Annotated in this window: 105 protein-coding genes, 1 tRNA gene and 1 pseudogene (1 of these 107 only partly in view); 38 read left to right on the forward strand and 69 right to left on the reverse strand. The window is 70.2% G+C overall.

Annotated elements, in window-relative coordinates:
• Window positions 1-228: 228 nt before the first annotated feature.
• The 3 genes from WCD84_RS00005 to rocF all read right to left on the reverse strand — a co-directional run bounded on the left by WCD84_RS00005 (window position 229) and on the right by rocF (window position 1,784).
• Window positions 229-429: a CsbD family protein gene (locus WCD84_RS00005; RefSeq protein WP_343254896.1), complete on the reverse strand. Its 201-nt coding sequence runs from the start codon at window positions 427-429 to the stop codon at window positions 229-231.
• 139 nt (window positions 430-568) lie between these two features.
• Complete coding sequence (locus WCD84_RS00010) at window positions 569-724, reverse strand: entericidin A/B family lipoprotein (protein ID WP_343254897.1); 156 nt, start codon at window positions 722-724, stop codon at window positions 569-571.
• 136 nt (window positions 725-860) lie between these two features.
• Complete coding sequence (rocF, locus tag WCD84_RS00015; RefSeq protein ID WP_343254898.1) at window positions 861-1,784, reverse strand: arginase; 924 nt, start codon at window positions 1,782-1,784, stop codon at window positions 861-863.
• 141 nt (window positions 1,785-1,925) lie between these two features.
• Here rocF and WCD84_RS00020 point away from each other — a divergent pair, with 141 nt between their 5' ends.
• A complete protein-coding gene (locus tag WCD84_RS00020) occupies window positions 1,926-2,468 on the forward strand; it encodes a hypothetical protein (RefSeq protein WP_343254899.1) in 543 nt (180 codons plus the stop codon).
• Window positions 2,469-2,511: 43 nt separating this feature from the next.
• Here WCD84_RS00020 and WCD84_RS00025 read toward each other — a convergent pair.
• From WCD84_RS00025 to WCD84_RS00040, 4 genes are all read right to left on the reverse strand, one after another.
• Window positions 2,512-2,587, reverse strand: a tRNA-Thr gene (locus tag WCD84_RS00025).
• A 28-nt stretch (window positions 2,588-2,615) separates the two neighbouring features.
• A complete protein-coding gene (locus WCD84_RS00030; RefSeq protein WP_343279998.1) occupies window positions 2,616-3,449 on the reverse strand; it encodes an SPOR domain-containing protein in 834 nt (277 codons plus the stop codon).
• 9 nt (window positions 3,450-3,458) lie between these two features.
• Window positions 3,459-4,196, reverse strand: coding sequence for a type III pantothenate kinase (locus WCD84_RS00035; RefSeq protein ID WP_343279999.1), 738 nt, complete (start codon window positions 4,194-4,196; stop codon window positions 3,459-3,461).
• Window positions 4,193-5,233, reverse strand: a complete 1,041-nt coding sequence (locus WCD84_RS00040; protein ID WP_343254902.1) for a biotin--[acetyl-CoA-carboxylase] ligase — start codon at window positions 5,231-5,233, stop codon at window positions 4,193-4,195. The genes WCD84_RS00035 and WCD84_RS00040 overlap by 4 nt, the downstream gene beginning before the upstream one ends.
• Window positions 5,234-5,343: 110 nt before the next feature.
• Here WCD84_RS00040 and WCD84_RS14330 point away from each other — a divergent pair, with 110 nt between their 5' ends.
• Window positions 5,344-5,604, forward strand: a complete 261-nt coding sequence (locus WCD84_RS14330) for a hypothetical protein (protein WP_449280031.1) — start codon at window positions 5,344-5,346, stop codon at window positions 5,602-5,604.
• A gap of 7 nt (window positions 5,605-5,611) precedes the next feature.
• Window positions 5,612-6,361, forward strand: a complete 750-nt coding sequence (locus WCD84_RS00045) for a M90 family metallopeptidase (RefSeq protein WP_449280032.1) — start codon at window positions 5,612-5,614, stop codon at window positions 6,359-6,361.
• A gap of 3 nt (window positions 6,362-6,364) precedes the next feature.
• Here the strand turns inward: WCD84_RS00045 and WCD84_RS00050 are convergent, their stop codons facing one another.
• The 5 genes from WCD84_RS00050 to dusA form a co-directional block, all read right to left on the reverse strand.
• Complete coding sequence (locus WCD84_RS00050) at window positions 6,365-7,759, reverse strand: ATP-binding protein (RefSeq protein WP_343254903.1); 1,395 nt, start codon at window positions 7,757-7,759, stop codon at window positions 6,365-6,367.
• Window positions 7,760-7,831: 72 nt separating this feature from the next.
• Window positions 7,832-8,518 carry a response regulator transcription factor gene (locus WCD84_RS00055; RefSeq protein ID WP_343254904.1) on the reverse strand — a complete coding sequence of 229 codons (687 nt, stop codon included), beginning with the start codon at window positions 8,516-8,518 and terminating at the stop codon, window positions 7,832-7,834.
• A gap of 67 nt (window positions 8,519-8,585) precedes the next feature.
• Window positions 8,586-8,951: a hypothetical protein gene (locus tag WCD84_RS00060; protein WP_343254905.1), complete on the reverse strand. Its 366-nt coding sequence runs from the start codon at window positions 8,949-8,951 to the stop codon at window positions 8,586-8,588.
• Between the two features lie 162 nt (window positions 8,952-9,113).
• Window positions 9,114-10,025 (reverse strand): arginine deiminase-related protein, encoded by a 912-nt coding sequence (locus WCD84_RS00065; RefSeq protein WP_343280000.1) that lies wholly within the window; start codon window positions 10,023-10,025, stop codon window positions 9,114-9,116.
• A 42-nt stretch (window positions 10,026-10,067) separates the two neighbouring features.
• Window positions 10,068-11,111, reverse strand: coding sequence for a tRNA dihydrouridine(20/20a) synthase DusA (gene dusA / locus WCD84_RS00070; protein WP_343280001.1), 1,044 nt, complete (start codon window positions 11,109-11,111; stop codon window positions 10,068-10,070).
• Window positions 11,112-11,535: 424 nt separating this feature from the next.
• Between dusA and WCD84_RS00075 the strand changes: the two genes are divergently transcribed.
• Complete coding sequence (locus WCD84_RS00075) at window positions 11,536-11,829, forward strand: helix-turn-helix domain-containing protein (protein WP_298579651.1); 294 nt, start codon at window positions 11,536-11,538, stop codon at window positions 11,827-11,829.
• Between the two features lie 32 nt (window positions 11,830-11,861).
• Window positions 11,862-12,431, forward strand: a complete 570-nt coding sequence (locus WCD84_RS00080) for a hypothetical protein (RefSeq protein ID WP_194036917.1) — start codon at window positions 11,862-11,864, stop codon at window positions 12,429-12,431.
• A 116-nt stretch (window positions 12,432-12,547) separates the two neighbouring features.
• Here WCD84_RS00080 and WCD84_RS00085 read toward each other — a convergent pair whose 3' ends face one another.
• Window positions 12,548-13,798 carry a hypothetical protein gene (locus WCD84_RS00085; RefSeq protein WP_343254908.1) on the reverse strand — a complete coding sequence of 417 codons (1,251 nt, stop codon included), beginning with the start codon at window positions 13,796-13,798 and terminating at the stop codon, window positions 12,548-12,550.
• A gap of 206 nt (window positions 13,799-14,004) precedes the next feature.
• Window positions 14,005-14,217 (reverse strand): hypothetical protein, encoded by a 213-nt coding sequence (locus tag WCD84_RS00090; RefSeq protein ID WP_343254909.1) that lies wholly within the window; start codon window positions 14,215-14,217, stop codon window positions 14,005-14,007.
• Between the two features lie 341 nt (window positions 14,218-14,558).
• Between WCD84_RS00090 and WCD84_RS00095 the strand changes: the two genes are divergently transcribed.
• Genes WCD84_RS00095 through WCD84_RS00105 form a run of 3 tightly spaced genes read left to right on the forward strand, consistent with a single transcriptional unit; the run spans window position 14,559 to window position 17,834 of the window.
• Window positions 14,559-15,419, forward strand: a complete 861-nt coding sequence (locus WCD84_RS00095; RefSeq protein ID WP_343280002.1) for a phosphate/phosphite/phosphonate ABC transporter substrate-binding protein — start codon at window positions 14,559-14,561, stop codon at window positions 15,417-15,419.
• Window positions 15,420-15,431: 12 nt separating this feature from the next.
• Entirely contained in the window at window positions 15,432-16,547 is a 1,116-nt protein-coding gene (locus WCD84_RS00100) for an acyl-CoA dehydrogenase family protein (RefSeq protein WP_343280003.1), read from the forward strand.
• A gap of 24 nt (window positions 16,548-16,571) precedes the next feature.
• Entirely contained in the window at window positions 16,572-17,834 is a 1,263-nt protein-coding gene (locus WCD84_RS00105) for a ferritin-like domain-containing protein (RefSeq protein WP_343280004.1), read from the forward strand.
• Between the two features lie 18 nt (window positions 17,835-17,852).
• Here WCD84_RS00105 and WCD84_RS00110 read toward each other — a convergent pair whose 3' ends face one another.
• From WCD84_RS00110 to WCD84_RS00125, 4 genes are all read right to left on the reverse strand, one after another.
• On the reverse strand, window positions 17,853-18,416 hold the full coding sequence (locus WCD84_RS00110) for a hypothetical protein (protein WP_343280005.1): 564 nt from the start codon (window positions 18,414-18,416) through the stop codon (window positions 17,853-17,855).
• A 14-nt stretch (window positions 18,417-18,430) separates the two neighbouring features.
• Window positions 18,431-18,865: a copper resistance protein NlpE N-terminal domain-containing protein gene (locus WCD84_RS00115; RefSeq protein WP_343280006.1), complete on the reverse strand. Its 435-nt coding sequence runs from the start codon at window positions 18,863-18,865 to the stop codon at window positions 18,431-18,433.
• Window positions 18,866-18,921: 56 nt separating this feature from the next.
• Window positions 18,922-19,635: an HAD family hydrolase gene (locus tag WCD84_RS00120; protein WP_343280007.1), complete on the reverse strand. Its 714-nt coding sequence runs from the start codon at window positions 19,633-19,635 to the stop codon at window positions 18,922-18,924.
• 96 nt (window positions 19,636-19,731) lie between these two features.
• Window positions 19,732-20,121 carry an EF-hand domain-containing protein gene (locus WCD84_RS00125; RefSeq protein WP_343280008.1) on the reverse strand — a complete coding sequence of 130 codons (390 nt, stop codon included), beginning with the start codon at window positions 20,119-20,121 and terminating at the stop codon, window positions 19,732-19,734.
• Between the two features lie 236 nt (window positions 20,122-20,357).
• On the opposite strand from WCD84_RS00125, the gene WCD84_RS00130 reads away from it, so the two are divergent.
• Window positions 20,358-21,536, forward strand: a complete 1,179-nt coding sequence (locus WCD84_RS00130) for a PQQ-dependent sugar dehydrogenase (protein ID WP_343280009.1) — start codon at window positions 20,358-20,360, stop codon at window positions 21,534-21,536.
• Here the strand turns inward: WCD84_RS00130 and WCD84_RS00135 are convergent, their stop codons facing one another.
• On the reverse strand, window positions 21,537-21,914 hold the full coding sequence (locus WCD84_RS00135; RefSeq protein ID WP_343280010.1) for a hypothetical protein: 378 nt from the start codon (window positions 21,912-21,914) through the stop codon (window positions 21,537-21,539).
• Between the two features lie 124 nt (window positions 21,915-22,038).
• Here WCD84_RS00135 and WCD84_RS00140 point away from each other — a divergent pair, with 124 nt between their 5' ends.
• Complete coding sequence (locus tag WCD84_RS00140; protein ID WP_343280011.1) at window positions 22,039-22,317, forward strand: hypothetical protein; 279 nt, start codon at window positions 22,039-22,041, stop codon at window positions 22,315-22,317.
• A gap of 55 nt (window positions 22,318-22,372) precedes the next feature.
• Here the strand turns inward: WCD84_RS00140 and WCD84_RS00145 are convergent, their stop codons facing one another.
• Together WCD84_RS00145 and WCD84_RS00150 are read right to left on the reverse strand one after the other, a co-directional pair.
• The gene (locus tag WCD84_RS00145) at window positions 22,373-22,840 is read right to left on the reverse strand and encodes a YbjN domain-containing protein (RefSeq protein ID WP_343280012.1); all 468 of its coding nucleotides are present in this window, start codon (window positions 22,838-22,840) and stop codon (window positions 22,373-22,375) included.
• Window positions 22,841-22,869: 29 nt separating this feature from the next.
• Complete coding sequence (locus WCD84_RS00150; protein WP_343280013.1) at window positions 22,870-23,757, reverse strand: EcsC family protein; 888 nt, start codon at window positions 23,755-23,757, stop codon at window positions 22,870-22,872.
• Between the two features lie 156 nt (window positions 23,758-23,913).
• Between WCD84_RS00150 and WCD84_RS00155 the strand changes: the two genes are divergently transcribed.
• Window positions 23,914-25,878, forward strand: a complete 1,965-nt coding sequence (locus tag WCD84_RS00155) for a pyridoxal phosphate-dependent decarboxylase family protein (RefSeq protein WP_343280014.1) — start codon at window positions 23,914-23,916, stop codon at window positions 25,876-25,878.
• A gap of 42 nt (window positions 25,879-25,920) precedes the next feature.
• Here the strand turns inward: WCD84_RS00155 and WCD84_RS00160 are convergent, their stop codons facing one another.
• The 4 genes from WCD84_RS00160 to WCD84_RS00175 all read right to left on the reverse strand — a co-directional run bounded on the left by WCD84_RS00160 (window position 25,921) and on the right by WCD84_RS00175 (window position 30,041).
• Window positions 25,921-26,370 (reverse strand): hypothetical protein, encoded by a 450-nt coding sequence (locus WCD84_RS00160; protein WP_343255156.1) that lies wholly within the window; start codon window positions 26,368-26,370, stop codon window positions 25,921-25,923.
• A 16-nt stretch (window positions 26,371-26,386) separates the two neighbouring features.
• Entirely contained in the window at window positions 26,387-27,199 is an 813-nt protein-coding gene (locus tag WCD84_RS00165) for a TSCPD domain-containing protein (protein WP_343255155.1), read from the reverse strand.
• Window positions 27,200-27,262: 63 nt separating this feature from the next.
• Window positions 27,263-27,799 (reverse strand): hypothetical protein, encoded by a 537-nt coding sequence (locus tag WCD84_RS00170; RefSeq protein ID WP_343280015.1) that lies wholly within the window; start codon window positions 27,797-27,799, stop codon window positions 27,263-27,265.
• An 82-nt stretch (window positions 27,800-27,881) separates the two neighbouring features.
• Window positions 27,882-30,041 carry an adenosylcobalamin-dependent ribonucleoside-diphosphate reductase gene (locus WCD84_RS00175; RefSeq protein WP_343255153.1) on the reverse strand — a complete coding sequence of 720 codons (2,160 nt, stop codon included), beginning with the start codon at window positions 30,039-30,041 and terminating at the stop codon, window positions 27,882-27,884.
• Between the two features lie 452 nt (window positions 30,042-30,493).
• Between WCD84_RS00175 and WCD84_RS00180 the strand changes: the two genes are divergently transcribed.
• The 7 genes from WCD84_RS00180 to WCD84_RS00210 are packed head-to-tail and all read left to right on the forward strand — an operon-like array spanning window position 30,494 to window position 36,746.
• Complete coding sequence (locus WCD84_RS00180) at window positions 30,494-31,948, forward strand: trypsin-like peptidase domain-containing protein (protein ID WP_343255152.1); 1,455 nt, start codon at window positions 30,494-30,496, stop codon at window positions 31,946-31,948.
• A gap of 35 nt (window positions 31,949-31,983) precedes the next feature.
• Window positions 31,984-32,346, forward strand: coding sequence for a hypothetical protein (locus tag WCD84_RS00185; RefSeq protein ID WP_343255151.1), 363 nt, complete (start codon window positions 31,984-31,986; stop codon window positions 32,344-32,346).
• A gap of 2 nt (window positions 32,347-32,348) precedes the next feature.
• Complete coding sequence (locus WCD84_RS00190) at window positions 32,349-32,921, forward strand: phage holin family protein (protein ID WP_343255150.1); 573 nt, start codon at window positions 32,349-32,351, stop codon at window positions 32,919-32,921.
• A gap of 10 nt (window positions 32,922-32,931) precedes the next feature.
• The gene (locus tag WCD84_RS00195) at window positions 32,932-33,444 is read left to right on the forward strand and encodes a protein sip-5 (protein ID WP_343255149.1); all 513 of its coding nucleotides are present in this window, start codon (window positions 32,932-32,934) and stop codon (window positions 33,442-33,444) included.
• 11 nt (window positions 33,445-33,455) lie between these two features.
• Window positions 33,456-34,607 carry an AI-2E family transporter gene (locus tag WCD84_RS00200; RefSeq protein WP_343280016.1) on the forward strand — a complete coding sequence of 384 codons (1,152 nt, stop codon included), beginning with the start codon at window positions 33,456-33,458 and terminating at the stop codon, window positions 34,605-34,607.
• A gap of 19 nt (window positions 34,608-34,626) precedes the next feature.
• The gene (locus WCD84_RS00205; protein ID WP_343255147.1) at window positions 34,627-35,373 is read left to right on the forward strand and encodes an HAD family hydrolase; all 747 of its coding nucleotides are present in this window, start codon (window positions 34,627-34,629) and stop codon (window positions 35,371-35,373) included.
• Window positions 35,370-36,746 (forward strand): leucyl aminopeptidase family protein, encoded by a 1,377-nt coding sequence (locus WCD84_RS00210; RefSeq protein ID WP_343280018.1) that lies wholly within the window; start codon window positions 35,370-35,372, stop codon window positions 36,744-36,746. Before WCD84_RS00205 ends, WCD84_RS00210 begins: the two co-directional genes overlap by 4 nt.
• Window positions 36,747-36,799: 53 nt before the next feature.
• Here the strand turns inward: WCD84_RS00210 and WCD84_RS00215 are convergent, their stop codons facing one another.
• Genes WCD84_RS00215 through WCD84_RS00235 form a run of 5 tightly spaced genes read right to left on the reverse strand, consistent with a single transcriptional unit; the run spans window position 36,800 to window position 42,253 of the window.
• The gene (locus tag WCD84_RS00215) at window positions 36,800-37,402 is read right to left on the reverse strand and encodes a response regulator transcription factor (protein WP_343280019.1); all 603 of its coding nucleotides are present in this window, start codon (window positions 37,400-37,402) and stop codon (window positions 36,800-36,802) included.
• Window positions 37,399-38,625: a sensor histidine kinase gene (locus WCD84_RS00220; protein WP_343280020.1), complete on the reverse strand. Its 1,227-nt coding sequence runs from the start codon at window positions 38,623-38,625 to the stop codon at window positions 37,399-37,401. Before WCD84_RS00220 ends, WCD84_RS00215 begins: the two co-directional genes overlap by 4 nt.
• A gap of 33 nt (window positions 38,626-38,658) precedes the next feature.
• Complete coding sequence (locus WCD84_RS00225; protein ID WP_343280021.1) at window positions 38,659-40,536, reverse strand: CIA30 family protein; 1,878 nt, start codon at window positions 40,534-40,536, stop codon at window positions 38,659-38,661.
• A gap of 29 nt (window positions 40,537-40,565) precedes the next feature.
• Window positions 40,566-41,339 (reverse strand): ABC transporter permease, encoded by a 774-nt coding sequence (locus WCD84_RS00230; RefSeq protein ID WP_343280022.1) that lies wholly within the window; start codon window positions 41,337-41,339, stop codon window positions 40,566-40,568.
• Window positions 41,339-42,253, reverse strand: a complete 915-nt coding sequence (locus WCD84_RS00235; protein ID WP_343280023.1) for an ABC transporter ATP-binding protein — start codon at window positions 42,251-42,253, stop codon at window positions 41,339-41,341. The genes WCD84_RS00230 and WCD84_RS00235 overlap by 1 nt, the downstream gene beginning before the upstream one ends.
• 277 nt (window positions 42,254-42,530) lie before the next feature.
• Between WCD84_RS00235 and WCD84_RS00240 the strand changes: the two genes are divergently transcribed.
• From WCD84_RS00240 to WCD84_RS00275, 8 genes are all read left to right on the forward strand, one after another.
• The gene (locus tag WCD84_RS00240; protein WP_343255140.1) at window positions 42,531-42,674 is read left to right on the forward strand and encodes a hypothetical protein; all 144 of its coding nucleotides are present in this window, start codon (window positions 42,531-42,533) and stop codon (window positions 42,672-42,674) included.
• 64 nt (window positions 42,675-42,738) lie between these two features.
• Window positions 42,739-43,368, forward strand: coding sequence for a hypothetical protein (locus WCD84_RS00245; protein WP_343280024.1), 630 nt, complete (start codon window positions 42,739-42,741; stop codon window positions 43,366-43,368).
• Window positions 43,368-44,528 (forward strand): ABC transporter permease, encoded by a 1,161-nt coding sequence (locus WCD84_RS00250; RefSeq protein WP_343255138.1) that lies wholly within the window; start codon window positions 43,368-43,370, stop codon window positions 44,526-44,528. Before WCD84_RS00245 ends, WCD84_RS00250 begins: the two co-directional genes overlap by 1 nt.
• A 10-nt stretch (window positions 44,529-44,538) precedes the next feature.
• Window positions 44,539-45,720: an ABC transporter permease gene (locus tag WCD84_RS00255; RefSeq protein ID WP_343255137.1), complete on the forward strand. Its 1,182-nt coding sequence runs from the start codon at window positions 44,539-44,541 to the stop codon at window positions 45,718-45,720.
• A gap of 138 nt (window positions 45,721-45,858) precedes the next feature.
• Window positions 45,859-47,100, forward strand: a complete 1,242-nt coding sequence (locus WCD84_RS00260) for an efflux RND transporter periplasmic adaptor subunit (protein WP_343255136.1) — start codon at window positions 45,859-45,861, stop codon at window positions 47,098-47,100.
• A gap of 216 nt (window positions 47,101-47,316) precedes the next feature.
• Window positions 47,317-48,009 (forward strand): ABC transporter ATP-binding protein, encoded by a 693-nt coding sequence (locus WCD84_RS00265; protein WP_343255135.1) that lies wholly within the window; start codon window positions 47,317-47,319, stop codon window positions 48,007-48,009.
• A gap of 28 nt (window positions 48,010-48,037) precedes the next feature.
• Window positions 48,038-49,204 carry an ABC transporter permease gene (locus WCD84_RS00270; protein ID WP_343255134.1) on the forward strand — a complete coding sequence of 389 codons (1,167 nt, stop codon included), beginning with the start codon at window positions 48,038-48,040 and terminating at the stop codon, window positions 49,202-49,204.
• Window positions 49,205-49,213: 9 nt separating this feature from the next.
• On the forward strand, window positions 49,214-50,539 hold the full coding sequence (locus tag WCD84_RS00275; RefSeq protein WP_343280025.1) for an ABC transporter permease: 1,326 nt from the start codon (window positions 49,214-49,216) through the stop codon (window positions 50,537-50,539).
• A gap of 20 nt (window positions 50,540-50,559) precedes the next feature.
• Here the strand turns inward: WCD84_RS00275 and rarD are convergent, their stop codons facing one another.
• The 6 genes and pseudogenes from rarD to WCD84_RS00305 form a co-directional block, all read right to left on the reverse strand.
• Window positions 50,560-51,441 carry an EamA family transporter RarD gene (gene rarD / locus WCD84_RS00280; RefSeq protein ID WP_343280143.1) on the reverse strand — a complete coding sequence of 294 codons (882 nt, stop codon included), beginning with the start codon at window positions 51,439-51,441 and terminating at the stop codon, window positions 50,560-50,562.
• Between the two features lie 173 nt (window positions 51,442-51,614).
• A pseudogene (gene yedA, locus WCD84_RS00285) lies at window positions 51,615-52,517 on the reverse strand (drug/metabolite exporter YedA); the annotation flags it as partial.
• A 378-nt stretch (window positions 52,518-52,895) separates the two neighbouring features.
• Window positions 52,896-55,082, reverse strand: a complete 2,187-nt coding sequence (locus WCD84_RS00290) for a carboxy terminal-processing peptidase (RefSeq protein ID WP_343280026.1) — start codon at window positions 55,080-55,082, stop codon at window positions 52,896-52,898.
• A 176-nt stretch (window positions 55,083-55,258) separates the two neighbouring features.
• Window positions 55,259-56,269 carry a lipoyl synthase gene (gene lipA / locus WCD84_RS00295; RefSeq protein ID WP_343255131.1) on the reverse strand — a complete coding sequence of 337 codons (1,011 nt, stop codon included), beginning with the start codon at window positions 56,267-56,269 and terminating at the stop codon, window positions 55,259-55,261.
• Between the two features lie 85 nt (window positions 56,270-56,354).
• Window positions 56,355-57,044, reverse strand: a complete 690-nt coding sequence (lipB, locus tag WCD84_RS00300; protein ID WP_343255130.1) for a lipoyl(octanoyl) transferase LipB — start codon at window positions 57,042-57,044, stop codon at window positions 56,355-56,357.
• Window positions 57,032-57,310, reverse strand: a complete 279-nt coding sequence (locus WCD84_RS00305) for a DUF493 family protein (protein WP_343255129.1) — start codon at window positions 57,308-57,310, stop codon at window positions 57,032-57,034. Before WCD84_RS00305 ends, lipB begins: the two co-directional genes overlap by 13 nt.
• Window positions 57,311-57,453: 143 nt before the next feature.
• Here WCD84_RS00305 and WCD84_RS00310 point away from each other — a divergent pair, with 143 nt between their 5' ends.
• On the forward strand, window positions 57,454-58,374 hold the full coding sequence (locus WCD84_RS00310; RefSeq protein ID WP_343255128.1) for a CsgG/HfaB family protein: 921 nt from the start codon (window positions 57,454-57,456) through the stop codon (window positions 58,372-58,374).
• Window positions 58,375-58,377: 3 nt separating this feature from the next.
• Here WCD84_RS00310 and WCD84_RS00315 read toward each other — a convergent pair whose 3' ends face one another.
• From WCD84_RS00315 to WCD84_RS00350, 8 genes are all read right to left on the reverse strand, one after another.
• Window positions 58,378-59,613, reverse strand: coding sequence for a D-alanyl-D-alanine carboxypeptidase family protein (locus WCD84_RS00315; RefSeq protein ID WP_343280027.1), 1,236 nt, complete (start codon window positions 59,611-59,613; stop codon window positions 58,378-58,380).
• A 109-nt stretch (window positions 59,614-59,722) separates the two neighbouring features.
• Window positions 59,723-61,147 (reverse strand): septal ring lytic transglycosylase RlpA family protein, encoded by a 1,425-nt coding sequence (locus WCD84_RS00320; protein ID WP_343280028.1) that lies wholly within the window; start codon window positions 61,145-61,147, stop codon window positions 59,723-59,725.
• Window positions 61,144-62,277: a lytic murein transglycosylase B gene (mltB, locus tag WCD84_RS00325; protein ID WP_343280029.1), complete on the reverse strand. Its 1,134-nt coding sequence runs from the start codon at window positions 62,275-62,277 to the stop codon at window positions 61,144-61,146. The genes WCD84_RS00320 and mltB overlap by 4 nt, the downstream gene beginning before the upstream one ends.
• Before the next feature lie 73 nt (window positions 62,278-62,350).
• Window positions 62,351-63,463: a rod shape-determining protein RodA gene (gene rodA, locus WCD84_RS00330; protein WP_343278922.1), complete on the reverse strand. Its 1,113-nt coding sequence runs from the start codon at window positions 63,461-63,463 to the stop codon at window positions 62,351-62,353.
• Window positions 63,460-65,472, reverse strand: coding sequence for a penicillin-binding protein 2 (gene mrdA / locus WCD84_RS00335; RefSeq protein WP_343255123.1), 2,013 nt, complete (start codon window positions 65,470-65,472; stop codon window positions 63,460-63,462). The genes rodA and mrdA overlap by 4 nt, the downstream gene beginning before the upstream one ends.
• On the reverse strand, window positions 65,472-65,957 hold the full coding sequence (gene mreD / locus WCD84_RS00340) for a rod shape-determining protein MreD (RefSeq protein WP_343255122.1): 486 nt from the start codon (window positions 65,955-65,957) through the stop codon (window positions 65,472-65,474). The genes mrdA and mreD overlap by 1 nt, the downstream gene beginning before the upstream one ends.
• Window positions 65,954-66,943, reverse strand: a complete 990-nt coding sequence (gene mreC / locus WCD84_RS00345) for a rod shape-determining protein MreC (protein ID WP_343255121.1) — start codon at window positions 66,941-66,943, stop codon at window positions 65,954-65,956. Before mreC ends, mreD begins: the two co-directional genes overlap by 4 nt.
• 23 nt (window positions 66,944-66,966) lie before the next feature.
• Complete coding sequence (locus WCD84_RS00350; RefSeq protein WP_343255120.1) at window positions 66,967-68,010, reverse strand: rod shape-determining protein; 1,044 nt, start codon at window positions 68,008-68,010, stop codon at window positions 66,967-66,969.
• 274 nt (window positions 68,011-68,284) lie between these two features.
• Between WCD84_RS00350 and WCD84_RS00355 the strand changes: the two genes are divergently transcribed.
• Window positions 68,285-69,217: a carbohydrate kinase family protein gene (locus tag WCD84_RS00355; RefSeq protein WP_343255119.1), complete on the forward strand. Its 933-nt coding sequence runs from the start codon at window positions 68,285-68,287 to the stop codon at window positions 69,215-69,217.
• Entirely contained in the window at window positions 69,214-70,581 is a 1,368-nt protein-coding gene (locus WCD84_RS00360) for a hypothetical protein (protein ID WP_343280030.1), read from the forward strand. The genes WCD84_RS00355 and WCD84_RS00360 overlap by 4 nt, the downstream gene beginning before the upstream one ends.
• Before the next feature lie 24 nt (window positions 70,582-70,605).
• On the opposite strand, the gene WCD84_RS00365 is transcribed toward WCD84_RS00360, so the two are convergent.
• The 3 genes from WCD84_RS00365 to ubiE form a co-directional block, all read right to left on the reverse strand.
• Window positions 70,606-71,322, reverse strand: a complete 717-nt coding sequence (locus tag WCD84_RS00365) for a hypothetical protein (protein ID WP_343280144.1) — start codon at window positions 71,320-71,322, stop codon at window positions 70,606-70,608.
• A 124-nt stretch (window positions 71,323-71,446) separates the two neighbouring features.
• Complete coding sequence (locus WCD84_RS00370) at window positions 71,447-73,510, reverse strand: leukotriene A4 hydrolase C-terminal domain-containing protein (protein ID WP_343280031.1); 2,064 nt, start codon at window positions 73,508-73,510, stop codon at window positions 71,447-71,449.
• A 118-nt stretch (window positions 73,511-73,628) separates the two neighbouring features.
• Complete coding sequence (ubiE, locus tag WCD84_RS00375; protein ID WP_343255116.1) at window positions 73,629-74,387, reverse strand: bifunctional demethylmenaquinone methyltransferase/2-methoxy-6-polyprenyl-1,4-benzoquinol methylase UbiE; 759 nt, start codon at window positions 74,385-74,387, stop codon at window positions 73,629-73,631.
• Between the two features lie 104 nt (window positions 74,388-74,491).
• On the opposite strand from ubiE, the gene WCD84_RS00380 reads away from it, so the two are divergent.
• Complete coding sequence (locus tag WCD84_RS00380; RefSeq protein WP_343255115.1) at window positions 74,492-74,947, forward strand: nucleoside deaminase; 456 nt, start codon at window positions 74,492-74,494, stop codon at window positions 74,945-74,947.
• Window positions 74,948-74,965: 18 nt separating this feature from the next.
• On the opposite strand, the gene WCD84_RS00385 is transcribed toward WCD84_RS00380, so the two are convergent.
• The 11 genes from WCD84_RS00385 to WCD84_RS00435 all read right to left on the reverse strand — a co-directional run bounded on the left by WCD84_RS00385 (window position 74,966) and on the right by WCD84_RS00435 (window position 85,984).
• Window positions 74,966-75,400 (reverse strand): hypothetical protein, encoded by a 435-nt coding sequence (locus tag WCD84_RS00385; RefSeq protein WP_343255114.1) that lies wholly within the window; start codon window positions 75,398-75,400, stop codon window positions 74,966-74,968.
• A 132-nt stretch (window positions 75,401-75,532) separates the two neighbouring features.
• Window positions 75,533-76,927, reverse strand: coding sequence for an ATP-dependent protease ATPase subunit HslU (hslU, locus tag WCD84_RS00390; protein ID WP_449280035.1), 1,395 nt, complete (start codon window positions 76,925-76,927; stop codon window positions 75,533-75,535).
• An 8-nt stretch (window positions 76,928-76,935) separates the two neighbouring features.
• Complete coding sequence (gene hslV / locus WCD84_RS00395) at window positions 76,936-77,487, reverse strand: ATP-dependent protease subunit HslV (RefSeq protein WP_343255112.1); 552 nt, start codon at window positions 77,485-77,487, stop codon at window positions 76,936-76,938.
• Between the two features lie 140 nt (window positions 77,488-77,627).
• Window positions 77,628-78,560, reverse strand: coding sequence for a tyrosine recombinase XerC (gene xerC / locus WCD84_RS00400; RefSeq protein WP_449280033.1), 933 nt, complete (start codon window positions 78,558-78,560; stop codon window positions 77,628-77,630).
• 38 nt (window positions 78,561-78,598) lie between these two features.
• A complete protein-coding gene (locus WCD84_RS00405; RefSeq protein ID WP_343255110.1) occupies window positions 78,599-79,273 on the reverse strand; it encodes a DUF484 family protein in 675 nt (224 codons plus the stop codon).
• A complete protein-coding gene (gene dapF / locus WCD84_RS00410; protein WP_449280036.1) occupies window positions 79,270-80,124 on the reverse strand; it encodes a diaminopimelate epimerase in 855 nt (284 codons plus the stop codon). Before dapF ends, WCD84_RS00405 begins: the two co-directional genes overlap by 4 nt.
• Before the next feature lie 4 nt (window positions 80,125-80,128).
• Complete coding sequence (lptM, locus tag WCD84_RS00415) at window positions 80,129-80,446, reverse strand: LPS translocon maturation chaperone LptM (protein ID WP_343255108.1); 318 nt, start codon at window positions 80,444-80,446, stop codon at window positions 80,129-80,131.
• A 9-nt stretch (window positions 80,447-80,455) separates the two neighbouring features.
• On the reverse strand, window positions 80,456-80,923 hold the full coding sequence (locus tag WCD84_RS00420; protein WP_343280033.1) for a YbaN family protein: 468 nt from the start codon (window positions 80,921-80,923) through the stop codon (window positions 80,456-80,458).
• A gap of 339 nt (window positions 80,924-81,262) precedes the next feature.
• Window positions 81,263-83,482, reverse strand: coding sequence for a S9 family peptidase (locus tag WCD84_RS00425; protein WP_343255106.1), 2,220 nt, complete (start codon window positions 83,480-83,482; stop codon window positions 81,263-81,265).
• A 70-nt stretch (window positions 83,483-83,552) separates the two neighbouring features.
• A complete protein-coding gene (locus WCD84_RS00430; RefSeq protein WP_343255105.1) occupies window positions 83,553-85,670 on the reverse strand; it encodes a prolyl oligopeptidase family serine peptidase in 2,118 nt (705 codons plus the stop codon).
• Window positions 85,671-85,744: 74 nt separating this feature from the next.
• Window positions 85,745-85,984, reverse strand: a complete 240-nt coding sequence (locus WCD84_RS00435; RefSeq protein WP_343255104.1) for a hypothetical protein — start codon at window positions 85,982-85,984, stop codon at window positions 85,745-85,747.
• Between the two features lies 1 nt (window position 85,985).
• On the opposite strand from WCD84_RS00435, the gene WCD84_RS00440 reads away from it, so the two are divergent.
• Window positions 85,986-86,729 carry a lipocalin family protein gene (locus tag WCD84_RS00440; protein ID WP_343255103.1) on the forward strand — a complete coding sequence of 248 codons (744 nt, stop codon included), beginning with the start codon at window positions 85,986-85,988 and terminating at the stop codon, window positions 86,727-86,729.
• A 15-nt stretch (window positions 86,730-86,744) separates the two neighbouring features.
• Here WCD84_RS00440 and WCD84_RS00445 read toward each other — a convergent pair whose 3' ends face one another.
• Together WCD84_RS00445 and WCD84_RS00450 are read right to left on the reverse strand one after the other, a co-directional pair.
• Window positions 86,745-87,710 carry a helix-turn-helix transcriptional regulator gene (locus WCD84_RS00445; protein WP_343255102.1) on the reverse strand — a complete coding sequence of 322 codons (966 nt, stop codon included), beginning with the start codon at window positions 87,708-87,710 and terminating at the stop codon, window positions 86,745-86,747.
• Between the two features lie 7 nt (window positions 87,711-87,717).
• The gene (locus WCD84_RS00450) at window positions 87,718-89,109 is read right to left on the reverse strand and encodes an FAD/NAD(P)-binding protein (protein WP_343280034.1); all 1,392 of its coding nucleotides are present in this window, start codon (window positions 89,107-89,109) and stop codon (window positions 87,718-87,720) included.
• A 268-nt stretch (window positions 89,110-89,377) separates the two neighbouring features.
• On the opposite strand from WCD84_RS00450, the gene WCD84_RS00455 reads away from it, so the two are divergent.
• The 3 genes from WCD84_RS00455 to WCD84_RS00465 all read left to right on the forward strand — a co-directional run bounded on the left by WCD84_RS00455 (window position 89,378) and on the right by WCD84_RS00465 (window position 92,799).
• A complete protein-coding gene (locus tag WCD84_RS00455; protein WP_343255100.1) occupies window positions 89,378-91,147 on the forward strand; it encodes an SLC13 family permease in 1,770 nt (589 codons plus the stop codon).
• Window positions 91,148-91,184: 37 nt separating this feature from the next.
• Window positions 91,185-92,036 (forward strand): dimethyl sulfoxide reductase anchor subunit family protein, encoded by an 852-nt coding sequence (locus tag WCD84_RS00460; RefSeq protein WP_343280035.1) that lies wholly within the window; start codon window positions 91,185-91,187, stop codon window positions 92,034-92,036.
• An 82-nt stretch (window positions 92,037-92,118) separates the two neighbouring features.
• The gene (locus WCD84_RS00465; protein WP_343280036.1) at window positions 92,119-92,799 is read left to right on the forward strand and encodes a DUF481 domain-containing protein; all 681 of its coding nucleotides are present in this window, start codon (window positions 92,119-92,121) and stop codon (window positions 92,797-92,799) included.
• A 46-nt stretch (window positions 92,800-92,845) separates the two neighbouring features.
• Here WCD84_RS00465 and hemC read toward each other — a convergent pair whose 3' ends face one another.
• On the reverse strand, window positions 92,846-93,760 hold the full coding sequence (gene hemC / locus WCD84_RS00470) for a hydroxymethylbilane synthase (RefSeq protein WP_343280037.1): 915 nt from the start codon (window positions 93,758-93,760) through the stop codon (window positions 92,846-92,848).
• 111 nt (window positions 93,761-93,871) lie between these two features.
• Here hemC and WCD84_RS00475 point away from each other — a divergent pair, with 111 nt between their 5' ends.
• The 3 genes from WCD84_RS00475 to alr all read left to right on the forward strand — a co-directional run bounded on the left by WCD84_RS00475 (window position 93,872) and on the right by alr (window position 97,491).
• Window positions 93,872-94,981, forward strand: a complete 1,110-nt coding sequence (locus tag WCD84_RS00475) for a class I SAM-dependent methyltransferase (RefSeq protein WP_343280038.1) — start codon at window positions 93,872-93,874, stop codon at window positions 94,979-94,981.
• A 141-nt stretch (window positions 94,982-95,122) separates the two neighbouring features.
• Window positions 95,123-96,409, forward strand: a complete 1,287-nt coding sequence (locus tag WCD84_RS00480) for a D-amino acid dehydrogenase (RefSeq protein WP_343280039.1) — start codon at window positions 95,123-95,125, stop codon at window positions 96,407-96,409.
• Complete coding sequence (alr, locus tag WCD84_RS00485; protein WP_343280040.1) at window positions 96,409-97,491, forward strand: alanine racemase; 1,083 nt, start codon at window positions 96,409-96,411, stop codon at window positions 97,489-97,491. The genes WCD84_RS00480 and alr overlap by 1 nt, the downstream gene beginning before the upstream one ends.
• A gap of 49 nt (window positions 97,492-97,540) precedes the next feature.
• On the opposite strand, the gene WCD84_RS00490 is transcribed toward alr, so the two are convergent.
• From WCD84_RS00490 to WCD84_RS00510, 5 genes are all read right to left on the reverse strand, one after another.
• Window positions 97,541-98,269, reverse strand: coding sequence for a LytR/AlgR family response regulator transcription factor (locus WCD84_RS00490; RefSeq protein ID WP_343280041.1), 729 nt, complete (start codon window positions 98,267-98,269; stop codon window positions 97,541-97,543).
• Entirely contained in the window at window positions 98,266-99,270 is a 1,005-nt protein-coding gene (locus tag WCD84_RS00495) for a sensor histidine kinase (protein ID WP_343279173.1), read from the reverse strand. Before WCD84_RS00495 ends, WCD84_RS00490 begins: the two co-directional genes overlap by 4 nt.
• 71 nt (window positions 99,271-99,341) lie before the next feature.
• Window positions 99,342-100,010 (reverse strand): alpha/beta hydrolase, encoded by a 669-nt coding sequence (locus WCD84_RS00500; RefSeq protein WP_343280042.1) that lies wholly within the window; start codon window positions 100,008-100,010, stop codon window positions 99,342-99,344.
• Window positions 100,011-100,087: 77 nt separating this feature from the next.
• Window positions 100,088-102,016: a glucans biosynthesis glucosyltransferase MdoH gene (gene mdoH / locus WCD84_RS00505; RefSeq protein WP_343280043.1), complete on the reverse strand. Its 1,929-nt coding sequence runs from the start codon at window positions 102,014-102,016 to the stop codon at window positions 100,088-100,090.
• Window positions 102,004-103,518 carry a glucan biosynthesis protein gene (locus WCD84_RS00510; protein WP_343280044.1) on the reverse strand — a complete coding sequence of 505 codons (1,515 nt, stop codon included), beginning with the start codon at window positions 103,516-103,518 and terminating at the stop codon, window positions 102,004-102,006. The genes mdoH and WCD84_RS00510 overlap by 13 nt, the downstream gene beginning before the upstream one ends.
• A 161-nt stretch (window positions 103,519-103,679) precedes the next feature.
• Between WCD84_RS00510 and WCD84_RS00515 the strand changes: the two genes are divergently transcribed.
• Window positions 103,680-104,948, forward strand: a complete 1,269-nt coding sequence (locus WCD84_RS00515) for a TerC family protein (RefSeq protein ID WP_343280045.1) — start codon at window positions 103,680-103,682, stop codon at window positions 104,946-104,948.
• 189 nt (window positions 104,949-105,137) lie between these two features.
• Here WCD84_RS00515 and WCD84_RS00520 read toward each other — a convergent pair whose 3' ends face one another.
• The 3 genes in view from WCD84_RS00520 to WCD84_RS00530 are tightly spaced (at most 11 nt apart) and all read right to left on the reverse strand, a layout consistent with a single transcriptional unit that may run on beyond the window.
• Window positions 105,138-106,598: an efflux transporter outer membrane subunit gene (locus WCD84_RS00520; protein ID WP_343280046.1), complete on the reverse strand. Its 1,461-nt coding sequence runs from the start codon at window positions 106,596-106,598 to the stop codon at window positions 105,138-105,140.
• Window positions 106,591-109,758: an efflux RND transporter permease subunit gene (locus WCD84_RS00525; protein ID WP_343280047.1), complete on the reverse strand. Its 3,168-nt coding sequence runs from the start codon at window positions 109,756-109,758 to the stop codon at window positions 106,591-106,593. Before WCD84_RS00525 ends, WCD84_RS00520 begins: the two co-directional genes overlap by 8 nt.
• An 11-nt stretch (window positions 109,759-109,769) precedes the next feature.
• On the reverse strand, window positions 109,770-110,955 hold the 3' portion of the coding sequence (locus WCD84_RS00530) for an efflux RND transporter periplasmic adaptor subunit (protein WP_343280048.1). Its footprint extends 116 nt past the window's final position; 1,186 of the gene's 1,302 nt are visible here — the last part of the coding sequence; its start codon lies beyond the right edge, outside the window — the gene reads right to left on this strand; it ends in the stop codon at window positions 109,770-109,772.

Here is a 110,955-nt window from a genome sequence, read left to right on the forward strand (position 1 = left end):
GGAGGCAGGGGGGATGCCCAGAGCCGGCCATGGATGGCCGGCGGCCGGAACTGGGAGCAGGATGCGCATATTCCGGCTGGGCATCCCCCCTGCCTCCACGGCGGGCAGCACGCACCCTCCCGGAGCAATCACCCGCAAGCCGCAAGCTCCAAGCTCCACGCAATCGGGAGAAGAACCAAAAAAAACGGGCCGGCGAACCGGCCCGTCCGATGCTGCTCACCTCTCCGGTCAGCCGAGGCCCTTCTCGAAGTCGCGGACCTCGCGCTCGGCGCGGTCACGCTCCCAGCCGTACTGCTCCTGCAGCTTGCCGGCCAGGTATTCGCCGTTGCCTTCGGCGACATCGAACACATCGTCGGTGAGATCACCCCACCGCGCCTGCGCCTGGCCCTTGATCTGGGTCCACTTGCCGGAAATGATGTCCTTGTTCATATGCGTCACCTCGTTGATGGGGGAAAGGTCACCGCGCTTGCGGTGGATCCGGGTCCATCATGCGGGCCTCGACATGTCGGCACGGTCAAGGTTTCGTTGGCCGGCCTTCACCTCGATGACTGCCGATTCAGCGGGACCTTCAGCGGGGATCGGTGGCGCCGGTGTCATCGGCCGCGTCCTCGACCTGCTCGCCGACCTTCTGCACGTCCTTGCCGGCACCGGCAACGGTATTGCAGGCCGAAAGCATGCCCGCGGAAAACAGCGAGACGAAAATGAGGATTGCGATGCGCTTCATGGGAACTCTCCGTTGATGGACGATCGACGGGGCGGCGGTGCCCCGTTGCCGCCATCAGACGCAGGTGCGGGTGAAATCCGCGTTGAGGCCGCTACCTGGCGCCCCAGCATGGTCGCTTCGCATTCATCCACAGCGCTCAGTCGCGCATCAGCGTGGACTTGCCGAACAGGCTTTCCACCAGGTCCACCGCCAGGCGCGCGGTGCGGTTGCGGACGTCCAGCGCCGGGTTCACCTCGACCACGTCAAGCGAATCGGCACCGCCTGCGTCGGCAATCATTTCCATCATCAGCTGCGCCTCGCGGTAGTCCAGGCCACCCGGCACGCGGGTGCCGGTGCCGGGCGCGATGGTGGGATCAAGCACGTCGACGTCGAAGCTGACGTGGAGATGGGTATCGTCGCCCATGCCCGCAAGCGCCTCCTCCATCACCTGTTTCATGCCCACCTCGTCGATGTAGCGCATGTCGTAGATGTCCAGGCCGTGCTCGCGGACCAGGCGCTTCTCTTCGAGGTCGACCGAGCGGATGCCGATCTGGCGCACGTCGGCCGGGGAGATCATCGGCCCCTGCCCGCCAAGATTGACGAGGGCGTCAGGGCCGAGTCCGCAGAGACAGGCGACGGGCATGCCGTGCACGTTGCCGGACGGCGTGATCGCCGACGTGTTGAAGTCGGCATGGGCGTCGAGCCACAGCACGCGCAGCCGCTTTCCCTGCGCACGGCAGTGGCGTGCGACGGCGGTGATCGAGCCCATCGCCAGGCAATGATCGCCGCCCAGCATCACCGGCATCCGCCCGGCCGCCAGTTCGGCGCCCGACATCTCCATTACCGCCCGGTTCCAGGCCACGACTTCGTCAAGGTGGCGATAGCCGTCGACCGGCTTCTGCCAGGGGTTGCGCGGTCCCACGACATCGCCCCGATCGACGACGTCAACCCCGCGCGCGGCCAGCGCCTCGACCAGCCCCGCCACGCGCAGCGTCTCGGGCCCCATGGACGCCCCACGTCCTCCCGCGCCGACGTCGGTGGGGACGCCGAATATGGATACGGGCTGCAGTTTCAAGGACATGGGTGCCTCCAGCGGGCGGAACGGGACCTTGCATGATCCTGCAGCAAAGGTGACAGGTCCAGAATGTGCCCTGTGGCACACTCGTCCATGCCTGGTCGGGACCGGGCAACCCATGTACCAGATCAAGGAAAAGATAACGACATGAAAGCCATCGCTCCCACGCTCATCGGCTGCCTGCTCACCGCAGCCATGATCCCGGCCGCGAATGCCGCGGTCGAAAACCTCCAGATCCAGAGCAACGCCACCGGTCTGTGCCAGAGCGCACTGCCGGCCTGGGACGCCAACCTGCGCAAGCGTCCGCTGGGCATGGTCAACGAAGGCGAATCAGCCACCTTCGTGACCTGCTCGTTCACCACGGTCATCGACCAGGGCGGCGGCGGCGGCGTCACACAGGACTCTGTCATCCGCTATTTCGGCATGTTCCTGACGAGCAGCCTCGCTGAGCCGCAGACGCTGAGCTGCACCGGCGTGATCGGCTACCCGGGGTCGCCCGACCTCCAGTATGTGGCGCTGTCGGTCGATGTCTCGTCCGAGACCCCGGACAGCAATTATCTGTACTTCTATCCGACCGATGCCGATCCGGAGCAGGCGACTTTCCACCAACTGGCATCGCTGAGCTGCCGGCTTCCCCCAGGCACCGGCATCGGCGACACCTACGTCGGCATCCGCCTCGACGACGCGTAGTCGTCGCATCGGGCTGAAATCCACGATGCATGGGCGTGCATCGTGGTGCCGGCAGTCCGAATCGAACGGACGACCTACCGCTTACAAGGCGGTTGCTCTACCAGCTGAGCTATGCCGGCACGATGCGCCCGGTGGGGCGCGCGCATTCTAGCGCGCGACGCCCGCTGCGACGACGGGCGCACAGTCGATGTCGTGCAGCTGCGGTGCCTTGGCAACAAGCCGGGCCGCTGCGGCATCAAAGCCGGGACCGGCGGCGACGTCCAGCCAGTGGCTGACGCTGGCGTCGCCCAGGGGCTGTGCCGACGCCGGGAAGCCCGCGGCCCGCAGCGCGGCCTCGCGGCGGCGGGCGGCCGGTTCGCTGGCGTACCGACCGAGTGCAATCCCGTTGGCGTTGGTGCCGGAGGGGACGACCAGCAGGTCGTCGAAGCCGGCCTCCCTGATCTTCAGGGCCAGTGCGTTCGCCGTGTCGCGGTCGGATTGCGATGCCATCGCAACGCTCCAGCCCCGCGGCGCCTCGACCACGTCGCGCACGCGGGTCCGCGCAGCGCCGAGCGGCTGCAGCGCCGCCCGTGCCGCCGCGACCGGTGCGGCATCGGCATAGGGGCCGAAGCTCATGCAGCGAAGCGCCGGGGATACGGGCGGAGACAGGGGACCGGCATCGGCCGGCGATTGCGCGGGTTCCGGTGATGCGTCCGGTCCGCCGTCCCGGCCGTCGTCCTGCACCGCGTCCGGGGCCCCGGCCAGCGCGGACTGCCCCGCTTCGCCACGCGGCTCGATTCCCGCGGCTGCAGGCCCGTCGCCGCGCGCTGGATCCGCGGCCCGTGGCCGTGCCGGTGCCGGCTCGCCCAGGAGCACGAGCCGCGGCACGGCATCAGGCTGGACCCACGGCGCCGGTGCCGACGGCCCCGGGCGCAGCAGCCACCAGGTGGCGACGCCGAAGTTGAGCATGACCAGCAGGACCAGCAGCGCGCGCAGTGACATGCGCGGATTCTAGCCCGTACCCGCCGGCTGCCGCGCCAGGCGCGCCAGGCCGTCGACGACCAGCGACGGCGCAAGCAGCGCGCCCGGCACGTGCGACAGCAGGTCACCGGCGCCACCGCCGTGCAGGAGCACGCCAACCGGCATGCCGGCGCGCGCACCGGCCTCGCGCCGGCTGCGCTCCAGCAGCCCGAGCGCTGCACCCAGGCAGCCTGCCGCAAGCGCATCGGCAGTGTCGGTGGCGAAGGCCATGGCGTCACCGCCGGATGCCGGAAGCTGCGGCGCGCGCGCATGCAGGGCTTCGCGCATCAGCGTCGGCGAGGGCGCGATGCTGCCGCCGTGGTGCTGTCCGTCGGCGGCCAGCAGGTCGACGGTAAGCGCGGTACCGACCCCGACCACCAGCACCCAGCCCGGCGCCCTGGCGCGGGCGCCCACCAGCGCCAGGGCGCGGTCCACACCAAGCCGCGCAGGTTCGGCGTAGCCGATCCGCACGCCGGCCATCTCGCGCTCCACGCGCACTTCGACAACGCGCGCGGCGCGCGGCACCAGCACCTGCAGCAGTGACGCCCGCAGCGCCGCCGGACCCACGCTGGCCACCCATGCGACGTCGATCCTGGATGGCAGCAGCGACGACCATGCGGAATCGAGTTCCTGACCGTGGCCGAAGGCCGCCACCGGTCCGGCGCCATCCGGATCCAGCGGCGCGAGCTTGAGCCTGGTGTTGCCCAGGTCGAACAGCCAGTCGCTCACGGGGTCGCCAGCCGCGTGCGCAGGCCGGCTTCGCCGGCATGGAAATGACGTTCGCTGCCGCCGACGTCCACGCGAAGCGCGCCGTCGGCCGCAAGCCCCAGCGCACGCCCTGCATGCAGGCCGCTGCCCACGCGCAGTTCGATGTCGCGCCCGGCCAGCGCATCCAGCGCCGCGTGTCGCGGCAGGAACGGCGCCAGGCCTTCGCGGTCGAACTGCTCCAGCGCCGGTACCAGGTGCGCAATCAGGGTGGCCGCAAGGGCGCTGCGCGAAGGCCGGCCAGGGTGGGCAAGGATCGCAAGGTCGCACCAGGGCTGGTCGATCGCGGCCGCCGCCGCAGCGGGCATGCCCACGTTGAGCCCCAGGCCGAGCACCGCCCGCACCGGTCCGGCGTGCTCGCCGCCGCCTTCCACCAGGAGGCCACCGAGTTTGCGCAGGGCAGCGCCAGCCGGATCGACGACCACCAGGTCGTTGGGCCACTTCAGACGCACCATGCCGTATCCAGCCGCGTGCAGCGCCTCGGCGCTGGCAACGCCGGCTACAAGGCCCAGTCCGCCAAGCCGCGCGAGCCCACCGGCAAACGCGCGCGCCAGCGACAGGTAGAGGTTTGCCGCCAGCGGCGAGGTCCAGTCGCGGCCAAGCCGGCCGCGCCCGCCAAGCTGCCGCTCCGCCAGCAGCACGGCCACGCCCCGGTCGGGCGTGCGCCGGCGCATGAGTTCGCTGTTGGTGGAATCGATGGTCCAGACGACTTCCGGTCCCTGCACCCCTGCGCGCGTGCCTGCCGGCAACGCGGCGGCGATTGTTTGCGCATCCAGCAGTTCCAATGGCGCATCCAGCGCATAGCCATGGCCGCGACGCGCGCTGATCGCGATGCCCGCCGCGCGCAGTGCCTCGACCCGTTTCCACACGGCGGCCCGGGTCAGGCCGCATTCGCGGGCAAGGTCGCCACCGGGGACCGGCCCGCTGGCCAGGCGCAGCAGCAGCGCTTTTTCGACGGCGTCGGTTTCACTCGGCGCGGTGGCAGGGGCATGGGCGGACATCCCCGGATTATCACACCTGACCGCCCGGGCTCCCCCACGCCCGCGTGCGCGTACGCGTACGCGGGCGTTGTATGATCACGGCGATACCGGTCACCGAACAGGCACCCGCCATGTCCGTCCGCGCCATCCTTGCCATCTCCCTGCTGTCCCTGACCTTCCAGGCCGGGGCCCGTGAAGCGCGCATGGCCGGGGCCGGGGGCGACGGCTCGGGCTGCAGCGCCGACTACCCGGCCAGCGGCGCCCCGGATGTCGATCCCGCGCGTGCAAGCAGGCGTCCCGAGGCTGAAAAGCCGGTCACCCCCCGCGGCGCCGACCCCGACGCGGCGCGGCCGCCGCGCTGGCACAGCTTCCTGCCGGGGATGTTCCGCTAGGCATGGCGTGATCAGGCGCCTGTTCCGGCGCCCGCCCGCCGACATCGACCGGCGCAGCTGGCAGGACGTGCGCGAACGCGTGCCGTGGGTGGCCGCGCTGGACGACTCCCGCAGCGAACGCCTCCGCGCCCTGGCGGCACGCTTCCTGCACGAGAAGACCATCACCCCGCTCGGCGGACTGGAGCTCGACCAGGTCGCCCGCACGATGTTGGCCGCGCTGTCCTGCCTGCCGCTGATGGAGTTCGGTGCCGAAGGCCTGCACGGCTGGTCGCAGCTGCTGGTCTACCCCGACGCGTTCCGGGTCGACCGCAGCCACGTCGATGCCGCCGGGGTGATGCACGAAGGCGAGGACGAACTGGCGGGCGAGGCCTGGGAGTACGGCCCGCTGGTGCTCTCGTGGGCCGACATCCTGGCCGACCTCGACAATCCGCGCGACGGCTGCTGCGTGGCGGTGCACGAGATGGTGCACAAACTCGACGCGCTCGACGGTCTGCTCGACGGCACCCCGCCGCTGCCGCGCGCCTGGCAGCGCGAATGGGCGCGGGACTTCCAGCAGGCGTACGACGCGTTCGCGGCACGCGTGGATCGTGGCCTGCACACCGCGCTCGATCCCTACGCCGCCGAGGCGCCGGAGGAGTTCTTCGCGGTCTGCAGCGAGTACCACTTCAGCAATCCGGCGCTGCTCGAACGCGAGCAGCCGGTCGTGGCGACGCACCTGCGCAAGCTGTACGGTCCCTCGCCGTTCGCCGCCGGCTGAGCGCTACAGCCCGGGCGGCAGCCGCACCAGGAAGCGCGCGCCGCCAAGCTCCGGAGACGCCGTGACCTCGAGCTCGCCGCGATAGCCACGAACGATGTCCTGCACGATCGACAGCCCGATGCCGTGGCCCTGCACGCGCTCGTCGCCGCGCACGCCACGCTGCAGCACGTGCGCGATGCGTTCGGCCGGGATGCCCGGGCCGTCGTCGTCGACCGCCAGGATCAGGCCAGGGCGTCGCCGCGGCGCGCAGGCACCGACCTCGACGGTCAGCAGCACCCGGGACTTCGACCACTTGAACGCGTTTTCCAGCAGGTTGCCGAGCAGCTCCTGAAGGTCGCCGGATTCACCGTGGAAGCGGGCCGCGGGGTCGATCTCGAACTCGCACACGGTGCCCTTGCCGGCGTAGATCTTCTCCAGCCCGCGCACGATCTCCTCGGCGCAGGGCTCGACTTCAACCGGCGCGGCGAACAGCGCGTGGCCGGCCGAGGCCGCGCGGCCGAGCTGGTAGCCCACCAGCTCGTTCATCCGCCGAACCTGGGTTGCCACCTCGCCGCGAAGCTCGTCTTCGCTGGCATCGCTGTCCAGGCGCGTGCGCAGCACCGCCAGCGGCGTCTTCAGGCTGTGCGCAAGGTCGGCCATGGTGTTGCGCTGGTGCTCGAGGTTCTGGCGTTCGCTTTCGACCAGCGCGTTGATGCTCTCGGTGAGCGGTTCGAGCTCGCGCGGATGCAGTTCGCTCATGCGGTTGGCCTGGCCCAGCTGTACGCGCTTGAGCTCGGCTTCCACGCGCCGCAGCGGCAGCAGGCTCCAGCGCAGCACCAGCGCCTGCAGCAGCAGCAGGACCAGGCCGGCGATGCCGAGGTAGCCCCAAAGCGCTGCGCGGAACACCCGCACCTGCTGCGGCAGGGTGCCTGCGTCTTCCATGATGTAGATGGTGTACGGAAACTCGGCTTCGGCGCGCTGCTCCATGTCCCAGATGAAGCCCTTGCCGTAGCGCAGTACCTCGCGCGGGCTGCCGTCGGCACCGGTCATCGGCAGTGGGCCCTCGAACTTCTCGACCCCGCCCTCGAGCAGCTCCGCATCCGGCAGCTGCGGGCCACGCGTCGATTCCGAGCCCCAGTTGCCCTGCGGCAGCACCACCTCCGCATACAGGCCGCTGTCGGGCCTCTCGAAGCGCGGGTCGGCCTGGGTGTAGGGCGGGATCAGGTTGCCGCCGCGGTCGAACTCGATGTCGCGGGCATAGGACGTCGCATAGTTGCGCAGCCGGTCGCGCTGCAGCTGGCCGGCGACGTCGACGAAGGCGCGGTCGAGCGCATAGCCCGCGGCGGCCAGGAAGGCGAGCAGGCCGAGGCTTGCGGCCAGCAGCTGGCGCGCCTGCAGCGAACGCGGGCGCCAGGCCAATCTACGATCCTTGCGCGCCTGCGCCACGCCGCCTCCCCTGCACGCCGGGCGCGCAGCGCGCGCCCGCCGGGCTCAGCCTTCGTTGCTGCGCGGAATCGCGAAGCGGTAGCCGCGGCCGCGCACGGTTTCGATCGGCTTCAGCGTACCGTCCGGGTCGAGCTTCTTGCGCAGGCGCCCGATGAAGACCTCGAGCACGTTGGAGTCGCGGTCGAAGTCCTGCTGGTAGATGTGCTCGGTGAGGTCGGCCTTCGAGACCAGCTCGCCGGCGTGCATCATCAGGTACTCGAGCACCTTGTATTCGTAGCTGGTCAGGTCGACGTTGCTGCCGTTGACGCTGACCGTCTGCGCGGCCAGGTCCAGCACCACCGCGCCGCACTCCAGCGTCGGCTTGCTCCAGCCCGCGGCGCGGCGCACCAGTGCATTGATGCGCGCCAGCAGCTCCTCGACGTGGAAGGGCTTGACCAGGTAGTCGTCGGCACCCTGCTTGAGGCCGTCGACCTTGTCCTGCCAGCTCGAGCGCGCGGTCAGGATCAGCACCGGGAACTGCTTGCCCTCGTCGCGCAGGGCCTTGATCAGCTCCATGCCCGACATCTTCGGCAGGCCGAGGTCGATGATGCCGACGTCGAACGGGACTTCGCGCCCCATGTAGAGGCCCTCTTCGCCGTCCTGCGCGGCATCCACGGCATAGCCCTCGCGCTTCAGGCGCGCGGCCAGGGTCTCCCGCAGGGGAGCTTCGTCTTCGACCAGAAGGATGCGCATCGGTTTCTCCGGTATGTCCCGGCGCCGGTGTGTCGTCGCGGGAAGAGTTGCAGGTTAGGGTGCGAATTCAGTCGTCGTCGCGACGTGTAGGCGCAGGCCGCGGCGGGCGGCGCGGACGGGCGGATGGATCGTCCATGTAGACCCGGACCCGTCCGCCGTCATCCACCACCTTCACCCGGTTCAGGCTGCGGCCGTCGAACGAAACCGGCTCGGCGCTCAGCACCTGGCCACCGGTGCGCGCACGGACCCGGCGGACCGAATCGGCCAGCGAGTCCGGGCGGCGACCCGGCGCCGGCCGGCCGGACTGCTCAGCGGCGCGCGGTGGCGCAGCGCGGTCGCGCGCCTGTCGACGGCCGTCATCGGCATGCGCCGCGCCAGCCAGCATGAATGCGGCAGCCAGGCACAGCGTCGGCGACAGGTAACGAGCGGTCATGGAAACCATTTCCCAGAGAATACAGAAAGTTATGCACGCCCACAGCGCGCGGCGGCGGGAGCGTTCAGGTGATTCTCGGAGCCGGGCGGTGAATTGCCACTTAACTTTTCCGGCGGGCGGCGGGCCCCGTTCATATCGGGCCTTTTGCAATCCGCCCGCGACTCAGTAGATCTCCGCCACGCAGCAGCGCAGCGAGCCCCCGGCGACCTCGATCGCATCCAGTGGAACCGCGCGAACCTCGAAGCCCGCGTCCGCCAGCGCGCCGCGGCTGGCCGGGTCCAGCGCATCGCAGGCCCGCCGGCTCATCCACACCACGTCATCCGACAGGCTGATGGCATTGCCCGCGAAAGCCGCCTGCCCGGCCGGGGGAAGCAGGATGGCGTGCGGCGCATACAGCGTGGCGATGGCGTCCACCACGGCGCGATCGGCGAATCCCGCAGGGCAGATCATTGCCGCGCGCCCGGCCAGCACCGCGAGCACGACGTTGGTGTGGTATTCGCCGGGCGCGAGCTCGAACAGCAGCGTGGCGCGCAGGCCCAGGGCCTCGTGCACCAGGCGCGCGCCCTCTTCGTCGCAGCGCTCGGACAACCCGCACAGCCCGAGTCCGCGGGCGCGGTCGATGACCATCGCGCCGGTCAGTTCGCCGGGATGCGGCTGCGTGGACAGGTCGCGCACCGCGTAGCCGAGGACATCGCGAAAAAATCCGCGGATGTCGGCACGGCCCGCCTCGCGCCGTCGCACCGCGTGGCGCATGCGGCCCACCACCAGCGCACCGGGCACGGTGGCGAAGACATTGTTGGGGAACAGCGCATCCGGGGTTTCGGGGTCGCCCGGGAAGCACAGCGTTGGCAGCGTGGACGACAGCGCGCGCTGCAGCTCGCGGTGCTGCGCCGAGGCGCGCGCCGCGTCGAAGCCATCGGCGGCGGCCATGTAGCGATTGTCGGTGGCGGACTCGGCGGCATGGCCGAAGCCGTCGGGCGCGACCAGGAAGGCGGCGCGCGCGGTGGCCGGACCGAAGTCCGGGGCGCAGTCGCGGGCGAAGGCGAGGAAGCGGGCGGTGTCGCGGGTCAGCATGGACGTGCTCTCGGGAGTCGGGGCGGGGCGCGCAGCGGGGTTTCAGGCCCCGGGCCGGCCATCGTCGGCAGTGACCGCGATCGCCTCCTCCACCAGCGACCAGTCGGCGCCGGGTCGGTGCGCACCCTCGCTCAGCACCTGGCGGAAGGCGCGGCCGCCGCGCTGGCCGTGGAACAGGCCGAGCAGGTGGCGGGTGATGTGCTTGAGCTGCGCCCCACGTACAAGCTGCGCCTCGACGTAGGGCCGCATCGAACGCAGCACATCGGCCCGCGTTGAAAGCGCGCCGCCATACCAGGCGACGTCCAGCCGGTGCAGCAGCCACGGATCGTGATACGCGGCGCGGCCGAGCATGGCGCCGTCCACGTGCTCGAGATGGGAGGTCGCTTCGCCTTCGTCGGCAATGCCGCCGTTGACGATGATGGTCAGCTCCGGCCGCTCGCGCTTGAGCGCGTAGGCCCAGTCGTAGCGCAGCGGCGGCACCTCGCGGTTCTCTTTCGGCGACAGGCCCTTCAGCCAGGCATTGCGGGCATGGACCACGAAGCTGCGGCAGCCGGCGCCGGCCACGGTGTCGATGAAGGCGAGAAAGCGCGCGTAGTCGTGGTCGTCATCCACGCCCAGCCGGCACTTCACGGTCACCGGCACGTCGCAGGCGGCGATCATCGCGGCCACGCCGTCGGCGACCAGCGCCGGCTCGCGCATCAGGCAGGCGCCGAAGCGCCCGGCCTGGACCCGGTCGGACGGGCAGCCGCAGTTGAGATTGACCTCGTCGAAGCCGTGTTCGGCAGCGATGCGCGCGGCCTGCGCCAGCAGCGCCGGCTCGCTGCCGCCGAGCTGCAGCGCGACGGGATGTTCGACCGGGTCCATTGCCAGGAGCTTCGCCCGGTCGCCGTGGATCACGGCGTTGGCGTGCACCATCTCCGAGTACAGTCGCGCATGCGGCGCCAGCAGGCGGTGGAAGACGCGGCAATGGCTGTCGGTCCAGTCCATCATCGGCGCAACCGAAAGACGCACGGATGCGTCATACCGCGACTTCTCGCGCAAATCCAATGACTTGCCAGCGATTTCGCGTTCCTCAGTAGCGCTCATGATCGGTCGATTTCGGCAGTTTTCGGGTTGTCGTTGCTAGGCCGGATGCTGAGAAAACGGCCATGTAGCGTCGGCCCGCACGGAAGCATCGTCAGTGCGCGCCGCGAAGATGGATCGTTAGGTTACACGGCCCAAATCCGCATCCACCGGTAAAGCAGGTGGATGCACTCCGAATCAGCGACGTTCGACCGCAGCAGTTGACAACCGAATGGATGCGTCGCCGGGAAGCAGACTCCGACCAGCAGCATGCGTGCGGACCACCGCTCGGCAAAGGGACGACAGCGACGCCTACCGCCTCGTCTACATGCCCCGATTGGCCGATGCGGTCCATGTTCTCCACGCGCTCCAGAAGAAGGTACAGGCCACGTTGAAAACGGGACATCAAGTCGGAAAAAGCAGTGCTTTACCCTCGAGCAAGGTGACCATGAGCAAGACCACGGCCAGGACCGACCGATTCGACAGCGCCTGGGATGCGCTTGCAGACTCCACTGAGGACGCGGCCAATCTGAAGATGCGCGCCGACCTCATGCGGAAAATCGCCGCGCTCATCCATGACAAGAGCTGGACGCAGGCAGTGGCTGCCGAACAGTGCGGCATCAGTCAGCCGCGCCTCAATGACCTGTTGCGGGGGCGCATTGGCCGCTTCTCGCTCGACACACTGGCGAGCATCGCGGCAATCCTGGGCCAGCGGGTCCATGTGGAACTGGAAGCGGCATAGCTCTTTGCCCGGAAGCCAACGGAGGATGCAGGATGAAATCGCACACGCCGGCACGCCGCATTTGCAGTCAAGTTTTTCTCGTACTTGTAGCGCTGGGAAGCGCGGCTTGTAGCGCGCGGTCGGATCGTCTTACCGATACCGGCATTTCCGCAGAGGAAGTGGCGTCCAGCGCCCAAACCGCGGACATTGTCGCAAACGCGATTCTGGAAGACGTTCGTTACGAGAATTATCCAGACACGATGGATGGGACCATGGTGTGGAGAGTCACACGTTGCCATGCGGGGACTTGTGTTGCGGGAGAGCAGCTGAAGACCCGTTTTAGCGGTCCGTTCTCCACGAGCGGAGAGTTCTGCGATTTGCGAAACGGATGTCTGAAGCGCAAGTCGCTGGAGAGCTACCGGGGTGAAATCTTCTTGGTCACCTTGACGCGCGCACCGTATTTGCATCAGGTGGCAGCGAGGCAAGGAACTCCACAAGAGGGCTATCTCAGCCTCAACCGCGGTTACTACCTCATTAGCCAAGGCGCGCTTTATCACAACGACAAACACAGATTGATCGATGCACGCTATGAGGAAGTCAGGAGCCTGCTAACAGGAGAATGATGCAAGGCCCTCCGCCAGCGACGATGATCTTCACCGGCCAAGAAGAGTCCTTGGCTAGCTGTTTTCCAGGGGAAGATGAGCCGGGTTGCCTCCTGTCCCCGGACGGTGCCCCGATCTCACAGATAGTCTGGCGGGACGCCGCAGTGTTCGCTCTCTGACCGGGAGAAGCGCGCGTCCGAGCCGGCATCATCAATAAGCGCCCAGCACCGTTTGAGCGCATCCCAGGCCTGCTTCCGCGTCATTCCGCGATCGTGCGCGAGGTTGTCGATCACCCAGGGCCGCACGCGGGAATGATGCGCGCTCGATGGCGTCCCGACGCTCACGATCGTCCCTTCGCCGCATGCGGAGCGAAGCGCCTGCACCCCGGCGTCTCGCTCATCGACGCCGCGCGGCCCAGCCCAGGTCATACGTTCCCCGATACGCGGAAGCGGCTGGTCGGTGTCCGGCGCCTGCAGGGCCAGGTAGCCCACGTCGTCGCGCACCAGCGCGATGTCGCGGTCGAAGATCACCAGCGCTTCCTCCCCGCCCCCCTCCTGCGCGGCGAGGCGAAAGCAGCCGTCGCGCAAAATGACACGTCCGGAGTGCAGCGCAAGCGTGGTCACCGCAGGCACCCGGTCGTGCCTGGGCACGAGGTGCACCAGCGCTGCAAGCGCGGGATCGAGCGCATCCGCGTTCGGCGGCGGAGTGAAGACCAGCTCGACCTGCGCAGGCAACCGCCAGCCCTCGGCACGGGCGATCGACCGGAATGCCGCCTCGTCGACCTGCAGGTCGAACCGCACCACGCCGTCGAACTCGTACACGTTCCCGACGCCCAGCCGGTGCGGAGCAAAGCGTGCGTTCCATTCATCGGCCAACGGCTGCAGCTCCGCGGCGGGGTGACCGCCGTCGATCGCGGCGAAGCGCGGATCGTCCGTGTAACGGGCCAGCGTGGCGACCGCATCGGTCTGGAACTGGAACGCGAAGCGCGGCGCCGGATCGCGGATGACGCGAACCCCGATGTAGTTCCGCCCTTCCTGTGCCTGCAGTTCTCGCGCCAGCGCCATGGCGGCCTGGCGTGCGTCCTCGGGAGGATTGGCGTGCAGTTCCATTGCCATTGCCGTGGCGGTGTTCATTCGCTCCCGGTCCGATGGCGGCGGCGCATCCGCATACGGCACCGGCGGCGCCTTCAGAACGGTGGCGAAGCCAGAGGCCTCGATCGTGGGCCGGACAGGCCACCGCTCTCCCTCTCGGTCTGAAATGCGGGCGCATGAGGTAGCGGCCAGCATGGCAAACAGGATCAGCGGGATTGCGCACGCAAAAAACGGCAAGGTCGAAGGCTGCCTGCGGCTTGGGTAGTGTTGGGGGCCGAATTCGTTCACGTCAGGCATGTCAGGGGACGCCGGAGGGAGAGCGTGCAGCATGGCAGAGTGGGGTTTGTTGTGGTGTCTGCAGTCGGCGGATGCAGGAAGGCCATCGAAGCGCGACGGTCAGCGTCGATCCTCGACCGCAAATCAATGGTGGGAGCTAAACGCGGCAGCGGCACTGCCTCGCGCAGGCCGCGACTTGGCACTTCTTCGAGTGGGCCAGGGCCAAGTTACGAGAGACCATAGGTCACCTCAGGGCAGCGCAGGTGCAACGCAACCCTCAACAAAGGATCTAACTTATTGATAGAGAAGAGATTCTCTGCAATATCCGTCCAGTCCATCATCGGCGCGACGGAGAGGCGGATGGAGGCCGCGTAGCGCGATTTATCGCGCAATTCCGGCGACTTGCCTGATTCCTGGTACTGCCCTGCTGCTTTCATCATTCGACCCTGCTGCCACCCCAGGCACCGGCGCCTGAGCTGGACCGCAACAGGGTACCGACGAACCGTTCAATGGCGATAGCCTGCAGGTCCGCTGCAACGGTTCTCGGATAGACTCGGGACAGCCGACGTGACAGGTCCTGTCCGTTTCCCGGATTCCAGCGATGCACGCCATCGTGGCTTCGCTACGCGATGTGCCCGCTCGCGATCCGGGAAACCACGGCTGCCGCACGCACTCTCCGCGCGGTGCCAACCCAACCCTTCCACACCACCTGGCCAGGCATGGCCGCGGGGCGTTCCCGACCGCGCGTGCATTCCAGCCGGGCAACAGCCGAACGAGGCATATGAACAATTCCGTCCTGCGCATGGGCGCCGTCGCCTACGCACCGAAAGTCGTCACCATCTGGGAAGGCTTCAAGGCCTGGTTCGGGGAAAACGACCTCGCCTTCGACTACGTGCTGTATTCGAACTACGAGGCCCTGGTCGAGGCATTGATGCGCGGCGAGCTGGACTGCGCCTGGAACTCGCCGCTGGCCTTCGTGCGCGCGCAGCGCATGGCCCGCGCCCGCGGCCAGGACGTGGAAGCCATCGTCATGCGCGACACCGACATGGACCTGCAGTCGGTGCTGGTGGTGGCGGCCGGCAGCGACATCACCGATGTCCCGCAGCTCAAGGGCAGGACCGTCGGCTTCGGCGCGGTCGACTCGCCGCAGGCCACGCTGATCCCGCTGGACCACATGCGGCAGCGGGGACTGGTGAAGGAGCGCGACTACACCGCGCGCCTGTTCGACGTGCTCGGCGGCAAGCACGGCGACCACATCGGCGGCGAGCGCGACGCGGCGCAGGCAATGGTGTCAGGTGAAATCGACGCCGCGTGGATGATCGGCCAGAACTACCAGGCCTTCGCCCAGGAGGGCACGCTGCCCGCCGGCGCGACGCGGATCATCGCCACCACCGCCCCCTTCGACCACTGCAACATGACCACGGCCCCCGGCCTGGATCCATCGCTGGTGGGCCGTTTCCGCGAGCTGCTGCTGGGCATGTCCTGGGACGACCCCGAGGTCCGCCCGCTGCTGGAACTCGAAGGGCTCAAGGTCTGGCAGCCCGGCCGCACCAGCGGCTACGCGATCCTCGAGCGCGCGGTGACCGACGAAGGCTTCTACGACAATGCCGGCGCGATCACCGCGCAGGGCTACGACTACTGACCGGGGACCGCCATGAGCCATCTCGACCCGCTTGAATCCATCGTTGACACCGTCATCGCGCCGCGCGCCGCCGAGCTGGACCGCACGGCGAGCTTCCCGCGCGAGGCCATCGATGCCCTGGGCCAGGCCGGCCTGCTCGGCCTCATCAGCGCCACCGACGTCGGCGGCATGGGCCTGGGTCTGGCCGAAGCCACCCAAGTGGTGGAGCGCATCGCCCGCGACTGCCCGGCCACCGCCATGGTGGTGACCATGCATTACGCCGGTACCACGCTGGTGGAAAAGTACGGGCCTGAAGATGTCCGCCGCGACATCGCCGCCGGCCGCCACCTGACCACGCTGGCCTGGTCGGAGAGCGGCTCGCGCAGCCACTTCTGGGCGCCGGTCGGCACCGCCACCGCCGACGGCGATCATGTGCTGCTCAACGCCGGCAAGAGCATGGTCACCGCCGCCGGCGAAGCCGACTCCTACGTCTGGTCGTCGACGCCGGTGGCAGCCGAGGGCGCGAGCACGATCTGGCTGGTGGACCGCCGCCTTGACGGCCTCGGCTCACCCAGGCCTTTCGACGGCCTCGGCCTGCGCGCCAACGCCTCGGCGCCGGTGACGGCGAAGGGCGTGCGCCTGCCGCTCGCACGTCGCATGGGCGAGGACGGCCAGGGCCAGGCGATCATGTTCGGCGACGAACTTCCGACCTTCGTCAACCTGATCGCCTCGGTGTCCATCGGGCTGATGGAGGGCGCATTCCAGCGCGCGGTGAAACACGTCACCGCCACCGGCTTCGCCGCCGGCGGCACGCTCGCAGACCTGCCGACGCTGCGCGCGCAGCTGGCACAGGCGCGCAACGCCGTCGACCAGGCCAGGGGCATCCGCGCGATGGCGCTGGCCAGTATCGACGGCGGCGCCGAGGACGCCTTCCTGCGCGTGCTGCAGGTCAAGGCCTGCGCCGCCGAGGCCGCGCTGTCGGTCACCGACACCGCGATGCGCGTCTGCGGCGGCGCCGCGTTCCGCAAGGACGTCGGCATCGAGCGCCTGTTCCGCGACTCGCGCGCAGCGGCGATCATGGCGCCGACCTCGGACGTACTGTTCGATCTCACCGGTCGCCTGATGTGCGGCATGCCGCTGATGGAATGACCGGCCACGGACAGAGCGCAGGCAATGAACGAAGACAGTGACGCCAGGCCGCAGCTCGATGGACGGCGTGTCAACGGACAGCCGGCGGTTGAAGAGCCGCCGGTCGACCTGGCCGCGCTCGGCTTCGACAGCGGCGCGCACCTGCTGGTCAAGCACGCGCTGCAGTCAGTGGCCGTGGGCGGCAATGTCACCGTTCGCGGCAGCGCGCCCGGCTGGCAGGCGCAGCTGGCGGCATGGTGCCGCAGCCAGGGGCACGCGGCCGCGGTGATCGAGCGCGAGCCGGCGCTGATGCGCGTGACCCGCGGCTCGGCGCAGACCGGACGCTGGCGCGACGCCATGGCCACCGGCCACAGCAGCCTCGACGAGGCCGGCGCGATCGCCCCGCATGCGCACGCGCGCTGGGGATTTGCCGCGCGGGGCGCATCGGTGGAAGCAAACGCACCCGCCTTCGACTTCCGCCTCTCCGAACGCGACCAGCTGTGGAACGAGTCGGCTGCGAATCTGTACCGGCAGGCGGTGGCCGCGCAGTGGCAGGCCGACGACATCGACTGGGACAACGCCCCCGAGCCACCCGCCGAGATCGAGGACGCGATCGTCCAGGTGATGACATTCCTGGTCGAAAACGAGAACGCCGCGCTGGTGATCCCGGCGCGCTTTCTGGGGCAGCTGCATCCGCACTACCGCGAGCTGCAGGCCGCGCTCGCGATCCAGATCGCGGACGAAGCCCGGCACATCGACGTGTTCACGCGCCGCATCCGGCGCCACGGCCGCGAGCCGGCGCTGTCCACCGCCGGCGGCCAGGCCTCGCTCAAGAGCCTGCTCGACGAGAAGGACTATTCGGTCGCAAGCTTCCTGCTGTCGGTGCTGGGCGAAGGCACGTTCGTTTCGCTGCTGAAGTTCATCCAGGCCGTGGCGCCCGATCCGCTGACGCGGCAGGTCGCGCGCTACGCGGCGATCGACGAAGCCCGGCACGTCGCGCTCGGCATGTCGCACCTGCTGTACCGCCTGCAGCGCGAACCCGACTTCATCCACCGCCTCGCGCAGGCGGTGGAGGCGCGGCATGACGCGCTGCAGGACACCGGCGGCCTGAACGAGGAAGTGTTCGACGCGCTGGTGTTGATGGCGGCGGGCGAACTGACGCCGGACGCGATCGCGCTCGGCGCACGGCGCGTGCAGGCGCTGATGAAGGACATGGCCGACAGCCGCTACGCCAAACTGGTGCGGCTGGGCTTCGAGCCGGCGCGCGCGGAGTACCTGTCCAGCCTGCACACGCGGAATTTCATGTAGGTCCGCGCGGCGGCGACATCACTCGGCGCCAGGCAGCGGCCGGTCCCAGTGTGCGTAGCTCTGCTGGATGCCCTGGCGCAGGCGCTTGGCACGCTCGTCGCCGGGTTCGACCCCGAACCCGCGCGCGATCGCCTCCCAGCCGCCATCGCCACGGACCTGCCAGGCTTCGATCACGCCGCGGCACGGACGCCCCGACACGCGGGCCAGGGCGCAGGCGTAATAGAGGTCGCCGGGCGTGCGCCCCTCGCCGAGCAGCGTTTCAAGCAGCGGCCGCGGCGCGTCGAAATAGCGCTCCAGCTCATCGATGAAGGCCTCCGGGTAGCGCGCCGCATAGACGTTGATGTCCGCAAGCCGCGCGTCGACCACCGCGTCGCCGGTGCGCGGCGCCCAGGCGGGGGCGGCTTCCGGGGCCGGGGTGGCCTCGGCCGGGGCGGCGTCCTGCGCCACCGTGGCTTCGCGCACCGTGGCCTCGCGCACCGCGGCGGCAGCTTGCGCCTGGACGGCGCCGTGGGCCGCCATGCTGCCCGCCATCAGCAGGGCCGGCAGGAAGGAAGACAACGATACTGGCAGTCGATGGTTCACGCTGGAATCCTCGGTCAGGGCTGGCGGGCGGCGGGCAGCAGGAGATCGTGTTCGCGCCCCGGGAAGACGCGGCCGCGGAGGTCGCGCACCTGCAGGACGCCGCCGTGCACCAGCGCATAGCGACGCAGGCCGCCCGTGCCCGGCTCGAGGCTGAGCATCGACCGCTCGAGCTGCCATTCGCCGGTTTCCTCGAAGCTGACGCTGCCATCCAGGGCCACGTACACCTCGACCAGTTCGTAACGCTGCTCGCCACCGCGGCGCTCCAGCACCAGTCGGGTATCGATGGCTTCGCAGTCGGCGCAGGGCAGGCTGCCCCGCCACTCCACCGCGTCCTGTCCCGGGGCCAGCCCGGGCAGGCTGTCGTGGCCGGTGGCGGCATCCTCGCGTACGCAGGCGGACAGCAGGCCGGCGAGCAGTAGCGCGAAAGCGGAAGCGTGGGCGCGTGGCATGCGCTGATTGTGCAGCAGCACGGCCGCGCTCGCTGCGCGCGGCCCGGGCGGCAGGGTCAGGCGGCCACGATCAGGCGCAGCGCGGCCGGCAGCTCGCCGGCGGAGGCGAGCGTTCGCAGGCGCAGCGCGTGGGCGGTCGACACGTCGGCCTCGCGCTCGTGGACCCAGGTCAGGTGGTAGGGCACGTGCACGCCCCAGCCGCCGAGCTCAAGCACCGGTGCGATGTCGGACCGCAGCGAATTGCCCACCATCACGAACTCCTCCGGCGCAATCGCGAACTCCTCAAGCAGCCGGCGATAGGTCGGCACGTCTTTCTCGCTGACGATCTCGATGCGCCGGAACAGGCTCGACATCCCCGAATCGCGCACCTTGGCCTCTTGATGGAACAGGTCGCCCTTGGTGATCAGCACGACCGGGAGCCCGGAGGCCACCGCTTCGACGGCTTCGCGCACGCCGGGCAGCAGCTCCACCGGGTGGCGCAGCAGGTCCTTGGCCAGCGCGACGATGCGGTGCAGGTCGGTGGCGGTGATGCGGCCTCCGGTGATCTCGATCGCGGCCTCGATCATCGACAGGGCCATGCCCTTCACGCCGTAGCCGAACACCGCGAGATTGGCCTTCTCCACCGCGTACAGGCGCGCGCTGCTGCGGGCTTCGCCGTTGACGTAGCCGGCGATGATGGCTTCGAAGTCAAGCTGCGCGCGGTCGAAATAGTCCTGGCTGCGCCAGAGGGTGTCGTCGGCGTCGAAGCCGACCATCTTGATGTTGGCCATGGGCCGATTATCCGGGAAAGGCGTGGCGGCGGGGCGTCGCCGCCGCCACGCACCGGCAACGGCGCGCCCCGGAGGCGCGCGCCGCGCCGCGGCCGCTTATTTGCCGCCGGCCGTGGCGGCGTGCTCGCGGTATTCGTCGGCGGTCAGCTCACCGTCGGCGTCGGCATCGGCTTCGGCAAACACCGCGGCCAGTGCCGGCAACGCAGCCGACTCATCGCGCGAGATGGTGCCGTTGCCATCCGCATCGACGTCGGCCCAGCCGAGCTGGCGTGCCGCCGGCTGTGCGTCCACGGCCTGCGCGTCCTGCGCAGCGGTGGCCTGGGCATCGCCGGCAACGGCCGTCGGGTCGGCATCCGCCGCCTCGGTGGCAGCCTTCTGCGCATCGCGGATCTCGGGGGTCACTGCGCTCTGGGCAAGGGCCATCGGCATGGCCAGCGCGGCGCCGAGGGCGAGGATGGCGGTGAGCTGCGTGCGTGCATTGTTCATCAGGGGGAATCTCCTTGCGGATGCGGGGGCATCCGTATGTCTGTCGGGTCGGTGGCGCCCGGAGGGCCCGGGGCCACGGCGACACCCTGCCGCGGCAACCATTAACCCCATGCCCCCCGCGATTCCGGCATGGACACGGTCTTAACCACTTCGGCCGCGGCAGCGACTATTGGCGGCGTGCACGCGGACATCGCCTGTCCGATACTGGCGATCCGCCCAGTCCGGAGACCAACGCGATGAAACTGTACCCCCTTGCCGGCGCCGCCGTGCTTGCCCTGGCCATCACCGCCTGCAACGGCGAGGCGCGGCAGGCCACCGCGCCCGCGGACCTGGATGCACGCGCCGCGGACTCCGTTGCCGCCACCGCGGAGCACCCTTTCGAAGTCGACGTCATCGCCGTGTTCGACGAACCATGGGCCATGTCCTTCCTGCCCGACGGGCGCCTGCTGGTCACCGAGAAGCGGGGGCACCTGCAGCTGGTCGATGTCGAGAGCGGTGCCACGCACGAGGTCACGGGCGCTCCCGAGGTCGCCTATGGCGGCCAGGGCGGCTTCGGCGACGTGCTGCCGCATCCCGACTTCGCCGCGAACGGCATCGTCTATCTCAGCTATGCCGAGGCCGGCCGCGGCGATACGCGCGGCGCGGCGCTGGCGCGGGCGAAGCTCATCCTCGATGACGCCGGCGGCGGGCGGCTTGAAGGCCTCGAGGTGATCTGGCGCCAGGTGCCGAAGGTGTCCGGCGAGGGCCACTACGGCCATCGCATCGCCATCGACGGCGAAGGCACGCTGTGGCTGAGTTCGAGCGAGCGGCAGAAGTTCGATCCCGCCCAGGACATGGCGTCCAACATGGGCAAGATCCTGCGCCTCGCGGAAGACGGCACGCCGGCCGCCGGCAATCCATTCGCCGATGCCGGCGGCGTCGCCGCGGAGGTGTGGTCGCTGGGCCACCGCAACGTGCTCGGCCTCGCCTTCGATGGCGCCGGCCAGCTGTGGGACGTGGAGATGGGCCCTGCCGGCGGCGATGAGCTCAATCTCGTCGAACGCGGCGGCAACTATGGTTACCCGACGGTCTCCGACGGCGACCACTACGACGGCCGGCCGATTCCCGACCACGCCACCCGGCCCGACTTCAATGCGCCGGCGGTGAGCTGGACGCCGGTGATCTCGCCCTCGAGCCTGGTGTTCTACAGCGGAGGCGTCTTCCCCGAGTGGCAGGGCAGCGCCTTCATCGGCGGCCTGTCGTCGCAGTCGCTGGTGCGGGTCGAGGTCGAAGGCACCCGGGCGCGCGAGGCCGAGCGCTTCGACATGGGGCAGCGCATCCGCGAGGTTGAACAGGGTCCGGAAGGCGGCCTCTGGCTGCTTGAGGACGGCGCACAGGGTCGCCTGCTGAAGCTGCTCCCCGCCGCCGGCAGCTGATCAGGGAAGAACGACGCCGGAGGCGATCTCGCGGCCGTCCTCCAGCACGCGGAAACCGCGGCTGCCATCGTCCGGCAGCCGCACGGTCTGTGAACAGACCATGTGCACTTCGTTGCTGCTGCCCGGCTCGATGGCGGCGATGCCGCCGCGTTTGATACCGCACTGCGTGATCGGCTCGTCGCCATCGAAGTCCACTTCGCCGCGCCACCCTCCCGGGATCGCCACGGCACGGCCGCCGTCGGCGGTGGCCAGCATGTCGAGCCGGACCGGGATCGAGCGCTTGGCCTGGTAGTCGAGGAGCGGTGGAGCCGGCGTCGCGACGGCAGGCACCTGCGTCGCGTCACCGCAGGCGGCGAGGGCAAGAGGCAACAGCAGCATCGCAACAAGACGCGTGAACGCCCCCGGCCCTGCCGAAGCGACAGTCCCGCAGCCCGCCGCCATGTTCATTGCACCTGCACGCATAGCTGCCATAGTACGGCGCCCCTGTTTGATCCGATACCCGATGACTGCCACTCCGTCCGCCGACCGTACCGATACCGATACCGACCTCGAACAGGCGATCGTCGGGCTCGAGGACGAAATGGCCGACCTCCAGCTCCGCCATCGCGATCTGTTCGCCTACGCCAACGCCTGGGCGGAGCGCCACGATGCGGTCATGCAGCTGGCACCGCCGCACCTGCATGACCAGACCAGTGCGCGCCTGCGTCGCATCGCCATCCGCTGGGGACTGGCCGATGGCGTGCGCATGACCGCACAGTTCCCGGCACTGCGCAAGGCGTGATCGGGACGACCCGGCCGGCGCCGGGGCTCGTCGCTCAGCGCTCAGCGCTCAGCGCTCAGAAATCGACTGCCTGCACGAAGTCGACCAGCAGCTGGCCGAAGATCTCGACCTGGCTCTGGATCTGCGCGGTGTGCTTGCCGTGCAGCACCTCGAAGTCGTAGCGCAGGAACGGATCCATCTCGTCGTCCAGCGACATCCGCCCATAGCGGTAGCGGGTGTTGTAGACGTTGGCGACCTGCAGCGTGGTGCCATGTTCAAGATCAAGGCCGACCTGGAGCTGCAGCGAACCGCAACGCCCGTCGTCGCAGTCATAGAAATTGAGATAGGCGGTGAGATCGTTGATCTGGAACCTGATCATCGGATCGCCGTGTTCGTCGGCCAGCAGCTCAGGCTCCAGCTCCATGCCCTGCAGCGTCGCCATGGCTTCTTCGCCGGTGACGCCGCGACCGGCATCGGCCAGCGCCGGCGCGGCGGCCAGTGCCAGCAGCGGTGCCAGCAGGCCTGCTCGCAATAGTTCCTTCATGGTGGTCCCCCCTCGGATGGTGCTGAATCCTAGCCTGAACGGGGCTCGACGCGCGCGTGCCCGGGGCCATCGGGGGCGCCAACGGTGTCATAAGCGCGGCGCACCGCGTCCACGCCGTGCAGCCGCTCCAGGCGGCGGATGGTGAAGTGGCCGCGTGCCATGGCCTGGAAGTGGCGCATGAAAAGCGTATTGAGCGCGGCACCGCCCGCCGCGCCGACCACGGGCACCGCCTGCAGCGCGACCTTGTGGCCGAGGTTGACCGAGAACCGCGAAGCGATGGCCGACAGCAGCTGCACGATCAGCGGCCCGCCCTTGCCGACCAGGCCGTGCACCGCCACGTATTCGGCCGCCGCCGCCACCTGCTGCGCCAGCACTGCGCGCGCGGCGAAGTAGCCCGACTCGGCGCCATCGTCGGCGCTGGCGCGGCCACCCATGGTCAGCACTTCGAAACAGGCGAGCATGGTCGCCGGATCATCCAGCGGCTCGCCTTCGGCGCGCGCGATCCCGGCGATGGAACGCAGGATCAGGGTGGTGGTCAATGGCAGCTCGACCGCGAGCCCGGCGAAGCCGAACGCACCGCCCACGGCGCCGCTGGTCGCCGCCGCGATGGTGTGACCGCGATTGCGCGGCGCAGACGAGGCCGCGTCCTTGCCCAGCGTCGCCACCGCCATGCGCAGGGACTGCCGCAACGCCGTGCGCACCAGCGCGTTCACCAGCCGCGTCATCGACGCCGGCAGGCGCTTTTCCATCACGTACTCGAGCGGTGCGCCCACCAGGTTGGCAAGCTGTGCCGCCAGCCCCGGGTTCTCAAGCAGCGCCCTGGCCTGCCGCAGTTCCGACAGCGCTGCGGCATCGAGCGCGGCGGGTGCGGCGGGTGCGGCGGGCGACAGGGCTGGGGTCGGCAACGGCGTGGTCATCGGCGCACGTTAGCGCAGGCGGCGTGGTCCCTGCGGCACGGACCCTGTCGCCGCGGGCAGCGCGCGTGCACTCGCGTCCGGCTTGACCCGGCTCAAGGCGCCGCCGCCGCCGCGCCGCCAAGCTGGGTCCCCTGCCAGCGTCGCGGAGCAACGCCCATGAGCCAGCGCCATGAAGTCGCCGCCACGAACCAGGCCGGGCACCATGCCTGCTTCCTCGGCCCCTACGGCGAGAACGACCAGCTGCTCGAGTCGCTGCTGGTCGAGTTCCTGCGCGACCACGTCTACTGGCGGCGCAACCTGCATCCCGAGGACCTGCCGGCGATCCCGACAGGCGCCAACCGCCTTCCCGACTACGTCGCCTTCGAGTCGCGCCTGCGCCGCGAACTGCACCTGCTGTCGGCGGCGCTCAAGCGCAGCGTGCCCTTCCACAGCCCGCGCTACCTCGGCCACATGGTCAGCGACCTGCTGATCCCGGGCCTGGCCGCGCAGGTACTGGCACTGCCCTACAACCCCAACAACGTCAGCGCCGACGCCGCGCCGATCACCATCGACCTGGAACTCAAGGCCGGCCTGCAGCTGGCGGCGATGATCGGCTGGCCGGCCGACCCCGGGAACGACGATTGCGCCTTCGGCCACCTGACATCCGGCGGCACTCTGGCCAACGTGCAGGGCCTGCGCCTGGCGCTGGCGCTGAAGGCCTTCCCGGTGGCGCTGCGCGCGGCATCGGTGCCACTGCCCGGCCTGCCGGACGACGACTGGGACGCGTTCAACACCGGCCCCGCGGTGGCCACGTCGCTGTTCGCGCAGTGGTGTGCCTGGCGTGACGCCCTGCCGCCGCGCGAACGCGCCGCGTGGCAGCGACGGGTCGACGCCCGGCGCATCGAGACCATGGGCCTGCCCGGCTTCCTCGAGCAGCATCCGCAGCTGTCGACGCCGCGGGTGTTCGCTCCGGCCACCGCGCATTACTCCTGGAGCAAGGGCATGAAGATGCTCGGGCTCGGGCGCGCGCAGCTGGAGCTGATCCCCGGCCGGGCGATGCGCCTGGACGTCGACGTGCTGGAAGAGGCGCTTGACGATTGCCTGCGACGGCGACAGCCGGTGCTGATGGCGGTGGGCGTGCTCGGCAGCACCGAGTTCGGCACCATCGACCCGCTTGACCGCCTGGCCAGCGCACGCGAGCGCATGCAGGCGCGCGGACTTGGCCTGTCACTGCACCTGGACGCCGCCTGGGGTGGCTACCTGGCCTCGCTGTTCCGCAGCGCGGAGGGCGGATTTCGCTCGCTGGCCGAAGTGGGTGCCGGGTTCAGCACCTTCCCGCGGCCGGAAGTGCACGCCGCCTTCGCCGCGATCCCGCGCATGGACTCGGTCACCATCGACCCGCACAAACTCGGCTACCTGCCCTACGGCTCAGGCGCCTTCCTCTGCCGCGACCAGCGCGCGATCGGGCTGCTGGCGGAGGACGCCGACTACGTCTTCGACGGCGCAGCGGCCACCGACTTCTTCCAGCGCCACCGCCAGCTCGGCCGCTACATCCCCGAAGGCTCCAAGCCCGGCGCCAACGCCGCGGCGGTCTATGTCACCCATCGCGTGCTGCCGCTGGACCATGAAAACTTCGGCCGGCTGCCGGCGCAGGGCCTGCACGCGACCGAAGCGTTCATGGACGAGGCCCGCGGCTTCATCGCGCGCATTGCGCCGCTGGCCACCGCCATGGTGCCGTTCGCGCCCGACTGCAACCTGGTGTGCCTGGCGATGAACCCGCGCGGCAACCACGACGTCGCGCGTATGAACCGCTTCATGCGGGGCCTGCACGACACCCTGCGCGCCGACCCGGGGCAGCCGCTCCAGCGCGGCGAGTACTTCGGCTCGATGACCACGCTGCGGCCCGAGGCCATGGGCGTGGCCGACACCGCGCGCGTGCTGCAGGCGCTGGGACTCGCACCCGGCGCCCTGGTCGACGGCGGCGACGACGACCGCATCGTCGTGCTGCGGCACACGCTGATGAACCCGTTCCTGCTCGATGCCGGCGCCGCCGGCGGCGGCTACATCCGCGGCTATTTCGACTATCTCGAGCGGCTGGTGTCCGCGGTGCTGGCGCCTGCCACGCGCGCGGAGTGCGCCTGAGGCGCCCCGATTGCGCGCCCGGGCAAAGCAGCTCGGCGCGGCTCAGCCGCCGCCGCGATACTCGGCCACCACGTCCTGCGGCGACGGGTTCGCGCGCGCGCGGCCGTTGACGTAGACCACCGGGATCGGGCCGTTCATCACCGCCGTCACCCGGCGCGCGTCCTCGGCGCTCGCCAGATTGCTGTAGTTGGCGCTGCTGGAGCGGCGGTGCGGGATGCCCTGCGACTCGAGGTGCCGGACGATGGCATCCGCACGCTGGCCGGCATCTTCGGGACAGTTCGCCGGCGCAAACACGACCACGCCGCGCGACGGCAGTCCGTCGGGCATCGGGATCTCGACGAAGCCCCGCGGGCCGGCAGGCCCGGCGGACGCACCTCGCGACGCCACCTGGTCGACCACCGCGCCCAGCCCACCCTCGGGCTTGAGCGCGTCCCAGAGCACGAAGGCACCGGCGGCGGCCACGACCATGGCAAGCGTCTTGACCGCGTTCATCCGCGCGGCGCCGGCCTCAGCCGCACTTCGAGTAGCCGCAGTTCAGGCAGGTCGCGCAGCCGTCCATGACCACGACCGCCTTGGTGCTGCACTTGTGGCACATGGTGGCCGACGGCGGGAAGCTGGTGCCGTCGCCGGTGACCGCCACGTCTTCGCCGCTGCGGTCGCGGCCCTGCTCGGCCAGGAGCTCGCCGATCGGGCCGGCCTCGGCGGCGGCTACGTCGGCGTCAGCGTTTTTTTTTGAGCGGGCCTCGTACTGGCGGCGCTTGTCTTCGATCAGCGCGCGCTGCTCCGGGCTCATGTCGGGGTCGTGGATCATGCCGATCGACTTCAGGTGGTCCTCGACGATCGCGCCGAGCTCGGCCACCAGCGACGGCATGTACACGCCGCCGGCCTTGAAGTAGCCGCCGCGCGGATCGAACACCGCCTTCATTTCCTCGACCAGGAAGGTCACGTCGCCGCCCTTGCGGAACACCGCCGACATGATGCGCGTGAGCGCGACGATCCACTGGAAGTGCTCCATCGACTTCGAGTTCACGAATATCTCGAACGGGCGGCGCTGCTCGTGCTCGCTGCCGGCGTTGAGCACGATGTCGTTGATGGTCACGTACATGGCGTGCTCGACCAGCGGCGACTTGATCTTGTAGGTGCTGCCGATCAGCACTTCCGGACGCTCGATGCGCTCGTGCATCTGGATGACTTCGGCCGACGGACGCGCCGCGGCGGGCTCCGGCCCGGCGGCGGCGGGCAGCGCGGCTGCGGCCTTGCGCCCGTCATCGGCGGTGGCGACGGAGTAACCGGTGATTTTCTTTTCGATCCTGACGGCCATGACGCTGTTCCCTGGTATTCGTTGATGCCCGCCTCCCAGCTGTGCTGCGGGGAGGCCGGCGGGTTACTTGCTGGTGGTCTTCCGCGGCGCCACCTTGCGGGCAGCTGCCTTCTTCACGGTGGCCTTCTTCACGGTGGTCTTCTTCACCGCGGCCTGCTTCGTGGCCGCCTTGCCGACGACGGCTTTCTTCGAAACCGTCTTCTTGGCCACCGAGGTCCTGGTCCCGGCCTTCTTTGCCACCGCCTTCTTCGCGGCGGCCTTTTTTACCGCCTTCTTCGCCGCCTTCTTGACCGAGCGCTTGCGCTTGAGCGCGGCCGCTTCGGCCTTTGCACCGGCGCTGGTGGCGGCCAGCGACTGCTTGGCCCCGGCGACGCGCCTGGCCACGGCCTTCTTCGCCGTGCCCGCCGTCTTCGCCACCGCGGTCTTCGCCTTGCCGGCCGTCCTTGTCACTGCCTTCTCGGCCTTGCCCGCGGCTTGCTTGGCCTTCGTCACCGCCGTCGATGCGCGCTTGGAGACCGCACTGCGCACCGTCTTCGCCTTGTCGGCGACGACCTCGGTGGCCGTACCGATCGTCGTCGCGACTCCATTGCCGTTGCTCATCGTTGCTCCCTCGTCGTCATGGTCGCGGGCGGGCGCCCGCAGGACGGAATGTAGCGCGCCCGGAACCTGCCGTGAGCCTTCATCAGAACTTGCCGTAGTAGCCTTCCTTCAGGGCGTCGAACAGGTTGGCCGCGGTGTGGGTCTCGCCGTCGTACTCGATCTCCTCGTTGCCCTTCACCTCCACCGTGCTGCCGTCCTCCAGCTCGAAGCGGTAGGTGGTGCCGGCAAGGTCGGACTCCTTGACCAGCACGCCCTGGAAGGCGGCCGGGTTGAAGCGGAAGGTCGTGCAGCCCTTCAGGCCCTGCGCGTGGGCGTAAAGGTAGATGTCCTTGAAATCCTCGTAGGCGAAGTCGGTCGGGACGTTCGCGGTCTTGGAGATCGATGAATCGACCCACTTCTGCGCCGCGGCCTGGACGTCGACGTGTGCCTTCGGGCTGATGTCGTCGGCGGAGATGAAGTACTCCGGCAGCTGCGTGGCGGGATCCTCGCTGAAGGGCATCGCGTCGGCGTTGACCAGGTGGCGATAGGCCAGCAGCTCGAACGAGAACACGTCCACCTTCTCTTTCGACTTCTTGCCTTCGCGGATCACGTTGCGGCTGTAGTGGTGCGCGAACGAGGGCTCGATGCCGTTGGAGGCGTTGTTGGCCAGCGACAGGCTGATGGTGCCGGTGGGCGCGATCGAACTGTGGTGGGTGAAGCGCGAGCCGCTCTCGGCCAGCTGCTCCACAAGCTCCGGCGCCACTTCAGCAACGCGCTGCATATAGCGCGAGTAGCGCGCGTGCAGCACCTTGCCGGGAACCTGCTGGCCGGGCTTCCAGCCGTCGGCGGCCATCTCCGGGCGCTTGCGCAGCATCTCGGCGGTGACCTCGAAGCGCTCCTCCATGATCGGCGCCGGACCCTTTTCCCGGGCCAGCGCCAGGCCGGTTTCCCAGCCGGCAACCGCCATGTCGCGGGCGATGCGCTCGGTGAATTCGCAGCTCTCCTTCGAGCCGTACTTCATCTGCAGCATGGTCACGGTCGAACCCAGGCCGAGGAAACCCATGCCGTGGCGGCGCTTGCGCATAATCTCGTCGCGCTGCTGCTTCAGCGGCAGGCCGTTGACCTCGACCACGTTGTCGAGCATGCGCGTGAACACGCGCACGACCTCCTTGTACTCCTCCCAGTCGAACTCGGCCTGGTCGGTGAAGGGCTTGCGCACGAACCTGGTCAGGTTGATCGAGCCCAGCAGGCAGGCGCCATAGGGCGGCAGCGGCTGTTCGCCGCAGGGGTTGGTCGCGCGGATGGTCTCGCACCACCAGTTGTTGTTCATTTCGTTGACGCGGTCGATCAGGATGAATCCCGGCTCGGCGTAGTCATACGTCGAGACCATGATCATGTCCCACAGGTGGCGGGCACGCACCTTGCCGTAGATCCTGCAGGCGACCAGGCCGTCGTCACGGGTGATGTAGCCGTCATGCTGCGGCCAGTCGCGCCAGACCACCTGGCCGGCGTCATCGACGTCGACGTCCCCGGTCTCCTTGGCGTTGATCGGGAACACCAGCGGCCAGTCGGTATCGGACTTCACCGCTTCGATGAAATCGTCCGTGACCAGCAGCGACAGGTTGAACTGGCGCAGGCGCCCGTCCTCGCGCTTGGCGCGGATGAAGTCGCGCACGTCCGGATGGCTCACGTCGAAGGTGCCCATCTGCGCGCCGCGTCGGCCACCGGCCGAAGACACGGTGAAGCACATCTTGTCGTAGATATCCATGAAGGACATCGGGCCCGACGTATAGGCACCGGCGCCGGCGACGAACGCACCGCGCGGGCGCAGGGTCGAGAACTCGTAGCCGATGCCACAGCCGGCCTTGAGCGTCAGCCCGGCCTCGTGGACCTTCTCCAGGATGCCGTCCATCGAGTCGACGATGGTGCCGGACACCGTGCAGTTGATCGTGCTGGTGGCCGGCTTGTGCTCGAGCGCCCCGGCATTGGAGGTGATGCGCCCGGCCGGGATCGCGCCGCGGCGCAGCGCCCACAGGAAGCGCTCGTTCCAGTGCTTGCGCTGCTCCGCGGTCGTCTCGGCCTCGGCCAGGGCGCGGGCGACGCGCTGGCAGGTGCCGTCGATGTCGGCATCCAGGGGGTCGCCCTGCTTGGTCTTCAGCCGGTACTTCTTGTCCCAGATATCAACCGACGCCGGCTGCATCGGGATGTCCTGGTCGGTGCCAGCCATCGTGTTCCTCACAGCCTCCAGGCGAACCGTACTCATGCTGTTTCTGTCTCCTCATGCTGCCCGGCCGCGCGCGAACCGGGTGTCGTCGTTCATGGCGTCGATCGCGGGACCCGTGTGCGGGACGCGCCGACGGCGAATCCGCAGGCGCGCACCGCGCGCCCTGCGTCGTCATTGTTTCGTTGGCGGGTCTCGAGTCCGCGCATGCAAACCATCCCCTGGTTCCTGCGATCGCCTTGATCGCAAACAACTAGAACTGGGCCAAAACCGCCTGCCTGACCCCAACATGTTGTGGCGGCAGGGCATTGACCGTAAGGGCTGGCGGGGGGCGAAGTCAATCGCTCTTTGAGCGCCGTGGCGGCAGCCCAGCAGTGTCGCGGTTCGCAGTCCAGGCTGAGACGCACCGCACATCCGTCCAGCCTCGACCCACGGGGTCCGCCGCGCCACACTTCACGGTCCAAAGACCCCTGAACCCGCATAACGACAGACCGATGCAAGCATCCACCCGCACCACGCTCCTCGCCCTCGCCGCCGCCGCCGCTTTCGGTGGCGCCGCCGCGACCCTGATCCTGGACGGCCTGCAGGCGCCGGCCCGCGCCGAGCCCCTGTCCCCGGCCGCCGCGGTGCCGATGGCCGCTGGCCTGCCGGCCACCGTGGAAGGCCAGGCCCTGCCGTCGCTGGCACCGATGCTGCGCCGGGTCACCCCGGCCGTGGTCAGCGTGCACACCAAGCAGCGCGTGCGCATCAACAACCCGTTCGCGAACGACCCCTTCTTCAGGCGGATGTTCCCGGGCATTCCCGAGGAGCGGATCAACGAATCGCTGGGCTCGGGCGTGATCGTGGACGCCGTCCGCGGGTACGTGCTGACCAACCACCACGTGATCGAAGGCGCCGACGAAGTCTCGGTGACCCTGGCCGACGGCCGCACCCTGGCCGCGGAGTTCATCGGCTCCGACGCCGACACCGACGTGGCGCTGATGAAGATCCCGGTATCGGGGAACGAAGGCGCGCTGCAGGCCATCGCGCTCGCCGACAGCAGCGCGCTGCAGGTGGGCGACTTCGTGGTCGCGGTCGGCAACCCCTTCGGCGTCGGCCAGACGGTGACCTCGGGCATCGTCTCCGCGGTCGGCCGCGCCAACGTGCCGGGCGTGGGCTACCAGAACTTCATCCAGACCGACGCCAGCATCAACCCCGGCAACTCCGGCGGCGCGCTGGTCAACCTGCGCGGCGAGCTGGTCGGCATCAACACCGCCAGCTTCAACCCGCGCGGCAGCATGGCCGGCAACATCGGCCTGGGCTTCGCCATCCCCGCCAACCTGGCGCGCGGCGTCATGCAGCAGCTCGCCGCCACCGGCGAGGTCCGCCGCGGCACGCTGGGCATCGACACCCAGGACCTCGACGATCGCCTGGCGGCCAGCCTCGGGCTTGCCGCCGGCAGCCGCGGCGCGGTGGTGACCCGCGTCCACGCCGATTCCGCCGGTGCCGCCGCCGGGCTGCGCGCGGGCGACGTGATCGTGGCCGCCAACGGCGAGCGCATCGGCGACGGCGAGACCCTGCGCAACTTCCAGGGCCTGCAGCCGGCCGATGCCCGCGTGACCCTCGATCTGCGCCGCGACGGCAAGGCCATGCAGGTGCAGGCCACCCTGCGCGAACAGCCGCGCACACTGGCCGGCCAACAGCTCGACCCGCGCCTGTCCGGCGCCAGCTTCGCCGAGCTGCCCGAGGCCCTGCGCCGCGGCGGCGTGTCCGGCGTGCTGGTCGAGGAGGTCGAGCGCGGCAGTCGCGCTGCACGCAGCGGACTGCGCGCCGGCGACGTGGTGGTCGCCGCCGGTGGTGACCTCGCCGGCGACCTGACGGCGCTGCGCGCGGCGCTGTCCAAAGCACCCTCGCAGCTCGTGCTGCGCATCCAGCGCGGCCGCGGCCAGGGCAACCTGTTGATGGACTGAGGTTTTTCCCCGAGACACCCCCCAAGGAGAGCACGATGAGCCCGACCCACACTGAAAATCTGAAAACCAACCTGTCCCAGGCCGGTGGCCACCTGAAGCAGGCGGCCTCGGATACCGCCGACGCCGTCCGCGGTGCCGCGGCTGCCGCCGGCGAAGAGGCCCGCCTGGGCAAGGCCAACCTCAAGGCCGACCTGGCCGACGGCGCCCTGGCCGGCCTTTCCGCGCTCGAAGAAGCCGCCGGCGCCGGCAGCGAGCAGGTCGATGTGCTGCTCGACAAGGGCCGCGACCTGATCGACAGCGCCGCCGACCTGATCCGCGAGCGCCCGATCGCCTCCTTCGGCGCCGCGTTCGCCGCCGGCTGGATCATCGCCAAACTGGCCCGCGGCAGCGGCAGGTAAGCGTGGAGCAACAACCGCCACCCGCATCGGGCCCCTCGTCCGGCCAAGCGCCGGGCAGGGGTGACGGCGCGCCGCCACCCGGCATCGCCGATGCGGTCCGTGAGCTGCGCGACAGCGGCGTGGCCGGCATGGGCGCTGCACGCGAGGCCGCCGGTGCGCTGCGTACCCTGGTCACCGCCGACGTGTCGCTGGCACGAAGCGCCGCGGGGCGCAGCGCGGTCTTTGCCGGCGTGGCGGTGGTGTTCGCAGCCTCGGCGTGGATGCTGTTGATGACCGCGCTGGTGGTGGCACTGAGCAATCAGCTCGGGCTGCCCTGGTGGCTGTCCCTGGCCTGCTGCGCAATCGCCAGCGGCCTCGCGGCATGGCTGGCGCTGCGCAAGGCCATGGCCTATTTCGAACATACCCGCATGAAGGCCACCCGCCGCCAGCTGGCGCGGCTGGGCATCGGCGAGCTGGCCGAGTTCATGCCGGACCCGGGCTCGGCGGACTGCGCCCACGATGCCGAGCACCGGGCGCGCCCGCGCGGCGACGGCGTGCCGGGCGATTCCACGGCCGCGGGAGTCACCCCGCCATGAGGAGCGCGGCATGAGCTTCGAAGAACTGCAGGCGAAGGTGGAGCGCGCGGAAGCCGCGCTGGAGGCGCGCGAACGCCAGACGGCGGCGGATTTCCGCGTCTTCGGCGGGATCTGGCGCTCGGGATGGACGCCGCCTCGCATCATCATCGCCGGCCTGGCCGGTGGCCTGCTGGCCGGCTGGGTGCGGCCCGGCCACGCAATCGCCGGCGCGCAGCCGGCGCGCTGGCTGCAGATGCTCGGCAGCGTGGCCGGGCTGGTCGGATCGGTCCAGGCGGCCTTCGCCGCCGGCGCGGCTGAAGAGGCTGCCGAGGACGCGGGGGCCGCGGCGCGGGACGCAAACCCGGCGCCGGAGCACGCTGCCACCGCTGCCGAAGCTCCCGCCGCGCCTTCCGGCCACCGGCACGCAGCGCCGCCCCCGGCCGCCGCCTCCCATACCGCGGAGCGCGCTAGAAGGCCCGATCCCGCCTGGGAGACCCCACCACGCCCGGCCGAAGCCGCGACCGAACTCTCCGAATCGCGCTGAGGCGAACTCCCATGGCGACGCGTGACACCCCCGCTTCAAGCGAAGCGGCCGCCGCGGCGGCCGGCCCCGCCGGCGACGCCTTCCCGGCCACACCCGACGAACCCGCGACCGAGGCACCGGCGCCGCGTCCGCGCGCACCGACGTCGGTCCTGGTGCTTGCCCTGCTGGCCGTCGGTTACACGCTCTGGGCGGCCCAAGGGGTGATCCTCCCGGTGCTGCTGGCCATGTTCCTGGCGCTGATCGGCAACCCGGTGATCCGCGCCCTGCGCAGGCTCTACCTGCCCCGCTTCCTCGCCGCACTGCTGGTGCTGTGCGGAGGCATCGCGGGCACAGCGCTCCTCGGCCAGCAGCTGCTGGCACCGGCGATCGACTGGATGCAGGAAGCCCCGCGACAGATGCGCCAGCTCGGCAAGGAGCTCGGCGAGCTGGCCGAGCCCGTGCGCGAGGCCAACCGCGTCGCCGAGGACATCGCCCGCCAGGCCAGCGGCGACGGGCGCAAGGTCGAAGTCGTTCGCACCCAGGTCGACGACCCCTACGCCGCCCTGGCCAGGGCGCCGCGGATGGCGGGCAGCGTGCTGGCGGTGGTGCTGCTGACCTTCTTCTTCATGGTCTTCGGCGAGGACCTGCAGCGCCGCGCGATCGCCCTGCTGCCCACGCGCCAGCGGCAGCGGGTCACGGTCGAGATCATGCAGTCGATCGAGCGCGACGTGTCGCGCTACGTCTTCACCATCACCCTGATCAACGCGGGCGTGGGCGTGCTGCTTGCGGCCGTGCTGCACTGGGGCCTCGGCGTGGACATGCAGGAGGCGCTGCTCTGGGGCACGATCGCGATGCTGCTCAACTTCGCGCCCTACGTGGGCCCGGCGATCGGTGTGGTGGCGATGCTGCTGATGGGCTTCGTGACCTGGGACGACGTCGGGGCCTCGCTGCTGCCGGCGGCGATCTACCTCGGCCTGCACACGCTGGAAGGCCAGCTGGTGACGCCGCTGGTGCTTGGCCAGCGCATGCAGCTGTCGCCACTCGTCCTGATCCTGGCGCTGCTGGTGTTCGGCTGGCTGTGGGGCATCGTCGGCCTGCTGCTGGCGGTGCCGCTGCTGGTCTGCGTGAAGCGCGTGCTGGCGCGCATCGACGGACTGGAGGGCTGGGCGCGGCTGTTGGGGTAGGCCGCCGTACAATGGCGCCATGGCCTTCCCCGTCCGCGCCATCACCCTCGACCTTGACGACACCGTGTGGCCGTTCGCACCCATCGGCATACGCATCGAACGCGTGCTCGACCAATGGATGCGGCGACACAGCCCGGCCACCGCGGACATGTTCCCGGCAGAGGCGATGCGCACGCTGCGCGAGCGCGTGGGTGCGGAGAATCCTTCGCTTGCCCACGACATGTCGGCGCTGCGGCGGATGACGCTTGAAGCGGCGCTGCGCGAGAGCGGCGGCGACGTGGCCATGGCCGACGCCGCATACGAGGCCTTCTTCGCCGAGCGCAACAAGGTCGAGTGCTATCCGGACGCGATCCACGCGCTGGAGCGCATCAGCGCCAGGCTTCCGATCGCGGCGCTCAGCAACGGCAACGCCGACCTGGCGCGCATCGGCCTGGACCACCTCTTCAGCGCGCAGCTGAGCGCCTGCAGCTTCGGCAGTGCCAAGCCGGATCGCGCCATCTTCCTGGCCGCCTGCGCACAGCTGGGCGTGCCACCGGCCGAGGTGCTGCACGTCGGCGACCATCCCGAGGCAGACGTCGCCGGCGCCGCGCGCGCCGGGCTGCGCAGCTGCTGGATCAACCGCGCCGATGACCACGGCCGGCGCCTGCAATGGCGCCACGACGAGGTCGAGCCCGACCTTCATTTCGATTCCCTGGCCGGACTGGCCGACTGGCTCGATGCGGCCCTGCCCGCGCCGGGCGACCGCACACGGAGCACCCACGCATGACCCTTCCCGCCTGCTACGCCCCCACCGCCGACGCCGCGCAGGCGCGGCCGCTGCATATCGTCGATCGCGACGGGTTCGCCGCGTGGCGCGCGATGCGGCCGGCCGCGGTCGGCGCCTGGCTGGACGCGCACGCCTTCGACGGCGCCGCATGCAGCTGCCTGGTGCTGCCGGCGGCCGACGGCACGCCGGCGGCCGCGGTGATCGGGGTCGGCGACAGGCTCGATCCCTGCGCCTACGCGCACGCGCCGCGCGCGCTGCCGGCCGGTGACTGGACGCCCGCCGGAGAGTTCGACAGCGATGCCCTGCACGCGCTGCAGCTGGGCTGGGGCCTGGGCAGCTACGCCTTCGACCGCTACCGCAAGCCGAAGCCGGTGCGCGCACGGTTGGCGCTGGACGCAAGCGATCCCGAAGCCCTGGACCTGCTCGCCGCCACCGCGCGCGTGCGCGACCTGGTCAACACGCCGACGCAGGACATGGGCCCGGATGAGCTCGAGGACATCGCGCGCGGCATCGCACAGGCGCACGGCGCCGACTTCAGCGCGATCACCGGCGACGCCCTGCTGGAGCAGAATTTCCCCGCCATCCACGCCGTCGGCCGCGCCTCGCATCGCGCCCCGCGCCTGCTGGCGCTGCGCTGGGGCGAGGCCTCGCATCCGCACGTGGCCATCGTCGGCAAGGGCGTGTGCTTCGACACCGGCGGGCTCGACATCAAGCCCGCCGACGGCATGCGCAACATGAAGAAGGACATGGGCGGCGCCGCGCACGCGATCGCCCTGGCCGAGCTCGTGATGGCGCGGAAGCTTCCGCTGCGCATCACCCTGCTGGTGCCGGCGGTGGAGAACGCGATCGGCCCCGATGCCTTCCGTCCGGGCGAGGTCATCGCCACGCGCACCGGCGTCAGCGTCGAGATCGACAACACCGACGCCGAAGGCCGGGTCATCCTGGGCGATGCGCTGGCCTATGCCGGCGAACAGGCACCGGACCTGATCCTCGACTTCGCCACCCTCACCGGCGCCGCGCGCATCGCGCTGGGCCCCGACCTGCCGGCGCTCTTCAGCAACGACGACGCGCTCGCGCAGGCCTGGCTCGACGCCGGCATGCAGGTGCGCGATCCGCTGTGGCGCATGCCGCTGTGGCGTCCGTACCTGCGCTACCTCACCAGCAAGGTCGCCGACATGGCCAACGCCGGCTCGAAGATGGCCGGCAGCGTCACCGCGGCGCTGTACCTGGAGCGCTTCGTGCCCAAGGGCATGCCCTGGGCGCACCTCGATACCTACGCCTGGAACGACAGCGACCGCCCCGGCCGCCCCGCCGGCGGCGAGGCCCTGGGCCTGCGCGCCGCTTACGCGATGCTGAAGCACCGCTCAGGCTAGCTCTTCCCCGCATCGATCCCCGAGTCCTTGAGCGCGCGTCCTTGTGGGAGCGGCTACAGCCAGCCCTTCTGCCGCGCCAGGCGGTAGGCCTCGATGCGGTTGCCGACGCCAAGCTTGCCGATGGCCTCCGACAGATAGTTGCGCACGGTGCCCTGCGAGAGGCCGAGCGCGGCGGCAGTCTCGCCGGCGGACTGGCCTTCGCCGGCGAGCCGCAGCACCTGGCGTTCGCGCTCGTTGAGCGGATCGACCTCCGACCAGGCCTCGAGCGCGAGCTGCGGATCGATCGCGCGACCACCGGCCTGCACCTTGCGCAGCGCCGCCGCCAGCTCTTCGGCCGGCGCATCCTTCAGCAGGTAGCCCTGCACGCCCGCATCCAGTGCGCGGCGCAGGTAGCCGGCACGCGCAAAGGTGGTGACGATGACCACCTTCGTCGCCAGGCCCTGGCGCTGGATCCGCTGCGCCAGCTCCAGGCCGGTGAGGCCCGGCATCTCGATGTCGGTCACCAGCAGGTCGGGCGCATGGCGCTGCAGTTCGCGCCAGGCTTCTTCACCGTCGCCGGCGACACCGACGACCTCGATGTCGTCCTCCATCGCCAGCAGTGCCGCCAGCGCGCTGCGCAGCATGGCCTGGTCCTCGGCGAGCACGATGCGGATCATTGCCCCCCGTCCGTCACGCGTGGTTCGTCGTCGCAATCGCCTTCACCGTCTTCGTCGTCATTGGCCGCCAGCGGCAGCCAGACCTCGACGACAGTGCCGCCGCCGCGAACGGAATCGATGACCAGCCGGCCGCCAAGCGCCTCGACCCGCTCGCGCATGCCACCCAGGCCGTTGCCCGGCGCGATCGCGCCGCCACGGCCGTCGTCGCTGATGCGCAGCACCACGCCATCGCTGCCTTCGGCACGCAGCGCGATCTCAGCGCTGCGTGCGTGGGCGTGGCGCTGGATGTTGGTCACCGCCTCGCGCAGCACCAGCGCAAGCGTGGTCTCCACCCGCGATGGCAATGCGCCGCCAGCCAGGCCGCTTTCGTCCCAGTCGTGGCGAAGGGCCACGCCGTCGCACTCGAGCAGCAGCTTGGCCGAAGCCAGCTCGGCGGCGATGCCCGCCGCACGGATGCCGCTGACCGCAGAACGCACCTGCGCCAGCGCCTCGCGCGCGACCCGGCTGACGGCATCGATCTCGCTGCGCGCCGCCACCGGATCGCGCTCGACCAGGCGCGCGGCCAGGTCGGACTTCAGCGCCACCAGCGACAGCGTGTGCCCGAGCAGGTCGTGCAGGTCGCGACCGATGCGTTCGCGCTCGGCGAGCGCGGCCAGCCGGCGGACCTCTCCGTGCGACAGCCGCAGCGCGGCATCGGTGCGCCGGTTGGCCATGTCGACGTGGACGAGGGTGCCCACGATCAGCGTGACCAGCGGCAGCCAGGCGAGGGACTGCCACGGATAGCCCAGCCACAGCGCATAGGCGATGAACACGGTGTTGAGCGCCGCCAGCAGCAGCACGTACCGCGGCAGCGAGCGCGCGCGCTCGCTGCGCACCATCACGCAGCCGAACACGAAATAGCTCAGGCCCGACGGATACCAGGGCGCCAGCACCATGGCCAGCGCCACCATGCCCAGCGCGTAGCGCCAACCCTGGCGCTCCGGCCGCACCAGCGCCAGCGCATACAGCAGCACGAACAGCGGATAGGACAGCAGGGTCAGCGCGATCCAGCGCGCGCTGTAGCCGCCGGGCACGAACACCGGGGTGACGAACACCCAGGCCGTCCACATCAGATGCACCCATTCGGTCCACGGCGAGTGCCCCTGCCGCATCGCCGCCGCCAGCACCGAATCCGGTGCCGGCGCCAGCCAGGCACGCCATCCGCTGGGTATCACACGAGGCATGGCGGTCGACTCCATGGATCGATGATGCACCACTCAGCGCAGCTCGACGTCGTCGATGTGCAGCTCGAATGCGCCCGCGGGCTGGCCAGCCGTGATCGCGATCGCGCGCAGCGTGGCGAGGTCGGCGCCGGCGAAGGCGGCGAGCGGGATCCGCACCTCGCGCCACGCCGCTCCGGCAGTGAACGACTGCATCGCCGGCATGCCCTGCATCGTGGGACCCGAGAACAGCATGGCCTGGTAGCTGCGACCGTCGCCGCGGGCCTGGAACACGAGCTCGCGGCGCATCGACGCGTCGACCGGCTGCATCGGCTGCGCGCCGGGGTGGAACATCGTGCCGGCCCAGGGGTAGGCGAAGCCGGGCCGGATCTCGCCGTTGACGCGCAGCGCGCCGCGCGAGCCACCGGCTCCATCGGCGACCCATTCCTGCGTCGCCACGGACTTGCCAGCGACCATGGCGTCGGTGGTCACCTGCCAGCCGTGGCCGAAGTGCACGCCGGTGCCGCCGTCCTCGAAATCGGCGACCAAGGCACCGTCGGCGATCACCGGCGCGGTCGCGGCCGCAGTCGCCTCTACCCGCGGGCGAGCCACCGCGTATCCGTTTTTCCAGACGCCGACGTTCGCGCGCGTGGCCTGGATGTCGGTCGTCGGATCACCATCCACCAGCAGCAGGTCGGCGCGCATGCCCGGCGCGATGCGGCCGCGGTCGCCGAGACCGAAGCGCCGCGCCGGCAGCGCGGTCGCGGCGGCCAGCGCTTCGACCGGCGACAGGCCCGCGCGCACCAGCAGCGCCAGCTCGCCATGCATGCTGATGCCGTGAGCCGTGCCGGGATTGCCGGCGTCGGTGCCGGCAAGGATGTCGACGCCGGCGGCGTTCAGCGCGGCGACGCTGCGCAGCGCATTGTCCAGCGCCTGCGGACGCGGCGGCCCGGGGAAGGCCGATTCGAGCGTCGCACGCTGATCGAGGCCCGCCCACGGCGCCAGCCGTGCATCCGATGCGAGCGCGGCGCCACTGCCGTCGCCTGAAAAGCCCGCGATCACCGACAGCGTGGGCACGACGAAGCTGCCCGCGCCTTTCGCCGCGGCGACAAAGCCGGGCGAAGCGGCCACGTCGTGGAAGACATGCACCAGGCCGTCCGCGCCCGAGTCCACGGCATGCCGCGCATCGGCCTGGCTTGCGGCGTGGACCACCCCGAGGCGCCCATGGGCCTGCGCTGCGGCAATCGCATCCGCCACCTGCGCCGGCGTGATCGTCGGCAGCCGCTGCGTGTCCGAATGGGTGCTGAAGTCCTCGACGATCAGCTTGATGTAGTCCGAACCCTCGGCCACCCGCGCGGCGACGAAGGCCGCGGCGTCGCCGTCGGCGGCAAGCGTCGGCACCGCAATGCCGAACTGGGTCCCGTGGCCGCCCTCGGTGGTGACGGTGGCGCCGGCGGTCCACAGGTCGGCCTGGCCGGTTTCGCCCAGCGACTCGCGCTGCGCGCGCAGCGCCGGGATCCGGTTCCAGTCGCCGAACATGTCCAGCTCGGTGGTGACGCCGAAGCGCAGTGCGTCGCGCTGCGCCTCGCCCCAGCTGTGGGTATGCGCATCGATGAGACCCGGCAGCAGGGTCCGGCCGGCACCGTCGACGACGTCGATGCCCTCGGGAAGGACGATGTCGGCGCCCACCGCCTCGATGCGTCCGTCACGGACGATCACGTTCGCAGCCGGCAGCACGCGGTCGCCGTCGAACACGCGCACGCCCGAGATGGCGAAGGCCGCGCCTTCGCCGCCCGAAGGCAGCGCGCCGACCCTGTCCGCGGGCGATGGAGCCGACGGCGTCGACGTGGGCGACGACGGCTGCGCGAAGGCGACCGCGGCGGCGATGGCCGCGGCGATGGCGCCCGCAGCGATGGATTCAGGCCAGCGTTTCATGGTGTGGTTCTCCCGTGACGAAGATGGACTCAGCCGGCGCGCGCAAGCCGCGCGCGGGCAAGGACGAAGAAGCCGATGCCGACCACCGCGAGCACGCCGAGGTGCATCGCCACCGGCTGGCCCGCGTCCATGCCCACGACCTTCAGCGCCAGCTGGCCGTGATGGTAGGACGGCCACAGCGGCGCCAGCCGCGTGAACACGTCGGGCAGCATCGACAGCGGCATCCACAGGCCCGACAGGAACGACATCGGCAGGTAGACCAGGTTGACCACCGCCGGCGCGCCGGAGCCGTTGGCGAGGGTGCCGATGAACAGGCCGATGGCGCAGAACGGCAGCGCGCCGGCGACGTGCACCGCGAACAGCAGCCCCCACTGCGCCGGCTTCAGCTGCACGCCCGCGAGTGCGAAGGCGAGCAGCGCCAGCAGCAGCGCAACGATCGCCGAGAACAGCAGCGCCATCGCCATCTTCGCCAGCAGGTAGGCGCCGGGCGGCATCGGCAGTGCGCGCTTGAGCGCGAGGAAACCCTGCTCGCGCTCCATCGCCACCGTGACGCCGAAGCCGAACATCGCCGCGCCCATCACGCCGAACACGCCATAGGTGGCCAGCAGGTACTGCGCGCCGTTGCCGCCGTGATTCATGGCGACGCCGAACAGCAGGTAGAACATCAGCGGGAACAGCAGGGTCGGCAGCGCGAAGATCGGCGTGCGCAGCAGGCGCAGGAATTCGTACTTCGCCTCCAGCAGGTAGCTGCGCAGCAGCGGGTGCCGGCGGACGGCGACGGTGTCACGGGCGATGGCGTTCATCACGCGGCCTCCTTCATGGGCGTGTCGCGGGTGATCTCGAGGAATGCTTCGGCAAGGCCGGCGCGGCTGACGTCGAGGTCCGACAGCCCGGGGTCTGCGGCGAGCAGGCGGCGCACCACGCCTTCGGCGGCATCGGCGACCACCTCCAGGCGGCCGCCCTCGCGGCGCGCGGCGCGCACCAGCGGCCAGCGCGCAACCTCCGCCGCATCAAGCGTGGTCGCGCAGCGGATGCGGCGCTGGTCGACCCGCGCGCGCACTTCATCGAGGCTGCCGCTGGCGACGACGCGGCCGCCGGCCAGCACCACCACGCGATCGGCCAGGGCCTCGGCTTCTTCCAGGTAATGCGTGGTCAGCAGGACCGATGCGCCCTCGGCAACCAGTTCGCGCAATCCGCGCCACAGCCCCTGCCGGGCCTCGATGTCGAGACCGGTGGTGGGCTCGTCGAGGAACAGCACCCGCGGCCGGCCGCAGATCGCGAGCGCGAACTGCACGCGCCGCTGCTGGCCGCCGGACAGCTTTCCGTAGCGGCGCTTGAGCAGCCCGTCCAGGCCGGCGATGGCGACGCAGTCCACGACGCTGCGCGGATCCGGGTAGTAGCTGCGCGTCAGGTCGAGGAGTTCGGCAACGGTGAGCGTGTCGGCGATCGCGCCGGACTGCAGCATCACGCCGATGCCCTGGCGCGCGACCAGTTCCGATGGCGAACGCCCGAACAACCGCGCGGACCCGCCGTCGGGCTCCAGCAGGCCGAGCAGCAGCGAGATCGCCGTGGTCTTGCCCGCGCCATTGGCGCCGAGCAGCGCGAGCACCTGGCCGGCGTGCAGTTCCAGGTCGACGCCGTCCAGAGCTGCGACCTTGCCGTAATACTTGCGGGCGTCCTGCAGGCGGGCCAATGGCACGTCGCGATGATGATCCATGATGCGTCCTCCTCCGTGTGCTCACAGCTTGGGAGCCACCACCGACCTGCGGCAGTCGCCGCCATCACCCGTCGCGCATGACAAGCATCACATCCCGGGGCAGGCAGGGCCCACCCGCGTTGCGAGCGGCACCGGCGACATGCTAGAAATCCGCGGGCCCGCAGCCGGAACCATGCTGCGGGCATGCGCCCTGCCGTCGTGCGGGGCCCGGGGAAAATCGGGTCACGCAAGGAAGTCCATGGACAGGGACTTTTCCCAATGCACAAGGACAGTCAACATGATCAAGAAGGTCACCTCCGGCGCTGCCGGGCTCCTGTTCGCGGTTTCGGCCGCGTTCGCGTTCCCGGTCCAGCAGGCCGAGGCCGCGACGACGATCGTCGTCTGCATCAAGGACGTCTGCGTCGTCATCATCGTCCAGTAAGTGTTTCGCGGGAGGGTACGCGCTGCCCTCCCGCGCCTTGCGACATGCACCCAGGAATCCCCACATGACTTGCGAACACATCCACCCGGGCTGGCATGGCGCACGGACGGGACTCGCCGCGCTGGCGTTCATCGCCCTGCTTGCGCTTGCCGCGTGCTCAGGGCCGGCAGGCACCGATGCCGACGTCGACGTCGACGTTGCGGCGGCGACGCCCGCTGCCGCTGATATTCCGGGTCCGCCAACGGATGCCGGCACCGCCCCGCAGCCGCTGCCGCTGCCGCTGCCCCTACAGGACTTCATCGTCGCCTTCCACAAGGCCAGCCTGGCCGCAGGCCATGCCCCCGACGGGCGATACCAGTTCCCGGCCATCTGGCTCTACGCGCCCGGAGGACGCCTGCATTCGCAGATCGACGACAACGCGGGTCTTGCGCGGCTGCAGCAGGACTTCGGCAGCCTCGATCCCTCCGGAACCCGCCCCGGCACGCTTTCCCTGGACGACGTGCTCGCCATCGTCACCGAAGCCGGCGCGACCGCCACCATTCCCGCTTCGGCCGAACGCTGGGCCGCCATCGTCCTGCTGGATGCATCCGATTGCGGCAGCATGTCGTGCGGTCCGTACGCGGACACGGTCGACCAGCTTCGCCTCGCGCATCCCCATGCCCTGGACGTGATCCGCGTGGCGCTGGTGAAGTAGTGTCCGCCGCTGGCGGCATGCGGTCGTGCCGCACCTGCGCAACGCTCGCCTGGCTGCGGCTGCGGGAATCGCTCGGCCGGCATGCCTACCTGGTGGCAACCCTCGTCGTCGGCGTGGCCGGCTTCTGGATCCTGGGCGCCCTGGCGTCGCCGTTCGTGGCGAGGACTGCACTCGCCGACGCCAGCATCACCGTGTCCAGCGCGCGCGAAGGCGGACTGGTGCCGGTGCGCTACGCAGCGCAGGTATCGCGCATTCCCGCGGTCGAGACCGTCAACCACATGAACGTTCTCGCGGTGGTGTGCAAGCCGCCCGCGGGCATTGCCACCCTCAACGGCTGGGGCGGCGACGACCCCGCGCGCAGGCTGCGCAGCATCCGCGCCACCCAGGCGGACATCGACGCATGGCTGGATTCGCCGCATGCGGTGCTGGCAGGCGCCGAACTGGCCGAGCGCTGCGGCTGGTCGCGGGGCATGGCGATCGAACCCGCCGGCCTGCATGGCCAGGCCGTGCCGATCACCATCGCGGGCATCTTCCACAGCGACGAAGGTGGGTTCGGCGAACAGGTCGCGATCGCCCACTACGGGCACGTCGACCGCCTGCTGCCCGACGCCGAACGCGACCAGGCGCGGATCATCCAGGTGTCCGGGCAGGATCCGCTGGCACTCGCCGAGCTGGCCGCGGACATCGAAGCGCTGCTGCAGCACGGCGACCCGCCGGTGCAGGCGCACGTGGCCGACGGTGGCGACAGCCTGCTCGGCAGTTTCGGCAATGTCAGCGCGCTGCTGCGCGCCGTGGTCGCGTCGCTCGGGCTGTGCGTGCTGCTCGTGTTCACGAGCATCGCCGCACACCTGGCCGCACAGCGGCGATCGAGCATGGCGATGCTGCAGGCGCTGGGCTTCGGCCGGAACCTTCAGCTGGCAGCGATCGTGTTCGAGTTCTCCGCCGTAGCGGCGATGGGTGCCGCGCTCGGGACGATGCTGGGCCTGTCGCTGATCGAGGGGATCAGCGCGCGCACCAGCCACGTGCTCGGGCGCCTGGACGCACCGCTGCAGGACACGCCCTGGCTGTTGGCCTGCCTGCTGGCTCTGGTCGCGCTGGCCTCGTTGGCGCCCGCATTCACCGTGCGCAGGCTGCGTGCGGTGGACCTGGTCCGCGGCTGAGCACGCGGCGATGGCCAAGGGCACCGCCAGCATCCTGCGGATCTTCCTTGCCGGCCACGCCGACAGGCCCCGCGATGCCCTGCTCATGCTGGCGGGATTCCTGATCTCGGCAGCCACGCTGACCCTGCTGCTGTCCGTGCCTGCCGGCATCGACGGCATCGCCGCGCGTACCGGAGACGACCGCATCGCCCTGGTGCTGTCGTCGCAGGCACGCAGCGAAGTGGAGAGCCACCTGCCCGCCCATGTCGCCGGGATCGTCGCCGCCCTGCCGCAGGTCTCGCGTGACGCGTCCGGGCGCGTACTGGTCGCCCCACAGTTCATCGCCAATACCAAGCTCACGCGTCGCGATGGCGTCCGCAGCACGGTGCAGATCCGAGGCGTCGACCCGTCGACGCCGGCGGTCCTGGACACGATCGATGGCCTGGTGCAGCTGCCTGCGGGCCAACCCGGCGTGCAGGACCTGCTCGTCGGCCGCATGCTCGCGCCTGCGTATCGCGAACTGCAGGGCAACGATGTCCTGGAGCTGCGCCGCAGCCCACTGGCGCTGCGCCACGGACTCGCGGCCAACGGCGGACTCTGGGAGTCCGAGCTGTGGGCCGACCTGTCGACGCTGCAAGCGGCGTTCAACGCGCCGGGCCAGGTCTCTGTGCTGTGGGTGCGGCTGCCCGACGCGGACGCGTTCCAGGCGTTTGCCGCGGCGGTACGTGCCGACCCCCGGCTTTCGGGCGTGCGCGTCGTACCCCAGGGCACCTACCACGCTGGACAGGTGGCCTTTGTTTCGCGCCTGGTCCGCCTTGCGGCCGCGGGCGTCTCGCTGCTGCTGGGTGCCGGCGCGACGCTGGTGATCGCGAACGCACTCGATACCGCGCTGCGCCGGCGCCGGCGCGAAATGGGGACGCTGCGCGCCCTCGGCTTTCCCGGTTCGAGCATCGGCCTGGCTGTGTTCGTCGAAGTCGCACTGATCGGGCTGTTCGCCACCACCATCGCGCTGGTCGCGATGCACGTGGCCGTCGGCGGAAGGGTATTCGGAACCTCCGCCGGCAGCCTGGCCATCCAGGTGCCGCTCACCATCACGCCGGCGCTGGCGCTGACCGTGTGCATGTACAGTCTGGCGCTGGGCCTCCTGAGCGCCCTGCTGCCGACCTGGCGGCTCGCGGGCGGCAAGCTGATCGATGCCCTGCGCGCCGACTGAGCCGACATCCGCATGACCGGGGCCAACACAAATGCATGACATTCCGCAGGTGACACCACCGGCTCCGCCCGTCGAAAGTGGCCACATGCCTCGACCGGCACGGTCACACTTCGCCCACAGCCCTCGTCTCGAGTCCTGATGAACACCAAAGCCGACCTGTTGAACGAACTGCGCATCGACCGCAGCCCCGATCCGCAACCACGACGGTGGCGCTGGATCCTGGCCGCGGCGGTTGCCGCACTGCTCCTGGTCGCGCTGGCCGCATGGGCACTTTCGGGACGCGGCGGCGCGGTCGAGGTGCGCACAGCCACCGCGGTCGCTACCGGCGGCGGCAGCGGAGCGATTTCGGTGCTCGATGCCAGCGGCTACGTCGTGGCCCGACGCATGGCCACGGTCTCGGCCAAGATCACCGGCCGCGTGCGCGAGGTGCTGATCGAGGAAGGCATGGCGGTGGTGGAAGGCCAGGTCATGGCCACGCTCGACCCGGTGGACGCCGATGCACAGCATGACCTCGCCCAGGCCCAGCTCGGCGCCGCGCGCAGCCAGGCGGACTCGGTGCGCGCCCAGCTGGTCGAGGCGGAGGCACAGGCGCGACGGCTGGAATCACTCGTCGGGCAGCAGCTGGTGTCGCGCGCGCAGTTCGACCAGGCGGTGGCGCAGCGCGATTCGCTGCGCGCCCAGCTCGCCACCGCGCAGCGCAATGCGCAGGTTGCTGGCGAACAGCTGCGGATCAGCGACATCGGCGTCGACAACACCGTGGTGCGCGCGCCCTTCGCCGGCGTGGTGATCGCCAAGGCCGCGCAGCCGGGCGAGATCATCTCGCCGCTGTCGGCCGGCGGCGGCTTCACCCGCACCGGCATCGGCACCATCGTCGACATGGACTCACTGGAGGTCGAGGTGGACGTCGGCGAGGCCTATATCGGCCGCGTGCAGGCGAAGATGCCGGTCGAGGCCACGCTCAACGCCTACCAGGACTGGAAGATCCCGGCGGAAGTGATCGCGATCATCCCCACCGCCGACCGCGGCAAGGCCACGGTCAAGGTGCGCGTGGCGCTGAAGGAAAAGGATCCGCGCATCGTGCCCGACATGGGCGTGACGGTGAGCTTCCTGGAGCGCGCGCCGGAGCAGGCCGACGACGACGCGCCGCGCGGCGTGCGCGTGCCGGCGGCGGCCGTGGCCGCGCGCGACGGCGGCGATGTCGTCTTCGTCGTGGCCGGCAGCGGCGACGATGCCGTGGCCGAGCGTCGCAGCGTCAGCACCGGCGGCGGCGGCGGCGCCCAGCGCACCGTGCTGTCCGGGATCGCACCGGGCGAAACCGTGGTGCTCGACCCGCCGGAAGACCTGGCCGACGGTGACAAGGTCATCGTGGCCGGCCCTTAGGAACCCCTCAGTCCGGCACCTGCAATCGACACACCCACACACCTGCAGGAGCGAAGCACATCTCTGTGGGAGCGGCCATAGCCGCGATGGCCCGACTGCAATCGCGGCCATGGCCGCTCCCACAAGAGCGCGATTGGTCTGGCTTCAATCGCTTTACAGCCACTCCTGCAAAGGCCTTCGGGTCCACCAATCCACTGCATCCAACGGAGCATCGTCATGACCACCCTGGTATCGATCCGCAACCTCGGCAAGTCCTACCAGCGCGGCCCGGAGAAGGTTGACGTGCTGCACGGCCTGGACCTGGACATCGCGTCCGGCGATTTCGTCGCGCTGATGGGCCCATCGGGCTCGGGCAAGACCACGCTCCTGAACCTCATCGGCGGCCTGGACGCGCCCACCAGCGGCGAGATCGAGATTGCCGGGCAGCGCATCGATCGCATGGGTGCGGGCCAGCTGGCGACCTGGCGCAGCCAGAACGTCGGCTACGTATTCCAGTTCTACAACCTGATGCCCGCGCTCAGCGCGCAGAAGAACGTCGAGCTGCCGCTGCTGCTGACGAAGCTCGGCGGCGCGCAGCGCAAGCGCAACGCGCAGATCGCGCTGGAGCTGGTGGGCCTGTCCGATCGCACCTCGCACAAGCCGTCCGAGCTGTCCGGCGGCCAGCAGCAGCGCGTGGCGATCGCGCGCGCCATCGTCTCCGACCCGACGCTGCTGATCTGCGACGAGCCCACCGGCGACCTCGACCGGCAGTCGGCCGAGGAGATCCTGGGCCTGCTGCAGGAGCTCAACCGCGAGCACGGCAAGACCATCGTGATGGTGACGCACGACCCGAAGGCGGCCGAGCACGCCAGCCACACCCTGCACCTGGACAAGGGCGTGCTGGTCGAACAGCAGTCGCACGCGGCGTGAGCCGCGCCTGGAACCGGAGGAGGCCGAGATGAAATACTTCCACCTGGTCTGGGCGGCGCTGTTCCGGCGCAAGACCCGCACCTTCCTGACGCTGGCCTCGATCGTGGCCGCGTTCCTGCTGTTCGGCCTGCTCGACGGCATCCGCACCAGCTTCGCCGAGCTTGGCCGCAACGCCGACGGCGCACAGCGGCTGCAGACGGCCTCGAAGCTGTCCTTCATCGAGACCCTGCCGCTGTCGCTGAAGTCGCGCATCACCGCCATCGACAACATCGAGGCGGTGACCCACGCCAACTGGTTCGGCGGCACCTACCAGGGGCCGCGCAACCAGCTGTTCACGCTGGCCGTGGCGCAGAACTACCTCGAGCTCTACCCGGAAGTCGAGGTCGACCCTGCGCAGCTCGAGGCCTGGAAGCGCAACCGCACCGGCATGCTGGTCGGCGAGACCATGATGACCCGCTTCGACTGGACCGTCGGGCAGCGCATCCCGCTGCAGTCGGCGATCTACCCCAACAGCGACGGCACGCTCGACTGGGCCTTCGACATCGTCGGCGTGCTGCGCGCGAAAGAGGGCGAAAGCGCCGGCTTCACCGGGGCGATGATGCTGATGCACTACGACTACTTCGAGGAGTCCACGCCCTACGTCGACGGTGACGTCGGCTGGTACATCAGCCGCGTCTCCGACGTGCGCCGCAGCGACGCCGCGGCCAAGGCGATCGACGCGCTCTCGGCGAACTCGCCGCACGAGACCAAGACCATGAGCGAGCAGGCGGCGATGGCCTCGCAGCTCAAGCAGATGGCCGACATCGGCCTGATCGTGGGTTCGATCATGGGCGCGGTGTTCTTCACCCTGCTGCTGCTCACCGGCAACACCATGGCGCAGGCGGTGCGCGAACGCACCTCCGAGCTCGCGGTGCTGAAGACGATCGGCTTCTCCAGCACCAGCGTGCTGGCGATGGTGCTGGCCGAGTCGATGCTGATGGTGGTGATTGGCGGCGCGCTCGGCCTGGGCCTGGCGTCGGTGATCGGCAAGGCCGCCACCGCCGCCAGCGGCGGCGTGGTCAACCTGCCGCCCGTGGGCCTGGAGAGCTGGCTGCTGGGGCTGGGGCTGATGCTCGCCATCGGCCTGCTGGTCGGCGCGCTGCCGGCGATCCGCGCCATGCGCCTGAACATTGTCGACGCCCTCGCGGGCCGCTAGGAGCACGCCATGAAGAAGCTCAAGCCTTTCCTGCGCGGCACCGGCCTGGTGCTGCTGCTGGTCGCCTTCCTCGCGGCCTGGATCCTGCTGCCGTGGCCGGCCCTGCTCGCGGTCGCCGTGGCCTTCGCGCTGTGGCTGTTTTCCACGCGCAGCGGCCGGCAGGCGGCGTCGGTCACCCGGGTCGGGGTCAGCACTCTGTCCCAGCGACTGGGTTCGTCATCGGTGGTGATCATCGGCATCGCCGGCGTGGTCGGCGTGCTCGTGGCGCTGCTGGCGATGGCCGAGGGCTACCAGCACACGGTGTCGAGCAGCGGCGATGAAGACACCGCGATCGTGCTGCGCGGCGGCTCCGCGGCGGAGCTGATGTCGGTGATGTCGCGCGATGCGATCACCGCGATCGAGCGCGCGCCGGAAATCGCCCGCGACGCCGAGGGCCGGCCCCTGGCCTCGCCGGAGCTCGTGGTCGCGGCCAACCTGCCGATCCGCGGCAGCGAGGCCGACGTCGACGGCAGCGTGCAGCTGCGCGGCGTGGGCGACATGGCCTGGGCCGTGCGTCCGAACGTGCAGCTGGTGGAAGGCCGGCGCTTCGAGACCGGCAAGCGCGAGCTGGTGGTCGGGACCGGCGCGCGCCGCCAGTTCCTGGGCCTGGATCCCGGCAGCGAGGTCCGCCTGGGCAACCAGTCCTGGACGGTGGTGGGCGTGTTCGAGTCCGGCGATGCGATGGCCTCGGAAATGTGGGCCGACGCCGAAGTCGTCGCCACCACCTATCGCCGCGGCAGCAGCCGGGCCTCGGTGTTCGCGCGCCTCACCGACGCCTCGGCATTCAACGCGTTCAAGGCCACGCTCGCCGCCGATCCCCGGCTGCAGGTCGAAGCCCAGACCACGCTGGAGTACTTCCAGGCGCAGTCGGAAGGCATCGCCAAGGTGCTGCGCATCATCGGCATCGTGGTCGGCTCGATCATGGCCATCGGCGCGGTGTTCGGCGCGCTCAACACCATGTTCGCAAGCGTCGCATCGCGCGCGCGCGAGATCGCGACCCTGCGCGCGATCGGCTTCCGCGGCATCCCGGTGGTGGTGGCGGTGATGCTGGAGACCATGCTGCTGGCGGCGATCGGCGGCGCGCTTGGCGGGCTCCTGGCCTGGCTGGTGTTCAACGGCTATACCGCGTCCACGCTGGCCGGCGGCATGTCCCAGCTCACCTTCGAGTTCAAGGTCTCGCCCGGGCTGCTGTGGCAGGGCCTGAAGTGGGCGCTGGCGATCGGCTTCATCGGCGGCCTGTTCCCGGCGCTGCGCGCGGCGACCATGCCGGTGACCGACGCCCTGCGCGCGGCCTGAGCAGGCGCGCGGTGCGCGGATCAGGCCTGCTGGGCCACGATCCGCCGCCGCGCGCGGATGAAGCCGTCGGCCGCGAATACCGCGAGGCCCAGCCAGATCACCGCAAATCCGATCGCGCGGTCGCGGCCGAAGGGCTCGCCCAGCACCAGCACGCCGCACAGCAGCTGCAGCGTCGGCGCCAGGTACTGCAGCACGCCCACCGTGGTCAGCGACACCTGCCGTACCGCGTAGGCGAAGCCGATCAGCGGCAGCGCGGTCAGCGCACCGCCAAGCACCAGCAGCACGTTGCTGCCAACGCCCCAGTCCAGGGACACAAAGCCTCCGCTGCCCTGCGTTTCAAGCCACGCCAGCGCCAGCGCCGCGGGCACCAGCAGATACAGGTTCTCGACGCCAAGCCCGGCAACCGCATCGACCGCGGCATAGCGGCGGATCAGGCCATAGATCGCGAACGAGCCGGCCAGGAGCAGCGCGATCCAGGGGAAACTGCCGTAGTTGAATGTCAGCCAGAGCACGCCACAGGCCGCCAGCGCCACCGCCACCCACTGCGCCGGCGCCAGGCGCTCGCGCAGGAACACCACGCCGATCACCACGTTGAGCAGCGGATTGATGAAGTAGCCGAGGCTGGCTTCCACCACATGCCCGGCGTTGACCGCCCACACGTACAGGCTCCAGTTGAAGCCGATCAGCAGCCCCGAGGCGAGCAGCATGCCCGCCAGGCGCGGCTGCGACAACACCGCGCGCAGCCAGCCGCGGCCACGGGTCAGCGTGAGGAACGCCGCCACCAGCACCGCCGACCACAGCGCGCGGTGCAGCACCACGTGCATCGACGGCACGGATTTGAGCAGGTGCCAGTACAGCGGCATCAGGCCCCAGATCACGAAGGCTGCGACCGCCATCCACATGCCGCGGGTGCGCGTGCTGGCGCTCACGGCTGCGTATCCGGCACTGCAGGCGACGCCAGCGGGTCAACGACCCCGGGCAGGGCCGCATCGGGCAGCGGTGGTTCGGCGGCGACCGCCAGTCCGGCCGCGACCACCGGCGTTGCCGTCGCGGCCAGGCGCGCGCTGCGCATGCGCCGGCGCGCGCTGGCCAGGGTAATCGCGACCACGCCGGCCAGGATCACCGCCATCGCACCAAGGTCATGCGCGCTGAAGCGCTCGCCGGCAAGCCACGCGCCAAGCACCACCGCGATCAGCGGATTGACGTAGGCATAGCTGCTGGCAAGGCTCGCGCGCACGTTCTGCAGCAGCCAGGCGTAGGCGGAGAACGCGAGGATCGAACCGAATACCGTGAGGTAGGCCACCGAGAGCGTGCCGCGCAGGGTCGGCGCCTCCGTGAAGCGCTCGCCCAGCAGCCAGCCCGCGGCCACCATCAGCACGCCACCGCAGAGCATCTGCCCGGCCGCGGTCATGAACGGCGAAGGCAGCGCGCGGCTGCGGCTCCACACCGAGCCGAAGGCCCAGGCCAGCGGTGCCACCAGCAGCGCGATCAAGCCCTGTGGCGAAGCGGTGAGCGAGCTGCCGGCGTTGAGCCAGAGCACGCCGGCAAAGCCGACTGCAAGGCCGATGAGCTCGATCCGGGTCGGCCGTTCGCCGCGCAGCGCAGCGAACAGGCCCATCCACAGCGGGCACGAGGCCACCGCCACCGCGGCAAGCCCCGACGACACCGTCTGCTGCGCGATGCAGACCATGCCGTTGCCCAGGCCGAGCAGCAGCGTGCCCATGATGGCAAGGTCGCGCCACTGCGCGCGGGTGGGCGCCGGCATGCCGCGCAGGCGCAGCACGGCGTACAGCAGCGCGCCCGCGGCCACGAAGCGCATCCCCGCCATCAGCAGCGGCGGATAGCCGCCCTCGAGCGCGAAGCGGATGCCGAGATAGGTCGAGCCCCAGACCAGATAGACCGCGCCCAGCGCGAGGACGACCGCCATCGCGCCGGGCGGCGTGCGGGCGGGAACGGAGAATGGCGAAGCAGCACCCATTGCGGCACCCGGGCGGGAAAGTTGCGGAGTGGAAGAGCGGCAGGCGTCGATCAATCTGCCGGATGGTGATTCTACGCCGCGCCAACGCCTCGCGGATCGCGGCCATGGCCGCTCCCACAGTAGGAGCAGCTACAGCTGCGACCGGTATCTCCGACCGGAGCCCGATCCCATCCGGTGGTCGCAGCTATAGCTGCTCCTACAGGGGTGCGATTAGACGGGTGCGATGCGCCCGGTGCGATGCGCCGAGTGCGATGCGCCGAGTGCGATGCGCCGGGTGCGATCCGCCGGGTGCGATCCGCCGGGTGCGATCCGCCGGGTGCGATCCGCCGGGTGCGATCCGCCGACGCGCGCGGTAACGCGGGTTCGGCCGGGCCTCCCTCAGCGCGCCCAGCGCCCAGGGCCGGTGGACTCGGGCAGCACCGCCGACGACAGCTGGCGGTCGGCGTCGAGCAGGCGCACGGCGTCGGCGAGGATCGCGGCGGACTCGCGCAGCAGCGGGTCCGGGCGCTTCTCGGCGGCGTCCTCGCGCGCGGTGTCGGCGGCGATGTCGCGCTCGTTCGCGGTCAGGCCATCGTCGGCCGAAAGCTCGGCCAGCGGATCCAGGTCCAGGCCCAGGCGCTTGCGCTCTTCCTGGCGGTCGGTGCGCTTGGCGGCCTGGCGGTCGCGCTCGGTGCGGCGCTCGGCCTCGTTGAGCGAGATGTAGTCCTTGTCGGCCTCGGCGCGGAACTCGGCCACGTCCTCCTTCCACCACTGGAACTCGCGATCGGTCGCCACGCGAGCGGCATGCAGCTCATCCAGCCGCGGCAGCAGCGGCGCGAAGTTGCCGTAGCGGGTGTGCGGCACGGCCGAAATCCGGGTCCAGGGCAGCGCGTTGTCGTAGGTGCTTTCGCCGAACTCGGTGGCGTTGATCGTCGCCGGGAAGCGGATGTCGGGCACCACGCCCTTGTTCTGGGTGCTGCTGCCGCCGGGCAGGAAGAACTGCGCGATGGTCATCTTGACCTGGCCATGGCGCGTGCCCTCGTTGGCCGGCCAGCGGTCGAGGTCGAACAGGTTCTGCACCGTGCCCTTGCCGAACGTGGTCTCGCCGATCACCAGGCCGCGGCCATAGTCCTGGATGGCACCGGCGACGATCTCGGATGCCGAGGCCGAAGCGCGGTTGACCAGCACCGCCAGCGGACCGTCCCAGGAGACGCCGGCCTTGCGGTCGGCCTCCACGGCAACCCGGCCGCCGGATTCGCGCACCTGGACCACCGGGCCGGTATCGATGAACAGTCCGGTGAGCTCGACCGCCTCGTTGAGCGAGCCGCCGCCGTTGTTGCGCAGGTCAAGCACGATGCCGTCCATGCCCTGCTCGCGGAACTCGCCGAGGATCCGGGCAACGTCGCGCGTGGCCGAGGCGTAGTCGCCATTGCGGCTGCGCCGGCCCTCGAAGTCCTGGTAGAACGCCGGCAGTTCGATCACGCCGATGCGCTTGGCATCGCCGGCCGGGCCCGCCGGGATCTCGATCAGCTTGGACTTGGCGGCCTGCTCTTCCAGGCGGATCTTGGCGCGGGTCAGGGTGATGCGCACCGGCTCGCTGTCGAGCAGCGCCTCCACCGGCACCACGTCCAGGCGCACCTGGGTGCCGGCACTGCCCTTGATCTTCTCGACCACGTCGTCGATGCGCCAGCCGATCACGTCTTCCATCGGCCCGCTCGTGCCCTGGCCGACGCCGACGATGCGGTCGCCGGGGGTGAACTTGTTGCTGGTCGCGGCGGGGCCGCCGGCGATCAGCTCGCGGATCACCACCACGTCGTCCTGCTTCTGCAGCTGCGCGCCGATGCCCTCCAGCGACAGCGACATGCTCTGGTTGAACAGGCCGGCAGTGCGCGGGTTGAAGTAGTCGGTATGCGGATCGATGGACGCGGTGTAGGCGTTGAGGAAGGTCTGGAACGCGTCCTCGTTGTTCAGCTGCTCGACGCTGGTGGAGATGTTGGCGTAGCGCTTGTCCAGCGTTGCGCGGATTTCGGCGGGTTCCTTGCCGGCAAGCTTCAGGCGCAGCCAGTCGTTGCGCACCGACTTCTTCCACAGCGCGTCGAGTTCGGCGCGATCGGCAGCCCAGGGCGCGTCCTCGCGATCGTAGTACCAGCGCTCCTCGCCCTCGAAATCGAAGATGTCCTGCTCCAGGAGGCCGCGCGCGTACTCCACGCGCTCGGCCACGCGCTGCTTGTAGAGCGCGTACATTTCCATCGCCGGACCGGTGTCGCCCTGGCGGACCGCGGGGCCCATCTGCGCCTCGTAGCGCTGGAAGCGCGCAACATCCGGGGCGTCGAAGAACAGCTTGTTGCCGTCCAGCGCCTCGAGGTAGCGCTTGAAGATCTCCTGCGACAGCGTGGCGTCGAGCCCCCGCGGGCGGTAGGCATAGCGGCTGTCGGACAGCAGCCCGTAGACCAGCCTGGACGTGGTCTCGTGGTCCCCGGTCGGCGCCGCAGGGATGGCGTCGCCGTCGGCGCGCGCCATCAGCGCCAGCGGCATGGCCAGCGCCAGGGCAACGGCGGTGACGGACAGGGCTTGGCGTGCTTTCATGCGGTCGGCTCGATGCTCACGTGGGGAGGTGCGTCGCTACCCCGCACCGTGCCGGCCAAAACAGGGACCGGACAGTGCTGGAAGTCGCGTATTGACGCCCGAAACCACTCTAACCGCGGCCGCGGGGCTGGGTGTGAACAATTCGCCACGCGGCAGCACGCGGCGTAACGCGACGCTCAGGAGGCGAGGCCCGCACCGGCCGCCTGGCGGTCGGCGTGGTAGGACGAGCGCACCAGCGGGCCCGACGCCACGTGGGTGAAGCCCAGCGCCATGCCGTAGTCCTCGAAGGCCTTGAATTCCTCCGGCGTCCAGTAGCGCAGCACCGGGTGGTGATGCGCGCTGGGCTGCAGGTACTGGCCGATGGTGATCATCTCGACGTCGTGCGCGCGCAGGTCGCGCAGCGTGGCTTCAACCTGCTCCTGCGTCTCGCCGAGGCCGAGCATGATGCCGGACTTGGAGGCGACCTCCGGGTGCTGGGCCTTGAAGCGCTGCAGCAGGGTCAGCGACCACTGGTAGTCGGCGCCCGGGCGCACGTTGCGGTACAGGTCCGGCACGGTCTCGACGTTGTGGTTGAAGACGTCCGGCGGGTTGGCGGCCAGGATCTCCAGCGCGCGGTCCATGCGGCCCTTGCCGCGGAAGTCCGGGGTCAGGATCTCGATCTTCGTGCCCGGCGTGGCCTCGCGGATGGCCGCGATGCAATCGACGAAGTGCTGGGCCCCACCGTCGCGCAGGTCGTCGCGGTCGACCGAGGTCACCACCACGTACTTCAGCCCCATGTCGGCGACGGTCTCGGCCAGGCGGCGCGGCTCGTCGGCATCGGGCGGCTTCGGCCGGCCGTGGGCGACGTCGCAGAAGCTGCAGCGGCGGGTGCAGACCTCGCCAAGGATCATGAAGGTCGCCGTGCCGTGCCCGAAGCACTCATGGATGTTCGGGCAGCTGGCGTCCTCGCAGACCGTGACCAGGCGGTTCTTGCGCAGCTTCGACTTCAGCGCCGCGACGGCGCCGTTGGACGGGATCCGCACCCGGATCCACGACGGCTTGCGCAGCACCGGCGCATCCACGAACGCCACCGGCGAGCGCCCGATCTTGTCCCCCGCCACCTGTTTCACCCCCGGCACCAGCGAAGGCGGCGGCTCGCTGCCGACGACGGCGAGCGGGATGGACTTGGCGGTGGAGGTGTCGGTCATGTTTTTTTTGGCCACGGATTCACGCGAATGAACGCGGATAAAGCTGAAAAGCCCGGTTGATTGCGCTCTTGCCCCTGATCCGCGCCTATCCGCGTAAATCCGTGGCAAAAGCTCCTTCTTCCGCGGCCTCGACAGCCGCCAGACCAAACTGCGCGGCAAGCGCCGCAACCAGCGCGGGCCGGGCGGCGTCGAGGCTTGCGGGACCGCCGCATTCTACCACCGAGGTCGTTTCCAGCCCGGCGTAGCCGCAGGGGTTGATGCGCTGGAAGGGTTCGCGATCCATGGCGATGTTGAACGCCAGGCCGTGGAAGGTGCAGCCGCGGCGCACGCGGATCCCGAGCGCGGCGATCTTGGCGCCGCTGTCCACGTAGACGCCCGGCGCGCCCTCGCGGCGCTGCGCATGGATACCCCAAACGGCCAGGGTGTCGATGATCGCCTGCTCGATGCGGCAAACGTACTCGCGCACGCCGATGCCCAGGCGCCTGAGGTCGAGCAGCGGATACGCGACCAGCTGGCCGGGGCCGTGATAGGTCACCTGGCCGCCGCGGTCGACCTTGAGCACCGGGATGTCGCCCGGCGCCAGCACGTGCTCCGGCTTGCCGGCCTGGCCGAGGGTGAATACCGGATCGTGCTCGACCAGCCACAGCGCGTCGGGAGTGTCGTCGCCGCGGGCGTCGGTGAAAGCCTGCATCGCGCGCCAGACCGGCTCGTAGGCGCGGCGGCCGAGGTCGTGCACCAGCAGCGCGGGCACGCACACGTCGGCTACAGCGTCCACTTCACCTCGGGATGCTCGCGCAGCGCGGCGTGCGCGCTGTCGTACTCTTCGCGCGAGTTGGCGCGGAAGCTGATCCGCACCGAAACGTAGCGGCCGCCGCTGGAGGGCCGGGCGGTGAGCGTCTCGTGGACCACGGTCAGGCCCGCTGCGCGCAGCAGGTTCGGGACTTCGACTTCCAGCCGGGCAGAGGCCGGACCCATGGCGGTGATCTCGAAGTCACCCGGGAACTGGAAGCCGTGTTCAGGGTTGTCGGACTTGATTTCCATTGCCCGATTATGGGGCCGGCGCCGGGCGATCCCAACGCCAGCGCCGCAACACCGTGGCCCGGTGCCGAAACGCAGGGCGTCCGCTGGCAGGTGCGGACCGCGTTTGGCGATGGAAGGAATCCACATCCGCAAGGAGCCCCGCCATGCCCCGTACCGCTCTCGCTGCCGCCCTCGCCGCCTGCCTGCTCGCCGCGCCCGCAGTTGTCCTGGCCCAGTCCCAGCCCTCCGACGTGCCGGTCTGCGCACGCAGCCTCGGCACGATCGCGGTGATGGAGCCCACCGGCCAGAACTGGTGGACCGGCCAGCGGCTGGCGTCGCCGGCGGCGCTGATCAAGGTCTATGTGAACCGGTCGCGCTGCTTCACCCTCGTCGATCGCGGCCAGGGCATGCAGGCGATGCAGGCCGAGCGCGCGTTGGCGTCCTCGGGCGAGCTGCGCGGCGGCTCCAATATCGGCAAAGGGCAGATCCGCGCCGCGGATTACGTGCTGGTGCCCGACGTGATATCGCAGAACCGCAACGCCGGCGGCACCAATATCGGCGGCCTGGTCGGTGGCCTGCTCGGCAACCGGCGCGCCGCGGCGGTGGTCGGCGGCATCAACCTCAAGCGCAGCAGCGCCGACGTGGTGCTCACCGTCACCGACGCGCGCTCGTCGGAGCAGGTCGCCATGACCGAAGGCCACGCCACCAAGACCGATGTCGGCTGGCGCGGCGGCGGTGGCCATATCGCCGGTGCCCTGGTCGCGGGCGGTGCCTCCGGCTACGCCAACACCGAGATCGGCCAGGTGGTGGCCCAGGCCTACATCCAGGCGTATTCGGACCTGGTGGCGCAGCTCGGCGGGCTGCCGTCCGACGCATCCGCGGCCAACGCCACCCAGGCGGTGAGCATGACCCGGCCCGGGCGGCTGCTGAAGGCCGCCGACGGCCGCGGCGGCGCGGTGCGCGACCTGGATCCCGGGATGCTGCTCTATCCCACCGGGCTCAAGGACGGGACGATGTGGGAGGTCGAGGACGAGCTCGGCAACCGCGGCTGGGTCAACTCCACCCAGCTCTCACTTGCCCGCTGACGCTCAGAGCGACTGCCACCACATCAGCAGTTCGTGCCACAGGCGCTTGAAGAACCCGGCTTCCGGGACCTCTTCCAGCGCCACCAGCGGCGCCTCGGCCACCAGCTTGCCGTCAAGCATCACCCGCACCTTGCCCACGGCCTGGCCAAGCGCGATCGGCGCCACCAGGGTGCGCGGCACGTCCATGCTCGGCTGCAGCTTCGCGTACTGGCCGCGCTGCATGCTGACCAGCAGCGGCTCGGCCACGCCGAGATCGAGTTCATTGACCTGGCCCTTCCAGACCTTCTGCGTCGCCACCGGCTTGCCGGCGGCATACAGCTCGTGGGTCTCGAAGAAGCGGAAGCCCCAGTTCAGCAGCGCCTGCGAATCGGTGGCGCGTTGCGCTTCGCTGGTGGAGCCCATCACCACCGAGATCAGGCGCTGGTCGCCGCGCTTGGCCGAGGCCATCAGGCAGTAGCCGGCGCCCGAGTGATGGCCGGTCTTGATGCCGTCCACGCTCTGGTCGCGCCACAGCAGGATGTTGCGGTTGCGCTGGGTGATCGGCCCGACCGTGAACTCCTTGATGGCGTTGAAGGCGTAGTGCTCGGGGAAGTCGCGCGCCAGCGCACGGCCCAGCAACGCCAGGTCGCGCGCGGTCGAATAGTGCTCCGGGGCCGAGAGGCCATGGGAATTGACGAAGTGCGAGTTCTCCATGCCGATGCGCGCGGCATAGGCGTTCATCAGCGAGGCGAACGCGTCTTCGGAGCCGGCGATGTGCTCGGCCAGGGCGATCGCGGCGTCGTTGCCGGACTGCACCGTCATGCCCTTTTCCATGTCGAGCAGCTTGGCGGTCTTGTTGACCTCGAAGCCGCTGTAGCTGCCGTCGGTGCCGGCGCCGCCGGTGCGCCAGGCATTGACGCTCATCATCACGTCGTCGTCGGCGCCGACCTTGCCCGCCGCCATCTCGGCCGCGATCACGTAGCTGGTCATCACCTTGGTGATGCTCGCCGGCTCGACGCGCTCATCGACGTTGTCACCGGCAAGGATCTGCCCGGTGGCGAAGTCCATCAGCGCCCACGCCGTGCCGGTGATGGCAGGTGCGTCGGGCACCGGCAGCGCCTCGCTCGGCGCGGGCTGCGCAGCGGGAGCGGGAGCAGGCGCAGCGGGCGCAGCGGGCGCGGGATCCTGGGCAAAGGCGAGGCCGAACGTGGCGACGGAAACAGCGGCGAACAGCGCGACGCGGACGGCGTGGGCTTTCATCAGGCGTGGGACTCCGGGGATTTCGGGCCATCGGCAGGCGGACGGCAGACGGCGGGGACAGACGCTCATTTTAACCGTGCGCGTCAGCCATGCACGTTAACGTTCCGCATCACTCGCGGACCGGATGCGGCGCACCGAAGCCCAGGCTGGCGACGCGCGCGCCAAGCTCGGCGACGCCCGCGGGCGCCACCGGCCCCACGCGCAGGCGCCACACGGGCTTGCCCGCGGCAGTGCCGTCATGCAGGCGTGCGCCGCCGATCCCGGCACCGCGCAGCAGGGCCAGCGCACGCTCGGCGTTGTCGCGGGAGCCGAAGGCCGCGACCTGCAGCAGCACGCCCGCAACCGATGTGGTCGGCAGCGGCGAGGACGGATCGTTCGCCCCGACAGCAGCCGGGGCAAGCTTCACCGGCGCCCCGGCGGCCGGGACCACGGTGCCGGCGCCAGCGTCCACCGCGGAGGACGCCGCCACGGCCGCACCGGCGGCGGCCGAGCCGTAGGGATCGGGCTTTCCCGGCCGTCCGGTCGCGACGCGCGCGCGGCGGGACTTCATCCAGGCGTCGAACTCGTCTGCAGTCATCGCGCGCCCGTCCTGGCGCATGTCGAACCGCCAGTCGCCATCTGCGGAATGGGGCGCGGCGACCGGCGCGGCGACCGGCGCGACCACCGCGGCGGCAGGCGTCACGGCGCGCGCATCCGCGGCAGCCGGACCGGGGGCCACCGCCTGCGATGCCGGCAGCGCTGCGACCAGCCCGTCCAGTCCGCTCGGCGGCATGGGCTGCGGGCGACCGGTGGCCACGCGCACCCCGGGCGGCAGCCCGGTGGCCGGATCGACCGCGGCGACGCGGGCATCGGGTTCGTGGCGCGCGTTCTCGCCGGCACTCAGCGCGCGCACCTCGACCCGCGCGGTGCCGCGCGGATGCACGCCGATCTTGACCGCGGCGGCGTAGCTCAGGTCGACCACGCGGCCTTCGTGGAAAGGCCCGCGGTCGTTCACGCGCACCACCACCGACTGGCCGTTGTCGAGGTTGGTCACCCGCGCGAAGCTCGGCAGCGGCAGCGACTTGTGGGCCGCGGTGAACGCGTACATGTCGTAGACCTCCTGGTTGGAGGTCCGGCGGCCGTGGAACTTCTGGCCGTAATAGGAGGCCTGTCCGGTCTCGACGAAGCCCGTGGCGTCTTCGAGCACCCGGTAGGACTTGCCCTGCACCTTGTACGGCGAGCGGTTGCCGTAGCGCGAACGCTCGAGGGCCACGACATCCGGCTCCGGAATCGCGTCCACGTCGGGAACGTAGTCCGGCGTCGTGTCCGCGACGCCCGGCTTGTACAGGCCGCCGGCCACGTAGTCGCCGCGCGTCGACGGGTCTTCCTGCGCCGGGGCATAGGGCGAAACCCGCGGACCCTTGCCATCAGCCGTGGCCGGAGCCGGCTCTTCCGGAGGCGCGTGCTTGCTGGGCGAGCCCGCGCAGCCGGCCAGTAGGGCGGCGGCGGCGGCGGCGGTCCACCAGCACGCGAGTCTCGCGCGCCGGCTGCTCATTGCGGTTCGCGCCCCGCGATCGCCTGCGCCAACTGGTGCACGGCCAGCGAATACATCGGCGAGCGGTTGTAGCGGCTGATGACGTAGAAATTGCGGTAGCCAAGCCAGTATTCGGGGCCGCTGGCGCCATCGAACGAAAGCAGCGTCGCACCCTCGGCCACCGGCTGCCCGGGCAGCGGGCGATAGCCGCGTTCGGCGAGTTCGGACAGGCGATGCGCCGGCTCCAGGCCATCGGGCTTGAAATCGGCCGCACCGTCGTCGCGACTGGCGCGCGCCACCACCGGTGCACCGCGCTCCCAGCCGTGGATCACGAAGTAGTTGGCGATGGAAGCGAACACGTCGGGCTTGTGCGTGAGCAGGTCGCGGCGGCCATCGCCGTCACCGTCCTTCGCCCACAGGCGATAGCTGGAGGGCATGAACTGGCCCATGCCCATGGCGCCGGCATAGCTGCCCTTGAGCGCGGCGATGTCGAGCTGCGGCTCTTCGGCGTTGAGCGCGAACAGCTGCGCCAGCTCGCCGGCGAAAAACGGCGCGCGCTTGGGGAAGCCGAAGGCCAGCGTGTACAGCGCATCGACCACGCGATGGTTGCCGGTGATGCGGCCATAGCTGGTCTCGACGCCGATGATCGCGACGATGTACTCGGCCGGCACGCCGGTCTCCGCGGCGACGCGGTCCAGCGCTTCGCGGTTCTCCGCGTAGAAGGCCTTGCCGCCGCTGATGCGGGCATCGTTGATGAAGATCGGGCGGTAGTCGCGCCAGGGACGCACGGCCTCGGCCGGGCGCGACATCGCATCGATGATCGACTGCTTGTGCGCGGCGCCGGCAAGCACGTCGCGGATGCGCTGGCGGTCGACGCCATAGGTCTCAGCGGTGTAGTCGACGAAGGCGGCGATGCGCTGCGCTTGCGGGATCGCCGGGTCGGTCACCGACGGCGGCGCGACGGGGCGCTCCGGCGGCTGCGGCACCGCGGGCAGCGGCGCCGGTCCGGCAGGCACCGGGCTGGCTGTGGCGGGCGTCGATGCCGCGACTGCGGACGCGGCGTCGGAGGCGGTCTCGGCCGGAGTCGCGCAGGCGAACAGCGCGAGCGACACCAGCGAGGCGGATACGAGTGCTAGGGGGCGTTTGACCATCGGCCGCGAGGTTATCACGCTGCCCGGCGGGCATGCCCTGTCGCCACGTGAACGGCCGCCGCCGGCGAGGGGCTCAACGCTTGCGCACCGGGCGATGCGCGCCGACCGCCATCACCACGCCCATGCCCGCGAGCAGCGACACCGCCGCGGTGCCACCGAAGCTCAGCAGCGGCATCGGCACGCCGACCACCGGCAGCAGTCCGGAAATCATGCCGCCGTTGACCAGCACATAGACGAACAGCGACAGGCCGAGCGCGCCGACCAGCAGGCGACCGAAGCCGTCGCGCGAGTCTGCCGCGATCCACAGGCAACGGCCCACCACCACCATGTACAGCGAGAGCACGGTCACCACGCCGACCCAGCCGAACTCTTCCGACAGCACCGCGAAGATGAAGTCGGTGGTGTGCTCGGGCACGTAGTTCAGGTGCGACTGCGAACCCTCGCCCCAGCCCTGGCCACGCAGGCCGCCGGAACCGATGGCGATCTTCGACTGGATGATGTTCCAGCCCGCGCCCAGGGGATCCGACTCGGGGTCGAGGAAGGTGAGGATGCGGTCCTTCTGGTAGGGCCGCAGCATCCAGAACCAGGCCGCTGGCGCCGCCGCCGCCGCCGCCGCGCCGGCGGCCACGAACCACCACCACGACATCCCGGCCAGGTAGATCACGAACACGCCGCTGGCCGCGACCAGCATCGCGGTGCCGAAGTCCGGCTGCAGCAGGATCAGCCCCGTGGGCAGCGCCACCAGCAGCATCGCCACCACCGTGGCCACGAAGCCCGCCGGCTGCGGGCGCGCGTTGAGGTACCAGGCCACCATCATCGGCAGGCTGAGCTTGAGCAACTCCGCAGGTTGGAAATAGAACACGCCGAGGTTGAGCCAGTGCGCGCCACTGCGCCCGGTGCCGAGGAACAGCACCGCCACCAGCGGCAGCAGCGACAGCAGGTACGCGGCCGGCGATGCATCGCGCAGGCGCAGCGGCGGCACCCGCGACAGCAGCCACAGCACGCCCAGGCCGACGCCGTAGCGCGCAGCCTGGGACGTCACCAGGGCGGGGTTCTGGCCCCCGGCGCTGTGCAGCACCGCCAGACCGATGCCCATCAGCGCCAGCAGTGCACCCAGCAGGATCCAGTCCAGGGTGCGCACGAAGCGCAGCACCAGGTCCAGCAGGAAGCGGAGGATCTCGTTCATGGCCGTGGCTCCACGGCCGCGCCCGGGGGGGCGACGTCGAATGCCGGGGGATCGACTGCCACCGGTTCCACCAGCTGCGCCCCCGGGCCGGGGAACGCGCTGCCGACCACGTCTTCGAACAGGTCGACCGGCGGCACGGCGACGCCATCGGCCACGGCGATGGGCTCCGGCACGGCGCCCAGCAGCCATGCATCGAAGATCTTCCGCGCGATCGGCGCCGCGGTGGAGCCGCCGTAGCCGCCGTGTTCGACCACCACCACCAGGGCGATGGTCGGGTGCTCCGCAGGCGCGTAGCCCGCGAACAGCGCCTGGTGGCGGAGGTGGTAGGGCAAGGTGCGTGGATCCAGGCTGACGTTGCCGCGACGGCTGACCCGCTGCGCGGTGCCGGTCTTGCCGGCCATCCGGTACGGCGCGCCGCGGGCCATGGCCGTCGCCGTGCCGCGGCCGTGGATGGTCGCCTCCATGCCCTCCTGCACCGCGCGCACGTGCGCCGGGCTGTCGCTGATGCGCGCGGCGGGAGCGGCCGCCAGCGGCGCCCAGGGCAGGTCGTAGCCGCTGCGTCGCTCGGCCGCCAGGCGCAGCGGATGCAGGGCGCCTCCATTGGCGATCGCGGCGGTCCCGCGCGCCATCTGCAGCGCCGTGGCCACCCAGTAGCCCTGGCCGATGCCGGCGATCACCGTCTCGCCCGGATACCAGGGCTCGCGGCTGTTGCCCAGTTTCCATTCGCGCGAAGGCACGATCCCCGAGGTCTCACCGGTCAGGTCGATGCCGGTGGGCTCGCCGAAACCATAGCGGTGCATGTACTCCGCCAGGCGGTCGATGCCCATGTCGTAGGCGAGCTTGTAGTAGTAGTAATTGATCGAGCGCGAGATCGAGTCGCGCAGGTCGACCCAGCCGGCGCCGCGCCCGGCGTCGCGGTAGCCGCGGCTCTGCCCGGGGATGAAGAACTCGCCGGTGGAGAACACCCGGCTTTCCGGCGTGCGCAGGCCGCTGTCGAGGCCGGCCAGGGCCATGAAGGGCTTCACGATCGAGCCCGGCGGTCCGCCGCCCAGCACGTTGCGGTTGAACAGCGGACGCGCCGGGTCGTCCATCAGCCGGCGGTAATCGGTGGTGGAAATGCCGTTCACGAACAGGTTGGGGTCGTAGCTGGGCAGGCTGACCATCGCCAGCACCTGGCCCGTGGCCGGGTCCACCGCCACCGCCGAACCCTGCATCTCGCCGAAGGCCAGCACCATCGCGCGCTGCAGCTCGACGTCCAGCGACAGCTTCAGGTCGGCGCCCGCGGTCGCGGGCACCAGGCCGACCCTGCGCAGGGCCCGGCCCTCGACGTTGGTTTCGACCTGCTCATAGCCGACCCCGCCGCGCAGGGCTTCGTCGTAATACCGCTCCAGGCCGGTGCGCCCGGTATGGGTGAACACCGCATGGGCTTCACCGAAGCGCTCGATGTCGCTTTCGTCGGTGCGCCCGACGTAGCCGACCACGTGCGCCAGCAGATCGCCATAGGGGTAGCGACGGTTGAGGTAGGGCACCAGTTCGACGCCCGGGAAGCGCCAGCGCTCGACCGCGAAGCGTGCCGCCTCTTCGTCGCTGATGCGCAGCTTCAGCGGAATCGCACGGAAGGAGCGGGTGGACCTGCGCGCGGCCTCGAAGCGCTCGATGTCCTCGGGCGCGAGCTCCACCAGCTCCGACAGCGCATCCACCAGGGCGGGGATGTCGCCGGCCTCCTCGGGGGTCACGTCGAGGCGGTAGGCCGGCACGTTGTCGGCCAGGATCCGGCCTTCGCGGTCCAGGATCAGGCCGCGTCCGGGCACCACCGGCCGCGGCTTGATGCGGTTGGCGTGCGAACGCCTGGCGTAATCGTCGTGATCGAGCACCTGCAGCTTGAAGTACCAGCCGGCCAGCCCTCCCAGCGCCAGCACGACCACGGCAAAGCCGATCAGGGCACGCCCGCGGAACAGGCGCGCCTCGGCCTCGGCGTTGCGAAGCCGGCGGCCTCGCGGACCCGACATCACCGGTGCGCGCCGCGGCGGATCCGCAGCGCGTCAAGCAGCACGAACAGCGGTGCCCACAGCAGCATGCCCGGCAGCGGCGCCCACCAGTACGCCAGCGGCAGCACCGGCTCGCCCAGGCCGAGATGGATCACGGTGCTGATCACCCGGTCGTTGAGCAGCAGGCCACCGATCGCCAGCGCCTGCTGCGGCATCGGGAAGAAGCGCAGCTGGGTCCGGAAGCGCTGCAGGATGAAGGTCATCACCACCAGCCGCAGGGCCTGTTCGCCGAGCAGGCCACCGAAGGCGAGATCGGCCAACAGGCCCGCGCCGAAGGCGAAGCCCAGGCCGACGCGCTCGCTGTCCTCGATCACCCAGTAGGCCAGCACCAGCGCCAGCCAGTAGGGGCGCAGCGGCTGCAGCAGGGCGGGCATCGGCAGCAGGCCGAGCAGCAGGGCCAGCAGTACGCTCACCGGCAAAACCCAGCCGCGATCGCGCCCGCTCATCGCGCGGCTCCGGGAGCCGGGGACGGATCGGCCGGGGACGCGTCGGCCGGCGCGTCAGCGGCCGAAGGCGCGGCATCGGCGGGCGGCGCGGCATCGGCTTCGGGGCCTGCGCCGGCTTCCGACTCCAACGGCGCCCTGTCCGGCAGCAAGGGTTGCTCCCGAAGCAGCAGCACGTCGCGGCCGCGGTCCAGCTGCGCCGCGGCATCGACGTCGCCGACCAGGAACGCGCGGCTGTCATCGGGGCGCAGCGCCGCGATCCGGCCCACCGGGAAGCCCGGCGGGAAGCGGCCGCCCAGCCCGGACGTGATCACGACGTCACCGGTGCGCACGTCGCTCGACAGCGGCACGTTGCGCAGCTCCAGCACGTCGCTGCGGCCGGTGCCGTAGACGATCAGGCGCACGCCGGTGCGCGCCACCGCCACCGGCACGGCGTGGTCGGGATCGGTCAGCAGCAGCACGACGGCGGTGGTCGGCGTGGCCTCGATCACCTGCCCGACCAGGCCGCCGGCATCGATCACCGCCTGCCCGCTGCGCACGCCGGCGCGGGTACCGGCGTTGAGCATCAGCCGCTGCCGGGTGGGGTCCAGGTCGACGTCGAGGATGGGCGCGAGCTGCACGTCCTGGCTGCCGCGCTCGGCGGCGCCAAGCAGGCCACGCAGGCGCGCGTTCTCCTCGGCTTCGACCTGCAGGCGCGCCTGGCGCGCGGCGCCCAGCAGCAGCTCGTTGCGCAGGTGGCGGTTCTCTTCGGACAGGCGGGTCCGGCTGGCGGCATCGTCGCGAACGCTTTCGCCCAGGCGCGCGGGCAATCCGGCCAGCCACCACACCGGCTGCAGGGCCACGCTGGCATGCCCGCGCGCCTGGGCCAACCAGTCGCCGCGGTGGTCGAGCACGAGCAGCGTCACCGACAGTGCGAGGTAGGCCAGCAGCTTCAGCGTGCCGGCGACGTCACTGGATCGGGGGGCGGCGGGACCGGCGTAGTGGGACACTGTCTGGGTCGCGGTCGGTCAGGTCACTCCGACGCGAAGAACTCGTTGCCATGCATGTCCAGGAGCTCCAGCGCACGGCCACCGCCGCGGGCCACGCAGGTCAACGGATCCTCGGCCACCTGGACGTGCAGGCCGGTCTCCTCGCTCAGCAGGCGGTCGATGTCGCGCAGCAGGGCGCCGCCACCGGTGAGCACGATGCCGCGCTCGGCGACGTCGGCGCTGAGTTCCGGCGGCGTCTGCTCCAGGGCCTGGCGCACCGCGGCCACGATGCCCATCAGCGGCTCGCGCAGCGCGTCGAGCACTTCGCTGGAGCTGATCTTGACCATCTTCGGCACGCCTTCGGCCAGGTGACGGCCGGAAATCTCGGTCTCCAGGTTTTTCTCCTGCGGGTATGCGCAGCCGAGTTCGATCTTGACCCGCTCGGCCGTGGCCTCGCCGATCAGCATGCCGTGGTTGCGGCGCACGTAGTTGATGATCGACTCGTCGAAGCGGTCGCCGCCGATGCGCGCGGACTGCGAATAGACGATGCCGTTGAGCGCGATCACCGCGACTTCCGTGGTGCCGCCGCCGATGTCGACCACCATCGAGCCGCGCGCCTCGGTCACCGGCATCCCGGCGCCGATCGCGGCGGCCATCGGCTCTTCGATCAGCGAGACGTCGCGGGCACCGGCCTCCATCGCCGAATCCTTGATGGCGCGCTTCTCGACCTGGGTGGACCCGGCCGGGACGCAGATCAGCACCCGCGGGCTGGGCCGCAGGAAGCGGCCCTTGTGCACCTTGCGGATGAAGTACTTGAGCATTTCCTCGGTATAGGTGAAGTCGGCGATCACGCCGTCCTTCATCGGCCGATGGGTGGTGAGGTGGCCTGGCGTGCGGCCGAGCATCTGCTTGGCCTCGCTGCCGACCGCGGCCACCGCCCTCGGGCCGCCGTTGCGGTCCTGGCGGATGGCCACCACCGACGGCTCGTTGAGCACGATGCCCTGGCCGCGGACGAAAATGAGGGTGTTGGCCGTGCCCAGGTCGATGGACAGGTCATTGGAGAACATGCCGCGGAACTTCTTGAACATCGGGGGCGCGCGTCCGTCAGGAGGGGGCGGGAACGGGGGAATTCCCGGAGAAAACCGGATCATCAAGCGTAGCAACCACCCCCTGCCCCGGCAAGGAAAAACGCCCCGGCCGACGCCGTGCGGCTTGGCCCGGCGGGACGGCGGGGCTAACCTGTGCGGCGGCCTGGCCCCGAAGGGGTCGCGCCGACGTCGCCGCCGGTCCGCGGCATTGCGCGATATCCCCGAAAAACGCCGTCCCGCAGGGCCGGCAACAGCCCCCCGGAGCATTTCCCCGATGCCTGCACTGATCTGCGGTTCCCTGGCCTACGACACCATCATGGTGTTCCCCGACCAGTTCAAGAACCACATCCTGCCGGACAAGGTGCACATCCTGAACGTCTCGTTCCTGGTGCCGCGGATGCGCCGCGAGTTCGGCGGCTGCGCCGGCAACATCGCCTACAACCTCAAGCTGCTGGGTGGCGACCCGATCCCGATGGCGACCGTCGGCCAGGACTTTGGACCCTATCGCGAGTACTTCGCCGAGCTCGGGATCCCGCTCGGCCACGTCAGGGAAATCCCGGAGCTGTTCACGCCGCAGGCGTTCATCACCACCGACCTCGACAACAACCAGATCACCGCCTTCCACCCCGGCGCGATGATGCGCTCGTACGAGAACCATGTCCGTGACGTACCCGGCGTGACCATCGGCATCGTCAGCCCGGACGGCTACGAGGGCATGATCCAGAACTCGAAGGAATTCGCCGAGGCCGGCATTCCCTTCATCTTCGATCCGGGCCAGGCGATGCCGCTGTTCAACGGCGATGAGCTGCGCGCCTTCATCGAGCAGGCCGACTACGTCACCGTCAACGACTACGAGTCGAACCTGCTGCAGGAACGCACCGGCTGGGACGAGGCGACCATCGCCGGCAAGGTCAAGGCCTACATCACCACGCGCGGCCCCCGGGGCGTGGTGATCTACGCCGACGGCAAGACCCATGACGTGCCGCCTGCGCACGAGACCCGCATCACCGACCCGACCGGCTGCGGCGACGCGTTCCGCGCCGGCCTGCTGTTCGGCATCGAGAAAGGCTACGACTGGGAAACCATCGGCCGCATCGGCAACCTGATGGGGGCGCTGAAGGTCGAGCACCCCGGCACGCAGAACCAGCGCTTCGACTACGACGAGTTCGCGGCGCAGTTCAGGCAGCAGTTCGGCTACGCGCTTTGACCAAGCGGCTGGTCGCGGCGGCCGTGCTGGCGGTGGCCGCGCTGGCGGCGACCACATGGCAGCCGGCGCAGGCCGCGGCCCCTGGGTCGCGCTACCTGCAGCTCGAGGCCGACCGCACCCTGGACGGCGGCCCCACGCTGCTGCTCGAAGCCACGCTCGACATGCCCCGCGCCGCGTGGATCTACCTGCAGTCCGACGGTGTCCATGCGCCGCTTGACGCGGCACAGGCCAACGCCTTTATCACCGTTGACGGCAGGCCGGTATCCAACGACAGCATCATCGACTGGCGCGGTTCGCGCGCGCCGAACCAGCATGCCTTCAACGCGATCGGCGCAGTGCGTGCCGGTCCCGGCCCGGTGCGCGTCGGGCTGCACGCCCGCGCGGCAGGCGGCAAGGCCGTGGTCAAGGCCGGGGCCAATCTGTCGATCCTTGTCGAACCAGCGGCCCGTGTGGTCGAGATGCGAATGGAAAACGCGTCGCCCTGGCTGGACTTCGATACGCGCGATACGCCCGAGGGCACGCCGATCCCGGAACGCGGCCGCAGCACCCTGCTCAGCGCGGCGGCAGGCAACTCGTCCGGGCCGGTCGTTGCGATGGCGTCGGGGCACAGCTACGTCTCGCAGTCTCCAGGCGATGCGATGTGGGGGCTGTTCTTGAACGGCCGCGAATCGCCGCTGGACTCGGCCACCTGGTCCATCAACGACCTGTTCGCGCTCGGCGCCGAGGTGCAGGCGCCGATGTTCGTCCAGGCGCTGTACCCGGATCCGCCGGCCAACAGCGAAGTGCAGCTGGTCGCTACCGAATCGCCCTATTACCGGCCGATGATGGCCAGCACCAACGCCGCCCGCTATCGCGTGGGCCGTGGCGCACGCCTGGTGACGCTGGCCGGCGGCATGCGCGTGGTCGGCCGCGGCCTGACGCCGAAACACGATTACCAGGCGAACGGCCACCATCGCCGCTACGCCTACACCTGCATCGGCACCAACGGGTTCCGGCCGGAAAAGTGCCCGCCGCTGGGCGGCGACGTGGTCGTCGGAAAGGGCCGTGCCTGCATTCCGCAGGGGCACAACGGCGTGGTGATGTTCTCCGCCAAGACCCGCATCCAGGGCGACGAAAACGACCCCGGCGGCACCGTGTCGCTGCGTCTGCGCATCAACGGCAAGGACGTCGGCGCGGCCAGCGAACAGACGCTGGGGCCGCTGCCGCACTCGGTCAGCACCCGCACCATCGGCGCAAGCTACCTGGCGGCCGGCAAGCGGGCGCTGCCCGAGGGCTGCCATGACGTCGAGGCCGTCGGCCGCGCGACCGGCGACTTCCGCAACATCTCGCTCAACGTCGATCTGCCCTTGCTCTGGTTCGACTGAAGGCCGCCACGTGCGGCCGTGGCGTCAGTTCCAGGCCGGCAGCTTGCCGCGGTCCAGCCCGCCCACCTCGAACACCGCCGTGCGCGTACCGCCGGCCTTGACCGGGTACTCCACGCTCAGCCGCCCGGCGGCGTCGATCATCATCCACAGCGCTTTCTCATCATCGATGAACATGGCGATGGCCTCGTCGGTATCGGGCCGGTTGGCCGCCATCTTCTTCGGCGCCGCATCGTCCACGGTGACCGTGACCCGGCAGGCGCCGTAGCAGTCGAAGTCACCGGCCTGCATCACCAGGTAGCTGCTGCGGCCCCAGTCCGGGTGGTCGCGGAAGATCAGGCGCACGGGCTTGGCGCCGCTGCCGTCGCTGTCCACGCCTTCGCGCGAAAAGATCGCGGCGGAGAGCTGGTTGCCGCCCTTCACCGGTTCGGTGTTGTAGGCCCAGAGCGCTTCAAGCCGGGCCTCCTCGCGGACCTGGTTGCCCTTGGCCCGCGCCTCTTCGTGCAGCGGGCGGATGCGTTCGGCCGCGGCCGTGTCCGGGTAGCGCGCCAGCAGCACGTCGCCCTGGGCGCCGGCCAGCACCCAGTTTTCCGCGGCGTAGGCGGTGTCGAAGTCGGCTGCGGCCTGTTCCGCCGCGGCCTCGTTGGCCTGCGCCTGCGAGGCGGCCAGGGTTTCGGCCTGCGCGGCCGGGTCCTGGCAGGCGGCCAGCGCCAGGAGTGCGGCGGAGAGGACCACCGCGACCATGGCGGGACGTCGTGCGCTGGCGGGACGGAACGTGCTCATGTGGAACCCTCGTCTGGCGGTTGAACGTTGAACGGCGGCACCGGACAGGAACCTGGGCAGATGGTGGCCAGTGCCTGGGCTCCGGTCAGCCGCCAGTGGGTGCCGGGCGCGTGGGGTCGCCGTCCGCGGCCGGCATCGCCGGCGCGTCCTCGGCCGGCGGCTGCGGCGCGGGCTCGACCGGCTCCACCGCCGCGGGCGCCACGGGCGTGCCGCTGCCTGGCGCCGGCTTCGCTTCGGCAATCACACGTTCCACCGAACCCGTGGTGATCGGGTGGTAGCCGGGGCGCGCGGCGGCCAGCTGTTCCTTGGCGAACGCCAGGCCGGCCTCGGTTGCGACCAATGCCTGGTAGGTCGGCATGATCAGCTTGCGGCGGCCGATGGTGCGCAGGAAGTCGGCGATCGCCGGATAGGCCTGCACGTAGCCGCTGCGCACCGCCAGCGGGTACCAGCGCTGTGCGATCTCGCCGTTGGGCGTGCCGGTGAAGGTATAGGCGGTGTCGAGCTGCGACAGCTGCTCGGTCGAGAGCGTCTCCGGCATGCCTTCGAGGAAATGCACCCATTCCTGCGTGCTCCACGCGTCGGTGATCACCGCGGGCGGCACCGTGCCGCTGCCCAGCCAGCCCAGGCGCGCGCTGTCGACCACGCCGAAGTTGCGCGACAGCACCTGCGGCGCGGTGACCGGGATCCCCGGCTCGTACAGCCAGGCATCGAACTCTTCGCGGCTGACCTTGCCCGGGTACTTGCCCAGCAGGTGCTCGTTGGCGTACTCGACGAAGCGCGACGTCGGGATCGACTGGAACGCGAAGTGATCGAAATAGCCGCGCAGGAAGGCGTCGAACTCGGCGCGGCCGAAGCGTTCCTCCAGGAACTGCAGGAACCACGCGCCCTTGTCGTAGGACACCGCGCTGAGCGAGTCGTCCGGATCCTTGACCACGCCCGGGCGCACCGCCAGCGCCTGCTCTTCGGGGCTCATGTCGGCGATCTCGGCCTTCAGGCCGTTGCGCGAGATCACGTACTCCATGTCGGCGCGTTCCTTGCCGAACAGCGCCTCGATGATGCGGTTCTCGACGTAGCTGGTGAAGCCCTCGTTGAGCCAGCCGTCCTTGGCGCTGGAGTTGGTCACCAGGTTGCCCGACCAGCTGTGCGCCAGCTCGTGCGCGATCAGCGACACCAGCGACTTGTCGCCGACGATCACGGTGGGCGTGGCAAAGGTCAGGCGCGGGTTCTCCATGCCGCCGTAGGGGAACGACGGCGGCAGCACCAGGATGTCGTAGCGCTCCCAGCGGTAGGGGCCGTAGAGCGACTCGGCGGTGGCGATCATCTTCTCGGTGTCTTCGAACTCGGCCACCGCGCGGTCGACCGCGGCCGGCTCGGCCCAGACGCCGGAGCGCGCCGAGATCGGCTTGAACACCAGGTCGCCGGCGGCGATCGCCATCAGGTACGAGGGAATGCGCTGCGGCATGCTGAAGCTGTAGTCGCCGTCGCGCGGGGCCGCCGGATCGTTGTCGGCGCTCATCAGCACCATCACGTCGGCTGGCGAGGTCACATGCGCACTGTAGGTGTAGCGCACGCGCGGCGTGTCCTGCAGCGGCACCCACGAGCGCGCGTGGATCGCCTGCGACTGGCTGAACATGAAGGGCGTGGCCTTGCCCTGGGTCATCGCGGCATTGAGCCACTGCAGGCCCGAGGCCTCGGGCACCGTGCTGTAGGCCACGCGGATGTGCGCGTTGCGCCCGGGCGCCTGGATGGTGAGCTTGCTGCCCAGAAGGTCGTCACGACCGGCCAGCGCGTATTCCAGCGGCTGCCAGGCGCCGCCCTCGCCCTCGCCTTCCACGCGTTCGATCTTGAGGTCGCGGGTGTCGAGCACGAGCTCGGTGGCCGCGTCATCGCGCCAGTCGAGGGTGTAGGTGGCGGTGCCGCTGATGGTGCGGGCGTCGAAATCAAGCGCGAGGTCGAGCGCCAGGTCGTCGATGGCGACCTTGTCCGGCTCGGCGTAGGAGTGCTCGTCGTAGTCGTCGCCGCTGGTGGCGGCCTGCGGCTTGGGTGCCGGCGGCGCATCGGTGGGGGTCGGCTCGCGCTTGCAGGCAACAAGGGCGAACAGGACCAGCGCCGCGATGGCGGCGAGGCGAAGGGTGCGGCTCAGGGTCATGGACGGGGGTCCGGTGATTGGAACAGCCCCCGATTCTAGCCGGTGGCCACTCCGGGTGCCCGCAGCGCGCCGCCAGGTACGCGACGGCCCACTTCCGGGTCCGGCCGCGGGTCCGGCCTCAGGCCTTGTAGCCGTCGTGGATGGCGACGATCCCGCCCGACAGGTTGCGGTAGCGGCAGCGCGCGAAGCCCGCGGCCTCCATCATCGACTTGAGCTCTTCCTGCGGCGGATGCTTGCGGATCGACTCGGCCAGGTACTGGTAGCTGTCGGCGTCGCTGGCGAACAGCCGGCCCAGGCGCGGCAGCACCTTGAAGGAGTGGAAGTCGTACGCGGGCTTGAACCAGTCCGGCACCTCGGAGAACTCCAGCACGCGCGCCTGCCCGCCTACTTTCAGCACGCGCAGCATCTCGCGCAGGCCGGCGTCCTTGTCGGTCACGTTGCGCAGCCCGAAGGCGATCGTGACCAGGTCGAAGCTCGCGTCCGGGAACGGCAGCGACTGCGCGTTGCACTGCACGTAGCTGAAGCCGCGCACGTGGCCGCGGTCGACCATGCGGTCGCGGCCCACGCGCAGCATGTTGCCGTTGATGTCGCCGAGCACCAGCTCCCCGGTCTCGCCCACGCGCGGGCGCAGCAGGGCGGCGACGTCGCCGGTGCCGCCGGCGAGGTCGAGCACGCGGTCGCCGCGCGACACCTGCGCGGTCGCGGTGAAATAGCGCTTCCACAGCCGGTGGATGCCGAACGACATCAGGTCGTTCATCAGGTCGTAGCTGCCGGCCACCGACGAGAACACCTCGCCGACGAGCTTCTGCTTTTCGGCCACCGGCACATCGCGGAAGCCGAAGTGGGTGGTGTCGGGGCGGGGGTCGCGGTCGGTCATGGGGCGATTATCGCACCGTGCCGGCGCCGGCGCGTGCGCGTCGCGGACCGCACGCCCCGCGGCGTGGCACGATGCCGGCCCTCCCCGCCCGCCTGGAGCCCGACATGATCGCCACCCCCGACTACCGCGCCCTGCTCGACACCGCCATCGCCGAAGCCCGCCAGGGCCTGGCCGAGGGCGGGATCCCGATCGGCGCCGCCCTCTACCACGGCGACGGCCGCCTGCTGGGCTGCGGCCACAACCGGCGCGTGCAGGAAGACGACCCCTCCATCCACGGCGAGACCGACGCCTTCCGCAAGGCCGGCCGCCAGCGCAGCTACCGCGACACGATCATGGTCACCACGCTGGCGCCCTGCTGGTACTGCAGCGGGCTGGTGCGGCAGTTCAACATCGGCACGGTGGTGGTGGGCGAGGCGGTGAACTTCGCCGGCGGGGTTGAATGGCTGCGGGAGAGCGGCACCAAGGTGGTGGTGCTGGATGACCAGCGCTGCGTCGCGATGATGGGCGAGTGGATCGAGGCGAATCCGGGGTTGTGGAACGAGGATATCGGGGAGGAGTGAGGCCGCGCCGCGGCTTTCTCAGCGCGCCTCGATCGTGAACGCCCCGAACGCCACGCCCAGGTCGAAGCCCTCGCCGGTGCCCGCCAGGGCCAGCGACACTTCGCCCTTGGTCATCGCCTGCGCCTTGCTGGACTTCACCACCCCGGCGTGGGCCTCGCCCGCGACGTAGGTGCCGAGCACCTCGCTGATCGAGCCGACGCCCGAGAACTGGCCGCGGCCGCCGCGAATCTCGGACTTGCCGACGGTCAGGCCACCGCCGCGGGCTTCGATGGTCACTGCGCGCGACTGGCCGTTGTCGCAGCTGACGCGGCCGGTGCCGGAGCCGGTCTTGTAGAACACGGACCAGCCGGACATGTCGAAGTCCAGGCGGCAGGACACGTCGGCGGCGGCGGCGGGCGCGGCGGCCAGCAGCAGCGCGAGCGCGGCGGCGGCGATTGAAGGGGAACGGTGCATGGTGGGCCTCGCGGAGCGGTCCGGGGGGCCAGTCTGCCAGCTGGGCATGCCCGGATACGCGCCGCTTGCTGAATGCCCGGAGGCCACCCGTCCCCACGATCGCGGGGAACGGGAGGCATTCCGCGGGCCCTACTACAGGATGTAGCGGCTCAGGTCCTGGTCCTGCACCAGCTCGCCCAGCTGCGCATCGACATAGGCACGGTCGATGTTGACGGCCCCGCCGCGGTCGGGCGCTTCGAAGCTCAGGCTGTCGAGCAGCCGCTCCAGCACGGTGTGCAGGCGGCGGGCGCCGATGTTCTCCTGGCGCTCGTTGACGTCCGCGGCGATCTCGGCCAGGCGGTCGATCGCGTCATCGGTGAACGCGAGCTCCAGGCCTTCGGTCTTCATCAGCTCGACGTACTGCCTGGTCAGCGCCGCCTTGGGCTCGGTGAGGATGCGCACGAAATCGTCCTTCAGCAGCGCCGAGAGTTCCACGCGGATCGGGAAGCGGCCCTGCATCTCCGGGATCAGGTCGCTGGGCTTGGCCAGGTGGAACGCGCCCGAGGCGATGAACAGGATGTGGTCGGTCTTCACCGGGCCGTACTTGGTGCTGACCGTCGAGCCTTCGACCAGTGGCAGCAGGTCGCGCTGCACGCCCTCGCGGCTGACGTCGGCGCCCATGCCCTCGCTGCGCTTGGCGACCTTGTCGATTTCGTCGATGAAGACGATGCCGTGCTGCTCGCAGGCCTCGATCGCGGCCGCACGCACTTCGTCCTCGTTGACCAGCTTGCCGGCCTCTTCCTCCACCAGCAGCGGGCGCGCGGCGTGGATCGCCATGCTGCGCTTGTTGGTCTTGCCGCTGCCGAGATTGGCGAACATCTGCCGCAGCTGCTGGCCCATCTCTTCCATGCCCGGCGGGGTCATGATGTCGACGCCGCCGCCGGCGGCGAGGTCGAGTTCGATCTCGCGCTTGTCGAGCTCGCCGGCGCGCAGCTGGCGGCGCAGCTTCTGCCGGGTCTCGGATTCCTGCGACGAGGGCTCGGCGCCGATGTCGACGGTGGTGCTGCCCTGGGCGCCGGCGCCGAAGCCGAAACCTGTCGACTGCGACTGCTCACGCTTCGGCAGCAACGCATCGAGAATCCGGTCCTCGGCGCGCTCCTCGGCCTGGGTGCGCATCTTCTGCTTGGCCTGCTCGCGGTAGAGCTTGACCGCGGTGTCGGCGAGGTCGCGGATGATCTGCTCGACGTCCTTGCCGACGTAGCCGACCTCGGTGAAGCGCGTGGCCTCCACCTTCACGAAGGGCGCGTTGGCCAGCGTCGCCAGTCGGCGCGCGATCTCGGTCTTGCCGACGCCGGTCGGGCCGATCATCAGGATGTTCTTGGGCATGACCTCGTTGCGCAGCTCGTCGCCAAGCTGGGCGCGGCGCCAGCGGTTGCGCAGCGCGATCGCGACCGCGCGCTTGGCCTCCTGCTGGCCGACGATGTGGCGGTCGAGCTCCTGCACGATTTCGCGCGGGGTCATGGACGCGTGGGAGGTATCGATCTTCATGGCCATGCTCAGAGTTCCTCGACCACGACGTTGCGGTTGGTGTAGATGCAGATGTCGCCGGCGATATGCAGCGCCTCGGTGGCGATCGCGCGCGCGTCCATCGTGGTGTGCGCCATCAGCGCGCGCGCCGCGGACAGGGCGTAGGGACCGCCGGAGCCGATCGCGACCAGGCCGTCCTCGGGCTCGATCACGTCACCCGTGCCGCTGATGATCAGCGAGGTGTCCTTGTCGGCGACCGCTAGCAGCGCCTCGAGCTTCCCGAAGCGGCGCTCGGTGCGCCAGTCCTTGGCAAGCTCGACCGCGGCCCGCGTGAGTTGGCCGTGCTTCTCGAGCTTGGATTCAAACAGTTCGAACAGGGTGAAGGCGTCGGCGGCGGCGCCGGCGAAGCCTGCGAGGATCTGGCCGTCACGGCCGAGGCGGCGCACCTTGCGCGCGTTGGACTTCATCACCGTATGGCCAAGGGTCACCTGGCCGTCGCCGGCGATGGCGACGCGGCCCTCGCGGCGCACCGAAACGATGGTGGTGGCGTGGAACACGTTGGGATTCTGGCTGGGGTCCATGCGGCCTCCGTAGGCTGAATCCCAGACGTGGGGCCATCCCCTGCTCCCTTCAAGCGACCCTCTTCCCCCGCTTGCGGGGGAAGGCGCCCGGGCAGATTGGGCGACGTGCGGAGCGTCCAACCGAAACCTCCCCGCGGAACCTACTTTCGCCGCTTCGCCCGCGGATGCGCGTCGTCGTACACCTTCGCCAGGTGCTGGAAGTCCAGGTGCGTATAGATCTGCGTGGTGGCGATGTCGGCGTGGCCCAGCAGCTCCTGCACGCCGCGCAGGTCGCCGGAAGACTCCAGCATATGGCTGGCAAAGGAGTGCCGCAGCAGGTGGGGATGCACGCGCTTGAACAGGCCCTGGCGCTGCGCAAGCAGCCGCAGCCTCAGCTGCACGGCGCGCGCGCCGATGGGCGCGCCGCCGCGGCCCGGAAATACCGGCGCGTCGGAGGCCGGGCGCGCGCCCGCGGCGCTCTCTGCACGCCATTCGGCCAACGCCCTGCAGGCATGCGAGCCCACCGGCACGGTGCGCTGCCGGCTGCCCTTGCCGAGCACGGTCACCAGGCCCTGGTCTAGATCGATGTCACGCCAGCGCAGCAGGCGCAGTTCGGACAGGCGCAGGCCGGAGGAATAGAACAGTTCGAGCAGCGCGCGGTCGCGCAGGCCCAGCGGCGCATCGGTGGGCACCTCCACCAGGGCCATGGCCTCATCGACATCGAGCACCTGCGGCAGCTTGCGCGGCGCACGCGGAGCCCGCACGCCGGTGGCCGGATTTGCAGCGACAAGGCCGTGCTTCAGCAGCCACTGGTAGAAGCTCCGACAGCCCGACAGCCGCCGCTGCAGGCTCTTCGGCGCCAAGCCGCGGCGGTGCTCGGCGGCGACGAAGGCGCGCATCGCGGCGGTGTCGAGCGCCAGCAGCTCGTCGTGACCCGAAGCCGCGGCCCAGCCGGCCAGCGCGCCCAGGTCGCGCCGGTAGGCATCGAGCGTATGCGGCGACATCCGGCGCTCGACTTCGAGATGGTCCAGGTAATCGGCGACCGCCGGATGCGATCCGAAAGCCACCGCACTCTCCCCACCCGCCCCGGCCATGCCTCTTCCTCCCTTGGCGTCTTCGCGGCTTCGCGAGACTAATCGCGCTGGCGCAGCAGCGCCGCCGCGAAGGCCTCGCCCATCATCCGCAGGAACAGCGTCCCCATCCCCGGATAGAACCGGTTGGGATCCCGGCTGCCGACCGCGACCAGGCCCACGCCCTCGATCGGCAGCAATGCGGTGGAGGCGACCTCGTCGACGCGCGCGGCGTACAGCAGCGCCTGCTTGTCCGGATGCAGCCGGCCGCACAGCGGTTCGCCATCGCGGATGCAGTCGGCGAAGGGCTGCAGGCTGCGGTCGTCGCGGGGAATCACCTGCAGCCACTCCTCGTCGTGCAGGCCGGGAAGCGGCTCGAACAGCACCACGCGCACCAGGTCGCCGCTGAAGTCCTCGGCGAGCGTCGCGACCATGGCGCGCACCACGCCGGCGGCGCTGCCGGGGCGCATCAACGCCAGGGTCAGCTGGTGGGTGCGCACGGCCAGGCGCTCGTTCTCCTGCGACACCGCGTACAGGTCCTGCAGGCGGCGCGAGAGCTCGCGGTTCTTGTCGCGCAGCACCTCCAGCTGGTAGCTGGCCAGCGACGCCGCCGGCCCGTCCTCGCGCGGGACCACCATGCTGATCGCCAGGTCCGGGAACTGCTGCAGGAACTTCGGATGCCGGCGCAGCCAGGCCGCGACTTCGTGGGCGCCGAGCTTCTCGACGGTGTCGTTCATGCGTTGAATACCCCTTCGTAGACAAATGCCGCCGGTCCGGCCATGCGCAGGCCGCCGTCGGCACCATGGTAAATGCGAAGCGTGCCGCCGGGCAGCGCGACATCCACGCCGGCCGCCGCGTCCACGCGGCCGCGGCGCGCCAGCACCGCCACCGCGGCACAGGCGCCGCTGCCGCAGGCCAGCGTCTCGCCGACGCCGCGCTCGAACACGCGCAGGCGGATGCGGTCGCGGGCGATGACCTCGGCAAAGCCGACGTTGCAGGACTCCGGGAACGCCGCGTGCCGCTGCAGCGCGCGGCCCAGCTCCGCCACCGGCGCGGCCTCGACGTCGTCGACCTCGAGCACGGCGTGCGGGTTGCCCATCGAGACCGCGCCGACGCGCAGCGCACGGCCTTCGATTTCGATCGTGTACGCATCCACCTCAGTGTCGAAACCGGCCAAAGGAATCGCCTGCGGCGCGAACTCCGGCGTGCCCATCGCGATTTCAAACCCGCCGCCGTCCAGGGCGCGCACGCGATGGCTGGCGACCGGGCTGTCGAGGATGAAGTCGCCCGCTGCAGCGCCGTCGCGCACCAGCCAGGCAGCTACGCAGCGTGCGCCGTTGCCGCACTGCTGCGAGGGTGAGCCATCGGCGTTCCAGATGGCGTAGGACGCCACCGCACCCGTGCTGCGCGGATCGGCGATGGTGAGTATCTGGTCGCAGCCGACGCCGCGGTGGCGGTCGGCGAGCAGCCGGCACAGCGTGGGATCCGGCGGTGGCCGGCCGCCACGCAGGTCGAGGATCACGAAGTCGTTGCCGGCGCCGTGCATCTTGCTGAAGCGCAGCGCGGCCGGTGCGGCCGCGGCCACCACGGGATCAGGCGCCGCCATCACCATCGTCGCCGGAAGTCCCGGCGGCCGGGTCGTCGCCCTCACCATCGACGCCGGCCTCGACCTCGGGATCGGGATCGGGATCGACATCTGCGTCCGCGTCGAGGTCGGCATCCGCATCGTCATCCACCGGCACGCCGTCGATGCTTTCATCGGCGTCAGCGTCGGCTTCGGCAGCGGGTTCAGCCGGCCAATCCTCGTCTTCCGGCGCCGGTGGCGGCAGCAGCGGACCCTTGTTGCCGCAGGCGGACAGCACGAGCACGGACGACAGCAGGGCGAGGGGCAGCAGGGCGCGGATGTTCATGGCCGCAGTCTAGCGCGGCGGTGGTTCCGGCCGCATCCACAGCCACGCACCAACCGCGGCCATGCAGGCGATCGGCAGCGCGATCGCCCACCAGCGCGCGTAGCCGGTCAGCCACGCCAGGACCAGCAGGATCGCGGCCGAGGCCGCCATGGCACCCGTGGCCATCCATTTCGAGCGCCGGGCGACAGCGCCGTACTCCTGCCAGTCCCGGATCATCGGCCCGAATCGCGGGTGCGCCAGCAGCCAGCGGTGCAGGCGCTCGGAGCCCTGCGCCGCCGCCCAGGCCGAGAGCAGGATGAAGGGCACCGTGGGCAGGCCCGGCAGCACCACGCCGAGCAGCCCGAGGCCGAGTGCGGCGTAGGCCAGCAGCCACCACGCCCAGCGGAAGCGCGCGCGGCGCGCGCCAGGCGGCCGGGCCGGGGCCGGGGCCGGCGTTGGCGTTGGCGTTGGCGTTGGCGTGCGGGGATTCTCATCCATCCCGTCATCATGCCTTTGGCGGCGCCTGGGCGCCCGCTGTTGCAGGAGCGGCTTTTGTGGGAGCGGCTATAGCCGCGAAATGGGCTGGCGACCAAAGAGCGTCGCGGCTATAGCCGCTCCCACAAAAGCAGGGATGGCGTCGCCGCGGCCATGTCTCACAACAGCAGGGATGGCATCGCCGCAGCCATGTCCCACGAAAGCAAGGATGGCGTCGCCGCGGCCATGTCCCACGAAAGCAGGGATGGCATCGCCGCAGCCATGTCCCACAAAAGCAGGGATGGCGTCGCCGCGGCGATGTCCCACAACAGCACGGGTGGGCGGTCGCAGCTGTAGCTGCTCCTACAGTGCCGGGGCGGGGTTGGTGGGGGGTGCCGCGGCCGGGTTGGCGGGCGCGGCGGCGGCGACGTCCAGCTGGTCAAGCATGAAGGCGTACATCTCGGCCAGCTCGCGGTAGCGGCGGAAGCGGCCGGACTTGCCGCCGTGGCCGGCATCCATGTTGGTGCGGAACAGCACCGGCGCGTCCGAGGTGTTGAGGTCGCGCAGCCGCGCCACGTACTTCGCCGGCTCCCAGTACTGCACCTGCGAATCCCACAGGCCGGTGCCGATGAACATCGCCGGATAGGCCTTGGCCTCAAGGTTGTCGTACGGCGAGTAGCGGACCATGTAGTCGTAGTCGGCCTTGCGCTCCGGGTTGCCCCACTCGTCGTACTCGTTGGTGGTGAGCGGGATGGTCCGGTCGAGCATGGTGGTGACCACGTCCACGAACGGGACCTGCGACAGGATCAGCCGGTACTTCTCCGGCGCCATGTTGGCGATCGCGCCCATCAGCAGGCCACCGGCGCTGCCGCCATACGCGGCCACACGATCCTTCGCCGCCCAGCCCTCGGCCACCAGATGATCGGTGACGTCGATGAAGTCGGTGAAGGTGTTGACCTTGTTCTTGAGCTTGCCGTCGTCGTACCACTTGCGGCCCATTTCCTGGCCGCCGCGGATGTGGGCGATGGCGTAGACCATGCCGCGGTCCAGCAGGCTGGTGGTGGTCAGGCTGTAGCCCGGGTCCATCGACATGCCGTAGCTGCCGTAGGCGTACTGCAGGAGCGCCGCGGTGCCGTCCTTTTCGAAGCCCTTGCGGTAGACCAGCGACACCGGGATGCGGGTGCCGTCGCGGGCGGTGGCCCAGCTGCGCTCGGTCACGTACTTCGAAGGGTCGTAGCCGATCACCGGCTGCTGCTTGAGCAGGCGGCGCTCACCGGTCTGCACGTTGAGCTCGTAGGTGGTGCCCGGCGTGGTCATCGAGGTGTAGCCGTAGCGCAACCACTGCGTATCCGGCTCGGCGTTGACGGAAAGCCCCATCGAATACGCCGGCTCGTCGGCGGCCACGTACTCGTCGCCGCCACCGGCCTTCAGCACGCGCACCCGCTCCAGGGCATTGGAGCGCTCGGCGATCGCGGTGAAGCCGTCGAACAGCTCGTAGCCCTCCAGCAGCACGTCGTCGCGGTGCGCGATCCACTCCTTCCACTCCGCGCGCGACGTGGCGCCGCTGGGCGCGGTGGCGATGCGATAGTTCGGCGCCTTGTTGCCGTCGGCGTCGGGGGCATTGGTGAGGATCACCCAGCGGCCGTCGAAGTGGTCGGCTTCGTATTCGACGTCGCGCTCGCGCGGCGCCAGCACGGTGAACTCGCCCGGGTCGGCGGCCGGGGTGCAGCGCAGCTCGCTGGACACCGTGCTGCCGACGCCGATGCAGATGAAGCGGTCGTCGCGGGTGCGATCCAGGCCCATGTAGAAGCTGTCGTCCTTCTCTTCGTACACCAGCACGTCGTCGGCGACGGGCGTGCCGAGCACGTGCTTCTTCACGCGCACGGTCAGCAGGGTGTCGGGGTCGTTCTCGACGTAGAAGAGCGTGCGGTTGTCATCGGCCCAGACCATGTCGGCGGACAGGCCGGCGATGGATTCCGGGAAGTCCCTGCCGGTCTCGAGATCACGGAAGCGGATCGTGTACTGGCGACGGCCGACGCTGTCATCGGCCCAGGCCAGGATGCGGTTGTCGGGGCTGACTTCGTACACGCCGACCGAGAAATAGTCCTTGCCCTCGGCCATGGCGTTGACGTCGAGCAGCACCTGCTCCGCTGCGAAGTCGCCGGCCTCGTTCAGGCGCATGATGTCCGCGGCGCCCAGGCCTTCGGCGTCCCTGCGACGGGCGTGCACGGGGTAGTCCCTGCCGGTCTCGTAGCGCGAGTAGTACCACCAGCCGCGCTCGCGGTAGGGCACGCTGGCATCGTCCTGCTTGATGCGGGCGATGAACTCGTCGTACAGCGCGTCCTCGACCGGCTCCAGCGGCGCCACCACCTGGTCGACGTAAGCGTTTTCGGCCTCGAGGTAGGCCAGCATGGCCTTGTCTTCGCGGGCGTCGTCGCGCAGCCAGTAGTACTCGTCCTGGCGCACCGCGCCGTGCGGGGCACGGACCTCGTGGGCGCGCTTCTCGACGTCGGGCGGCGTGGGCGTGGCGGCGTGGCTGGTGAGGGTCATGAGCAGGAGGCCGGCGAGTGCGATGGGCTTCATTGGATGGGGTCCACGGAGGGCGGATGCAACCGGGGCGCCTTGCGGCGCCCCGGGCTTGTTGCTGGCGGAATCAGTCGGCGTCGGGGCCGATCTGCTGCCAGAGGAAGGTCAGGTACAGCGCGTCCATGTGCGCGGCCTGCCTGTTGTTGGCCGCGCCGCCGTGTCCGCCCTCGATGTTTTCGTAATAGCGCACGTCCTTGCCCGCTTCCGACATCAGCGCGTGCATCTTGCGCGCGTGGCCGGGGTGGACGCGGTCGTCGCGGGTCGAGGTCAGGATCAGGGTCGGCGGGTAGTCCTTCGCGGCATCGAACAGGTGGTAGGGCGAGAACGTCTTGATGAACTCCCACTCCTCCGGGATGTCCGGGTTGCCGTATTCGGCCATCCACGACGCGCCCGCAAGCAGCTTGTGGTAGCGCTGCATGTCCAGCAGCGGCACCTGGATCACCACCGCGCCGAACAGCTCCGGGTACTGCGTCAGCATGTTGCCGGTGAGCAGCCCGCCGTTGCTGCCGCCGCGGATGCCGAGGTGCGCGGGCGAGGTGATCTTGCGCTCGATCATGTCCTGCGCGACCGCGGCGAAGTCCTCGTAGGCCTTGTGGCGGTTGGCCTTGAGCGCGGCCTGGTGCCAGCGCGGGCCGTACTCGCCGCCGCCGCGGATGTTGGCCACGGCATAGGTGCCGCCCTTCTCCAGCCAGCCCTTGCCGACGCCGCCGGAATAGCCGGGAGTCAGCGAGATCTCGAAGCCGCCGTAGCCGTACAGCAGCGTCGGGTTGCTGCCGTCGGCCTTCGCGTCCTTCGGGCGCACCAGGAAGTAGGGCACGCGCGTGCCGTCCTTCGAAGTGGCGAAGTGCTGCTCGACCACGTGCCTGGAGGCATCGAAGAATTCGGGCTGGGTCTTCAGCACCTCCGGCGCCGCCGCGCCGGGCGCGGCGCTGGCCAGCATCAGCGTGGTCGGGGTCAGGTAGTCGGTGACCGTCATCCACAGCGCGTCGGATTCATCGCTGTCCACCGCCTGGGCGCTGACGGTGCCGAACTCGGGCACGCCGGCCAGCTCGCTGCGCGTCCAGCCGTCGGCGCCCGGGGTGAGCACCACGAGCCGGTTCTTGACGTCCTCCAGCACGTTCAGCACCAGGTGGTTCTTCGTGAACGAAGACCCGGCCAGCGAGGTGGTGTCGGTGGGTTCGAACAGCACCTCGAACTCGCGCTTGCCGGCCATGAAGTCATCGAACTTCGCGACCAGCAGCGATCCGGCCTTGTAGGTCTTGCCGCCGACCTCCCAGGGCTCGCGCAGCTCGAGGGCGAGCCATTCGCGCTGCACGGACTTCTGCGCCGAGTTCGGCGCGTCGACCTTGGTCAACGTGCCGTCGGCGCCGCGCAGGTAGAGCTCGTCGTTGTAGAAGGCCAGGGTGCGGCTGACGAAGTCGCGCTCGAAGCCCGGCGTGTGGTCGCGGCCGGCCGCGATGTACATGTCATCGGGCTTGCCCTCGTAGACCACGGTGGCCGAGTCGATCGGCGTGCCGCGGGTCCACTGCTTGACGATGCGCGGGTAGCCCGAGCTGGTCAGGCTGCCATCGCCGAAGTCCGTGTAGGCATAGACGGTGTCGCGGTCGATCCACACCAGCGCGCCCTTGGCTTCGTCGCGGAAGAAGCCGTCCTCGACCCAGGTCTGGGTGGACAGGTCGAACTCGCGGGTGACGTCGGCATCGGCACCGCCGCGCGACAGCGCGACCAGGCAGCGCTCGTATTCCGGACGCAGGCAGTTGGCGCCGTGCCAGACCCAGTTCTCGCCCTCGGCCTTGTTGAGCGCGTCGAGGTCGAGCACGGTCTCCCACTTCGGCTGCGGCTTGCGGTATTCCTCGAGCGTGGTGCGGCGCCAGAGGCCGCGCTCGTGCTTGCTGTCCTTCCAGAAGTTGTAATACCAGTCGCCCTGCTTGTAGACGCCCGGGATCTTGTCGTCGGAGTCGTAGATGGCCAGCAGATCGGCTTCCAGCGCCTTGAAGCCGGGGGTGTCGGCCAGTTCGGCCTCGGCCTTCGCGTTCTGCCCGCGGACCCAGGCGAGCTGCTTTTCGCCCTCGACGTCCTCGAGCCACTGGTACGGATCGGTCACTTCGGCGTCCTCCTGTGCGGTCGCGCCGAAGGAGGCAACGGCAAGCGCGGCGAACAGGCAGGCATGGGGCAGCTTGGACATGCGACAGGCTCCGGCGGGTGGGCCGGCAACGCTAGCACAGGCCGCGGAGCGCGGACCCGGGCCGAAGGTCTTGATCAGCCGCGGCGACGGGCCACGGCCAGTGCCAGCCAGGCCGTGACGGGAAGCCCGGCCAGCCACAGCGGCACCCAGCCGAAGCTGGCGCTGTCGCCGCGCGCCTGCGGCAGCGAGAGCATGGCCACCAGGGCCAGGAACATCAGCGCCAGCACTCCGCGCGCCACCCAGTCCGGGCCGGCAGGCACGGCGGCGGCGGCAAGGCGGACGGAGTGGAACCGGTGGCGTGTGCGTGGTGTCATGATGGCTCTCCAGACTGTGGAGCCAAGCCTGCAACCGCCCCATCTCAAGGACTGCGACCCCGGCATTGACACCGCCTTCGCCGGCCCGCTGGCAGCCTGCGGCGGCACCACGGACTACGTGATGACCCAGCATTCAAGACGCGTTCCCTTCCAACCCGCTTCTTCCATCCGCGCCCTGTGCGCGCTTGTGCTGTGCCTGCTGCTGGCCGCCTGTGCCAGCGGGCCCGAGGGCAGCCGGTCCGGCGGCCGCGACGCGCGCATGCCGCCACTCGAAGTGCTGATGGGCGACTGGTACGTGGCAGCGCGGGTGCCATGGTTCGGCGAACGCGGACAGGTCGCTTCCAGCACCCACCTGGCGATGGCCGGCGATGACCGGATCGAACTCGGCCGCCGCTGGCGCGCGGGCTTCGACCAGCCGCTGGAATCCGCCAGCTCCACCGCCCGCCGCGACGGCCACGGCGACCGCATCTGGAAAGTGCGCGCCTACGGCGTCCTGCCCACGCGGCTGCGCATGCTGGAAATGGCCACCGACGGCAGCTGGCTGCTGATCGATTCGCCCGGGCGCGACCACGCCTGGATCCTGACCCGGGCGCGGCAGGTGGAGGACGAGGCCTATCTCGAGCTCGAGCGCCGGATCCGCAGCCATGGGGTCAATACCGACCGGCTGCGCCGCGTACCCCAGGTTCCGGAACAGGAAGGACGGCTCGGCTTCGAGCCCGCCGCCAGCCCGACGCCGGGCCGCTGACGCCGCAGACGCGCGTCAGCGTTCGTAGTTCGACAGCGCCAGCTCGAGCAGCGACTTGGCCTGTTCGCGCAGCGACGGCGGCTCGAGGATCTCGGCGTCGCTGCCGTAGTGCAGCACGTCCATCAACAGCTCGCGCGCCGCGCTGTACGGCACCTTCAATTCGTAACGGCCGTCGGCAAGGTGGCGGCCCTGCTGCTGCGAGTGCCAGTGTTCGTCGGCGACCCAGCGTGCGGCCCTGGCGCTGAAGAGGATGGTCGCCACGCCCTTGGGCGCCCCCGAGAAAATGCCGTAGCTGCCGCCGAGGTGGCGGTCGAGCTCGCCCTCGTCGACATCGATCGCGGCGTCTTGCAGCCCGCGGGCGTGGGTGATGCGGTCGACCGAGAAGCTGCGCAGGCCGTCGCGCTCGTGGTCCCAGGCGTCGAGGTACCAGTTGTCGCGGTAGTGGGTGATGCGCTGCGGCGACACGGTGCGCCGGGTCTTCTCGTCGGTCGAGCGCGCACGGTATTCGAAGGCCAGGCGCTTGCGCTCGAGCACCGCCGAGCACACCGCGCGGAAGGCCTGCTCATCCAGGCGCCGGGTGCGGTGCGGGATCACGCGCACGCGCTCCATCGGCCACTGCTTGCCGCTGGCGTGCTCGCTCAGCAGCTTCTCGATGCGCGACTGCAGCGGTGCCAGCGCCGAGGACAGCACGCCGCCGCCGCTGCGCGACAGGAGCTGCTGCGCGGCCAGCAGCGCGTGCAGCTCCTCGGAGCTCAGCCACAGGCCGGGCAGTTCGAAGCGGCCGCTCTCTTCGGCGTCGTAGCGGATGCCGGCATCGTCGCCCACGATCGGCGCCATCAGCGCGTCGCGCAGGAAGGCCACGTCGCGGTAGACGGTGGCACGCGAACAGTCCAGTTCCTCCTGCAGGCGCGCGACCGTGACCGGATAGCGCGCGGAGCCGAGGATGCGGTGCAGCGAAAGGATGCGTTCGTAGCGGTCCATGGCGCGATTATGGCCCGGCCGCGTCGAGATGGGCGCGCACCGCGGCGGCGACGTCCCGTGCCTGGCCGCGCAGCTCGGGCATGGCGATGCTTTCCCAGAGGTCGCCCACCCGCAGCGCCCCCAGGGTCCAGAGCCCCGGCACCGGCGCGCCGTTGGCGCCGAGGGGAGCGCCGTCGGGCGCGGTTGCGGCACCGATGCGATGCGGTCCGGGGCGCAGCAGCCCGCGCACGCACAGGCGCGCCAGCAACCCGTCGCCGACGTCGATCCTCTTGTCCACGCCGAGCGCATTCACCAGCACGTCGGCTTTGAAGCGCTCCTGGCCATCGCCGCCACGGGGACGCCAGGTGATGCCGGGCCGGGGCCCGCCTTCGACCGCCACCAGCCGGCCGGCCAGCCTTTGCAGCTGCCCGGACGCCGTGGCTGCGTCCAGCTGGCGCGCGACCTCCGGAGCGATGCGGTGGCGGTGCACGTCCCAATGGCGCACCAGATGGCGCAGGAAGCGCTGCTGCCCGACAGCATCCAGGCTGGTCCACAGCGCCTGCACATGGGGCCTCAGCGCATCCATCACCGCCTGCCAGGGTCGACCCTGCGCCTGCTCGCGCGCGGCCACGCGGCGGACTGCGCGCAGCCTGGCGCGCAGCCGCGGCTCCGCCAGCAGGCCGGCGACGTCGAATTCGGCCGGCGGTGCCGGCTCCGCATGCGGCAGCGGCATCAGCCCGCTTCGGGACAGCGAAGTGATCCGCCCACGGTGGCCGTTGGCGCCCAGGGCCAGGACCACGTCGACCATGCTCAGCCCGGCACCGAGGATGCAGACATCGGCATCCGGTGGGATCGCCGCGACCCCGGCATAGTCCCAGGCCTCGACCACGGCCAGGCCGCTGGTGCTCCCGTCCGCCAGCGGCAGCCTCGCGGGGCGGTTGCCCACTGCCAGCACCACCGCCCGCGCCTGCAGCCGGCTTCCCGACGCCAATACCACCTCGAACCCGTCCTCCAGCGGCACCACGTCCACGGCGGCATCGGTGATCCCGCACAAGCGTTCCAGCCCCGGGCGGCCTTCAGCCAACGCCGCCAGGTAGCGCGCATAGACCATGCGCGGCATGAACCGCGCGCCGAGCGCGGCGCGGTCCTGTCCGGCATGCTCGGGCAGGCCCTCCAGGAAGCTGACGAAATCCTCCGGCCTGTCGCCGAACGCGCTCATGCCGGCGGCGCGCACGTTCAGCAGATGCTCCGGGGACCGGGTGGAATACGCGACGCCTTCGGCCATCGCCGGACGCGCTTCGACCAGGGCCACCGTGTGCGGGCATGCACCGTCGCCAAGCAGGTGGGTCGCGACCAGCGCGCCGCTGGCGCCACCGCCGACCACGACGACGTCGAACCGGGAAGTGTCTGGGCTGGGCAAGCGGTGCCTCGCAGGGCGGAAACAGGCCGCCAGTATCCCACCCGCGCGTGACGCGCATCCATGCCCTCGTCCGCCAGCGATGGCACCCTGTACCGTCGACATTGCACCCCCACGGCCTGCGGATATCCTGACCTCCTGCGCGCCGGCTCCCGATGGAGGTGGCAATGCGCGTCCCCGGGGCCCGAGAAAATGGAATGCCTTTGAACCTGCTGGCGAGCGCCGCCGCGATGACCACGCCTCCGCCGCGCGGCCCGGGAGTGCGGCGTCCATGACCCCGGACATGCTGCTCACCTTCCTGGTGGTCGCTGGCGCCATCGCTCTGTTCATCAGCGAAAAGATGCCGCCGGAAGTAGTGGCGATGCTGGTGCTGGCCGCGCTGCTCACCCTGCGCCTGGTCAGCACCGAGGAGGCGCTGTCGGGCTTCAGCAGCCCGGCCACGGTCACCGTGGCTGCGATGTTCGTGCTCAGCGCCGGGCTGCAGCGGAGCGGGTCTTTGAACCGCCTGGGCGAAACCATCGCGCGCATCCGCTGGGGCTGGCTGCTCGCACTGGTGATGATGCTGCTGACCGCCCTGGTATCGGCATTCATCAACAACACCGCGGCGGTCGCCGTGTTCCTGCCGCTGATCATCGCCGCGGCGGTGGCCAACAATCTTCCGCCGTCGAAGTTCCTGATCCCGCTGTCGTACGCGGCCCAGTTCGGCGGTGTGTGCACGCTGATCGGCACCTCCACCAACCTGCTGGTCGATTCCATGGCGCGGCAGGCGGGGCACGAAGGCTTCACCATCTTCGAATTCAGCCAGCTCGGCATCATCTTCGTGGTGGTGGGCACGGTGTACCTGATGATCGCGCGCCAGTTTTTGCTGCCCGACCTCGGCGTTCCGCAGCAGGCCGACAGCGGGCATGCCGGGCGCTACGTGGCCGAGCTGCTGGTCCCGGAGAAGTCCGGCGCCATCGGCAAGCGCGGCAGCGAGCTGCTGCCCGACGACAGCGGCGACGTGGTGGTGCTGGAAATCTTCCGCGGTCGCGCCGCGGTGCCATCGCCACGGGGCACCGGGATCGAAGCCGGTGACCGCCTGCTGGTGCGCGGCAACTGGACCGACATCGAGGCCGCGCGGCGCAAACTCAAGCTGCGCCACGACGACGTGGCCGGCGACCTCGAGGGCGACGACGAGGACGGACGCGTGCACGCCGAAGCCATGGTGGCGCCAAGCTCGCACCTCATCGGACACACCCTGGCCAGCCTGCGCTTCGCCCATACCTACCACGCCCGCGTGCAGGGCCTGCACCGCCACCGCCTGTCCACCAGGCAGCCGCTGGATCACGTGCCGCTGGCCGTTGGCGACGTGCTGTTGCTTGACGCGCCGGAAAGCGCGCTCGACCTGATGCGCGCCGACCCCGGCCTGGTGGTGCTGGGCGAGCGCGAACAGACGCGCACGTCCATCCGCCGCTCGCTGCTGGCGCTCGGCATCCTGGTGGCGGTGGTGGCGGTGGCCGCGGCCGGGCTGATGAGCATCGTCGCATCGGCGATCATCGGCTGCTGCATGCTGCTGCTGCTGCGCGTGCTGGAGCCGGAAGATGCGTACGCCGCCATCGACTGGCGCGTGGTGCTGCTGCTGGCCGGCGTGCTGCCGCTGGGCATCGCCCTGCAGAACAGCGGCGCGGCGGCCCTGATCGCGGACTTCTCGATCGGCCTGTTCGGCGGCTTCGGGCCAGTGGCGACCCTGGCGGTGATCTACGTGCTGACCTCGGTCCTGACCGAGACCATGAGCAACAACGCCTCGGCGGCGGTGGTGGTGCCGATCGCGATCGCCACCGCCGAATCGCTCGGCCTCGACAGCAAGCCCTTCCTGGTCGCGGTGGCCTTCGCCGCATCAACCAGCTTCGCCACGCCCATCAGCTACCAGACCAACACCATGGTCTACGCCGCCGGCGGCTACCGCTTCCGCGATTTCGTGAAGGTCGGCCTGCCTTTGAACATCATTTTCATCGTGATGGCGGTGGTGCTGATCCCGCGCTATTTCCCCTTCAGCGCGTGAGCCTGCCGTGACCGGTTTGCCGCCACCACCGGATCCGATGCATCCCGCCCTGCCGGCCATCTTTTCCACCACCCTCTCCGGCGCCGGCTACGGCCTGCTTGCCTGGTCGGGGCTGACCATCGCCCTGCTGGCGCTGCGCGGCGGCCTGTCACCGGCGCTCGAAGGCGTACAGCTGGCCGGTCTCGGCTTGGGCCTGCTGCTGTCGACGATCGGCCTGCTCTGCTCGCTGGCCCAGGTGGGCGAATCCGACCGCAGCTTCAGCCAGTGGCGCAGCTCGTGGCTGTCGCGCGAGGGCGTGCTGGCAGTGGCCACGGCGCCGCTGGCGATGGCCGCGATGGCGCTGCTGCTGTGGATGCCGACTGGCGCCACGCGCGCCGCCTGGCTGGCCTGCCTCGGGCTGCTGCTGGCGGTGATGGCGCTGGCCACCGTGGCCTGCACGGCCATGGTCTACGCCTCGCTGAAGCCGATCCCGGCCTGGCGCCACCCGCTGGTGCTGCCGGTCTACCTGCTGTTCGCGCTGCTGACCGGGCTGGCCCTGCAGCTGGTGACCATGGCGGCGATGCTGCGTGGCCAGGGCCCGGCCGGCATGCTGCCGACGCTGGTGTTGTTCGGGCTGGTGCTGGCGGCGCTCAAGTGGCTGTACTGGCGCGCCATCGATCGCGACATGGAGGTGTCCGAACTCGCGCGCCGGCACGCCGTACGGCTGCGATGGGCCGCGCTGGCAGGACTGGTCGCGCTGCCGCTGCTGGCCACGCTGCTGATGGCGTTCGGCTGGATCCCGGCGCTGGCGGCCACGCTGCTGGCGGCGCTGGGCCTGCTCGCGAGCGCGTTCGCCGAACGCTGGCTGTTGTTCGCCCAGGCCCGCCACGTCGTCAGCGCCTGTTGCTGAACCGGAGCGTGGCCGCGCCTTGGAACGGCCACCGATGCCCGCGATAATGGCGGTGTAACCGTTTCCACCGGACTCCCGATCCATGCTCGCGGCCCTCTGGCTGGCGCTCGCCGCCCCGCCCGTGTTCATCCAGCCCTTGCCGGAGTCTCCCGGCGAGCCGGCGATGATCGCCCTCGCGGCGGGCCGCGCCGAGCTGCGCCGTCCTTGCTATCGCCTGGTCTGCGAGGACGCCGCCTGGCAGGCACCGACGCGGTTCACGCGCATCCAGCAGCCGAAGACGCCCGGCAGCGTCGACCCGCTGGTGCCGATGCGCCTGCCGGCGATCGCCGCGCGCCGCTATCCGCTGTACTCACCGGCCTCGCGCCGCGACTGGCGGATCAACCACGGCAGCCATTCGCGTTTCACCGCAGGCTTCGGCTACGAGGCCGTGCGCACGCCCGACACCAACGTCAAGCTCGAATTCGGCACCGGCTACCGCCTGCAGCCCTACGCCGACTACGGCACCGCCGGCTCTGGCTTGATCGCCCGCGGCAGGCTCGAGCTGCGCCAGAGCATCGCCGACCGCGCCCTGCTGACCCAGAACCTGCTGGTCGAAACCGGCAGGTTCAACACCACCACCCGACAGGTGATCGGCCTGGACCTCAAGCTGGTGGACCAGTGGACGCTGCAGTCGAACTTCGAGCTGCGGCATGACAGTGCGGGGAATGGCGGGACGGGAGCGACGGACACCGAAGGCTCCGTGCAGGTCCGCTACCGGTTCTGACCACCCCCAACGGGTGCGGATGGGGGCAAGCTCGCGGAACTGATCCCTACGAAGCGGGCAAGAACTCCCCCGCGCCCCCAGCCATCAGCTTCCCCGCCACGTCGCGTCCCAGCGCGTCCGGCTCCGACGCCGGCCCCAGGGCCTCCGCCCGCACCGCACGCCCGTCGCTCGCCGATCCGACCAGCGCCTGCAGTTTCAATGCATCGCCATCGAGCTGCGCGAACGCCGCCACCGGCACGTGGCAGCTGCCGTGCAGCGCCAGGTTCAAGGCCCGCTCCGCCCCCGCGCAGATGCGCGTCGGCCCGTGGTCGAGCACGCGGCACAGCGCCATCACTTTCTCATCGTCACCGCGGCACTCGATCGCGATCACGCCCTGCGCCGGCGCCGGCAGCCAGTCCGGCGCATCCAGGCGCGCGCGGGTGCGTCCGCCCAGGCCCAGCCGATCCAGTCCCGCGCAGGCCAGCACGATCGCGTCGTATTCGCCGGCATCGAGCTTGGCCAGCCGCGTGTTGACGTTGCCGCGCAGGTCGCGGATCTCCAGGTCCGGCCGCAGCGCGCGCAGCTGCGCCTGCCGACGCAGCGAGGAGGTGCCGACGCAGGCGCCCGGCGGCAGCGCATCGAAGGTTGCGAACTGGCTGCTGATGAAGGCATCGGCGTGGTCGGCGCGCTCGAGGAAGGCCGGCAGCGCGAACGGCGCGTCGACCTCCATCGGCACGTCCTTGAGCGAATGCACCGCGCAGTCGGCGTCTCCGCGCAGCATCGCCAGCTCGAGTTCCTTCAGGAACAGGCCCTTGCCGCCGATCGCCGCCAGCGAACGGTCCAGCACTTCATCGCCGCGGGTGGACATGGGCACGAGTTCGACCCTGAGGCCGGGGTGGGCGGCGCGCAGCAGGTCGGCGACGTGTTCGCTCTGCCAGAGGGCGAGCGGGCTTTTGCGGGTGGCAATGCGGAGCGTGGTCATGGGGGCATTATCGCCCGCCGACGATGCGGAGGACCCGGAATGGTTCGTTGGCGCTTGCGGTACGATCACCTGCGCACGCCCGTAAACGGTCGACGTGCCACGGGGCGTCAAGTGTCGACAGGGATTTTCAAACTCGCTTACCGCAACCGGATCGTCGCCAAGCGGGCTATCGCGGCTCTCGATCGCGTGCTCCCGCGCCCGCTGGGGCGGCGGCTCCGACGGCTGACAGAGATCCTGGCCTTCCGGTTCACGCCGCATTACCAGGGCGACACGCTGCCCCCGATCTTTCATTACTGGTCGGAGCGCCATGTGCGGCCGATGCTGCAGGCACGCGGCTACGAGTCACCCGAGGACTTCTATCTCAAGTACGTGCTGGCGGAAGCCGGGCGTTTGCCGGAGCCGCTGCACATCGTGAGTCTGGGCACGGGCGCGTGTGCGCTGGAGATCGGGCTCGCGGTCACGCTCAGGGAACGCGGTGTGGACTTCCGCCTGACTTGTGTCGACATCAACCGCGGCCTGCTGGACGCCGGACGGCACGCGGCGACGGCGGCCGGCGTCGGCGCTGCCATGCGGTTCAAGGCCACCGACGCCGGCCAAGCGCTCGCGGCCCTCGACGTGGACGCAGACGTCATCATCGCCAACCAGATCTTCCATCACCTGGAGGATCTCGAGGACACAGTGGCGGGAATAGCCCGGTGCCTGGCCTCCCACGGGGGGGGGGGCGTCCTGCTCACGTCCGACATCGTCGGCAGGAACGGCCACCTGCTCTGGCCTTCGGTGGACCGCGTCGTGCAGGAGCGCTGGAGCGAACTGCCGAAAGACAGGCGTTTCGATCGCTTCACCAACAGCGCGCCAACGCACTATCGCGCCGAGAACCACGCTGCGTACTCGAATGAAGGCGTGCGTGCACAGGACATCACGCGGGTCCTGCTGGACCACCTTGATTTCGAGCTGTTCCTCACGTACGCGGGCAGCATCATTCCCTTTGTCGAGCGGCGGATCGGCTTCAATTTCGATCCCGCATCGGACGCCGATCGGGGCTTCATCGACCGCGTGGCGGACGAAGACTGCGCCGCGATCATGGGCGGCGATTACCCGGCCAACAACATGTTGGCCGCGCTGCGGGGAAGGGGGCGCGTGGTCGCGCGCGATTTCCATCCGGTGACCCCGCAAGCGCATGCGTCCATGATTGCGAGAGAGATTGCCGCGTCCGCGCATTGACCCGCGCAGGGCATTGACCCGCGCAGGACCTGAAGCTACCGCAGCATCTCGCGAAGCTGCGTCGATCCATATAATGGCGGATTCCCTGAACCCGCCCGCCACGCCGCCGCCCTTGGCCGCCCGCCCGACCGAGTCAATCCAATGCGTATCCTGATCCTGGGCTCCGGTGTGATCGGAGTGACCAGCGCGTGGTATCTGCGTCAACAGGGGCACGACGTCGTCGTCATCGACCGCGCGTCCGGGCCCGCCATGGAAACCAGCTTTGCCAATGCCGGCCAGGTCTCGCCCGGCTACGCCTCGCCCTGGCCCGCGCCGGGCATTCCGCTGAAAGCGGTGGGCTGGCTGCTGTCGCGGCACGCGCCGCTGGCGATCCGGCCGACCGCGGACCCGGCGCAATACCGCTGGATGTGGCAGATGCTGCGCAACTGCACCCATCACCGCTACGCCATCAGCAAGGCGCGGATGGTGCGGCTGGCCGAGTACAGCCGTGCCTGCCTGGAGGAGCTGCGCCGCGACACCGGCATCGCGTACGAGGAGCGCACGCTCGGCACCACGCAGCTGTTCCGCACCCAGGCGCAGCTTGACGGTGCCGCCAAGGACATCGCGATCCTGCGCGATTACGGCGTGCCCTACGAGCTCCTCGACCGCGCGGGAATCGTCCGCGTGGAGCCGGCGCTGGCCAGGGTTGCGGACACGCTGGCCGGCGCGCTGCGCCTGCCGGGCGATGAAACCGGCGACGGCCACCTGTTCACTACCCGGCTGGCGGCGATGGCCGAGGCCGCAGGCGTCGAGTTCCGCTACGGGCAGGACGTCGAAGCCCTGCTCGGCGACGGTGATCGCATCGCCGGCGTGCGCGTCCAGGGCCGGACCGAAATCGCCGACCGCTACGTGCTCGCACTGGGCGCGTGGTCGCCGCGCCTGCTGGCGCCGCTCGGCATCCGCCTGCCGGTGTACCCGCTCAAGGGCTATTCGCTGACGATCCCGATCACGCATCCCGGGATGGCGCCGCACTCGACGGTGCTCGACGAAAGCTACAAGGTTGCGATCACCCGCTTCGACGATCGCATCCGCGTCGGCGGCATGGCCGAGGTCAGCGGCTATGACCTGTCGCTGCCGCAGCGCCGCCGCGACACCTTGGAGTTGGTGGTGAAGAGCCTGTATCCCGACGGCGGCGACCTCGCCAAGGCCAGCTTCTGGAGCGGCCTGCGCCCGTCCACGCCGGATGGCCCGCCCGTCGTCGGCCCCACGGCGTACCGCAACCTGCTGCTCAACACCGGCCACGGCACCCTGGGCTGGACGATGGCCTGCGGCTCCGGGCGCTACCTCGCCGACCTGGTGGACGGCCGCGCGCCCGCCATCGACAGCGAAGGCCTCGACATCTCCCGCTACGGGCGCCCCTGGCCCGCCGCGCCCACGGGGCTGCGCTGATGCGCCCTGCGCGCGCCACCATCGACCTCGACGCCCTGCGCCACAACTACCGACACGCGCGAACCCTCGGCGGCGGCAAGGCGCTGGCCGTGGTCAAGGCCGACGCCTACGGGCACGGCGCCGTGGCCTGCGCGCGCGCGCTCGACGGCGAAGCCGACGGCTTCGGCGTGGCCTGCATCGAGGAGGCGATCGAGCTGCGCGAGGCCGGCATCCGCGCGCCCATCCTGCTGCTGGAAGGCTTCTTCGACGCCGACGAGCTGCCGCTGATCGAACGGCATGCGCTGTGGACCGTGGTGGCCTCGCCCTGGCAGGTGGACGTGCTCGAGCGCCATCCGCTGCGGCGGCCGCTGCCGGTCTGGCTGAAGCTCGACTCCGGCATGCACCGCCTCGGCCTCGCCCCCGGGGACTATCCCGTTGCATGGCGGCGCCTGCGCGCACTGCCATGGGTGGGCGAGATGGTCGCGATGAGCCACTTCTCGCGCGCCGATGAGCTCGGCCAGGCCAGCACGCCCGCGCAGCTGGCCACCTTCAACGCGACGCTGGCACGGCTTCCACCCGGCACCACCACCAGCCTTGCCAACTCCGCCGCGTTGATGGCCTGGCCGGAGGCGCGCGGTGGCTGGGTGCGCCCAGGCCTGATGCTCTATGGCTCGCACATGCTCGACGCGCCGTGCGCGGAGGCCGAGCCGCTGCGCGCGGTGATGGCGCTGGCGTCCAAGGTCATCGCGGTGCGCGAGCTCGCCGCGGGCGAACCGATCGGCTACGCAGGCACCTTCACCACCTCGCGACCGACGCGCGTGGGGGTGGTGGCGATCGGCTATGCCGACGGCTATCCGCAGTACGCGACCTCGGGCACCCCGGTGATCATCGACGGCCAGCCGGGCGAGCTGATCGGGCGCGTCTCGATGGACATGCTGACCGTGGACCTGACCGACCACCCCGGCGCCGGCATCGGCAGCGATATCGAACTGTGGGGCGCGTGCCTGCCGGTCGCCGAAGTCGCGGCACGCAGCGGGAACAGTCCGTACCGGCTGCTGACGGGGCTGAAGCGGGCGACGCGGCAGACGGTGGAGCGCTCCTGACCCCGCCGCGCAAGGGCCCAGCCTGGCGCCGCCGAGAACCTGCGGCCGCTCAGCGCTCGCGAAGCATCTCGCGCAGCGGCGCCACGCAGCGCCGGCTGACTTCCAGCGGGTGCGCGCCGTGGCGGAGGATGGCGTGGACGTGGCCTTCGGGGTCGCGGCGGAGTTCGACCAGCTCATGGCGCGCGACCAGGCAGTTGCGGTGGATGCGCAGGAAACGGTCGCCGAACTCCTCTTCCAGCGACTTCAGCGACTCCTCGATCAGGTCCTCGCCGCGGGCGTGGTGCACCACCACGTACTTCTCATCGGCCTGCAGGTAGTGGATGTCCTCGATCGGGATCAGGCGCAGGCTGCCGCGCAGGCGCGCGCAGAGGTGGGTGCGGCGTTTGCCGCCACCGTCGCCGCGGCTGCGCTCGATGCCCGCCGCAAACGTGCGCACGCGTTCGATGGCCGCCTGCAGGCGCTCGGGGCGCACGGGCTTGACGAGGTAATCGACGGCGGCGGCATCGAAGGCCGACAGCGCGTGGGCGTCGTAGGCGGTGCAGAACACCACGGCGGGGCGCGGCTCGAAGGCGGCCAGGTGGCGCGCGGCCTCGAGGCCGTCGATGCCGGGCATGGCGATGTCGAGCAGGACGAAGTCGGGTTCGTGCTCGGCGCAGGCCTGCAGCGCGGCGCGGCCGTCCCCGGCTTCGGCGACCACTTCGATGTCGGCGTGCGCGGCCAGCAGGCTGCGCAGGCGCTCGCGGGCCAGCGGCTCGTCGTCGGCGATGACCACTTTCATGGCGTCCTCCTCCCCCCCGCTCCCAGCGACAGCTCGCCCAGCGGCAGCTGCAGCTCGCAGGCATAGTAGCCCGCGTCCCAGCCGCAGGTCATGCGCGCGCGCGGGCCGAAGGCGTAGCCCAGGCGGTGCACGATGCTGCGCTGCGCGTGTCCCGCGCCGTGTACCCCCGGCGCATCCGGCGGCAGCGATGGATTGCGCACGATGATCCGCAGCATATCGTCGTCCGCGACCAGCGTGATCCCCACCGTGCCGCCCTCCGGCAGCCGCGAGATGCCGTGCAGCACCGCGTTCTCGAGCAGCGGCTGCAGCACCAGCCTCGGCATCGGCAGGTCCCAGGGCAGCGGCTCTTCGCGCCGCCACTCCACGCGCAGGCGCTCGCCCAGGCGCAGCTGCTCGATGCGCAGGTAGTGTTCGACCAGCCGCACTTCCTCGGCCAGCGAAGAGTCGCCCTCTCCGGCACCGAGCGCAGCGCGGAACAGGTCGGACAGATCGAGCACCGCGCGTTCGGCGACCTCCGGGTCGCGCTTCAGCAGGGTGGCGATCATGTTCATGCTGTTGAACAGGAAGTGCGGGCGGATGCGCGCCTGCAGCGCGTCGGCCTCGGCGCGCGCATGCGCCGCCAGCTGCGCCTGCCAGCGGTCGATGACGTAGAAGTAGCGCAGCGCCAGCGCGGTGATCAGCGTGACCACCCCGGCCGACCCGGTGACGAAGCGCATCGCCGAGGGCCAAGCCCCCGCTTCGCCGACGCTGGCGAACAGCGCATGCACCACCGCCGCCACGACGCCGGCGACGACCGCGGCAAGCGCCACGGCGACCAGCGCACCGGTGCGCCGTGGCAGTCGCGACAGCGCGCGCCGGGACACGCACAGCAGCACCGACACCGACAGCGCCAGCCACAGCGCGAAACCGCTGGTGGACAGCACGCGCGCGACGTCCCAACGGCTGCCGGCATCGGGCACCAGCACCACAACAACAACTACCAGCTGGGCGATGCCGAGCATCGCCGCCAGCCGCGGCAGCCGGCACAGGTCGGGCAGCCACGGCTCGTCGGCGCGCGCGTTGCCCACGGGCCTCAGCCCGACGCGAACCGCCGCCCCAGCCAGTCACCGAGGTCGCGGATCTCCTCGGCGCAGACCGAATGCGGCATGGGATAGGCGTGCCAGTCGACCTTGAAGCCCAGTTCGCGCAGCAGCGCCGCGCTCTGCTGGCCGGCCTGGAACGGCACCACCGGATCCTGGCTGCCGTGGCCCACGAACACCGGCTGCTTTTCGGCACCGGCGGCCAGCGCGTCGCGGGCCTTGTTCGGGGACGGAACGTAGGTGGACAGTGCCACCAGTCCGGCAAGCGGTTCGGCGCTGCGCAGGCCTGCAGCGAGGGCAACCGCGCCGCCCTGCGAGAACCCGGCCAGCACCACGCGCGAACGCGGCACGCCGCGCTCGACCTCGCGCGCGATGAGCGCTTCGACCTGGACCATCGATTCGGCCACGCCGGTTTCGTCGGCGCGGTTGGCCAGGTCGATGTCGACGATGTCGTACCAGGCGCGCATCGGCACGCGGTTGTTGATGGTCACCGGGCGTACCGGCGCATGCGGGAACACGAAGCGCAGCGCCGGCCAGTCCGGGCGCACCAGTTCGGGCACGATCGGCACGAAGTCGCCGCCGTCGGCGCCGAGGCCGTGCAGCCAGATGATGCTCCAGGCCGGGTTGGGTCCGGTCTCGCGCTCGATGCAGTCCAGCAGCATGGCAAGCCTCAATACGGTTGGCGCGCCATTATGCATGGCGCTGCCACGGCGGCCCCGCGGGCCGCCGCCGCGGGCGATCAGGCCGCTGCGTCGGGACGCGTCGCGCGCAGCTCGGTCGCGCGCACCAGCACCGGCGGCGGCGCCAGTTCTTCTGGCGTGGCGAAGATGCGTCGCCTGCGCAGCCACTGGCCGGCCGCGGCTGATGCACCCAGGGCGACGATCGGAATCGCCAGCACCAGGCCCAGGATGACCGGCGACATCCACGCCGCCAACGCCGGTGAAACCATCCAGGCGGCCACGCCGGCCACCACGCCGGCAAGCGTCAAGCCCCCGTACAGGCGCAGCAGCTCGCGCAGCGGCAGCGTGCCGTCGTCGCGGCGCTGCGATTCCCATCCCGAGTCCTTGCCGGCCAGCACCCCGGCCACGCCGCGCGACTGCACGTACATGGTCACCGGCGCCATCAGCGCAGCCAGAAGCGTTTCCAGAAGCATGCCGACGAAGGTCCGCCACGCGCCGCCACAGCCGCGGCGCATGGCCGGGTCAATCATCGTGGCGAAGTAACCCATCAGCTTCGGCGACAGCAGCATCGTCATCGTCACCACGAACACGGCGATGAAACGGTTGGCGTCCTGCTCGCGCCAGTAGGCCGTGGGCGTGAAGCCCTCCAGCGAGAACTGGCCCCAGGAAAAGCCCGCATGCAGCAGCGGGATCGACACGCCCACGATCATCAGCATCGCCCACATCGGCGCGGTGAAGTAGTGGCCGATGCCGATCAGCAGGTGCCAGCGGCTGACCCAGTGCAGGCCGCGCGCGGGCAGCACCGCGCCGTGCTGCAGGTTGCCCTGGCACCAGCGGCGGTCGCGCACCAGCATGTCGGTCAGCGAAGGCGGACCCTCTTCGTAGCTGCCGCCCAGGCCCGGGATCATGTGCAGCGCCCAGCCGCCACGGCGCATCAGCGCCGCCTCGACGAAATCATGGCTGAGCACGGTGCCGGCGAAGGGCTTCACCCCGCGCAGCTCGGGCAGGCCCGCGCACTCCGCAAAGGCGCGGGTGCGCACCATTGCGTTGTGGCCCCAGTAGTTGCTCTCGGCGCCGTGCCACCAGGCCACGCCATAGGCGATCACCGGCCCGTACACGCGGCCGGCGAACTGCTGCATGCGCGCGAACAGGGTGTTGCCGTTGACGATCACCGGCAGGGTCTGGATCAGCGCGACGTCGTCGTGGCGCTCCATCGCCGCGGCCAGGCGCACCAGGGTGCCGCCATCCATCACGCTGTCGGCGTCGAGGATCAGGAACTGCGGCCAGGCGCCGCCCCAGCGCCGTACCCAGTCGGCGATGTTGCCGGCCTTGCGCTCGCTGTTGTCGTCGCGCAGGCGGTAGTACACGCGCGCACCTGGCCCCAGGCGTTCGCACAGGGCGAGGAACGTCGCCGCTTCTTCCGCCTGGATGGCGGCATTGCGCGTATCGCTGAGCACGAAGAAGTCGAAGCGCTCCAGCTGCCCGGTGGCCGCCAGCGACTCGTGCATGGCCTGGACGCCGGCCATCAGCCGCGCGGGATCCTCGTTGTAGATCGGCACCAGCAGCGCGGTACGCGTGGCGAGCGCCGGCAGCGGGCCGTGCGCGCTCATGCCCATGCGCAGCGGCCGCCGCTGCAGCAGCAGCACGAAGCCGGCGATCGCGCCCACGAAGGCCTGCACGATCCAGGCGAACAGGCCGACGAACAGCACCAGCATCGTGCCCTCGAGCGGATCGATGCCGTCGCCGCGCAGCAGCCACCACAGCTGGTAGGTGGCGATGGCGGTCAGCAGCGCGGCGGCGGCGATCACGGCGAAGCGGCGCCAGGCCATGTTCGGCGGCGTGGTCGGGCGCGACGGGTTGCTGATCGTGCCGCGGTCGAGCGCCTGCACCGGCATGTCCAGCGGTGCCTCGGGCGGCAGCGGTGGCAGCGCGGGATGCGGTGCGACCGCACCGCCAGGCACGGCTGCGGAAGGGCTCACGGTGTCCATCGCGACAGCCAGGTTTCGGTCAGGCGCCCGCTGTCGCCTTCAAGCCACAGCCGCATTTCAACCGCCGCTGCATCGCCGGGTTCGAGTTCGAAACCCACCCGCCAGCCGCTGCCGTGGGGGTTGCGGTAGGCCACCGCGTTGCTCAGCGCGCCAGCGCTGGCGCTGGCCTGGACGCGCACGCCGCCATCGTTCTCCGGCAGTGCCCCGCCTGCGAAGTCGATCAGGTACTGGCGGCCCGACGCGCGGTCCAGCGCACCGCTGCGGGTGGCCACCACGCGCGCCAGGCGCGGGTTCCAGCCGTGATCGGCGGCCCAGTGCAGCCGGTAGCGCCAGCGGTGTTCGCGGCCCGCAGCCAGGGGGGCGGCCGGACGCCAGAAGGCGACGATGTTGTCGGCGTACTCGTTGGCGGTGGGGATCTCGACCAGGTGGACCTCGCCCTCGCCCCAGGGGTCGAGCGGCTCGACCCAGCAGCTGGCGCGCTTTTCGTAGCCGGCCTCGAGGTCCTGGTAGTCCTCGAAGCGGCGCTTGCGCTGCATCAGGCCGAAGCCGCGCGGATCGTGATCCTGGAAGCCGCTGTGCTCCACCGTGCGCGGATTGCGCAACGGCCGCCAGGCCTGTTCTCCGCTGCCGGTGAGCAGGGCCAGGCCGTCCGAGTCATGCACCGCCGGACGCGGATCGTCGATGCGCGCGCGATCGTGGGCATCGAATTCGTACATGCTGGTCAGCGGTGCGATGCCGGCGGCGGCCAGGTCCGTGCGCGGATACAGGCGCGCGTCGACGTCGAACACGGTGTCGTCGCCGGGCGTGATCGCGAAGCGGTACGCGCCGGCCACGCTTGGCGAATCCAGCAGCGCGTGCACCACGACCTGCCCGGCAGCGCCTGCGGGCGTCTCCAGCCAGAAGGCGCGGAACAGCGGGAACTCCTCGGCTCCCGGGTCGCCGCTGCCCAGCGCCAGGCCGCGCGCCGACAGCCCGTAACCGAGGCCGCGCGCGACCGCGCGGAAATAGCTCGCGCCAAGGAAGGATGCGATTTCGTCCAGCGCATCGCCGGCCTGCCCGGTAGCGTGCAGGCGGAAGCCGGCAAAGCCCAGGTCCGTGCCGGCGGGCGGCGGCGGCGCGCCGTGGTCGAAGCGGAACAGCGAGGGCGAGTACGCGAACGGCCGGCTGCGCCCGCCTTCGACCACGTGCATCTCCACCCGGTCGCGGAACATGTAGCCGCGGTGGAAGAACTGCGCCTCGAAGCCACGTCCCTGCCCGTGCCACAGCGCCTGCTCCGGCCGGTAACGATAGTCGCGGTAGCGGTCGTAGCCGATAGCGTCGAGCGCGGCCGGCAGCTCTCGCGAGGGCGCGCGGAACGCCGCGGCAGCGAGCCCCGCGGCCAGCGCCGGCACCGTGCCGTCGTCGAACGCGGTGCCATCGCCGGTGGCGGCGAAGACGCGGCCGGGCAGCGTGACGGCCACCGGCAGGGCCAGGCCTGCCAGCAGGAGTTCTCGTCGATGCAAAGGTGGTCGCCGGGGAGAAGGGATGGCGCCGGAATATAGCCTGCAACCCGTGCCCGCCTTCACGCATTGCTAACGCTTGGCAGCTTGCACGCGGATGCGTTGACGGCCTCGCAACCGGTCGCATGCCATGCTCGCCCGGTTACCTGTCTCCCGGAACTGCGATGCCGACGACCAGCCCTTTTGTGTGGGAAGCCACGATCGCACTGATCATCGGCCTGCTTGTCTTCGACTATTTTTTCCACGTGCGCAAGGCGCACGCCCCGACGCTGCGCGAAGCCACGATCTGGTCGGCGCTCTACGTCGGGATCGCGCTGCTGTTCGGAGTCGCGGTGTGGACCTGGGGCGGTGCCGACATGGGTGCCGAATACTTCTCCGGCTACATCACCGAAAAGGCACTGTCGATCGACAACGTCTTCGTGTTCCTGGTGATCATGTCCAGCTTCAAGGTGCCGCGCGAGGACCAGCAGAAAGTGCTGCTGTTCGGCATCACCTTCGCGCTGATCGCACGCACGGTGTTCATCCTGCTGGGCGCGGCGCTGATCGAGCACTTCTCGTGGGTGTTCTACCTGTTCGGCCTGGTGTTGCTGGTCACCGCCGGCAACCTGCTCGCGCCCGACGACCACGACGACGACAAGCCCAATATCGTGGTGCGCCTGGTGCGGAAGATGTTCCACTCCAGCCCCCATTACGACGGCGACAAGCTGTTCACCACCTACCAGGGCAGGCGCGCGCTGACGCCGATGCTGCTGGTGATGCTGGCGATCGGCGGTACCGACGTCCTGTTCGCGTTCGACTCGATCCCGGCGATCTTCGGCCTGACCCAGAACATCTTCATCGTGTTCACCGCCACCGCGTTCTCGCTGCTGGGCCTGCGCCAGCTGTACTTCCTGATCGGAGGGCTGCTCGAACGCCTGGTCTATCTGTCAATCGGCCTGGCGGCCGTGCTCGGCTTCATCGGCGTCAAGCTGGTGCTGCACGCCCTGCACGAGAACAACCTGCCCTTCATCAACGACGGCGAGCCGGTGCCGGTGATCGAGATCGGCACCTGGACCTCGCTGGTGGTGATCGTGGCGATCCTGCTGGTGACGGTGGTGGCGTCGCTCACCAGTCCCAAGGGCAAGGCGAAGGTGGCGGTCTCGGCGCTTCGGCAGGAGATCGCCGACTACCTGCTGCTTTCGCCCGACAGCGCGCCGGCGGCGCGGCGCGGCGCGTTCGACGACCTCCGCGCAAGCCAGGCGCGCGTCGACGCGCTGGAGCCACGCTTCAAGGCGATGGTGAAGCGGCCCGACGTGCTGCAGCACGACCTGCGGCGCGCGCACGAGGCGCATGCCGCAGCGACCGGGACGCCGCTGCGGTCGAGCGGGCTCGACCTGCCGCCCACGCCGGAGGACGACGGCGACAGCGACAGCGACAGCGACAGCGGCCACTGAGGCACCTCCCCAAGGCGCAGCGGCCCACATTTCCTTGTGAGCAGGCTGCACCCTTGTGGGAGCAGCTACAGCAGCGTTGGCCCGGTGCTGCGGCCTTGCTGGATCGCGGCTATAGCCGCTCCCACAATCGCCGCTGTCGCCGCTTCCCCACATGGGCTTCCGGATGGGCTGCCGGACCCCTGTGGGGAATCAGCCCTGCGGCGTTGCCACCGGTCGTGCGCTGTCTTCGAGCCAGCCACCGCCGAGCACGCGGTACAGCGTGACGCGATTGGCCTGTTCGGCCAGGCGCGTGGCCACCAGTGCCTGCTGCGCGCTGTACAGCGTGCGCTGGGCGTCGAGTTGCGACAGGTAGCTGTCGAAGCCGGCGTCGAAGCGCGCGCGCGCCAGCGACTCGGCACGGGTGGCGGCATCGACCAGGTCCTGCTGCGCGGCAACCTGCGCCGCCAGCGTCTGCGACAGCACCAGCGCATCGGCAACTTCGCGGAAGCCGGACTGGATGGCCTGCTCGTACTGCGCAAGCGCGATGTCGCGATCGGCCGTGGCCATGCCCAGCGCCGCGCGCAGCCGGCCACCCTGGAAGATCGGCAGGTTGATGCGCGGAATGAAGCTCCAAAGCTTCGTGCCGCTATCGAACAGCCCCGACAGTTCGTCGCTGGCCGAACCGATGCTTCCGGTCAGCGTGATCGACGGAAAGAACGCCGCGCGTGCCGCGCCTATATTCGCGCTGGCGGCCGACAGCCGGTGCTCGGCCGCGATCACGTCGGGGCGACGCAGCAGCACCTCGGCGTCGAGCCCGGCCGGAACCGCGGACAGGCCGCTGACCGGACCCACCCTGGCATCGGGCAGCAGCGACGCGTCCACCTGCGCACCGGCCAGCAGGTTCAGCGCGTTGCGGTCCTGTGCCACCTGGCCGGTCAGGCGCTCGACATCGACACGCGCGCCGGCGACCTGGGTGCGCACCTGCTCCAGCTCCAACGCCGAGGTGGCGCCGTACTCGAAGCGCTTGCTGCTCAGGTCCAGCGTCTGCCGGTAGGTGTCCAGCGCGGCCTCGGCCAGCCGCAGCTGCTCCTGGTCGGCGGCAAGCGCCAGCCAGGTGCCCGCGACCTCGGCCACCAGCGACAGCTGTGCCGCGCGCTGCGCTTCTTCCGTGGCGAGGTACTGCTGCAGCGCCGACTCACTGAGGTTGCGCACGCGGCCGAACAGGTCGAGTTCGAATGCCGCAAGGCCGATGCCCGCGGTGTACTGCTCGGTGACCGGGATGTCGCCGCCCACGCGCTCGAGCATTGCTTCCGCGCCGATCGACGGCAGCCGGTCGGCGCGCTGGATCCGGTACTGCGACCGCGCACGCTCGACGTTGAGGATGGCCACGCGCAGGTCGCGGTTGTTGTCCAGCGCCAGCGCAACGACGCCTTCGAGCCGGGGGTCGGCGAAGAAGTCGCGCCAGCCGATGTCGACCATCGGCAGCGCCGCCGCCCCGTCGATGACACCGGTGCCGGGAGCAACGGCATCCGCTCCGGCCGTCACTTCGGGCATCGGCCAGGCAGCGGGGATGCCGGCCTGCGCTTCGGGCGTGGCGGGTACGAGGGTGGCGCAGCCGCTGGCGGCGAGAACCGCCGCCAGCGCCAGCGCGAGGCGTGCGTGCTTATTCATGGTCGATGGCTCCTGCGGAGGCGGGCCGTGCGTCGGCCGTGGCGCGCTGGCCGCCGAACAGCTTCTGGATCACCACGAAGAACAGCGGAATGAAGAACACGCCCAGCAGCGTACCCACCACCATGCCGCCGACCACGCCGGTACCGATCGCGCGCTGCGCGCCCGAGCCTGCGCCCGTTGCGATAGCCAGGGGCAGCACGCCGAGGCCGAAGGCGAGCGAGGTCATGATGATCGGGCGCAAGCGGTCGCGGACGGCCTGCATGGTCGCGGCGATCAACTCCATGCCGCTTTCCACGTTGGCCTTGGCGAACTCCACGATCAGGATCGCGTTCTTGCTGGTCAATCCCACCGTGGTCAGCATCGCCACCTGGAAATAGACGTCACGCTCCATGCCCATCAGGGTGTTGGCCAGCACCGCGCCGAGGATGCCCAGCGGTGCGACGAGCAGCACCGCCGTCGGCACCGTCCAGCTTTCATACAGCGCCGCCAGGCACAGGAAGATGATCAGCAGCGACAGCGTGTACAGCAGCGGCGTCTGCGAACCGGATTCACGCTCCTGGTAGGAAACGGCCGTCCATTCGACGGCGAAGCCGGCCGGCAACTGCGCGGCCAGACGCTCGATTTCGTCCATGGCCTCGCCCGAGGACAGGCCTGGCGCGGCCTCGCCCTGGATCTCCACCGACGGCACGCCGTCGTAGCGCTCCAGGCGCGGCGAACCGTAGTCCCAGTGCGAACTGCCGAAGGCGCTGAACGGCACCATCTCGCCCGCGCTGTTTTTCACCGACCACAGGTTGAAATCCTCCGGGGTCATGCGGAACGGCGCATCGGCCTGGATGTAGACGCGCTTGATGCGGCCACGGTCGATGAAATCGTCGATGTACTGGCCGCCCCAGGCCGCCGCGAGGGTTGCGTTGATCATGTCCTGCGACAGCCCGAGCGCACCCGCCCTGGCCACGTCCACATCGATGCGCAGCTGCGGCGTGTCCTCTTGGCCATTGGGGCGCACGTTGGCGAGCAGCGGGCTTTCTCCGGCCAGCCCGAGCAGCTGGTTGCGCGCGGCAATCAACGCGTCATGGCCCTGGGCGCCCGTGTCCTGGAGATAGAACGAATAGCCGGTGGCAATGCCCAGTTCGGGCATGGCCGGGGGAGCAATCACGAAGATGAAGGCGTCCTTGATCCCGCCGAGTGCGGCATTGCCACGCGCAGCGACTGCCTCGGCGCTGAGTTCGGCGCTGCCGCGCTCACTCCAGTCCTTGAGCTTGACGAAGGCGATGCCGGTGTTCTGGCCCATGCCCGCGAAGCTGAAGCCCTGCACCGCAAACACCGACTCGACCGCGTCCGTCTCGTTCTCGAGGAAGTGCTTTTCAAGCGCAGCGATCGACTCCAGCGTGCGCTCCTGGGTGGCACCGACCGGCGTCTGCACCATCACCATCAGCACGCCCTGGTCTTCGTTGGGCAGGAAAGAACTGGGCATGCGGGCAAACAGCAGACCCATGACCAGCGCCAGGGCCGCGAACACGGCCATGAAGCGCCAGGGGCGGTTGAGGATGCCGCGCACGCCGCGCTGGTACTTGCCGCTGGTCTTCTCGAAGCCACGGTTGAACCAGCCGAAGAAGCGCGCGAACCAGCCGGTCCCGCTGTCGTGGTGCTCGCCCTTCTTCAGCGGCTTGAGCATGGTCGCGCACAGCGCCGGGGTCAGCACGATGGCAACGATCACCGATAGCGTCATCGCCGAGACGATGGTCACGGTGAACTGCCGGTAGATCACGCCGGTCGAGCCGGACATGAAGGCCATCGGCACGAACACCGCCGACAGCACCACGCCGATGCCGACCAGGGCGCCGGTGATCTGGTCCATCGACTTGCGCGTGGCCTCCAGCGGCGACAGGCCCTCTTCGGACATGATGCGCTCGACGTTCTCCACCACCACGATGGCGTCGTCGACCAGCAGGCCGATCGCCAGCACCATCGCGAACATCGTCAGCATGTTCACCGAGAAGCCCAGCGCGGCGAGCACGCCGAAGGTGCCCAGCAGCACCACCGGCACCGCGATCGTGGGGATCAGGGTAGCGCGGAAGTTCTGCAGGAACAGGTACATCACCAGGAACACCAGCACGATGGCCTCGAGCAGGGTCACGACCACGCCCTTGATCGATACCTGCACGAAGGGCGTGGTGTCGAAGGGAACCACAACCTTCATGCCGGGCGGGAAGTAAGGCTCGATCTCCGCCAGGGCGTTCTTCACGCCCTCGGCGGTGTCCAGCGCGTTGGCGCCGGTGGCCAGCGAAATCGCGACGCCGGTGGCCTGCTGGCCGTTGTAGCGGGAGTCGAACTCGTAACTCTCGGTGCCCATCTCGACGCGCGCGATGTCGCCCAGGCGCAGCGCCGAGCCGTCGGGGTTGCTGCGCACGATGATGTCGCGGAACTGCTCCGGCGTCTGCAGCCGGTCCTGGGCGTTGATGGTGGCGTTGATCTGCTGGCCGTCGATTGCCGGCGCACCACCGAGCGAACCGATGGCGACCTGGGCGTTCTGCGCCTGGATCGCGGCCGTGACTTCGGGGATCGACAGCGCGTAGGTGTGCAGCTTGTTCGGGTCCAGCCAGATGCGCATGGCGTACTTGCCGCCGAACACCTGGATGGTGCCGACGCCCGGGACGCGGCTGAGCGGGTCGACGACGTTGGCACCGACGTAGTCGGCGATGTCGACCTTGTCCATGCTGCCGTCTTCGGACACGAAGCCGATCACCTGCAGGAAGCTCGACGTCGACTTGCTGACGTTCACGCCCTGGCGCTGCACCTCCTGCGGCAGCAGCGGCATGGCCAGCTGCAGCTTGTTCTGCACCTGCACCTGGGCGATGTCGCCGTCGGTGCCGGTCTCGAAGGTCACGGTGATGGTCGCCATGCCGTTGGACGACGACTGCGAGGAGAAATACATCAGGCCGTCGAGGCCCTTCATGTTCTGCTCGATGATCTGGGTCACCGAGTCCTCGACCACCTTGGCCGACGCACCGGGATACGTCGCCCGGATCTCGACGCTCGGCGGCGCCACGGTGGGATACATCGACACCGGCAGGCTGAAGATCGACAGCGCGCCGGCGAGCATGATGATGATCGCGATGACCCACGCGAAGATGGGCCGGTCAATGAAGAAACGTGCCATGGCGGTCTCCGTTACTCCTGCGCGGCCGGCGCGGGCTCGGTGGCGGCATCGGCCGCGTCGGTCGTGGCGGTGTCCGCCGCATCAGCGGCATCGCCTGCACCAGCATCGGCATCGGCATCGGCATCGGCATCGTTGGCAGCGTCGCGCGCAGCGGCGTCGTTGCCGGCGCCGGGCAGGCGCGGCGCACGCGCCTCCTCCGTCACTTCGACCGCCGCGCCCGGCGCGACCTTCTGCAGGCCCTCGACGATCACGCGGTCGCCCGCGGCCAGGCCCGACTCGACCAGCCACTGGTCGCCGATGGTCTGGCTGACCACGACCGGACGCTGCTCGACCACGCCCTCGGCGTTGACCACCAGGGCGGACGTGTTGCCCTTGGGATCGCGGGCCACGCCCTTCTGCGGCACCAGCAGCGCGTTGTTGCGCACGCCGGCGCCGAGCTTCGCGCGGACGTACATGCCGGGCATCAGCACGTGGTCGGGGTTGGGCACCTCGACGCGCAGCGAGAAGCTGCCGGTGCTGGGATCCACGGCGACCTCGGAGAACTTGAGGCTGCCGGGATGTGTGAACGCACTGCCGTCCTCCATCAGGATCGTCACCGGCATGCCCTCGGTGCTCTCCAGGCGGCCGGCTTCCAAAGACCGGCGCAGGTCGAGCAATTCGGTGCTGGACTGGGTGAGATCGACGTAGATCGGATCCAGCTGCTGCACCGTCGCCAACGCCTGCGGCTGGTTGGCGGTGACCAGCGCGCCCTGGGTGACGCTGGACTTGCCGATGCGGCCGCTGATCGGCGCGATGATTCGGGCATAGCCCAGGGTCACGTTGGCGGCGTCGAGCGCGGCGCGGGCGGCGCCGACATCGGCCTCGGCCTGCGCCAGCGCGGCGGTGGCGTTGTCGTGGTCCTGCTTGCTGACCGCCGACACCTTGACCAGCTCCGCGGTGCGGTTGGCGGTCAGGCGGGCGGCGGTGCGGGTGGCCTCGGCGCGCGTGAGCTGGGCGCGGGCACTGTTGGCCGCGGCGCGATAGCTGGCGTCGTCGATCTGGTACAGCGGCTCGCCGGCCTTGACCAGGCTGCCCTCGGTGAACAGGCGCTTGGCCACGATGCCGTTGACCTGCGGCCGGACCTCGGCCACCAGCCATGCATTGGTCCGCCCCGGGAGTTCGCGGGTGATGGTCACCGGACGGGTCTCAAGGGTGGCG

This window comes from Luteimonas changyuni, from assembly GCF_039548395.1.
Taxonomy (GTDB): Bacteria; Pseudomonadota; Gammaproteobacteria; order Xanthomonadales; family Xanthomonadaceae; genus Luteimonas.

Excerpts from the sequence above, each read along its gene's own strand:
- WCD84_RS00005 (WP_343254896.1), bottom strand. The coding sequence starts at position 429 with ATGAACAAGGACATCATTTCCGGCAAGTGGACCCAGATCAAGGGCCAG.
- WCD84_RS00010 (WP_343254897.1), bottom strand. The coding sequence starts at position 724 with ATGAAGCGCATCGCAATCCTCATTTTCGTCTCGCTGTTTTCCGCGGGC.
- rocF (WP_343254898.1), bottom strand. The coding sequence starts at position 1,784 with ATGTCCTTGAAACTGCAGCCCGTATCCATATTCGGCGTCCCCACCGAC.
- WCD84_RS00020 (WP_343254899.1), top strand. The coding sequence starts at position 1,926 with ATGAAAGCCATCGCTCCCACGCTCATCGGCTGCCTGCTCACCGCAGCC.
- WCD84_RS00030 (WP_343279998.1), bottom strand. The coding sequence starts at position 3,449 with ATGTCACTGCGCGCGCTGCTGGTCCTGCTGGTCATGCTCAACTTCGGC.
- WCD84_RS00040 (WP_343254902.1), bottom strand. The coding sequence starts at position 5,233 with ATGTCCGCCCATGCCCCTGCCACCGCGCCGAGTGAAACCGACGCCGTC.
- WCD84_RS14330 (WP_449280031.1), top strand. The coding sequence starts at position 5,344 with ATGTCCGTCCGCGCCATCCTTGCCATCTCCCTGCTGTCCCTGACCTTC.
- WCD84_RS00055 (WP_343254904.1), bottom strand. The coding sequence starts at position 8,518 with ATGCGCATCCTTCTGGTCGAAGACGAAGCTCCCCTGCGGGAGACCCTG.
- WCD84_RS00060 (WP_343254905.1), bottom strand. The coding sequence starts at position 8,951 with ATGACCGCTCGTTACCTGTCGCCGACGCTGTGCCTGGCTGCCGCATTC.
- WCD84_RS00065 (WP_343280000.1), bottom strand. The coding sequence starts at position 10,025 with ATGCTGACCCGCGACACCGCCCGCTTCCTCGCCTTCGCCCGCGACTGC.
- dusA (WP_343280001.1), bottom strand. The coding sequence starts at position 11,111 with ATGAGCGCTACTGAGGAACGCGAAATCGCTGGCAAGTCATTGGATTTG.
- WCD84_RS00075 (WP_298579651.1), top strand. The coding sequence starts at position 11,536 with ATGAGCAAGACCACGGCCAGGACCGACCGATTCGACAGCGCCTGGGAT.
- WCD84_RS00080 (WP_194036917.1), top strand. The coding sequence starts at position 11,862 with ATGAAATCGCACACGCCGGCACGCCGCATTTGCAGTCAAGTTTTTCTC.
- WCD84_RS00085 (WP_343254908.1), bottom strand. The coding sequence starts at position 13,798 with ATGCCTGACGTGAACGAATTCGGCCCCCAACACTACCCAAGCCGCAGG.
- WCD84_RS00090 (WP_343254909.1), bottom strand. The coding sequence starts at position 14,217 with ATGATGAAAGCAGCAGGGCAGTACCAGGAATCAGGCAAGTCGCCGGAA.
- WCD84_RS00095 (WP_343280002.1), top strand. The coding sequence starts at position 14,559 with ATGAACAATTCCGTCCTGCGCATGGGCGCCGTCGCCTACGCACCGAAA.
- WCD84_RS00100 (WP_343280003.1), top strand. The coding sequence starts at position 15,432 with ATGAGCCATCTCGACCCGCTTGAATCCATCGTTGACACCGTCATCGCG.
- WCD84_RS00105 (WP_343280004.1), top strand. The coding sequence starts at position 16,572 with ATGAACGAAGACAGTGACGCCAGGCCGCAGCTCGATGGACGGCGTGTC.
- WCD84_RS00115 (WP_343280006.1), bottom strand. The coding sequence starts at position 18,865 with ATGCCACGCGCCCACGCTTCCGCTTTCGCGCTACTGCTCGCCGGCCTG.
- WCD84_RS00120 (WP_343280007.1), bottom strand. The coding sequence starts at position 19,635 with ATGGCCAACATCAAGATGGTCGGCTTCGACGCCGACGACACCCTCTGG.
- WCD84_RS00125 (WP_343280008.1), bottom strand. The coding sequence starts at position 20,121 with ATGAACAATGCACGCACGCAGCTCACCGCCATCCTCGCCCTCGGCGCC.
- WCD84_RS00130 (WP_343280009.1), top strand. The coding sequence starts at position 20,358 with ATGAAACTGTACCCCCTTGCCGGCGCCGCCGTGCTTGCCCTGGCCATC.
- WCD84_RS00135 (WP_343280010.1), bottom strand. The coding sequence starts at position 21,914 with ATGCTGCTGTTGCCTCTTGCCCTCGCCGCCTGCGGTGACGCGACGCAG.
- WCD84_RS00140 (WP_343280011.1), top strand. The coding sequence starts at position 22,039 with ATGACTGCCACTCCGTCCGCCGACCGTACCGATACCGATACCGACCTC.
- WCD84_RS00145 (WP_343280012.1), bottom strand. The coding sequence starts at position 22,840 with ATGAAGGAACTATTGCGAGCAGGCCTGCTGGCACCGCTGCTGGCACTG.
- WCD84_RS00150 (WP_343280013.1), bottom strand. The coding sequence starts at position 23,757 with ATGACCACGCCGTTGCCGACCCCAGCCCTGTCGCCCGCCGCACCCGCC.
- WCD84_RS00155 (WP_343280014.1), top strand. The coding sequence starts at position 23,914 with ATGAGCCAGCGCCATGAAGTCGCCGCCACGAACCAGGCCGGGCACCAT.
- WCD84_RS00160 (WP_343255156.1), bottom strand. The coding sequence starts at position 26,370 with ATGAACGCGGTCAAGACGCTTGCCATGGTCGTGGCCGCCGCCGGTGCC.
- WCD84_RS00165 (WP_343255155.1), bottom strand. The coding sequence starts at position 27,199 with ATGGCCGTCAGGATCGAAAAGAAAATCACCGGTTACTCCGTCGCCACC.
- WCD84_RS00170 (WP_343280015.1), bottom strand. The coding sequence starts at position 27,799 with ATGAGCAACGGCAATGGAGTCGCGACGACGATCGGTACGGCCACCGAG.
- WCD84_RS00175 (WP_343255153.1), bottom strand. The coding sequence starts at position 30,041 with ATGAGTACGGTTCGCCTGGAGGCTGTGAGGAACACGATGGCTGGCACC.
- WCD84_RS00180 (WP_343255152.1), top strand. The coding sequence starts at position 30,494 with ATGCAAGCATCCACCCGCACCACGCTCCTCGCCCTCGCCGCCGCCGCC.
- WCD84_RS00185 (WP_343255151.1), top strand. The coding sequence starts at position 31,984 with ATGAGCCCGACCCACACTGAAAATCTGAAAACCAACCTGTCCCAGGCC.
- WCD84_RS00195 (WP_343255149.1), top strand. The coding sequence starts at position 32,932 with ATGAGCTTCGAAGAACTGCAGGCGAAGGTGGAGCGCGCGGAAGCCGCG.
- WCD84_RS00200 (WP_343280016.1), top strand. The coding sequence starts at position 33,456 with ATGGCGACGCGTGACACCCCCGCTTCAAGCGAAGCGGCCGCCGCGGCG.
- WCD84_RS00205 (WP_343255147.1), top strand. The coding sequence starts at position 34,627 with ATGGCCTTCCCCGTCCGCGCCATCACCCTCGACCTTGACGACACCGTG.
- WCD84_RS00210 (WP_343280018.1), top strand. The coding sequence starts at position 35,370 with ATGACCCTTCCCGCCTGCTACGCCCCCACCGCCGACGCCGCGCAGGCG.
- WCD84_RS00215 (WP_343280019.1), bottom strand. The coding sequence starts at position 37,402 with ATGATCCGCATCGTGCTCGCCGAGGACCAGGCCATGCTGCGCAGCGCG.
- WCD84_RS00220 (WP_343280020.1), bottom strand. The coding sequence starts at position 38,625 with ATGCCTCGTGTGATACCCAGCGGATGGCGTGCCTGGCTGGCGCCGGCA.
- WCD84_RS00225 (WP_343280021.1), bottom strand. The coding sequence starts at position 40,536 with ATGAAACGCTGGCCTGAATCCATCGCTGCGGGCGCCATCGCCGCGGCC.
- WCD84_RS00230 (WP_343280022.1), bottom strand. The coding sequence starts at position 41,339 with ATGAACGCCATCGCCCGTGACACCGTCGCCGTCCGCCGGCACCCGCTG.
- WCD84_RS00235 (WP_343280023.1), bottom strand. The coding sequence starts at position 42,253 with ATGGATCATCATCGCGACGTGCCATTGGCCCGCCTGCAGGACGCCCGC.
- WCD84_RS00240 (WP_343255140.1), top strand. The coding sequence starts at position 42,531 with ATGATCAAGAAGGTCACCTCCGGCGCTGCCGGGCTCCTGTTCGCGGTT.
- WCD84_RS00245 (WP_343280024.1), top strand. The coding sequence starts at position 42,739 with ATGACTTGCGAACACATCCACCCGGGCTGGCATGGCGCACGGACGGGA.
- WCD84_RS00255 (WP_343255137.1), top strand. The coding sequence starts at position 44,539 with ATGGCCAAGGGCACCGCCAGCATCCTGCGGATCTTCCTTGCCGGCCAC.
- WCD84_RS00260 (WP_343255136.1), top strand. The coding sequence starts at position 45,859 with ATGAACACCAAAGCCGACCTGTTGAACGAACTGCGCATCGACCGCAGC.
- WCD84_RS00265 (WP_343255135.1), top strand. The coding sequence starts at position 47,317 with ATGACCACCCTGGTATCGATCCGCAACCTCGGCAAGTCCTACCAGCGC.
- WCD84_RS00270 (WP_343255134.1), top strand. The coding sequence starts at position 48,038 with ATGAAATACTTCCACCTGGTCTGGGCGGCGCTGTTCCGGCGCAAGACC.
- WCD84_RS00275 (WP_343280025.1), top strand. The coding sequence starts at position 49,214 with ATGAAGAAGCTCAAGCCTTTCCTGCGCGGCACCGGCCTGGTGCTGCTG.
- rarD (WP_343280143.1), bottom strand. The coding sequence starts at position 51,441 with ATGTGGATGGCGGTCGCAGCCTTCGTGATCTGGGGCCTGATGCCGCTG.
- WCD84_RS00290 (WP_343280026.1), bottom strand. The coding sequence starts at position 55,082 with ATGAAAGCACGCCAAGCCCTGTCCGTCACCGCCGTTGCCCTGGCGCTG.
- lipA (WP_343255131.1), bottom strand. The coding sequence starts at position 56,269 with ATGACCGACACCTCCACCGCCAAGTCCATCCCGCTCGCCGTCGTCGGC.
- WCD84_RS00305 (WP_343255129.1), bottom strand. The coding sequence starts at position 57,310 with ATGGAAATCAAGTCCGACAACCCTGAACACGGCTTCCAGTTCCCGGGT.
- WCD84_RS00310 (WP_343255128.1), top strand. The coding sequence starts at position 57,454 with ATGCCCCGTACCGCTCTCGCTGCCGCCCTCGCCGCCTGCCTGCTCGCC.
- WCD84_RS00315 (WP_343280027.1), bottom strand. The coding sequence starts at position 59,613 with ATGAAAGCCCACGCCGTCCGCGTCGCGCTGTTCGCCGCTGTTTCCGTC.
- WCD84_RS00320 (WP_343280028.1), bottom strand. The coding sequence starts at position 61,147 with ATGAGCAGCCGGCGCGCGAGACTCGCGTGCTGGTGGACCGCCGCCGCC.
- mltB (WP_343280029.1), bottom strand. The coding sequence starts at position 62,277 with ATGGTCAAACGCCCCCTAGCACTCGTATCCGCCTCGCTGGTGTCGCTC.
- rodA (WP_343278922.1), bottom strand. The coding sequence starts at position 63,463 with ATGAACGAGATCCTCCGCTTCCTGCTGGACCTGGTGCTGCGCTTCGTG.
- mrdA (WP_343255123.1), bottom strand. The coding sequence starts at position 65,472 with ATGTCGGGTCCGCGAGGCCGCCGGCTTCGCAACGCCGAGGCCGAGGCG.
- mreD (WP_343255122.1), bottom strand. The coding sequence starts at position 65,957 with ATGAGCGGGCGCGATCGCGGCTGGGTTTTGCCGGTGAGCGTACTGCTG.
- WCD84_RS00350 (WP_343255120.1), bottom strand. The coding sequence starts at position 68,010 with ATGTTCAAGAAGTTCCGCGGCATGTTCTCCAATGACCTGTCCATCGAC.
- WCD84_RS00355 (WP_343255119.1), top strand. The coding sequence starts at position 68,285 with ATGCCTGCACTGATCTGCGGTTCCCTGGCCTACGACACCATCATGGTG.
- WCD84_RS00365 (WP_343280144.1), bottom strand. The coding sequence starts at position 71,322 with ATGGTCGCGGTGGTCCTCTCCGCCGCACTCCTGGCGCTGGCCGCCTGC.
- WCD84_RS00370 (WP_343280031.1), bottom strand. The coding sequence starts at position 73,510 with ATGACCCTGAGCCGCACCCTTCGCCTCGCCGCCATCGCGGCGCTGGTC.
- ubiE (WP_343255116.1), bottom strand. The coding sequence starts at position 74,387 with ATGACCGACCGCGACCCCCGCCCCGACACCACCCACTTCGGCTTCCGC.
- WCD84_RS00380 (WP_343255115.1), top strand. The coding sequence starts at position 74,492 with ATGATCGCCACCCCCGACTACCGCGCCCTGCTCGACACCGCCATCGCC.
- WCD84_RS00385 (WP_343255114.1), bottom strand. The coding sequence starts at position 75,400 with ATGCACCGTTCCCCTTCAATCGCCGCCGCCGCGCTCGCGCTGCTGCTG.
- hslU (WP_449280035.1), bottom strand. The coding sequence starts at position 76,927 with ATGAAGATCGATACCTCCCACGCGTCCATGACCCCGCGCGAAATCGTG.
- hslV (WP_343255112.1), bottom strand. The coding sequence starts at position 77,487 with ATGGACCCCAGCCAGAATCCCAACGTGTTCCACGCCACCACCATCGTT.
- xerC (WP_449280033.1), bottom strand. The coding sequence starts at position 78,560 with ATGGCCGGGGCGGGTGGGGAGAGTGCGGTGGCTTTCGGATCGCATCCG.
- WCD84_RS00405 (WP_343255110.1), bottom strand. The coding sequence starts at position 79,273 with ATGAACGACACCGTCGAGAAGCTCGGCGCCCACGAAGTCGCGGCCTGG.
- lptM (WP_343255108.1), bottom strand. The coding sequence starts at position 80,446 with ATGAACATCCGCGCCCTGCTGCCCCTCGCCCTGCTGTCGTCCGTGCTC.
- WCD84_RS00420 (WP_343280033.1), bottom strand. The coding sequence starts at position 80,923 with ATGGATGAGAATCCCCGCACGCCAACGCCAACGCCAACGCCAACGCCG.
- WCD84_RS00425 (WP_343255106.1), bottom strand. The coding sequence starts at position 83,482 with ATGAAGCCCATCGCACTCGCCGGCCTCCTGCTCATGACCCTCACCAGC.
- WCD84_RS00430 (WP_343255105.1), bottom strand. The coding sequence starts at position 85,670 with ATGTCCAAGCTGCCCCATGCCTGCCTGTTCGCCGCGCTTGCCGTTGCC.
- WCD84_RS00435 (WP_343255104.1), bottom strand. The coding sequence starts at position 85,984 with ATGACACCACGCACACGCCACCGGTTCCACTCCGTCCGCCTTGCCGCC.
- WCD84_RS00440 (WP_343255103.1), top strand. The coding sequence starts at position 85,986 with ATGGCTCTCCAGACTGTGGAGCCAAGCCTGCAACCGCCCCATCTCAAG.
- WCD84_RS00445 (WP_343255102.1), bottom strand. The coding sequence starts at position 87,710 with ATGGACCGCTACGAACGCATCCTTTCGCTGCACCGCATCCTCGGCTCC.
- WCD84_RS00455 (WP_343255100.1), top strand. The coding sequence starts at position 89,378 with ATGACCCCGGACATGCTGCTCACCTTCCTGGTGGTCGCTGGCGCCATC.
- WCD84_RS00460 (WP_343280035.1), top strand. The coding sequence starts at position 91,185 with ATGCATCCCGCCCTGCCGGCCATCTTTTCCACCACCCTCTCCGGCGCC.
- WCD84_RS00465 (WP_343280036.1), top strand. The coding sequence starts at position 92,119 with ATGCTCGCGGCCCTCTGGCTGGCGCTCGCCGCCCCGCCCGTGTTCATC.
- hemC (WP_343280037.1), bottom strand. The coding sequence starts at position 93,760 with ATGACCACGCTCCGCATTGCCACCCGCAAAAGCCCGCTCGCCCTCTGG.
- WCD84_RS00480 (WP_343280039.1), top strand. The coding sequence starts at position 95,123 with ATGCGTATCCTGATCCTGGGCTCCGGTGTGATCGGAGTGACCAGCGCG.
- alr (WP_343280040.1), top strand. The coding sequence starts at position 96,409 with ATGCGCCCTGCGCGCGCCACCATCGACCTCGACGCCCTGCGCCACAAC.
- WCD84_RS00490 (WP_343280041.1), bottom strand. The coding sequence starts at position 98,269 with ATGAAAGTGGTCATCGCCGACGACGAGCCGCTGGCCCGCGAGCGCCTG.
- WCD84_RS00495 (WP_343279173.1), bottom strand. The coding sequence starts at position 99,270 with ATGCTCGGCATCGCCCAGCTGGTAGTTGTTGTTGTGGTGCTGGTGCCC.
- WCD84_RS00500 (WP_343280042.1), bottom strand. The coding sequence starts at position 100,010 with ATGCTGCTGGACTGCATCGAGCGCGAGACCGGACCCAACCCGGCCTGG.
- mdoH (WP_343280043.1), bottom strand. The coding sequence starts at position 102,016 with ATGGACACCGTGAGCCCTTCCGCAGCCGTGCCTGGCGGTGCGGTCGCA.
- WCD84_RS00515 (WP_343280045.1), top strand. The coding sequence starts at position 103,680 with ATGCCGACGACCAGCCCTTTTGTGTGGGAAGCCACGATCGCACTGATC.
- WCD84_RS00520 (WP_343280046.1), bottom strand. The coding sequence starts at position 106,598 with ATGAATAAGCACGCACGCCTCGCGCTGGCGCTGGCGGCGGTTCTCGCC.
- WCD84_RS00525 (WP_343280047.1), bottom strand. The coding sequence starts at position 109,758 with ATGGCACGTTTCTTCATTGACCGGCCCATCTTCGCGTGGGTCATCGCG.